We start from the raw sequence: 112,621 nt of genomic DNA, 5'->3' as shown, positions 1-112,621 counted from the left end.
CAGTGACGAGGTTGTGGCCGCCGAGTTCGGCGGCCAACCCCATCCGGTGGTAGGCCGAGATCGCGTTCGGGCTGGCGAAGGTGACCACCCCCGTCTCGTCGAGCCGGATGAACCCGTCACCGACGCGTGGGCTCGACCGCGACATCGCAAGGTCTCCGACGTTGGGAAAGGTGCCTTCGGCCAACATGTGCAGCAGATCGCGAGCACAGTCGAGATACGCGACTTCCAGCGGACTGGCTTTGCGAGCGGCCAGAGCGGTCTGATGGGTCAACACCGCGACGACCTCGTCCTTGTACCGCACAGGCACGGCCTCGACATTGAGACCGGGTGAAACCTGTTGTCCAGCACCGTCTCCCACGGCGATCTCACCTGAGGTGAACGCCGCGGCGACGACGGGCAGCGCGTCCGCCGCGGCCAGCGTGCTGACCGCGTCGGCCAGCAGCACGGTCGGGGCGGTGTTCGGTCGCACCTGCGCCACGCAGACCAGGGAGCCGTCGTCGCGGCGCACCCACATCAGGTAGTCGGCGAAGGACAGGTCGGCGAGCAGCTGCCACTCGCCCACCACCGCATGCAGATGATCGACCGCGTTGCCGGGCAGCATGGTGTGCTCGGCGAGCAGGTCACCGAGCGTGGACATCGCGGGTTTACCTCCGGCGGCGGATCACACGGACGCGGTGATCAGCTGATCACCGCGATGAGGTCACCGGCCTGGATGACGTCGCCGACGGAGACGCTGACCTTGCTCACGATGCCCGCCACCTCGGCCAGCACCGGGATCTCCATCTTCATCGACTCCAGCAGCACCAGGGTGTCGCCCTGGCCGATCTGATCGCCCTCGCTCACCACGACCTCGAGCACACTGGCCACGATCTCAGCGCGAACGTCCTCGGCCATCCTCACCCCATTCCACTCCGCTGCTGTGAATGCCTATCGGCCTACATCGAACCACACGACAGGCCCGTCAGCGGTGTCGCAGGGCCATGAGACAATGGCTCCGACGTGCCCGCCGGATGCGGGCCGAGAAATCCACCAGACCATTCGGAGGTAGACCATGGCCAAGCGTGGCCGTAAGAAGCGCGACCGCAAGCACACCAAGGCCAACCACGGTAAGCGGCCGAACGCCGGTTCGAAGTCGGTGCGCTGACCGCGCCCGGTGTTGGCCGCAGCGCGCTAGCCGCGCCGAATGATCGTCGTGCGGCTGATCTCGATGCGCAGCCGCTCTCGCAGGCTTTCTGGCGCCTTGTCGCCGCTGCACTTTTTCGCAATCAGCTTCTTGACCCGCTCCTCAACGCCGTAGTGGCGTAGACACGCGGGGCAGTCTTCGAGGTGCTGGCGCAGTTTGTCACGCGTCTCGGGCGTGCATTCTCCGTCGAGCAACGTCCATACCTCGGCGATGACCGCCGCGCATTCGGGGTGCTCGGGATCGACGGGGCCGACCGGGGGCCGCCAGCGCTCGTCGTCCGAGAACGAGCTCATGACGAGACCTCCTCGGGTGTGTCCATCTGCTGTCCCCGCATGAAACCGCGCTCCCTGGCCACATTGGCCAGCAGTTCGCGCAGCTGGCGCCTGCCCCGGTGCAACCGGGACATCACCGTGCCTATCGGCGTGTCCATGATCTCGGCGATCTCCTTGTAGGGGAAGCCCTCGACGTCGGCGTAGTAGACCGCCATCCGGAAATCCTCAGGTAGCGCCTGCAGCGCTTCCTTGATCTCGTTGTCCGGCAGCAACTCGAGCGCCTCGACCTCGGCCGAGCGCAGCCCGGTCGACGAGTGCTCGGCGTTGGCGGCGAGCTGCCAGTCGGTGATCTCCTCGGTCGGATACTCCGAGGGCTGGCGCTGCTTCTTGCGGTAGCTGTTGATGTAGGTGTTGGTCAGGATGCGGTACAGCCACGCCTTGAGGTTGGTGCCCTCGCGGAACGAGCGGAAGCCGGCGTAGGCCTTCACCATGGTTTCCTGCAGCAGGTCCTCGGCGTCGGCGGGGTTGCGCGTCATGCGCAGCGCGCCGCCGTACAACTGGTCGAGCAGCGGAATCGCATCGCGTTCGAAGCGCGCGGTCAGCTCGGCGTCGGTCTCCTGCGACGGCGGGGTTTCCGGCCCTGTCTCCGGCGCCGTATCGCGCGTCGACCCGTCGGAGTCGGTCTCAGAATCGGTCACTGTGGGGAACACCGTCCCTTCTGTCGCGGTGCCACCGAACAAGCCCGGCACATCCACCGGGCGCATCGGGAAGTCCATCGCCAGCGTTGGCACAAGTGACTCCCTTCAGCCAATCCTAGAGGTTGAGACCGACATGTTTTCCGGCCGCCGCGTCCGCGACGCCACAGTCGCCGTCAATAACAGCGGCCGGGGGCGTGGTTGTTCCCGGAATACCGGCGTCGGCGCGCGCATTAGTCTGGCGCGGTGGCGCGCGCAGCTACTCCTGCCATCGCAGCCCTGATCGCCGCGGAGGTCCCACACGAGGTTCTGCAGTACCACCACGACCGCCGCACCGAGTCGTTCGGCGAGGAGGCCGTGGACGCGCTGGCGGGGGCACAGGGTATCGAGGCCGCTCAGGTCTTCAAGACGCTGGTGCTGGCGCTGCCCGAAGGCCTCGGCGTCGCGGTGCTACCGGTACCGGCCAAGCTTTCGTTGAAGGCGGCGGCCGCTGCGTTCGGCGTGTCCAAGGTCACCATGGCCGAGCGGGCGGCGGCCGAACGGTCGACCGGCTATGTGGTCGGCGGAATCTCGCCGTTGGGTCAGCGCAAGCCGCTACCGACCGTCGTCGACGTGTCCGCTCTGGGTTGGGCCCGGGTGTTGTGCAGCGCGGGCAAGCGCGGGTGCGACGTCGCCGTCCCCCCGCAGGACCTGGTCCGGCTGACCGACGCGGTCACCGCCGACATCTGCGCATGAACGTTTCCCGGGCCGGACGTGGGTTATCGACACGTGTCGAGCGCTGAACGCGTGACAAAAGGTCACACTCGGTCTCGTCGGATGCGCCCGCCCGGCGGTTAGGGTGAGGCCATGTCGCTTTCGGGAAAGACCATGTTCATCTCCGGCGCGAGTCGCGGGATCGGCCTGGCGATCGCCAAGCGGGCGGCTGCCGACGGCGCCAACATCGCATTGATCGCCAAGACCGCCGAACCGCATCCGAAGCTGCCCGGCACCGTTTACACCGCGGCCAAGGAGCTGGAGGACGCCGGCGGGCAGGCGCTGCCCATCGTCGGCGACATCCGCGACGGCGATTCGGTCGCCGCTGCGGTGACCCAGACCGTCGAGCAGTTCGGTGGCATCGACATCTGTGTCAACAACGCCTCGGCGATCAACCTGGGCTCGATCACCGAGGTGCCGCTGAAGCGGTTCGACCTGATGAACGGCATCCAGGTGCGAGGTACGTATGCCGTTTCGCAGGCCTGCATTCCGCACATGGTGGGCCGGGAGAACCCGCACATCCTGACGCTGTCCCCGCCGGTGCGGCTCGAGCCGGAGTGGCTCAAACCGACCGCTTACATGATGGCCAAATACGGGATGTCGTTGTGCGCGTTGGCGATCGCCGAGGAGCTGCGCGACGAGGGCGTCGCCTCCAACACCCTGTGGCCACGGACACTGGTGGCCACGGCCGCGGTGCAGAACCTGCTCGGCGGCGATGAGGCGATGGGGCGTGCGCGGAAGCCCGACGTCTACGCCGACGCCGCGTACGTGATCCTCAACAAGGCCGCCCGCGAGTACACCGGGAACTCGGCGCTGTGCGAGGACGTGCTGCTCGAGTCGGGCGTGACCGACCTGTCGGTATACAACTGCGTGCCCGGCGCCGAACTCGGTGTCGACCTCTGGGTCGACACGCCCAACCCGCCGGGGTACACGGGTCCGTAACGCCGGTCAGGCGACGATGCAGGGGCGCCCGAACCGCGCGCGCACACCGTTCGTGAACAGCGCCCGCAGTCTCGGGCCTGCGGGGATGACACCGGCGGCAGCGACGAGATCGTCGTCGAACTCGGCGATCTCGGCCGCGCACAGTGGCCAGGGGTCGTGTTCGTTGGGCACCCACCAGGTCCTGCCGGCCTTGCGGGTGTGCGCACCCCACCGCGCAGTCAGCCAGACCTCCAGCGGCGTCGGGGTCACTTCGGCTCCGATCCGCACGGCGAGCGTGCTGCGCAGTCCGCGACGAGGCCATCGGCGCACGCTGCGATAGCGCACCCGCTCCCCTGACCGCTCGACGCGCATCCTGGCCCAGGTATACCGAATTCCAAGCGAGATACGAAGGGCCGCAACGACGGCCAGGCGCTCGGCTTCCAGTGACATGAACACGACGCCGTGACGACCGGCGTCATCGACGGAATACAACCGGACGTTGGTCTCGGCGAATGTACCGAAGTACGGGACGCGCAGCGCAGGGCCGAGCGTGGTGCTGCGCATCGTGAAGGCCACCAGCCCGACGTAGGTGAGCCCGTCGGCGAAGACGTCCGGGCGGGTACCAGGTGGAAGAAGATGCGCGACGCCCTCCGGCCGCACCGGCCAGTGCACGAATGTCAGGTCACACCAGAGCTGCTCGGAGATGACGGGGCGGCGCACCGGCGGGGCGACGACGGGATAGCCGGCCAGCCCCGGCTCACGATCTTCGTCGGGACGGCCCGTCATCGCCTCATCGTGGCACTGCTGCCAACCTCACGCCATGCAGAGTTCGACGCCGAGCAGGTTGGCCGGCCAGAACGCCGCGGTGAGCATGAACGCGGCGATGTCCGAGCCCGCCGGTATCCGGGTACGCAGCGCGGTGTCGATCAGCTGCACCTGTTCGGCGTCGAAGAACGCCCACGCCAAACCGATCAGCAGGTAGGGAATCGCCAGCCACATCGCGATCTCGATCATCGCCTCGACGCTGATCCGACGGCTCAGCAAGCGGCGCAGCGTCGTCATACCAGCGCCCGGTGGGTGCGGACCCGGCGGCGCACATCGGCGAGCAGCACGTAGCTGCCGCCTTGCCGGACGAACACCGGCAGGAATCTGTTGACCAAAGCGACTGTCAGAAAGAGCATTTCGAAGAGGAACTGTCTGAAGCCGCTCCACCGTAACCCCATTTGCTCCCGGAACACCGGCGCGAGGAAGCCGGTGGTGAGGAACTTCAGCAGCGGCCGGAACGGCAGCGCCAGCAGCGGGTTGATCATGCGCAGGTTCACCATGTGGAGCAGATAATCTCGCACCCGATCGTCGATCGAAACCCGCTGACATGCGCGCCGCCAATAGTCGTCGAACTCGGCACGGGTCGGCGGCCACTGCTCCTCGGTCACCTGCAACGTGGTACCCAGCGGCCACGCGGAACGGTAGAACTGATCGGCCTGCTCCGGCGTCAGCTCACCGCGCAGCAGCTGATAGGTGTCCTCCAGACCGACGAAAAGGCAAGCAGCGACCCACATCTGCAGATCACGGTCGAACGCGTTGTACCGGACCGGGCTTTCGGCGGTCGACTTGACGTGCCGGTGTGAGGAGTTGACCGCCTCCCGGAACGCGGCGCGGTCGTCGGGCGTGCCGAGCACCGCCACGGCGAGGTACTGGAACGTCGTCCTCGCCCGCTTCCACGGATGCTTGAGCAGATTTCCGGAATCGACCTTGCTCTCGGCGACGCCGTAACCCACCTCCGGCCAGGACAACTGCATGACGACGTTGGCCGCGCCCGCGGCGAAGGCCCAGAAGTCCATCGCCTCCGCGGCGGTGACCGGCTCGGTGTCCCATCGCGCGGTGCGACGGCGCACGGTGATGCGGTAGGGGTCGGTCATGCGAGGCACACCGCCGAGAAGACCATTGCCGGCCAGAACGCGATCGCCGCGATGAGCTGGCCGAGCCACGCAAGGCCCGTACCGTCCAGCTGGTCCAGGTTCAGCGCCGTCCAGCCCACGCCGACGACGAGGTAGGGTGCGGCGAGCATGAGCGCGGTGCCGATCCACTCGGCGACGGTCATCTCGAAGGTCAAGACCTTCCTCACTGCGCTGAGCACGCTCACTCCCTCCACTTTCCCGATGCGGTCACTATGTTAATGACCATTCAGGCGTGAGCAGGTCGATTCGCCGATGTGAAGGCGGCGCGGGTTCACTTCAGCATCGAACGCACGCTCTCGGCGAAGGCGGCGGTGGTGAAGCACGTCGGCTCGGCGAACTCTTCGAGCGTGAGCGCGTCGGCCCAGTCGGCGTCGGCGGCCGCGCGGAGCAGCGGCTTGGCCATCGCGACCGTGTGCGGCGGCATCGCGCAGATGCGCGAGCACCATTCGTCGGCGGCGGCCAGCAGTCGATCGTGTTCGACCACCTCCTGGACCAGACCGAGGCGCTGGGCCTGGCGGGCGTCGATGTGCGCGCCGCGCAGGTAGAACGCGAGCGCCCCCTGATAACCCAGTCGCCGGGTCAACGCCCAACTCGTGCCGACCTCCGGGATCAGCCCCAGCCGGCCGAATGCCGGCACGATTACGGCACGCTCGCTGGCGATCACGAGATCACATGTCAGCGCCCAGGCCAGCCCGACGCCGGCCGCCGCTCCGTTGAGTGCCGCCACGAAGATCGTGTCCGATCCGGCGATCAGCCTCGCGATGCCGCCGAATTCGCGGCGGATCCAGCGCCAGACGTCGGCTGTGCCCTCGGGCGCGTCGAGCTGGCCGATCGCCGCATCCATCATCTGCAGATCGCCTCCAGCGCTGAAACCAGGGTCCGCACCGGTGAGCACGACAGCGCGCACGTCGGGGTCGGCGTCCAGTTCGACGAGCGCGGACCGCAACTGCCGCACCAGTGGGGCCGACAGCACGTTGAGCCGCTGCGGTTCGTCGAGCGTGACCACCGCTCTGTCGTCACTGCGCTCGACGCGCAACCGCACCGGCGCGTCGACGTCGTCGCCGGCGGCGACCATCGTCCGGTACAGCGAATCGGCCCTGTCGGTCATGGCACATCCTCCTCGATGTTGTTGGCGCGCAACGCCGCCCATGCGGCATCCGCGAAGATCTCAACCGTTGCCGAAGGCATCCGCTTCGCCGGTCCGGCGACCCAGTGCCGGCTGTACTCCTGGGCTGGGCCGAGCCACAGGGCGGCCGTCACCCCGTCCCGCATCGGCTGTAGCGCCCCGTAGCTGTGATGCGGGCGCCACCAGTCGCGGACCGCGGCGAAGAACCCGTCGTTGCGCTCGCGAAGTTCGAGACTGTCGAGCCGGGGGCCGAGGAGGAAGGCCGCCTCGCCGCGATGAGCGGCCACCCACCGCAGGTGATGGGCGACCCCGCCGCGAATGCCGCCTTCGGCGGTGTCATGCCGGCGCAACATCGCGACGAAACCCTCCTGGTACTCGCCGAGTGTCTGGGCGAACACCGCGGTCGCCAGCGAAAGCTTGTCCGGGAAGTGGTGATACAGCGCGCCGACGCTGACACCCGCCTCGCGACGCACCTCGTCCAGCGTGGCCGACAACGCACCGTCAGCCGCGAACCGGCGCCGCGCGACGTCGAGCAGTCGGGTCCGCGCATCGGGTCCGGCCCGGTTCCTCGAGGGCACGAGGATTACTCTATCTGTACCGAGGAATCCTCTGTCAAGTGTGACTGCGCCTGAGCGCGGCGCCCGGGACCGTCAGAGCAGGGTGCCCTGCTCGGCCTGCGGTTCCACCGGCTCGATCAGCTCAGGACCGTTGTTGCGAACGTTGTTCACCAGCCGGGAGACCTCCCGGACCTCGATGCGGTCCAGGTCGCCGTGGCCGCGCAGCAGGCCTTCGTCGATCGGCGCGTCGGGGTCCAGCCAGCGGTCCCAGTCGCGTGCGCTGACGGTCAGCGGCATCCGGTCGTGGATCTCGGCGAGCGGACCGGCGGCGTCGGTGGTGATGATGGTGCAGCTCAGCAACGGCGGGGCATCCTTGGGGCCGTCCTTGGGCCGCCACGTCGACCACAACCCCGCCATGAACAGTGGCTCGCCGTCGCCGGCGTACATGAAGAAGGGAATCTTCGCCCCCTTCCCTTCGCCTTTCTTCTGCCACTCGTACCAGCCGTCCATCGGAACCAGGCAGCGCTTGCTCTTGGCCGAGCTGCGGAACACCGGCGAGGTGGTCAGCTTGTCGGAGCGGGCGTTGATCAACAGTGGCCCCTTGGTCTCCGGGCCGCCCTCTTCGGTGGACTTGGCCCACGGCGGCACCAGCCCCCAGCGCATCGACCGCAGCCGCCGGGTGGCGTCGTCGTCGGGTTCGGTGTGCCGCTTGACCACGGTGCTGATCGTGGTGGTCGGGGCGACGTTGTAGTTGGGTCGCGTCGGCTCCTTACCGGAGGTCGTTTCGTCGATCGCCTTGATTTTCTCGGCCAGCAGCGCCGGGTCGGTGGTCACCGCGAAACGTCCACACATGAATCCCATGGTGGCACGCGAAGCCGACAAGGGAAGATGGGAGCCGTGAGCGTGCGCGGAGACCGAGAGCCGGCGGCCTGGCCGGCCCCGTCGACGTCGAGTCCGGTGGATGCGACGGTCACCGTGCCGGGCTCCAAGTCGCAGACGAACCGGGCGTTGGTGCTGGCCGCGCTGGCCACCGCGAACGGTGAGTCGACGATCAGCGGCGCGCTGCGCAGCCGCGACACCGACCTGATGGTCGGCGCGCTGCAGGCGCTCGGCGTGACGGTCGGCGGCGGGGGCGACGAGCTGAGCGTCGGCGGAGAACTCGCGCCGCCCGACGGAGCGTGCATCGACTGCGGGCTGGCGGGCACGGTGCTGCGGTTCGTTCCGCCCGTCGCCGCCCTGAGCAGCGCGACGGTGACGTTTGACGGCGACGAGCAGGCCCGCGCCCGCCCGATCACGCCGCTGCTCGACGCGCTACGCGGCCTCGGGGTCGACATCGACGGCGACGGCCTGCCGTTCGCCGTGCGCGGCGCCGGCGCGGTCGCCGGAGGCACCGTCGAGATCGACGCGTCAGCGTCCTCGCAGTTCGTCTCGGGCCTGCTGCTCTCCGGTGCGGGGTTCAGCGACGGACTGACGATCGTGCACACCGGTGAGTCGGTGCCGTCGGCGCCGCATGTGGCGATGACAGTCGCGATGCTGCGCGACGCCGGCGTCCACGTCGACGACAGCGAGCCCAACAGGTGGCGGGTGGCGCCGGGGCCGGTCGCCGCCCGGCGCTGGGTCATCGAGCCCGACCTGTCCAACGCGGTGCCGTTCCTCGCCGCGGCCGTGGTCAGCGGCGGTACCGTCCGGCTGACCGGGTGGCCGCGGGTCAGCACACAACCGGCCGAGGTGATCATCGCGATCCTGAAGAAGCTGGGAACGGTTGTCCACCACGCAGACTCGTACCTCGAAGTGCACGGCGCCCAGGTCTACGACGGCATCGACGTCGACCTGCACGAGGTCGGTGAACTGACACCGGCGGTTGCGGCGCTCGCCGCGCTGGCCTCCCCCGGCTCGGTGTCGAAACTGTCGGGTGTCGCGCATCTGCGCGGACACGAAACCGACCGGTTGGCCGCGCTGTCGACCGAGATCAACGCCCTCGGCGGAGATTGCGAGGAGACGGCCGACGGGCTGATGATCACCGCCCGACCGCTGCACGGCGGCCTGTGGCACTCGTACGCCGACCATCGGATGGCCACCGCGGGAGCCATTGTGGGACTTCGGGTTCCCGGTGTCGCGGTGGAGGACATCGAGACCACCGCCAAGACACTGCCCGGCTTCCCGCAGCTCTGGGCCGACATGCTGGCCGGACAGGCGACGGAGGTCGACCCGGCTTGAGTCGGCGCGAGTACGACGAGTCCGATGTCCGGGTGCGACCCGGCCGGGGCTCTCGGCCGCGGACCAAGATTCGGCCCGACCACGCCGACGCGCAGGAGGCGATGGTGGTGACCGTCGACCGGGGACGGTGGGGCTGCGCGCTCGGCGGCGACCCGGACCGCCGGGTCATCGCGATGCGGGCGCGGGAGTTGGGCCGCACGCCGATCGTCGTCGGCGACGAGGTCGGGATCGTCGGCGATCTGTCGGGCCGGCCCGACACGCTGGCCCGCATCGTGCGGCGCGGTGCACGACGAACAGTGTTGCGCCGCACGGCCGATGACACCGATCCCAGCGAGCGGGTCGTCGTCGCCAACGCCGACCAGTTGTTGATCGTCGTCGCGCTCGCCGACCCGCCGCCGCGTGCCGGCCTGGTGGAGCGCGCGCTGATCGCCGCCTACGCCGGCGGGCTCGAGCCGATCCTGTGCCTGACCAAGACGGATCTCGCTTCGCCCGAACCGTTCGCGGCGCAGTTCGCCGACCTCGATCTGACGGTCACCACCGCGGGCCGCGACGACCCGCTCGACGTGGTCGCCCCGCTACTGGTCGACCGGGTCACCGTGCTGCTCGGCCACTCCGGGGTCGGAAAGTCGACGTTGGTGAATCGCCTTGTGCCGCAAGCCGAACGGGCTACCGGAGAGGTCACCGACGTCGGCAAGGGCAGGCATACCTCGACACAGTCGGTGGCGCTGCCGCTGAGCTTGGGGGGTTGGGTGATCGATACGCCGGGCATCCGGTCGTTCGGGTTGGCCCACATCGAACCCGACGACGTGCTGCTGGCCTTCTCCGACCTGGCCGAGGCGATCAAGGACTGTCCGCGCGGCTGCGGGCACATGGGTCCGCCCGCCGATCCCGAATGCGCCCTCGACGCGCTGAGCGGCCCGGCGGTCGGCCGTGTCGGCGCGGCCCGGCGACTGCTGTCCGCGCTCCACTCGTAGGTCGTCCCGACACAATGTCGCGCTGAGAGCGTCGTCGTGGCTATATATGCGCGGTGACGCTCTCAGACTGACGTTGTGGTACGACGCACGCGACGGCGGGCCCGCGCGGCAGCGATCGCCGACTTCAGCCCACGCCGCTGACCCGGCTCCAACTCGGCGAACATCCGCTCGCTGCGGGTCTCCGGCGCATCGTCGCGGGTGTCGGTCAGGTACTTGTCCGGCAGCGACAGCTTGGCGATGGTCCGCCAGGCCTTGCCGTACTGCAGCAGGAACGAACCCGTCGTGTACGGCAGGTCGTACTTGTCGCACAACTGGCGCACCCGGATCGAGATCTCGTAATACCGGTTGCTCGGCAGATCGGGAAACAGGTGGTGTTCGATCTGATGGCACAGGTTGCCGCTCATGAACCGCAGCACCGGGCCGTTCTCGAAGTTGGCGCTGCCCAGCATCTGACGCAGGTACCACTGGCCCTTGGTCTCACCGACCATGTCGGTCTTGGTGAATTTCTCTGCACCGTCCGGAAAGTGGCCGCAGAAGATCACGGCGTTCGCCCACACGTTGCGGATGATGTTGGCGACCGCGTTGGCCTTCATCGTCGACTTGAACGACGCACCGGGCGACAACGAGGTCAGCGCCGGGTAGACGACGTAGTCCTTGGCCACCTGGTTGCCCGCCTTGACGCCGAACTCCCGTAGCCGCACGAACGTGGCCTTGCGGTCGTCGCGACCCTTGAAGATCTTGCCGATCTCCAAGTGCTGCAGTCCGACTCCCCATTCGAACAGCGCCATCAAGACCGTGTTGAACACCAGGTTCAACAGGTTCATGGGCTTCCATTTGGTGTCCCGGGTGACGCGGATCAGGCCGTAGCCCACATCGTCGTCCATGCCCAGGATGTTCGTGTACTTGTGGTGCATGAAGTTGTGGGTGAAGCGCCAGTGCTTGGACGCTCCGCTCATGTCCCACTCCCACGTCGAGGAATGGATCTCGGGATCGTTCATCCAATCCCATTGGCCGTGCATGACGTTGTGGCCGATCTCCATGTTCTCGATGATCTTGGCCACGCCGAGCGTGACGGTGCCGGCCCACCACGCCGAGCGACGATTGCTTGCGGCCAGCATCAGTCGCGCGGCCACCTCCAGCGCACGCTGGGCCGCGATGGTGCGGCGGATGTAGCGGGCGTCGCGCTCACCGCGGGAGTCTTCGATGTCCTGGCGGATCGCATCCAATTCCACGGCCAGGCTCTCGATGTCCGCCTCGGTCAGATGCGCGAATTCGGGAACGTCAGTGATTGCCACCGTCAAGCCTCCTCTCGCATGCCTACGCTAACGTAACCTACGTACCCGTAGGTTACCAGCCAGTAAACCTCAGACATCGAGCACGCAATCGCCCGATGCTGCGGAGATACACGTCTGTATCCGCGACCCCGGCTCGCGCTCGTCGCCCGTGCGCAAGTCGCGAACATGCCCCTCGACCAGGCCCACCACACACGACTGGCAGATACCCATCCGGCAGCCGAACGGCATCCGGATGCCCACCTGCTCGCCGGCATCCATCAACGGCGTCGCGGCGTCCACGGTGACCGTCTTGCCGCTCCGCGCGAACTCGACCGTGCCGCCCTGCCCGTGCACGGCGGCCTTGGACACCGCAAAGCGCTCGAGGTGCAACCGGTCTTCGAGGCCGGCCGCCGACCACGCCCGCTGGGCGGCGTCGAGCATGCCCGCCGGACCACACGCCCACGTCTGGCGCTCCCGCCAGTCGGGCACCTGGTCATCCAGCCGCGAGACGTCCAGCCGGCCTTGTGTGCGCGTCGAGCGCAGCCGCAACTCATAGCCGTCATGCGCACGGGCCAGCTCACCCAGCTCACCGGCGAACATGACCTCCGATTCCGTTGGCGCCGAATGCAAATGGACGATGTCGGTGATCTGGTCGCGGCGAGCCAAGGTGCGAAGCATCGACATCACCGGCGTGATGCCGGAGCCGCCGGTGAGGAACAACACCTTCGCCGGTGCCGGGTCGGGCATCACGAAGTTGCCCTGGGGCGCGGCCAACCGCACGATCGTGCCCGGTGCGAGCCCCTCGACGAGATGCGTCGACAGGAACCCCTCCGGCATCGCCTTGACCGTGATCGTGATCGTGCGGGTGGTTCGCGACGGCGTCGAGGTCAGCGAGTACGACCGCCACCGCCAGCGGCCTTCGATCTGCACACCGATCCCGATGTACTGGCCGGGGCGGTAGTCGAACGTGAAGCCCCACCCGGGCTTGATGACCAACGTCGCCGAGTCCTCGGTCTCCCGGCGGACGTCGAGCACCCGCCCGCGCAGCTCGCGCGCCGACCAGAGCGGGTTGGCGAGCTTGAGGTAATCGTCGGGCAGCAGCGGCGTCGTGATACGCCCGGCAATGGTTCGCAAGGCGTTCAGTCCCGGATGCTGCTTGGCCCCGGCGACGGTCGGCCGCACCGTATCGGCGACATTGGCCGAGACCTTGACGTAGTTCTTGGCCATGAACCTACGGTACCGTAACCTACGCCTCCGTACCTACTTTACCCCCGTGAACAGCTGAAACGTTCAGAGCAGCTCGAGCAGGAACGGTAGTTCCTGCGGCGCGTACCAGGCCAGGTCGTGGTCCTGGGCGTCACCGACGACGAAGTCCGCATCCTCATCGCCAAGGTCCGCCTCGTCGACGGCCTCGATCGCGGGCAGGACCGCGGACTCGGCTTCGGCGTTGTCCACATATGCGGCGATGACGTCGTCGAATGCGAGCGGACCGGGCAGCCGCACCACGGCGTCGTCGAGATCGGGCCGGGGTATCGCCCCGTCGACCTCCGCCTCCACCACCGCGCGCCGCGGCGGCAGGCCGGACGTGCCTTCGCCGGCGAGCAAGCGCAGCGAGGCCAGCGCGGCTTCCCGTCGCGCCACCTCGGCGAGTTCGTCGTCGTCGCCCTCGGCGTAGGACTCGCGCAGCGCGGGCGTCACCGCGAACGCGGTGCCGCTGCGGGCGTACAGCGTCCGGTCGGCGACGAGCTGCTGCAGCATGGCCAGGGTCGCCGGGATGTACACGCGCACCAGGCGAGATTAGCCGGTCGGGAACTACTGGGATTTGCCGCTCGCGGGATCCTTCTCCACCGAGATGATGAAGTCGTCGCCGTGTTGTATGACACCGTGGATGACGGCGGTGTCGACGGCCTCCGCCGCGTACTCCCTGCGGACCATCAGCGGGTCACGGCGTAGATCCTTCACCAACGCCACCGCCATACCGACCATCACGAGCACGAACGGCAGCGCAACGATGATCGTGATGGTCTGCAAGCCGGTCAGGGCGTCCTCCCCGCCGACCAACAACATCACCGCCGCGACGGCGCCGTTCGCGACGCCCCAGAAGATCACCGTCGATCTGCTGGGTTTGATCGTGCCGTGCTGGGACAGCGAACCCATCACCACCGACGCGGCGTCCGCACCGGAGACGAAGAAGATCGCCACCAGCACCATCACCACCACGCTGGCGACGGTGGCGACGGGGTACTGCTCGAGCAGGCCGAACAGCTGCGCCTCGATGCTGCCCTCCCCCGCGAGGTCGACGCCGCCCTGCTGTTCTCTGATCGCCGAGCCGCCGAACACCGCGAACCACACCAGCGACACCAGGCTCGGCACCAGCAGCACACCCGTGACGAACTGACGAATGGTGCGGCCCCGCGAGATTCGTGCGATGAACATGCCGACGAACGGCGTCCACGACACCCACCAGGCCCAGTAGAAGATCGTCCAGGACTGCAGCCATTGGTTGACCTCGGCGCCCTCTGCACCCGTGCGCGCCGACATCATCGCGAGGTCGGCCAGATAGCTGCCCATCGATGTCGGCAGCAGGTTGAGGATGAAAACCGTTGGGCCCACCACGAATACGAATACGGCCAGCAGCACCGCCAGGACCATGTTGATGTTGGACAGCCACTGGATGCCGCGCGCGACCCCCGATACCGCCGACAACACGAAGGCCACCGTGAGCACCGCGATGATCATGACGAGGACGGCGTTTCCGGCTTCCCCGATGCCGCCGACGATCTGCAGACCACTGCGAATCTGCAACGCGCCCAAGCCCAGCGAGGCGGCCGAACCGAACAGCGTGGCGAAGATCGCAAGCATGTCGATGACCTTGCCCCACCGCCCGTTCGCGCGGGAGCCCAGCAGAGGCTCGAAGGCCGCGCTGATCAGCTGCCGCCGGCCTTTGCGGTAGACGCCGTAGCTGATCGCCAGGCCGACGACCGCGTAGATGGCCCACGGGTGCAGCGTCCAGTGGAACAACGTGGTGGCCATCGCGGTCTGCACGGCCTCGGGATCGCCCTGCCGGCCGGTGCCGGGCGGCGGCGACGCGAAGTGCGACAGCGGTTCGGCCACCCCGAAGAACATCAAGCCGATACCCATGCCGGCACTGAACATCATCGCGACCCACGACACCCCGTTGAATTCGGGCTCCTCGTCGTCGCGGCCCAGCGGAATCGCGCCGTAGCGGCCGACCGCCAGCCACAGGATGAAGACCACGAACCCCGAGGCCGTCAGCACGAACAACCATCCCGTGTTGTTCATCACCCATGTCAGGGCGCTGTCCGACGCGGTGGCCAGGGTTCGCGTGCTGAGGAAGCCCCACACCAGAAACGCGATCGCGACGACCGCGGTGACGCCGAAGACGATCCAGTCCACTCCGCGCGAGCGGGTGATGGCCTCCTCTTCGATCGGCTGATCGAGCACGGGATGGGGGACTACATCCTCCGTGGGCGACTTGAACGCCCGCCGCGTCGCTGCTTTGACTTTTCCGGTCGTCTCGTTCTCGGCACTGGTGGTCATGGTGAGCCAATTCGACCCCGGTGGCGGTGAGCGAGTCAATCCCGCAAAGGCGACAACTGGGTCACTGAGCGGCCTCTAGCAGTTCTTCCAGCGATTCTCGCAGCAGGCTCGGCAAAACGTCGACGTCGCTCATCGCGTCGCGATCGGCATTGATTCCGAAGTAGACCATGCCGTTGTAGGACGTCACCCCGAGCGCCAGTACCTGGTTGGCCAGCAAAGGCGGCACGGCGTAAGTCTCCAGCAGCTTGGTGCCGGCGATGTACATCTGATGCTGTGCGCCCGGCACGTTGGTGATCAGGAGGTTGAACTGGCGGGCCGAGAACGTCGTCGCGACGCGGATGCCCATCGCGTGCAGGGTCGGCGGCGCGAATCCCGACAGGGTCACGATGGTCCTGGCGTCGACCAGGCTGGCGGCGGTGGACGCCGATTCGGTGGTGTGCGCGATCTGAGAGAGCCGCACCACGGGGTTGGCCTCGCCCACGGGCAGGTCCACGAGGAACGGCGACACCTCGCTGATGGCCTGGCCGGGACCGGCCGCGTCGAGTTCGGCGTCGGGATACACCGACATCGGCGCCATCGCGCGCACCCTCGTCGTGGCGGTCACCGGCTCACCGCGGCTCATCAGCCAGTTGCGCAATGCGCCGGCCACCACGGCCAGCACAACGTCGTTGACATCGCAGTCGTAACGGGCCCGCACCGTGCGAAAGTCCTCGAGTCGTCCGCTGGCCACCGTGAGCCGGCGGTTGCGTGAGACGGTGGTGTTGAGCGGGCTGCTCGGCGCGGTGCCGCGCGCGACCGTACGGACCACCTCGACGAACCGGCGCCCCATATCGACCAACTGGCCCGCGTTGGTTGCGACGTCGACGACGGCGGAGCGCAGCGCACCGAACTGGTCGGCCGGGCGCATGATCCACTCGCCGACGGCGCCGAGCAACAACTGCCGATCGCTGGGCTCGCGCAACGGGATCCAGATGTCCTCGCCGAACTCCGGCGGCTTCTGGGTGCGGTCGGCGATGACGTGCCCGATCTCCAGCGCGGTCATCCCGTTCACCAACGCCTGATGTGACTTGGTGTAGAGCGCGATGCGGTTCTTGGCCAGGCCCTCGATCAGGTACATCTCCCACAGCGGCCGGGACTTGTCCAGCGGCCGCGACCCCAGCCGGGCGATGAGCTCGTGCAACTGGGCGTCGCTGCCCGGCGACGGCAACGCCGATCGGCGGATGTGATAGGTGATGTCGAAATCACGGTCGTCCACCCACACCGGCCGCGCCAGGCCGAGCGTGACCTCGCGGACCTTCTGGCGGTAGCGCGGAATCTGCGGCAGCCGTTGTTCGACCGTGGCGAGCAATGTTTCATAACTCAAGCCGCCGCGAGGTTTCCGCAGAATCGCCAGTGACCCCACGTACATCGGCGTCGACGTGTTCTCCAGGTGATAGAACGACGCGTCTGCTGCCGACAACCGGGTGACCATCGCGACGCCGCTCCTCCCCTGTGGTCCGCGTGAAAAGACCCCGCCACGCTATAGCCCGACCCCGGGGGTGCGCATCACGGGTGCGCCGGACCTCCTGCGAACCGTGCGATCATGATGGGGTCTGCGACTCTCCAGTGGACGCGTCCCATCTCGTCGACTTGCTGGAGAAGTTGTGGTGCCACCATCGCGTACCCCCGCCGGGGAAGCTCCATCCGCCCGACGGGCAGGGGTCCGAATCGGGGTCATCGAGCCCGTCGTCGACTGCGAACCCGCGCCCGTGGGAATCGGCGCCTGTCCGCCGCCGATGCCGAAAGCCCTGCGCCGCAGGCAGTCTGGCGGGCCCGGTGGGCGGGCGGTGCATCCGCAGCGGCCGGTACCGATTGCGCCCGTCCGGGAACCCGCCCCGTCGCGAGCCGCGGTCGCCTTCGCCGACGCGGCGTTGCGCCGGGTGCTCGAGGTGATCGACCGGCGTCGCCCGGTGGCCCAGTTGCGACCGCTGCTGGCGCCCGCGCTGATCGAAACGGTGCTCGCGATGACCCGTTGCCCGCATTCGGCGGCCGCCACGCTGCGCCGTATCCGGTTGCGCATGGTCGATGACGGAGGCCCGGCCGCCGAAGTGTTCGGCACCTACAGCCGCGGGCAGCGCATTCGGGCGATCGCGGCGCGGATCGCGCTCGAGGGCGACCGCTGGCGCATTGTCGCGCTGCAGATCGGTTGAGCGCCATGTTCTCAGCCGCCGAGTCTGAGCCTGTGCACGAGGTTTCATCGGTTTCTCGAGCACAAGCTCAGTTTCGAGACTTAACGCCTGCGCATCGCCTTCTCTTCGCGGGCCCGCTGGCGTTCGGCTTGGCGGCGCTCCTTGCGGCTGCCGCCACCGACCGGACGCCGCGGTGCGCCGCCGCCGTTGTCCGAACGCTGCACCTGTGCCGAACCGTCCTCCGACGGCCCGCTGTAGGTCAGCGGTCGTGATTCGTCGCCGATTCCCTTGGCGCGCAGGGCCGCCGGCTGAGCCGGCGATCCAGCTCCAGCAGGGACCGGCCGCTCCTTGGTCGCGACGCTTCCCTGGCCGCCGTCCTGCGCTTGAGCGGCGGCAGCCTCGGCGAACTCAGTCAGTCCGGCCGGTGTGGCGACCGGGGCGACCGTCGGCTGCGGCGCGGGTTCGACCGCGACGTTGAACAGGAAGCCGACCGACTCCTCCTTGAGGCCCTCGAGCATGCCGATGAACATGTCGTAGCCTTCGCGCTGGTATTCGACGAGCGGATCGCGCTGCGCCATCGCGCGCAGGCCGATGCCCTCCTTGAGGTAGTCCATCTCGTAGAGGTGTTCGCGCCACTTGCGGTCCAGCACGTTGAGCAGCACATTGCGCTCCAGCTGGCGCATCGCCCCCTCGCCGGCGATCGCCTCGATCTGCTTCTCCCGCTCGGCGTAGGCACGGTCGGCGTCGGCGATCAGTGCTTCGAGCAGTTCCTCGCGGGTCAGCTCGCCGGGCTCACCGATTGCATCGGAGTCGATCAGGTCGTGGTGGTCGATGCCGACCGGGTAGAGCTGTTTGAGCGCGGTCCAGAGCTGCTCGAGGTCCCAGTCCTCGGCGTAGCCCTCGGCGGTCGCTCCGTCGACGTACGCGGTGATCACGTCGACGAGCATCTTGCGGGCCTGCTCGGCCAGGTTCTCCCCCTCGAGGATGCGCCGCCGCTCGTCGTAGATGACCATGCGCTGCTGGTTCATCACCTCGTCGTACTTGAGGACGTTCTTGCGGACCTCGAAGTTCTGCTGCTCGACCTGGGTCTGCGCGCTCTTGATCGCGCGGGTGACCATCTTCGCCTCGATCGGCACGTCGTCGGGCAGGTTCAGCCGGGTCAGCAGCGCCTCCAGCGTCGCGCCGTTGAACCGTCGCATGAGCTCGTCGCCCAGCGACAGGTAGAACCGCGACTCGCCCGGATCGCCCTGGCGGCCCGAGCGGCCGCGTAGCTGGTTGTCGATGCGCCGCGATTCGTGTCGTTCGGTGCCCAGCACGTAGAGGCCGCCCGCGGCGATGACGTCTTCGGCCTCCTGCGCACATTCGCCCTTGACCTGGGACAGCATCTCGTGCCAGCCCTTTTCGTATTCCTCGGGCGTTTCGACGGGGTCCAGGCCGCGTTCGCGCAGCCGCTTGTCGGTCAGGAAGTCCGGGTTGCCGCCGAGCACGATGTCGGTGCCGCGGCCCGCCATGTTGGTGGCGACGGTGATCGCGCCCAGCCGGCCGGCCTCGGCGATGATCGACGCCTCCTGCTCGTGGTACTTCGCGTTGAGCACGTTGTGCGGGATGCGACGCTTGGTGAACTGGCGCGACAGGTACTCCGAGCGTTCCACGCTGGTGGTGCCGATCAGCACCGGTTGGCCCTTCTCGTACCGTTCGGCGACGTCGTCGACGACCGCGATGTACTTGGCCTCTTCGGTCTTGTAGATCAGGTCGGACTGATCGGCGCGGATCATCGGCTTGTTGGTCGGAATCGGTACGACGCCGAGCTTGTAGATCTCGTGCAGTTCGGCCGCCTCGGTCTGGGCGGTGCCGGTCATGCCTGCGAGCTTGTCGTAGAGCCGGAAGTAGTTCTGCAGCGTGATCGTGGCCAGCGTCTGGTTCTCGGCCTTGATCTCGACGTGCTCCTTGGCCTCGATGGCCTGGTGCATGCCCTCGTTGTAGCGGCGGCCGACCAGTACGCGGCCGGTGAACTCGTCGACGATGAGCACCTCGCCGTCGCGCACGATGTAGTCCTTGTCGCGCTGGAACAGTTCCTTGGCCTTCAGCGCATTGTTGAGGTAGCTGACCAGCGGCGAGTTGGCGGCCTCATACAGGTTGTCGATGCCGAGTTGGTCTTCGACGAACTCGACGCCCAGTTCGTGCACGCCGACGGTGCGTTTGCGGATGTCGACCTCGTAGTGGACGTCCTTCTCCATCAGCGGGGCCAGGCGCGCGAACTCGGTGTACCAGTTCGACGCGCCGTCGGCCGGGCCGGAGATGATCAGCGGGGTGCGGGCCTCGTCGATCAGGATGGAGTCGACCTCGTCGACGATCGCGAAGTTGTGGCCGCGCTGGACCAGGTCGGCAAGGGAGTGCGCCATGTTGTCGCGCAGATAGTCGAAGCCGAACTCGTTGTTCGTGCCGTACGTGATGTCGGCGCCGTAGGCGGTCCGCCGCTGGTCCGGGGTCATCTGCGCCAGGATCACGCCGACCTCCAGGCCGAGGAACCGGTGCACACGTCCCATCCACTCGGCATCGCGCCGGGCCAGGTAGTCGTTCACGGTGACGATGTGCACGCCCTTGCCCGACAGCGCGTTGAGGTAGGCGGGCAACACGCTGGTGAGGGTCTTGCCTTCACCGGTCTTCATCTCCGCGACGTTTCCGAAGTGCAGTGCCGCGCCGCCCATCAACTGCACCTTGAACGGCTTCTGATTCAGCACGCGCCAAGCCGCCTCGCGGGCGACGGCGAACGCCTCGGGTAGCAGGTCATCGAGGCTCGTGCCGTCGTCGACGCGCTTCTTGAACTCGGCGGTCTTGGCCCGCAGCTCGGCGTCGGTCAGCTTCTCGATATCGCCTTCCAGGGAGTCGACGTAGTCGGCCACTCCATTGAGGCGCTTGACCATGCGGCCCTCGCCGAGACGCAGCAACTTTTGCAGCACGCTAGTTCCCCTATGGGTTGAAAGTCTTGAGCTCAACCCATGGTAGGTGACATGCGGCCGGACCCGGCCGAGCTAGGCCAAGCCCCGGCCCAGGCGACCCGAATCAAGCCCCGGCTCAGGCGAGCCGAATCAGACCGTAGTCATAGGCGTGCCTGCGGTACACCACGCACGGCCGGTCGGACTCCTTGTCGTGGAACAGGAAGAAGTCGTGGCCGACCAGCTCCATCTGCGACAACGCATCGTCGACGGTCATGGGCGTGGCCGGGTGCTCCTTTTCTCGCACGATCCCTCCGGGGGCATGCTCGTCGAGCGCCGCGCCGTCGTTTTCGGACGTCGCCGTGGTCTGTGAGTCCGTTGGCGGGGTGACCGCGGTGGCCTTGGCGACCGACACCGGGGTCTTGTCGCCGTAATGGATCTTTCGGCGGTCACGCGCACGGCGCAGCCGTTCGGCGAGCTTGTCCACCGCCGACTCCATCGCGCCGTAGAAGCTGTCCGCGCAGGCTTCGGCACGGACCACCGGGCCGCGGCCGCGGGCGGTGATCTCTACGTGCTGACAGTTTTTACGTTGACGTCGGTTCCGCTCGTGGTCGAGCTCGACGTCGAACAGATGGATCGTGCGGTCGAATCGTTCCAGGCGTGACAGTTTCTCTGCGACGTAGTTGCGGAAGTGGTCGGGAATCTCGACGTTGCGGCCGGTGACTGCAACCTCGGCGCGCGGTCGGGGTTCGGGTGTCTCGTCCTCGATCACCATCGTGCGGGAGTCCAGGGATTGGCTTGACATGCTTGGCAACTCGTTTCTTCGCGGTCCGCACGCGTCAGCGTGCCCGGGTTGTCGTGGAATCCGCACCGACGGCGCTTTGCATGTCTTGCCGCTCGCCGGTGCAAGGTGTCGTCTACTCACCTCCTACCGCGTCGGCGATGGTGGCGCCTCGATCCTGAGCGCCGGCCGTGAGTCATTCACGGGTGTTGAAGCCGACGGTAGCCGCGTTCACCCGGTAGTGCCAGTGAATCCGCCGACCTGTTTTCAGTTCTTCACATCGGTCTGATATGGGGCGGGCAGGCGGCCGGTCAGGCGTGGGCCACAACCAACACTGCCGTCACGTGTGCCGCACCGGTATGCAGCACGCGGACCGATTCGGTGGCGGTCGCGCCGGTGGTGACGATGTCGTCGACGACGAGCACCTCGCCGGTGACCGGCCGGACCGCCTTGACCCGTCCCGCGATGTTTCGCTGGCGGTCGGCCGTGGACAAGCCCACCGAGTCGGCGACGAACGCGCGGGTCCGCAACGCGGGGACGACGGCCACGCCCGGCAGGTCATCCGTGGCCGTCCTTGCCATCCGGGTGACCGGGTCTCCGCCGCGCCGCCGGGCCGCCCACCTTCGGGTGGGTGCGGGGACCACCGTCAGCGGGGTGTCGACCAGTCCCCACGTGAGCAGGTGAACGAGACCGGCCCGGAGCGCTGCTGCGAGCGGTTGCAACAAGTCGACGCGGCCGTGCTCCTTGAGCGCGATGACGGCCGACCGCCGGGGTCCCGCGTAGCGCCCCAGCGAATACACCGGTACGCCAGGGTCCACTCGCGGCACGATGACGTGCGGGTCCTCGGGCCTGACCGTCAACGTCGCGGCGCAGGCGTCGCACCACCGCGTCGACGGGGCGCCGCATCCACCGCACTGCAGCGGTAGCACCAGATCCAGCATGTCGGCAGTGTGGCGGTTATCGGTGACATCGAGATGGGGTACTCCGTCGGTCATGCAAGACCAGCGGGAGTCGTTCATCGTTGATTGCCTGTCGACGGCGTTCGCCGATCTGATGGAGGCCGACGCGGATGCGTTCCGCACGAAGTTCCGCAAGATGGCGGCCGATCCGTTCGCGTTCTACCGCGGCAGCGCCTGCGTGTTCTACGCCGACGTGGCGCGCCGCGATGATCGGTGGGCTGACGAACGCACGAGCCGCGTGTGGATACAAGGCGATCTGCACACCGAGAACTTCGGCACCTACATGGACGGCGCAGGCAAGTTGATCTTCGACGTCAACGACTTCGACGAGGCCTACATCGGGCACTTCACCTGGGACGTGATGCGCTTCGCCGCCAGCGTGGCGCTGATGTGTTGGCAGAAGGCGCTGTCGGATCATCAGATCAGCAGTCTCATCGACACGTTCGTGCGCTCCTACGTCGACCAGGTGCGGTGGTTCCTCGGCGCCGACGACGACTCGAGCTTCTCGCTGAATCTCGACACCGCGCGCGGTGCCGTGCTGTCGGCGTTGCAGAGCGCCCGGTTGTCCACCAGGGCCGAGATGTTGGACCGTCTCACCGCGGTCGACGATTGGGACCGACGCTTCCGGGACGCCGCAGGCGTGCGACGGCTCGACGACGCCGAACGCGAAAAAGTGGAGGCCGCCTTCGCCACGTATCTCGACACCATCCCGAAAACCAAGCGCTTTCAAGGCATCACCTACGACATCAAGGACGTGATCGGCAAGACCGGCCACGGAATCGGCAGCGCCGGCCTGCCCACCTACACGCTGCTGATAGAAGGATTCAACCAGGCGTTGGACAATGACGCGGTGCTGTCGATGAAGCAGGGCAACGTCGCTGCGCCCAGTCGCGTCGTCGACGCCAGCAGCCTGGGGAAGCACTTCCACCATCACGGCCACCGCACCGCGGTGTCTCAACGCGCGCTGCAGGCACACGCCGATCCGCTGCTCGGCTACACCGACATCGACGGCGTCGGCTTCGTCGTCAGCGAGATATCGCCCTACGAAGCCGATCTGGACTGGAGCGAGCTGACCGAGCCGGACGAACTGGCCGAAGTGATCGAGCAGCTGGGCCGGGCGGTGGCCAAGGTGCACTGTGTCGGTGACGTCGACAGCGATCAGAAGGTGGTCGAGTTCCAGACCGAGGACGCCATCGATGCGGCCATCGGCGACCGAGTCGACGAATTCGCCTCGGACATGGTGAGGTTCGGGCTCGAGTACGCGGCCACCGTGCGCGACGATCACCGGCATTTCGTCGAGGCGTTCCGGGAAGGCCGCATCCCGGGGGTGTCGTCGACCTAACGCGGGGCGACGATCCCGTTGTCGTAGGCGTAGACGATGGCCGCGGCGCGGTCCCGCAGACCGAGTTTGACGAAGATGCGGCCGATGTGGCTCTTGACGGTGACGCCCGAGATGAACAGCTCCTCGGCAATTTCGGAGTTGGAGCGGCCCTTGGCGATCAGGGTCAGGACATCGGCCTCGCGTGCGGTCAGCTCCGCGAGCGCGGTGCCGCGCGGCGGCTGGGCGGCACTGCGGTAGGTCGCCAATACCCGGGCGGTCACCGCCGGGTCGAGGTAGCTGTCCCCGCGGGCGACGGCCCGGACGGCGCGAATCAGCTCCTCGGCCGACGAGTCCTTGAGCACGAAACCTGAAGCGCCGGCGCGCAGCACGCCCGAAAGCAGTTCGTCGTCGTTGAAGGTGGTCAACGCGAGCACCGGTGGACCGCCGCCGGCGCAGAGCATCCGGGTGGCCTCGATTCCGCCGACGCGCCGCATCCGCAGATCCATGACGACGACGTCGGGACTGTGGCGGGCGACGGCGGCGGGCACCTCGTCGCCGTCGGAGCATTCCGCGACGATCACGAAGCCGTCCTTGCGGCGCAGAATGCGGCGCAGGCCCGACCGCACCAGGTCCTGGTCGTCGACCAGCAGGACCGCGATCGGTGCGACGTCCCCGGTCACGATGGACACCAGGGTGGACGCCAACCACTTACTTCATCGAGCGGGATGTCGGCGTGCACTGTCCACCCGTCCTGCGACGGTCCGATTTCGATGCGCCCGCCCAGCAATTCGATGCGCTGGCGCATTCCCCGCAGCCCCCGCCCTTCGCCCGCCGGGGTGGCGACTGCGACAGGCAGTTGATTGACGACGGTCAACGCCGCCGAGGTTCGCGAGATCGCCAGAGAGACCGTAGATTTTGCGTCAGGGGCATGCTTGGCGACGTTGGCAAGCGATTCCTGGGTGATCCGGTACAGCGCCAAACCCACCGCTGCCGACGCCCGATCCAGCCTGCCATCGACGTCAAGGTCCACCTGAAGTCCCGCGCGTCGAAACTCCTCGACAAGGCTTGGGATCTCGATCGCACCCGGCTCCGGTGCGGGCTTCATCGGTGCGCCGTCGAGCAGGCCGACGGTGCGGCGGATGTCGGCCATCGCTTGGCGGCCGAGTTGTTCGGCCTGCTCGAGAGCGTCTATCGCGTCATCGACATCCCGGTCTTGCTGCAGTCCGCGACGGGCCGCGGTGGTGTGCAGCAGCGTCACCGACAGGGAATGCGCGATGACGTCGTGCACCTCGCGCGCGATGCGCCGCCGCTCGTCGGCCGCGGCGTGCTCGGCGAGCTGATCCTGTGCCTGCTGTTGCTTGATGATCAGCTGCTGCTGGGTGTGCATGAGAAAGCCCACCAGCCAACCCATTCCGACAAAGCTCAGATACAGCGCGATGACGTCGAGTCGGTCCAACGCCGACGCGGTGACGAGCACCGCGGCTGCGACTGCGGTCGCCACGAGACCACCGAGCATGTTCGTGAGCGCCCCGACCACCCCGACCGTCAGCACCAGCAGCAGCGGCGAGAAGTCGGCGGGGACCGGCGTCGAGGTGGCAAACAGGAAGATCGCGGTGGCCGCTGTCCCGGAAGCACAAAGCACCGGAGCTTTGAACGTTGTCTGGGCGCCGAGGAGAATGAAAAGGGCGAACGGTGCGACGGCGACCGCGATCGCGAGCAGCGTCGCCGGTAGATCCGTGGCCGGCCGTTGCAGCGCCGCGATCAACACGATGCCGACGATGCTGACATCGGTGAAGATCACGAAGGCCCAATTGAAACCGAGCGGGACCAGCTCACCCCTTCGGCGAATCCACTCTCGCACGTAGGCCGTCGCCGCGCGCAGCATCGTTCGATCGTAGAAGACCCCACCTACCTGGTACATCATCCCGCGGTAGGTACCCGGCTTCCGACCCTGGTAGGAGACGAGAACCGGCCCCTGGCACGACGCGCGAAGACACCGCACCTTCGTAGCGTCGAAGCCATGACATGGTCAACATTGCACGAACGCATGGCCTTCATGGCCGACATGATCGACCACGCCGGCACCGATCCAGAGGGTGCTCTTGTGTTGAACGGCAGGGCTTCCGAGGTGGATCGGCTCTTCGGCGGCGAAGAGGGCCTGTTGCTCTCGTTGCGCCACCGGTGGATCACGATGCTGACGGCGAAGCTGGATCAAGCCGCCCATGACGACATTTCGGCCGCACAAGCACGTGCCGACCTGGCCGCCGCCCATCCCGGATTGCGGGCGCTGCTCGATGCGGCGGCGCGCCGATCGGTGCGGGTGCGTGCCCTCGAACACGGTGAGCAGCGCATCGTCGATCTCTACACCGTTCCGGGCAGTGCTCAGACGGTGGCCTGAGGTGGCGGAGCGGCTGGCACATCTCACGAGCCGCTACGCCATCTGGGTCATCGTCGTCTGGGTCGTCGCCGCGGGCGCCGCAAACCTCGCGGTGCCGCAGCTGGAACGGGTGGTGCAAACTCACTCCCGTTCCTTCATGCCCGCCCAGGCGCCCAGTTCGGTCGCCGCGGTGCAAGGCGCCACGCTGCTCGGCGAGAGACCCAGCAACAACCTCAATTACGTTGTCCTAGAGGCTGAACGACCCCTCGGCGCCGACGATCGCGAGTTCTACCACCGGCTCGTCACAAGCCTGCGCGCCGACGACGAGCATGTGTATGCGGTGACCGACCTGTGGTCCGACCCCGCAACGGCCGCCGGAGCCCAGAGCGCGGACGGTCGCGCAGTCACTGTCATGACGCGGCTATCGGGGATGCTCGGGACCTCTCGAGCGGCCGACGCCGTAGACGCACTGCGCAGCATCGTGACGGGACTCGACCCGCCGGACGGCTTGCGGGTCTACGTCACCGGTCCCGGTGCCACCATCGCCGATGAGTTCCGCGCGATCGACCGGCAGATGCTGGGCATCACCGCGGCGACCGTCGCGCTGATTCTGCTTCTCTTGCTGATCGTCTACCGATCACCGGTCGGCGCCGCGATTCCGCTGATATCGGTGGGCCTCGCCCTCGCGGTGGCGCGACCGATCGTGGCCGCACTCGGCGACGCCGGACTCGCCGAGGTGTCGTTGTTCTCCGTTGCGTTGCTGGCCGCGATGATGCTGGGCGCGGGCACCGACTACGCGATCTTTCTGATCGGGCGCTATCACGAGGGCAGGCGGCGTGGTGATCCGTCGACGGCCGCACTGGTGAACGCCTACCGGGGGGTCGCGCCCGTCATCGTGGGTTCGGCGCTGACCATCGCAGCGGCGCTGACGAGTCTGAGTTTCGCGGAGATCGGGATGTTTCGCAGCACCGGACTCCCTTGTGCAGTCGGCGTTCTGGTGGCCATGCTGGCGTCGATGACGCTGACCCCGGCATTGATCGCGCTCGCCGGCCGCCGTGCCCGGCTGGAACCCCGCCCCTCAACGAGCGCACGGCGGTGGCGGCGGATCGGTGTGCACGTGGCACGTTGGCCCGCTCCGATCCTGATCGCCAGTGCCGCACTGATCGTCGTCGCCGCCATTCCCGTTGCGGGGCTGCGGATCGGGTGGAACGAGCCGGCGGCGACTCCGGCGGAGACCGAATCGAACCAAGGCTACGCCGCCGCCGACCGCCACTTCGGGGCCAACCACCTGCTGGCCACGGTTGTCAACGTCGCCGCCCCACACGACATCCGCAACCCCGCTGGGCTGATCGCCGTCGAGCGGATCACCCGGCAGATCATGGCCATACCGGGCGTGCGGATGGTGCAGTCGGCGAGTCGCCCGGCGGGCACGGTGCCCGACGAGGCCACGCTCAGCGGGCAGGCGGGCATCATCGGTGAACAATTCGCCGCCATGATCGATCGCCTCACCGAACGGCTGGGCGGCATAGCGGAGCTCGACAATGCGCTGGCATCGATGAGCACCGCGGTCGATCAGCTGTCACACGGTCTGCAGGGCAGCGCCGCGGGGCTGCGCCGGATGGGGGCGGCAGCCGCCGACATGCGGGCGGGAATGTCGGGTTTGCAGACAAACGTCACGACGGTGTCGGGATACCTCGACCCGCTCCGTGGTTTCGTGTCATCGACACCGAACTGTCCGGCCAATCCGATCTGTTCTGTTGTCGCCCGAGTGGTGCAACCCGCCGACGACGTCATCCGAAGTTCGGCCCAATTGACCACCGGGGCAACCAAACTCACCGATGGGTCCGCCGATGCCACTCAGGCGCTGACGGCTCTGCCGCCGGCAGTGGATGCGATGAGCGCCCAGTTGCGACAGGCCCGCGCCGCGACTGCCGATCTCGCGTCGCTGACGACGTCGTTGGGTCCGCAGTTGCGCGAGCTGACCGACTATCTGCAAGAGGTCGCCACCGCGTTTCGGGGTAGCGCAGCAGGCGGGTTCTATATGCCGCAGCGCGCGCTCGCCGATCCGGCGCTGCGTTCGGCGCTGGACCAACTGATGTCCGACGACGGGCGCGCCACCTACCTTCTGGTCTACGGCGACGGGCACGAATGGAGCGGCGACGGCGCCCACCGGGCCACGCAGATCGAGACGGCCGTCCGGGAGGCAACCAAGGAAGGCACGCTCAAACCCACTGCCGTGCACATCACCGGCGTAGGTCCGGCGACCGCCGATCTGCAGCGACTGGTCGACGGCGACACGACCATGCTGATGGCGGTGACGTTGGCACTCATCTTCGGAATCGTTGCGCTGCTGTTGCGCAGTCCGGTCGCCGGCATCGTCGTGGTGGGCACCGTCGCGGTGTCGTATGCGGCCGCGCTCGGCGCCAGCGTCGTCATCTGGCAACACCTGTTGCACCACGACCTGCACTGGGCGGTGGCGCCGATTTCTTTCATCGCGCTGGTTGCGGTCGGTGCTGACTACAACCTGTTGCTGGCCATGCGGATTCGCGAGGAGGCGCATGCCGGGCCGGGCACCGGGATTGTGCGGGCATTCGGCGCCACGGGCGGCGTGGTCACGACGGCGGGCCTCGTCTTCGGTATCACGATGTTCGCGTTGGCCGGCAGCAGCGTGCTGAGCATCGCGCAGATCGGCATCACCATCGGCGTGGGTCTGCTGCTCGACACGCTCGTCGTGCGTACGTTCGTGCTGCCGTCGCTGGTGGCGCTGCTCGGCCGGTGGTTCTGGTGGCCGACCGTGCGATTGGTCAACCCGCGACCTTCGCCGATTTCTGCACCAGGGTCGTGAGCGTCTCGAATGGGTCAGCCGGGCAACACGGGTTCGGCACCCGCCACCATCAGCGGACGCACTTCGGCCCACGCCGGGTCGTCCTCGGCCACCGAGCCGGACAGTTGCATGATCCCGCGCGCATCGGCCACGTACACGGTCGACGGGTTGGCCGCCACGGTGGTGACGGGCATCAGCAGGTTGCGGCTCGGCCCGTCGGAGTTGACGCCGTCGAGGTTGACGTAGGACACCGGATGCTGGGGATCGGTCCGGCTGACCACGATGTCGTCGCCGGTGCGCCACGACAGCGAAACCACCGTGTCGCGTAGGCCGAAGCCGAGCCGCCGCGGGTAGGTCAGCGCGAAGCCACCGCCCGGCGTCTGCTCGACGCCGGCCAGGATCACCCGGCCCTCGATGACCATCGCGGCGCGGGTGCCGTCGCGGGAGAGCTGCAATTCGGTGATCGGGCCGGGAAACTTGGTCGACACCAGCGTGGAGTCGACCGGGATGCGCGCCGGCTGGCCCGAGGCGTCCTGGATGACGCGCACCACGTTGTTGCCGTCGATCACCACCCACACCGCGTTGTCGAGAGCCCAGCTCGGGCGCGAGAGCTCTCTGGCGTCGAGCACCTGTGAGGCGTTCCCGCCGAGCGCACCCACCCACATCGACGACGCCATGTCGGGTGCGCCGGCGCGCAACGTGACGATCGACGCGACCTCCTGCCCCGTGCGGGACACCGCAGCCGCGGTCTGGTTCGGCATCTGCCCGAACGGCCCGGGAACTCGGGGCGCCCGCTGACCGTCGAGGGCGACGAGCGAGCCGCCCACCAGCGCGTGCAGACCCGCCGCGACGCCGGAGGCCGCTCCCGGATCGGTGGCCGCCACGTCGGACGTCTCCCACCCGTCGGCGAACCGCTCGTCGAGGGGCACGCTGTCGGCGTTGATCACGTACGGCCCGTTGATACCGGCGCGGGACAGTGTCCAGATCAGCTGCGCGGCAAGCAGTTGCCTACTGTGCGGGTCGGTGGTGGACAGATTGTCCAGATCGATCCGAGCCCCGCCGTATCCGCGGCCGACGCCCGTCTTGCCGCCGTCGGCTCGGGTCACCGGACCGCGAAGTTTCAGCGGCGGCTCGAGCAGGTTTCGAACCGTCTTGGTCATCTCCGGACGCGGCCCGGCGATCAGCTTGCTCACCAGTTCGGTGGCCAACTGGTCGGGATCGGACACCGCGACATAACGGGGGTCGGGCACCACGGTGCTGCCCGTCGGGTCGACGAAGTACAGGGTGTTGCGCTTGTAAGTGGCCTGAAACTGTTGCCAGTCAAGGAAAACGCCGTTGGGCAACTTGTCGATGCGCCAGCCGTCCGGCGTCTTCACCAGCTCGATCGGGCCAGGGTCGGGCAGCGCACCCTCCCCGGTCTCGAAAACTCCCATGTCCGACAGTGACCCCAGGATGTCGGCACGCATGGTCACCGAAACCCGCTCGGGGCCACGGGTTTCGACGAACACCACGTTGTCGATCAAAAGCGCGCTGCCCGCGTCATCCCAAGTACGAGACGCGGATTCGGTGAGGAACTGGCGTGCCGCCAGGTGCCGGTTCGAGGGGTCGGCCGTGGCTTTGAGGAATTCGCGCAGCAGCACATCGGGGTCCATGCCCGGCGTCGGTTTGGGCAGGCTGGGCGGGGCGGGGCGATCGACCGTGCCGATGGCTTGCGGCGACGACGAACTCGGGACGCCCGCGCAGCCGGCAAGCACCACCGCGAGCAGCCACACGACGGCCAGCAGCCGCCTCACACGGACTCCTGGGCGGGTTCGCGATCGCGGGTGCGTCGCGACGACGCCTCGGGGGCAACAGGTTTCATCGGCAGTGGACTGGCCGTGACCTTGTGCCCCCGGACGAGCGGCAGCGTGAGGCGGAAACACGCGCCCTTGCCCGGCTCGCCCCAGGCTTCCAGCCTGCCCTGGTGCAAGCGGGCGTCTTCGATGCTGATCGCCAAGCCGAGACCGGTGCCGCCGGAACGCCGTACCCGCGACGGATCCGACCGCCAGAACCGGCTGAACACCAGCTTCTCCTCGCCCGGTCGCAGTCCGACGCCGTAATCGCGGACGGTGACCGCGACGGTGTCCGCGTCGGCGGCCATGCGAATCCGGACCGGCTTGCGCTCGGCGTGGTCGATGGCGTTGGCGATGAGGTTTCGCAAGATGCGCTCGACGCGCCGCGGATCGACCTCGGCGATGACTTCCCGCGCGGGCATGTCGACGATGAGCTCGACGTCGGCATCCTGAGCGAGGTGCCCGACGTTGTCCAGCGCGCTCTGCACCGTCGACCGAAGGTCCACCGACTCGACGGACAGTTCGGCGACGCCGGCGTCGTGGCGCGAGATCTCGAGCAGGTCGTTGAGCAGGGTCTCGAATCGGTCGAGCTCGCTGACCATCAGCTCGATGGACCGGCGCAGCGCGGGGTCGAGGTCCTCGCTGTGGTCGTGGATCAGGTCGGCGGCCATGCGCACCGTCGTCAGCGGGGTGCGCAGCTCGTGGCTGACGTCGGAAGTGAACCGGCGCTGCAGATTGCCGAACTCCTCCAGTTGGGTGATCTGGCGGTGCAGGCTCTCGGCCATGTCGTTGAAGGACACGGCGAGGCGGGCCATGTCGTCCTCGCCGCGCACCGGCATGCGCTCGGTGAGATGGCCTTCGGCGAACCGCTCGGCGATCCGCGACGCCGAGCGCACCGGCAGCACGATCTGGCGTGCGACCAGCAAGGCGATCGCGGCGAGCAGGCCGAGCAGCACCACCGCGCCGGTGGCCATCGTGCCGCGCACCAGCGCGATCGTGGATTCCTCGTTGTTCAGCGGAAAGATCAGGTACAGCTCCAGGTTCGTCACCGGCGAGGACGTCGGGCTGCCGACGATCAGGGCAGGTCCCGAGAAGCTGTCGGTGTGCACGGTCGCGTACTGGTAGCTGACCTGGCCGGCCTTGACGAATTCGCGCAGCGCGTTGGGCACCTGCTGGACCGGCCCAGCCGCGGTCGCCGCGCGCGGGCCGTCCCCCGGCACCAACAGAACGGCGTCGAAGGTGCCCGCCAGCCCAGGGTCGGCGTCGGCGGTGCGGTCGATCAAGGTGTTGCGCGCGAGCTGCAGGCTGCTGTCCAGCGATCGGGTCTCTTCGCCGCCCACGATGCCGCTGACCGTGGAGCGGGCGCGGTCGATCTCCTCGGTGGCGGCGCGCACCTTCACCTCGAGAATGCGGTCGGTGATCTGGCTGGTCAGCACGAAGCCGAGCACCAGGATGACCGCCAGCGACAGCCCGAGCGTCAACGACACCACGCGCAGCTGCAGGGAGCGCCGCCAGGCGAGGCTCAGCGCCCGACCCAGCGCGCCCAGGCCACGTACCAGCGGTGCCGATCGACGATGGATGCGTCGCCTCGAGCTGAAGATCACGGCGACCGCCGAGCGGTCAAAATGACGGGGTCCACCCTGGCGGTGGAGATCGTCACCGCCGAGCGGTGAAGGATCACGGCCACCGCCGGGCGGTGAATCTCATGACCACGGCCGAGCCGTGCGGGATCACGGCCACGGCCGAGCCGTGTGAGATCACGGCGGTCCGGCCTTGTATCCCACTCCTCGAACAGTCAGCACCACCTGCGGGTTCTCCGGGTCCTTCTCGACCTTGGCGCGCAGGCGTTGGACATGCACGTTCACCAAACGGGTGTCGGCGGGGTGCCGGTATCCCCACACCTGTTCGAGCAGCACATCACGAGTAAACACCTGCCGCGGTTTGCGTGCCAGCGCCACCAGTAGGTCGAACTCGAGCGGCGTCAGCGAGATCTGTTCGCCCTGCCGGGTGACCTTGTGCGCCGGCACGTCGATGTCGACGTCACCGATGGACAGCATTTCGGCGGGCTCGTCCTCGTTGCGCCGCAGCCGGGCGCGGACGCGGGCGACGAGCTCTTTGGGCTTGAACGGCTTCATCACGTAGTCGTCCGCGCCCGACTCCAACCCCAGCACCACGTCCACGGTGTCGGTCTTGGCGGTGAGCATGACGATCGGCACACCGGAATCGGCACGCAGCACCCGGCACACGTCGATCCCGTTCATGCCGGGCAGCATCAAGTCGAGCAGCACCAGGTCGGGCCGCAGTTCGCGGACTGCAGTGAGCGCTTGGGTGCCGTCACCGATGACCGCGGTGTCGAAGCCTTCGCCCCGCAGCACGATGGTGAGCATCTCGGCCAGCGAAGGGTCGTCGTCGACAACCAGAATCCTTTGCCTCATGGAGTCCATGGTGTCACCGAATTGCGATAAACCCCGGCTACCACACGGCGCGTTTCGCAGTTGACCGGCGAAGAGGGTCGGTGCGGCCTATCGGCCGGCCAGTTGCGCCGCGAGCGCAGCGGCATCGACGTCGGGTCCGGCGGTCTCCCAGCGGCCGCACCAGCCACCGGCGGCCAGCGCGGTATAGACGTCGGAGGTCCGCTGCTGTAGCCCGCCGTCGCGTTCATAAGCGTCTTTGGGCCGGTCGGCCTCGGTGTTGGCGCGGTGTTCGGCCCGCCTTGCCGCCAGTTCGGTCGGGACGGCCAGCAGCACCTGGGCATCCGGTCTCGGCAGTGCGAGCCGCTCGTACTCGAGGACCCGCACCCAGTCGACGACCTCCCCGTCGGCACCCTGGTGCAGGCGCGCAGCGCTGTAGGCGGCGTTGGACGCGACGTAGCGGTCGAGGAGCACCACGTCGTAGGCGGCCTGCAGGCGCTCGATCTCGGCACGGGCGCGCGCCCGGTCGAGCGCGAACAGCACCGCCATCGCGTAGACCGAATCCGCCAGGTCACCGTGGGCTCCGTGCAGCGCCTCAGCGGCCATATCGGCCTCGACGGAGTGGCCGTAGCGCGGAAACGCCAGGCTGGTCACCGTTCGGCCGGCGGCCTCGAATGCCGTGCGCAGGCCGTTGGTCAGCGTCCGCTTGCCGGCACCGTCGACACCCTCGATCACGATGAGCACGCGGCGAGCGTAGCCGGACCCGCCGATGAGTTCCGTCAGCACCGATGGTCTGTTCAGATGAGCATCGACACATCCGGGAGGAAGAAAGATGACACGGAACCGGATTGCCGGCGACAGTCCGGCGACACACGCGGTGAGCACGCGCGAACAGTGGCGAGCCGCCTACGAGCGGCAGCTGGCGAAGGAGAAGGAGCTGACCCGACGGTCCACTGAGCTCGCCCGGGAACGTCAGGCACTGCCCTGGGTGCGGGTCGACAAGCAGTATCTGTTCGACACCACGGCCGGGCAGCGAACGCTCGCCGAGTTGTTCGACGGTCGTTCACAGCTGATCGTGCGGCACTTCATGCATGGGCCGAAGACTCCGGAGGGCTGCCCGGGGTGCACGTTCGAAACCGACAACCTGGTCGGCGCGGTGCCGCATCTGGCGCACCGGGACGTGACGTTCATCCTCTCGTCGCGGTCGCCGCTGCCTGTCCTCACCGCGTACAAGCAGCGGATGGGTTGGGACATCGAGTGGGTGTCCTCTGGCGGCACCGACTTCGACGCCGACTTCTTCGAGTACATGCATGTTCCGACGGCACGCCGCGACTACGGGTCGGGTAGCGGGAGCATGCTCGACGTCATGGAGTTGATGGCGCTGAGCTGCTTCGCGCTGGAGGATGGAGTCGTCTACCACACGTACTCGACCTACGACCGCGGCACCGAGGCCCTTAACGCGACGTGGCAACTCTTGGACCGGGCGCCGAAAGGGCGTGGCGAGGACTTCTCTGACTGGCCGCGCAAGCGCGACGAATATCCGGCGTAGCAGCGGCTCCGCGGGCGTTGCGCCCGCAGTCAAACCTCGTGTTCCGCCGGATCGGCGGCGGTCGCGTCCGAAGTCGTTGCAACCGTTGCAGATTCGTGAGCCGCCGTGCTCCGAGCGTAGAGCAAAGTTAGGTCACAGCGGGTTACGCCGGCGTGACGTAACGTGCGGCCTCTGCAGCATGGTCGGCAGCGACGTATACGTCGTAGCGTTGGGCTTCCAAGGTCTGAATACTCGAGAAGTCCCGGCTGCCCCGAGTGGACCAATGGGCGACGAAGCCGAACACAGCACCCCAGAACGCGCCGATGACCAGCGCGATCAAGACGACCCATATCCATAACGGACCAACCGCGAAGATCGCGAAGAGCAGGCCGATCAACAGGCCGAACCATGCACCGCTGCCGGCGCCCGCCAGCGCGGCCTTCCCGTTCGTCATCCGGCCGGTCACGCGTTCGACCGTTCGTACCCCGTCGCCCACGATGCTGACGTGGGCCACCGGAAAGCCGCCGTCGGACATGCGGTCCACCAAGTGTTGCGCGTCGGGGTAGTTGTCGAACGACGCGATGACCTCGCGCCTGGCCGACGCGGCGGCGGGTTGATCGGACGGGCGGTGTGGGGTGGTCATTGTCTTGTCCCTCCAGACGTGTGGATACCGCGAACGGGTACCCGCCGCCGTGAACGCGTATTCGTCATGGGGACGGGCAGATTGCCGAGCGGTCCATCGCGGTTGACGCGCCATCCCGCTTCACCCATGGGACAGAGAAACTCCGCCGACCGGCCGACAGCGATGGTGCCCTGCATGAAGTGCGCCGTATGGTCGCCGAATGACCTACTCCATCGTCGCTCGTGACGCCCGGACCGGCCTGATGGGCGTCGCCTGCCAATCTCAGGCGTTCGCGGTGGGCAGCAGCGTTCCGTGGGCGATGTCCGGCAGCGGGGCGATCGCTACCCAGTCGATGGGTGAACCCATGTACGGCGAACTAGGTCTGGACATCCTGCGCTCGGGGCTGACCGCAGGCGAGGCGCTGACCGCGTTGCGCAGCGTGGACGCGAATCCTGAACGCCGCCAGGTGGCAATGATCGACACCTGCGGCAACATCGCTGTCTACACCGGCGAAGCGTGTGTCCCCGCGGCCGGTCACCTCGAGGGCAATGGCTGCGTGGCCCTCGCGAACATGGTTGTGTCAGAAGCCGTCTGGGAGGCCATGGTCGACGCTTGGGAGCACACGGAGGCATCGGTGCCGGCGCGGCTGGCCCGGGCACTACATGCGGCAGAAGACGAAGGCGGTGACATTCGCGGCAAGCGCTCAGCGGCGATGGTCGTAGTCGATCCGACCACGACCGGTCGGCCGTGGCACGACCGCCTGGTCGATCTGCGTGTCGACGACCACGAGGATCCGCTCGGCATGCTGGATCAGCTTCTCGCGCTCAATACTCGCTACCACAATGCCGTGGAAGCATTCGATCTCGCACTTGGCGGCAACACCCAAGACGCGCTCGCCAGACTCGACGGGGCACCTGCTCCGGATCCCTTGCGGGATCCCGACATCGCGTTGTGGACCGCACTTGTGTTGGCACTGGCCGGCCGTGAGGACGACGCCGCCCGTGTGCTGGCCGGGTTGTCGTCGGCTGCACCCCAGTTTCTCGAAGCTGCTCGCCGCTTCGACGAGGTGCGGCTTCTTCCCCCGAACACGCCCGTCATCCGGTTGCTCGACGAACTACAGCGCTAGCGTCCCGCGGACACGACGCTCTAGAAGCGCCCGCAATTGGAAGCGGTCGGTTTGCCGTTGAACCGGTCGGCGATCCACTGCATCGCCGGTTCCCCGTCGACGAGCATCGGCAGCGCGTGATTGACCATCGCTTTGTTCAGAAACGGCGGTTGCTCGTTGGTACGCGCCTCGACGTCGGCGCCCTGGGCGCACCAGTCGCGACCGAGCTGCATCGCCGGCGCCCAAGGAACCAGCGGATCGAACCGGTTCGCGTTGATCAGCACCGGGGCATTGGGTTTCATGCGCCCCAGCCTCTGTTCGTCGAACAGCGACTTGAACGGCTCCTTTTCGACGAGCGCGAATATGTCCTGGTTGAAGTAGGGCTGCAGGTGTCGAAACATGAATTTCGTGAGCGTCTCGGCGACGCACTGGTCTTGCACCTTGAAGAGCATGTCAGCGCCGCGCGGGGTCAGCGTCGCCCTGATCGCTTCCTCGTGTTCGGGGTAGGCCGCCATCACCCCATTCAGCGCATAACCCACGGCTCCGATCAACATGCTGCCGTCGATGAACGGGAACAGCGCCTTGAGGTCGGCCGGCGGCGCGCCGGCGTAGGAGCCGACCACGTGGAGTTCGGGCGCGTATGACGACGCCATCTCGGCTGCAGATGCCGCCGCGCCCCCGCCCTGCGAGTAGCCCCAGAACGCAACGGGCCCATGCTGAGTCAGCGACGTGCCGGGTAAACGCTTGGCGGCGCGCGCCGCGTCGAGCATCGCGTGGCCCTGCGACACCCGATTCGCATAGGTGTGCAGCCCCGGGGTGCCCAAGCCCTCGTAATCGGTCATGACGATCGCGAAGCCGCGCGCGACCATCGTCGCGACGAACAGCTCTTCGTAGTTGAAAGCCAAATCGAGGTAAGGCGACCAATGGATGCCCTGATTGAACTGTCGAGACGGTGCGCACTGGTCGCCTTGCCCTTGCGTTCCGGGACCGTAGACGATCAGCGGGCGCGTCCCCTGCCCCGGCCAGGGGACGTGCGGCTCGAAGTAGGTGCCGGTGACGACGTTCGGGTTTCCGCGAGCGTCGTTGCTGCGGTACATGATTCGTGTCCCGTCGGCCATGATCATGCCGAGTTGACCCGATGGCTCCAACACCAGCCGGGACGGCTCCGAGCGGACGACGTCGCCAGGTTGGCCCGGCGGCAACGGATCTGGCGGAGTGTAGAACGCCTGGTACTCGTCCTCGTTGAAGTACGGATGATGGTCGTCGATGGTCGGGTCGTCGGCTGCCGCCGTCGCCATTCCCGTAGTGAGGAAGAAGCTCAACAGTGCGACGACAACCCGGAATCCCCGACCCACGGCGCGAACGTTAACAGTTCGGCAACGGCCGGGGGCGCGAAGACGAGCACCGAAACGGAGCCTGGGCGAGCACAACGGCGGGGCGACCAAGTTGGTGTCAAGAGCCATTGCCCGCGTGTGAGATACTGGTGGCGTTTAGCTGGCTGTGTCCGTGCCGGGCCTCCCCTACCTGTGGTCGATCCGGCATTTGTGCTGTTGAGGGGCGATTTTGAGCGAGTTGCAAGTTGATGAGGCGACCGTCGCTGCGGTAGCTGGCGATTTGCGCGCGGTTGCAGAGGAGACGCGGTCAGGCCTGTCTGGCCTCGACGGGCAGTTGTCGCGCCTGCTCGGTTCCGGCTGGACCGGTCAGGCCGGCTCGGCGTTCGGTGACGTGTGGCAGCGCTGGCACGAGGGCGCGGCGCAGTTGCTGGGCGGCCTGGACAAGATGGCGGCGTTGCTCGACGACGCCGCCGAGGCGTACCACCAGACCGATACCTCCGGCGGGGACGCGATCGATTCGGCGGGTATGTGATGGCGAGCTTCAGCGTGGACCTGCCGGCGTTGCTGGCGTCCGTCGACCAGATGTCGGCCTTTCATGGTCAGCTCGAGCAGTCGCTGTCGCGCGTCCGGGCGTCGGCAGAGTCGCTCGGGCTGTCGTGGCACGGGGACGCGGCCAGCGCGCAGCAGTCGGCGCAAGCCCAGTGGAACAGCGGGGCCGAGGAGTTGCGTGCAGCGTTGGCGCAGCTGCGCGACATCGCCGAACAAGCGCACGGCAACTATTCAGAGGCCGCGAGGATGAATACCCAGATGTGGTCGTAGGTTCGCGTGGCACCGATAACTGTTGATCCGGAGGTACTTTCGGGTGCCGGCGAGTCGATCAGCTCGGTGGGCGACGAAATCGCCACAGCGGTGAGCACATTGACAGCGAGCCTGTCCGGTGGCGCGCGGTCTGGAACCGATCCGGCTGGAGCGGTGTTCGGGCATTCCTATCAGCAACTGGCCCAGGGGCTGCTGGATGCGGGCGCGGAGGCGGTCAACGCGGGTCGCAGCGTGGGTTTCGGTGTGCAGATGTCGGCAACGAACTATTCGCGTGCCGATGCAGCGTCGACAATCGGCGGTGCTGCAACCGCATTGGCTCCGCCCGATACGCCTGCAGAATTCAGTGCGCCCGCCGCACCGTCCGCACAAGGCGGTGGGGTTCCGCCACCGTTGTTGTGGTCGGTGATCCAGTCGTTCATCCCCGATGTGTGGCCGGACGGGGATCCGGCCTCGCTGCGCAGCACCGGCAATGCGTGGCAGACCTTCGCGACCGCTATTGGCGGCATCGCTGGACACCTCACTGGACCGTCGGGAGTTGTTGGCAGCCAACAGATTCCCGAGGGCGGCGCGATGACGACGGCCATCACCAAGCTGACGGAAAGCCTCAACAACATCGCCACCGAGGCGGGGAATTTGGCGACGCAGACGCTGGAATTCGCCGATGACGTCGAGAACACGCAGAACGCCATCCGGGACCTGCTGGACCGGGTCTCACCGTCGGGATTCCTCGACGGTCTGAAAGCGGTGTTCTCCGGCGACGCCCTCGAAGAGCTCAAGGAAGTCGCCGACGACGTCAAGACGGTGCTCGGCGGGTACGGACGCCAGGCAGAGGCGCGGCGCGACGTGCTGCAGATCGCGATGGGCGCCGTTGATGACGCGATCGTTTCAGTGGAGCAGTGGGCGCGGCGCGAGTTCCCCAAGTACCTCGGCGACGACGTGGGCAATGCCTTGGCGACGTCGCTGGACTTCCAATTGACTTTGCGCCAAGGCATTTTGGCGGGAGCGGTCGACACGATCGACAGCTTCGGACAGCTCGATCCGTTGCGGTTCGCGTACGACCCCGAGGGGGCCAAAGACGCCTGGGCGGGGATGGCTGAGAGCCTGGGCGAAAGCCTCCTGTATGCGACCCCGACGGGAATCATGTCGAATCCCGTTGGAGCGTTCAACCATTACAAAGACCAAGCCGCGGATGTGGTGCACGCCGAGGACTGGTCGTCGGAGCGGTCGGGCTTCGGCCTCGGGAAGATTCTTTTCGATGTCGGTGCCGCCGCGATCCCGGGTGGTGCTGCGGCGCGCGGCACCAAGGCTGCCGTGGACGCGGGCATCGACGCGCCGTCGCCCGGGAGGACGGTTGACGGCCCGGGTGGGGCCAGCAATTTCACGTCGGCCACCCAGCGCGTCGACGACATCACGCAGTCGCTCGACGAACTGGGCAATGACGTTCGAACAGCGCCCATGTCCACTCCGGGCAGCGGGCCGCGCATTCCAGACGAGCTTGCCAACCCGACGAGTACTCCTGAGGCACCACGCATTCCGGACTCACGGTCTGCGCCCGGCGCGGCGGCGCCACTGACACCGGACTCGGCGCCCGGCGATCGGTCACCAGCGCCGCAGTCGTCAGCGCCGGTTGACCGATCGCAGGAACCTCAAATTTCGACGCCCGTAGGAACTTCGCCGCAGTCGTCGGGTGGCGCGCCTGGCGATCAACCGTTAGCGCCGCATTCCTCGGCGGCGTCTAACCCTCCGGCACATTTGCCGGCAGGTGAGCTTCCCGGCGCCGGCGCGCTGGGAGAGGTCGATGCGCCATCCGCTCCATCTCAGACAGCATCGTCCGCTAGCCCAAGCTCGGTTGGGGCTGGGGCTCAGGCCCCGAGCAACTCCCTGGAGGGAGGTTCGGCAGGCATCGGGCCGTCGCCTGCGACAACAGAAGGTTCGCCCGCACCGGATTCAGCTTCTTCCGATTACTCAGCTTCGGGCAACCGAAGTGGCGCTGGTATGGCTGATCCACCGTCTAGCGCGGCACCGGAATCCGACGCTACAGGCTCATCTCCGTACGACGATGGGCCAGCCGGAGTACGCTCCACGGAAAATAATGGTGGACCCCCGTTGGGTACCGACCATTCGGGTGAAGCCTTTGCAGATAACGACGTATCTCAGCGACATGACCATGGATTGAGCGACGCGCAACGCAACGAAATATTGGCGGCAGAAAAGGGCAGCCGACCTGACCCATCGGAATATCTGACGCCCGAGTACATTGAGGAACATCTTCGGTTCTTCGAAGACGGCGCAAGCCGGTTCATGACCGCTGACAACCTTCGGGATTATGGCATTGGGCAACGAGACGGCACCACCTTCGTGTTTCCGACCAGTGAGCTCGACGCCCTTATGAATGAGACGGCGGGAGATCGGCGCGCCCTTGAAAGGGCGTTGGGATTGCCTGAAGGTTATTTTGAGTCATATGAAGTGGTACGTATCGACATTCCCGACCCCGAAAATCACGGACTTCGTATTCCGTCTGGGAACGAAGCTGGGGCTAACGATCAATGGATTCCCGGCGGATTGCTTCCGCAAGGCATGCCAGAAGCGGTCGTCGACGGGCGCGATATTCCGGACGACGACTACTTGGTGACCGACATACCCGAATAGGAGGACAAGGTGAGATTTGAGAATGCGTTTGTATCGAGGGAGCACCGGTATTCTCTGGGCGTTGAAACAGAGACGGGCGATCACTTTGCCGCTATCCCTGTCGCCAATCAGATGGTTGATTATATCGAGTCATACAGAATAAGTGATGATGAGTACGAGTCCTTTCTCAGAGACCCCGATCTTGCGCTCGAATTCATCGAGTCCTGCCGTCGACGGGAGCAGGACGATCGTCTTTTCATGCGGCCGGGGTCCGACCGCGGCACGCCCGTATGAGCGTAAAGAATCGTCGGTTGAAGATATCAAGCGGTCTTATGAAAGCCCTTCTGGCGAACCGTTGTTCCACGTATAACCACAAACTCGTCCACGTCTGAATACATACCGGGGGCACTTCATGACTGTTAACGCGCTCGACGCCTACGATCTCGGCTACGCCATGGGCTCGCTGATGATTCCGCTCATCGGTCTGATCCTTCTGATAATCGGTCTTGTTCAGCTGACCCGGTCGCAGAAACAGCCGCCCCCGCCGCCTCAGCCATATGGCGGACATCCGCAACCTCCGACTCAGTTCGGGCCGCCGCAATTTCCGCCCCCGCCCGGTTTCGGACCGCAGGGTTATCCGTCGTACGCACAGCCACCGGGCGCGCCGGCCTATCCGCCGCCCGCTGGTTATTGGCCTCCGCCCCGCCCCAAGCGGCGCGGTATGGGGCTGATCATCACGGGCGCGGTGATCCTTGTTTTGTCTTTGTTGGTCGGCGGCCTCAGAGCCGCGGGGTCGGGCACCGCGGCTGACGAGTCGACCGGCATCGGCCACCTCGATTCCGGGGAGAGACTCGCGGTCGGCCAATGTGTCGCCCAGGACGAATTCGGTGACGGCGCACCGGCATCGACCGATTGCAGTGATCCCACAGCGACCATGGAGCTGGCCTCTCTCGGCGGACCGGATGCCGAGTGCCCAGACGGAAAGCGGCGCGACGCCACCGACTACACCACTCTGTTCTGGGACAACGCGACGATGTGCTTTCTCGCCAATCTCGTTGAGGGCGAATGTTATGCGATCAATATGGAGAATAGGTTTGAGGCACCCTTCATCCGCGAAGACTGCGCCGGGTCAAGCGCGACCATCAGGATTGTCCAGCGGTTCGATGACACTACCGATGCGACGCAATGCCCCACCGCTACGAAACCGATCTCGTACCCTCGTCCCGCGCGGTTGTACTGCCTAGAGTCGCTCCAATAGCGCACAGCCGAAACTGCGGCCAGATCGCGATTTTCGTGCTGAACGCGATCTGACCGCAGTCTCGGCGCAACAAATCAGTAGCGGTAGTGCTCCGGCTTGTACGGGCCCTCGACGTCGACGCCGATGTACTCCGCCTGCTCCTTGGTGAGCTTGGTCAGCGTGCCGCCGAGCGCCTCGACGTGGATGCGCGCGACCTTCTCATCGAGGTGCTTGGCCAACCGGTAGACCGCGTTGTCGTACTCGTCGTTCTTCGTCCACAGCTCGATCTGCGCGATCACCTGATTCGAGAAGCTGTTGCTCATCACGAACGACGGGTGACCCGTCGCATTGCCCAGGTTGAGCAGCCGGCCCTCGGACAGCACGATGATCGACTTGCCGTCATCGAAGATCCACTGGTCGACCTGCGGCTTGATGTTGAGTTTCTTGGCGCCCGACCGCTCCAACGCAGCCATGTCGATCTCGTTGTCGAAGTGACCGATGTTGCCCAGGATCGCCTGGTCCTTCATCGCACGCATGTGCTCGAGCGTGATGATGTCCTTGTTGCCGGTCGAGGTGATCACGATGTCGGCCTGGGCGATGCCCTGCTCGACGGTCACCACATCGAAGCCGTCCATCAGCGCCTGCAGCGCATTGATCGGGTCGATCTCGGTGACCGCGACGCGTGCGCCCTGACCGGCCAGCGATTCCGCGCAGCCCTTGCCCACGTCCCCGTAACCACAGATCAGCACCTTCTTGCCGCCGATCAGCACGTCGGTGCCGCGGTTGATGCCGTCGATCAGCGAGTGCCGGGTGCCGTACTTGTTGTCGAACTTCGACTTCGTCACCGAGTCGTTGACGTTGATCGCCGGGAACGGCAGTTCGCCCGAGGCCTCGAACTGGTACAGCCGCAGCACGCCCGTCGTCGTCTCCTCGGTGACGCCCTTGACCGATTCGGCGATCTTGGTCCACTTGTCCTTGTCGGTCTCGAAGCGCTCCCGCAGCACGCCGAGGAACACCTTCCACTCCGCCGGGTCGTCGTCCTCGGCGGGCGGAACGACGCCCTGCTTCTCGTACTGCGCGCCGCGCAGCACCATCATGGTGGCGTCGCCGCCGTCGTCGAGAATCATGTTCGCCGGCTCGCCCTCCCAGGTGAGCATCTGCTCGGCGGCCCACCAGTACTCCTCGAGCGTCTCGCCCTTCCACGCGAAGACCGGGGTGCCCTTGGGGTCCTCGGGGGTGCCGTTGGGGCCGACGACGACGGCCGCGGCCGCGTGGTCCTGGGTGGAGAAGATATTGCAGGAAGCCCATCGAACCTCAGCGCCCAGCGCGGTCAGGGTCTCGATCAGCACAGCCGTCTGCACGGTCATGTGCAGCGATCCCGAGATTCGTGCGCCCTTGAGCGGTTGCACGTCGTGGTACTCGCGGCGCAGCGCCATCAAGCCGGGCATCTCGTGCTCGGCGAGCCGGATCTCCTTGCGGCCGAAGTCAGCCAGGGACAGGTCGGCCACCTTGTAGTCGATCCCGTTGCGGGAGTCGGCCTTCAGCTCAGTCATGTAGAGCCCCTTTTCGTTCGTCATTGCTCATGGGCGCACGGACGGGCACATCGGCGACGGCCGTGCGAAACCCCTAGCCTGCGGGCTCGCGGGACAGGCGCTGGGCGCTCTGACAGCTAAGGGGTATCGATAACACCGTAGCGTTCGGCGAACGGCGTCATCAATCTGGCCAGGTCGCGCGCCACCACGTCGGTGGTCAAGTGGTCGGCCTCGGGTGGCATGGACACGTAGCTCATGGCGAGCCGGACGATGGCCCTGGCCAGCACTCCGGCGTCTTCCTCGCTGGCCTGCACCCAGCTGTCCATGAAGGTGGACGTCAGCCGCTGGCTGCAGCGCGTGATGATCGGCCCGCTGTCTGTGGTGATGAGCTGCAGCAAATCGGGTTTGGCCTCACCGGTCAGCAACGAGATCACCAGCGGGTCGGCCGCGGACTCGGTGAAGAAGTCGCGAAACCCCTGCGAGAACGCCGCGTAGACGTCGCCGATGTTGCCTTCGATGGCGTCGTCGATCTGGTCGACGAGCCGGTCGGCGAGCCGCAAGGCATACGCCTGCGCCAGGCCTTGGCGGGAGCCGAACTCGTTGTAGATGGTCTGGCGGCTGATGCCCGCGGCCTTGGCCACGTGCGACAGCGTGATCGCCGACCAGTCGCGGGTGAGCAGCAATTCACGCATGCCGTCGAGAATCGAATCGCGCAGCAGCACCCGCGACGCCTCGGCGTACGGGACCCGCTGTGCGGTTCGGCGCGGGCTACTCACACGCGCGACGTTAGTCGGTCCAGCCCCGGCATTCGCCCAGACCACCGTCACGGCCGGGCGACCTCCACCATCTCGAAATCCGACTTCGCCGCGCCGCAGTCCGGGCAGCTCCAGTCGTCGGGAATGTCGTCCCAGCGGGTGCCCGGGGCGATGCCGTCTTCCGGCCAACCCTTGGCTTCGTCGTACTCGAATCCACACTGCACGCAGACGAACAGCTTGTAATCCATGTCCCTTCCTTTCCTCGTGGATTTGGCTCTGTGGTTCAAACGGGTTCGAAGTCGACCTTCTCGCGCACCGCGCAGTCCGGGCATGCCCAGTCGTCGGGAATCTCGCTCCACGACGTGCCGGCCGGAAAGCCCTCCCGCGGAGCGCCTTTCGCCTCGTCGTAGACGAAGCCACAGCCCGGGCAGCGGTAAGTGCTCATTGGGAGACTCCAGTGGCCGCGTACTTCGCGAACACCTTGTCGCGGACCCGCGGGTGCACGTTGACCCGCGTGATGTCGCCGTCGTAGTGCTCGAGCACCCGGTGGTCCATCACGCGACGCCACAGCGGCGGGAAGTACGTCAGCGCGATCATCGACGCGTAACCGCTCGGCAGATTGGGCGCACCCGCCATGCTGCGCAGCGTCTGATAACGCCGAGTCGGGTTGGCGTGATGGTCGCTGTGCCGCTGCAGGTGATACAGGAACAGGTTGGTCACGATGTGGTCGGAGTTCCAACTGTGCACCGGCGCGCAGCGTTCGTAGCGGCCGCTTTCGCGCTTCTGCCGCAGCAGGCCGTAATGCTCGAGGTAGTTCACCGTCTCCAGCAGCGTGAAGCCGAACACCGCCGAGATCGCGACGTACGGGATCAGTCCCCAACCGAACACGGCGATCAGCGCGCCGTAGAACACCACCGACATCGCCCACGCGTTGAGCACGTCGTTGGACCAGTGCCAGGGACTCTTACCGGCACGACGCAACCGCTGCGCCTCCAGCTCCCACGCCGAGCGCAGGCTGCCGAACACGCTGCGCGGCAGGAACTCCCAGAACGTTTCACCGAAGCGGGCCGACGCGGGATCCTCGGGCGTGGCAACCCGGACGTGGTGGCCGCGGTTGTGTTCGATGTAGAAGTGGCCGTAGCAGGTCTGCGCCAACGTGATCTTCGACAGCCACCGCTCCAGCGAGTCCTTCTTGTGTCCCATCTCGTGCGCGGTGTTGATGCCCACCCCTCCGAGCACCCCCACCGACAGCGCCAGCCCGATCTTGGCCGGCCAGCCCAGACCGCCGTCGAACCCGAGCCAGCTCAGGTCCGACGCCGTGAACAGGTAGGCGCCCATGATCACGCTGGCGTACTGGAACGGGATGTAGATGTAGGTGCAGTAGCGGTAGTACTTGTCGTTCTCGAGCCGCTCCATCACCTCGTCGGGCGGATTCTGCCCGTCCGGCCCGAACCGCAAGTCGAGGGCGGGCAACAGGATGTAGAGCAGGATCGGTCCGATCCAAAACGGCACCTGAGCCGCCACGTGCCAGTTCCACTGGTTGAACGCCCAGACCAGCGGAAGCATCACGAACAGCGCCGTCGGTGCGATCAGTCCCATCAGCCACAGATAGCGCTTCCTGTCGCGCCACTGAGCGACTTCCTGCTCGGGCAATTGCGTGGTCACTACGTGCCTCCTGAAGTGAGTACCATCACGTTCTCCACTTGACTATAGAGCCACATTTGTCGGCTGTCTAGACGCAGAGGCATATTTTGTAAAGCGGCGTAGAGCGTGCGCGACCGCGAGCGCGCAGCCACGTACGGTTTCAGCCCCCGAATCCGTACCAGGATGAGCGCTCGGCGCGGATTGCGTAGCAGGATGAGCGCTCGGCACCCACCGCGGATTGCAGGATGAGCGCTCGGCACGCGACCGCCGAGCCCTGTCAGCGCACCGGGATCGCTTCCGACTCCCGCCTGCCCAGCACCGAGTGACGGCGGCCGTAGACGAAGTAGAGGACCACACCGATCGCCATCCAGACGAGGAAGCGAATCCAGGTGAGCGCCGTGAGGTTCAGCATCAGCCAAACGCAGGCCACGATCGAGGCGATCGGCAGCCACGGTACCCCCGGCGCCCGGAAGCCGCGCTCGAGGTCCGGCCGGGTGCGGCGCAGCACGATCACGCCGGCGGACACCAGAACGAACGCGAACAGCGTTCCGATGTTGACCATCTCCTCGAGCTTGTCCATGGGGAACACCGATGCGGTGACCGCCACGAGAGCGCCGACGATCAGCGTGATGCGCACCGGCGTGCCGTGCCGCCCGGTCTTCGCCAGAGCGCGCGGAAACAGCCCATCGCGCGACATCGCGAACAACACGCGGGTCTGCCCGAGCACCAACACGATCACCACGGTGGTCAACCCCGCGAGCGCACCGATCGAGATGACCCTGGCCGCCCAGTCGATTCCGTTGGCGCTGAAGGCCGTCGCGAGATTGGCCTTCTCCCCCGCCTCGCGCAAGACGCTGTAGTGCACCATGCCGGTCAACACGGCCGCCACCGCGACGTAGAGCACGGTCACGATCGCGAGTGAGGCCAGAATGCCCCGGGACACGTCGCGCTGCGGGTTCTTGGTCTCCTCCGCGGTGGTGGCGACGATGTCGAATCCGATGAAGGCGAAGAAGACGATCGAGGCGCCCGCCAGTAGGCCGTACCAGCCGTAGCTGCTGCCCTCGGCACCTGTGAGCAGGGACAGCAGCGACTGATCGGTGCCGCTACCGCCTTCGCCGCGCTCGGCCGGCGGCAGGAACGGGGAATAGTTCGCCGCCTTGATGTAGAAGGCGCCGACGGCGACCACCAGCAGCACGACCGCCACCTTGATCACGGTGATCGCCAGGCTGACCCCCGCGGAGAGCTTGGTGCCCAAGGCAAGAATCACCGTGACGAACGCGATGATCAGCAGCGCACCCCAATCCAATCGCAGTGCACCGAGATCCGCTGTGCCACCGCCGAACTCGAACACCGCGCCCAGGTAACTCGACCACCCCTTGGCCACCACCGCCGCCGCGACGGCGAACTCGAGGATCAGGTCCCACCCGATGATCCAGGCGACGAACTCGCCGAACGTCGCGTAAGAGAACGTGTAGGCGCTGCCCGCGACCGGCACCGTCGAGGCGAACTCGGCGTAGCACAGCGCCGCCAGACCGCAGGCGATCGCGGCGAGCACGAACGAGACCGAGATCGCCGGGCCGGTGAGGTTACCCGCGGTCGACGCAGTGATGGTGAAGATGCCGGCGCCGATCACCACGGAGACGCCGAACACGGTGAGGTCCCACCAGTTCAGGTCTTTGCGCAACCGGGTGTCCGGTTCATCGGTGTCGGCGATCGACTGCTCCACCGACTTGGTCCGACGAGCCATGACGCTTCCTCCTGTTTGGGCTGTGGCCCGCAATGTAGCTAGTACTGTGCACCCGATGGGGCGGAGTTATAAACACGTCACCGTCATCGGGGGAAGTCTGGCGGGAATGTGTGCGGCGCGGGTGCTCTCCGACGTCAGCGAGCGGGTCACGGTTTACGAGCGCGACGACCTGCCCGACGGCCCGGCGAATCGCGCCGCGGTACCGCAGGGCCGCCATGTCCACCTGTTGATGGCGCGCGGCGCCGACGAGTTCGAAAAGCTCTTCCCGGGGCTGCTCGCCGACATGGTGGCCGACGGTGTGCCGATCCTGGAGAACCGGCCGGACTGCATCCACTTCGGCGCCGCCGGCCATGTCCTGGGCACCGCGCACCGGCTGCAGAAGGAGTTCACCGCCTACGTGCCGAGCCGCCCACAACTGGAATGGCAGATCCGCAAGCGGGTGAAGAACGTCGACAACGTCGCTATCGTGCACGCCGCCGTCACCGAGCCGACCTACGATGCCGCGCGCGAACGGGTGACCGGCGTGCTGCTCGATTCCGGTCAGACCGTCGCCGCCGATCTCGTCGTCGATGCCACCGGCCGCGGTACCCGGCTGCCCGGGTGGCTCGAAAAATGGGGTTATGAACGTCCGGCCGAGGAAACCGTCGACGTCGGCATCGGCTACGCCAGCCACCAGTTCCACGTCCCCGAGGGTCTGCTCGCCGAAAAGGTGGTGGTCGCAGGGGCTTCGCGGGCGCAACCGCTGGGCATCGGCATGTTGTTCTACGAGGACGGCAACTGGAACGTCACGACCTTCGGCGTCGGCAAGGTGGCACCGCCGCAGAACGTTGCGCAGATCCTCCACCTGGCCGACGAGATCCTGCCCGCGCACGTGTCGGCCGCGCTGCGTCAAGGGACGCCGCTGGGCGAGATGGCGTTTCACCGGTACCCGACGAGTCGCTGGCGTCGCTACGACGATCTCGAACGCTTCCCGGCCGGCATCTTCCCGTTCGGCGACGCCGTCGTCAGCTTCAACCCGACCTTCGGCCAAGGCATGACCATGACGGCTATCCAGGCCGGCAATCTGCGCGCGGTGCTGGAATCGGGGGACGCCGATGTCGCGGGCCGACTGGCCAAAGCCACGGCGAAGACGACTTGGCCGGTCTGGATGATGACCGCCATCGGCGACCTCACCCTGCACAACGCGACCGGCAAGTCGAAATGGTGGTACAAGCCGGTGGGCGGGCTGTTCGATCAGTTCCTCGGTGCGGCAGAGACCGACCCCGTTCTGGCCGAGTGGTTTCTGCGCCGGTTCAGCCTGCTCGACAGCCTCTACATGGTTCCGTCGCCGCGCCTTGTCGGTCGCACCATCCGCCACAACATGCGGTTGTGGTGGGCCGAGAAACGGGCGGCCGAGAAACCGGTTCGGGTCCCGCAATCGGCATGAGGACCCGGTTCGCGGTACCTGCCCCGGTAATTTGGTAGCCATGACGAGGACGCGATGAGCGCGGGTCTGTTCGGGCTTCTCGACGATGTTGCGGTGCTGGCGCGGATGGCGGCCGCATCGGTCGACGACATCGGCGCGGCAGCGGGCCGGGCGACAGCCAAGGCCGCCGGGGTGGTCGTCGACGACACCGCGGTGACGCCGCAGTACGTGCACGGCCTCACCGCCGACCGCGAGCTGCCGATCATCAAACGGATCGCCATCGGATCGCTGCGCAACAAGCTGCTGTTCATCCTGCCGGCCGCCATGCTGCTCAGCCAGTTCGCGCCGTGGCTCCTGACACCGCTGTTGATGCTCGGCGCAACCTACCTGTGCTACGAGGGCGCCGAAAAGGTGTGGGGCCGCTTGAGTAAACACGGCGGGCACGACCAGCACGCCGTCCCCACCGCCGCCATCGGCGTGGACGCCGAGAAACAGATGGCCGCGGGCGCGATCCGCACCGACTTCATCCTGTCCGCCGAGATCATGGTGATCGCGTTGAACGAGGTGGCCAGCGAACGGTTCTGGCCGAGGTTGATCATCCTGATCGTGGTCGCGATCGTCATCACCCTTGCGGTCTACGGCGTCGTCGGGCTGATCGTGAAGATGGACGACATCGGGCTGCGCCTCACCCAGCGCTCGTCATCGTTCGCACAGAAGGTGGGCCGGGGACTGGTCGTGGGGATGCCAAAACTGCTCGCCGCGCTGTCGACCATCGGGACGGTCGCGATGCTGTGGGTGGGCGGTCACATCCTGCTCGTCGGAACCGACGACGTGGGTTGGCACGCTCCGTACGGGCTGGTGCACCACGCGGAGGACTTCATCCATCACGCCGTGCAGGGCGTCGGCGGCGTGTTGGCGTGGCTGACCAACACCGCGGCGTCGGCCGTCATCGGATTGGCCGTCGGCGCCGTGATCGTGGCGATCATGCATGTGTTGCCCTTCGGCAGGCGCACCAAGGAAGACACGCCGCACTGAGCGGCGCGCGCTAGATTCCGACGGTCGCGCGGAACAGCTTCGTCGGCTGCGTCGCGGCGAGCCGGATCGGTCCCTCGTCGGCCGACACCCACGCCGCCGATCCCTTGTTCAGCGTGACCGTGCCGCCCTTGGCGTGCACGATGGTCGAGCCCTCGGTGCACAACAGGATCTGCGGACCGTCGTGTCGCGTGGGCGCGTCGATCTCGTGGCCGGTCCGGTCCCCGTCGATGTGCAGCACCGACACCGCGAACTCCGGCGCCGGGGTGCGGTAGACCGACTCGATGCCGTCCTCGACCTCCTCGGGCCGGACCACCACGTCAGCGGCGGGCGTGAAGTCGAGAACACGCAACAACTCCGGCACGTCGACGTGCTTTGGGGTGAGCCCACCGCGTAACACGTTGTCGGAGTTGGCCATCACCTCCACGCCGACGCCGTTGAGGTAAGTGTGCAGATTGCCCGCGGGTAGGTAGATTCCTTCGCCCGGCTTCAACGTGATGCGGTTGAGCAGCAACGAGGCCAGCACACCCGCGTCGCCGGGATAACGTTCGCCGAGCTCCAGCACCGTCTTGGCTTCAGCCGCGAATTCTCTTCTGCCGGACCGGACATAGTGAATGGCGCCGTCGATCACGGCGGGCACCAGCACGTCGAGGTCGGGTTGCGGCGCGGTGATCCAGGTGGTGAACAACGCGCGCAGTCCGCCGGCGTCGGGTTGGCCGGAAAGCAGGTTGACGTACGGATCGAGATCGGTGACCGCGAGCGCCCGCATCAACTCGATGCTCCCCGCGGCGGGCCGGAAACCCGCCAGCGCCTCGAACTGGCTCAGGGCGACGATCAATTCCGGCTTGTGGCTGGGATCGCGGTAATTGCGGTTCGGCGCCGACACGGGAATGCCCAGTCTGTTCTCCCGCTCGAAACCCTCCAGCGCCTGTTCGGCGCTGGGGTGCGCCTGCAGCGACAGCGGCTCGTCTGCGGCCAGCACCTTCACCAGGAAGGGCAGCGTGTCGCCGAACCGCGCACACACCGCCGCACCCAACTGACCCTCGGGATCGTCGCGCAGTGCGGCGAGCAGCGAGCGCTGCCCGTCCTCGGTCACCAGCATGGCCGGATCGCCGGGGTGCGCACCGAACCACAACTCCGCTTCAGGATGCGCTGTGGGACAAGCCCTTCCGGTGAACTCGGCAATATCGGTGCGCGAACCCCAGGCATAGGTCCGCACCGCTCCGCGTAGCAGGTGCACTTGGCTAACCTCGAACTAGTTTCAGGTACACGGCGGTCATCTCCAGCCGGACGGCGAGCATCGCCAGCTGTTGTTCCAGACGTCCGGCCGCCGACGACGCATCCGGAACGGCCGCTCCCTCCGGCAGTTCGGGCACGTCCTGGGCGCTGATCACGTCGACGTCGTCCAGGCCCACGGCTCGGGCGACGACGGTTGGCCGCTCCGCGTCGGTGGTCAGCACGAATGTGCGCACCCGCGGTGGAAGCGGACCGTCGATCTGCTCGTCGTGGAAGATCGACCGTTCCCGGTCGGCCGCCGAGGTGTCCCCCATGCCGCCGCGCATCGCCACCAGTGCGTCGGCCAAGCCGACCGCGGCGACCACTCGATGGGCGATGCGCAGCAGAATCGCGGCACAGTGCCGGGCCATCGCGAGCGTCGCCGCGCTGTCACCGGACAGCACGACATCGCGGTCCGACATCTGCTCGGCCAGCGTCTTGGCCGGGTTGGTGAACAGTTCGCGCGCCGCGCTGTTGCGAAGCGCCTCGGCATCGAGTTCGTCGGCCAGCGCCGCGAGGTCGACGTGCATGGCCGGATCGACGACGCTCAGCGTCGCCAGCCCGACGGCGAGGTAGCGCACCAGACCGAATTCGTCGGGCACCCAGACCCGCGGCGCCAGCACCACGGCCCTGCCCGCCGCGACGTCGCGCAACGGGCCTTCGTACGGCGCGGCGACGACCACCCGGGCGCCGCGTCGCACCCCGGTCGCGGCGGCGTTCACCAGCGCGGGATCCCCCGCATCGTCGCCCGCGACGACCAGCACGTCCAACGGACCGATCCACGGCGGCACCTCCGCGGCGACGACGATCGGCGCCGCCACCGACGCGCCGAACGCCGCGGCCAGCACCGATCCCGCGGTCTCGGAGTTCCCGCGACCGGCAACCCAGATCAGGGTGCGGGGCGGGCCGTCCGCCCGTAACGATTCGAGTTCTCCCTCGTCCAGCGCGGCGGCGGTGGCCCGCACTTGGGCACCGGCTGTTGAAGCGGCGCGCAGCAGGCCGTCGCGGTCGGCGCGCAGCAGGCCGTCGACGTCGTCGAGGTTCACCACCGCGGCCGAGGACGGCGGACCCGCAGTCACGTCGCGGCCTCGGATTCGGAGGGAACCTGCGCGCGAACGGTCCTGGAGATCTCGCCGACGATCGCATCGACCTCCTCGGTGCTGCGGGCTTCGACGTTGAGCCGCAGCAGCGGTTCTGTATTCGACATGCGCAGGTTGAACCAAATCCCCTCACCCAGGTCGACCGTGACCCCGTCGAGGTGGTCGATCGAGTGGATCCGGGAGCCGAACGCCTTGAGCACGTCGTCCACACATCGCTCGGCATCGGTGACCGTGAAGTTGATTTCCCCGGATGCCTCGTAGCGCTGGTAGTCGGCCATGAAATCCGATAACGGGCGGTCCTGCTCGCCCAGCGCGGCCAACACGTGCAGCGCGGCCAGCATGCCGGAGTCGGCGCCCCAGAAGTCGCGGAAGTAGTAGTGCGCCGAATGCTCGCCGCCGAAGATCGCACCGGTGTCGGCCATCAGCGCCTTGATATAGGAGTGCCCGACACGGCTGCGCACGGGCGTACCGCCCCGCTCGGTCACCAGCTCGGGCACTGCCCGCGAGGTGATCAGATTGTGAATCACCGTGGCGCCGATCTCCCTACCGAGTTCCCGTGCGGCCACCAGCGCGGTCACCGCCGACGGCGACACCGGATGCCCCTTCTCGTCGACGACGAAACACCGGTCGGCGTCGCCGTCGAAGGCCAGCCCGATGTCGGCGCCGGATTGGACGACGTACTCCTGCAGATCGGCCAGGTTGGCGGGGTCCAGTGGGTTGGCCTCGTGGTTCGGGAAGGTGCCGTCGAGCTCGAAGTACAGCGGCGACAACGTGATCCCGGGGATCGGGCCCAGCACCGCGGGGGCGGTGTGGCCGGCCATCCCGTTGCCCGCGTCGACGGCGACCTTCAGCGGTCGCAACTCCGCCAGGCTCACCAGCGAGCGCAGAAACTCGCCGTATTCGCCCAATACGTCGCGGTCGCTGATGCTGCCGTGCGCACCGTCGTAGCCGGGGACACCGGCGATGACCTCTTCGGCGATGCTCGACAAGCCGGTGTCCTTGCCCACCGGTTTCGCGCCGGCACGGCAGAGCTTGATGCCGTTGTAGGCGGCCGGGTTGTGGCTGGCGGTGAACATCGCGCCGGGGCAGTCCAGCAGACCCGAGGCGAAGTACAGCTGGTCGGTCGAGGCGAGTCCGATCCGCACCACGTCGAGGCCCTGCCCAGTCACGCCGTCGGCGAAGGCCGCTGCCAGCGCCGGCGAACTCGCCCGCATATCGTAACCGATCACCACCTGCGACGCGCCGTCGCGCATGAGGCGGGCGAAGGCACCGCCGACGTCGGCGACGAACCGCTCATCGAGTTCGGATCCGACCAGGCCACGCACGTCATAGGCCTTGATGACGCGATGAACAGCCGCGGCGGGCCGTGACATAGAACTCCTTGTGACGTGGTACTGCTGGCGCCAGCCTAACCGTCCGTGAAGGCGTACACGTGAACTAGTCAGTGGGGTCGGGCAACACCCGCAGATGGCCCCGGCGACGGCCGTTGGACTCCGGACGCCTGGCCGGCGGTGCCATCAGGGAGCCGCCGTGCGCGCCGGTGACCGGATCGGAGAAGCCGGTCGCCACCCCGTTGACCGGCGGAGCGAGGTCGCGGCCCTCGCGGACCGCGTCCGCGAGCGCGACGAGGTCGTCCTCGTCGGGATGAGACGGCAGTGGACCCGCGTGCCGAACCAGTTCCCAGCCGCGCGGCGCGGTGACCCGACCGGCATGCACCACGCACAGGTCCCACGAGTGCGGTTCGGCCACCGTGGCCAGCGGCCCGACCACCGCGGTGGAGTCCGCGTAGACGAATGTCAGCGTCGCGACCGCATAATGCGGGCACCCGGGCCGGCAGCAGCGACGGGGAACGTTCACAGCGGAAGGCTATCGTGGCCGCACGCCGCACGTCGCCGGACACGCGCAGCCCGCCGACGGCCGATCTCGAACCGTTACGATCTTGTTCACCCGCACGAGAGGAGCACCGAGGCGGTGGTCAAGCGGCAATATCTGCGCTCGCGCCGGGGCCGCGACATGCGCGGACCGTTGCTTCCTCCCACGGTGCCGGGTTGGCGCAGTCGCGCCGAGCGGTTCGACATGGCGGTGCTCGAGGCTTACGAGCCGATCGAACGGCGTTGGCAGGACCGGCTGACGGCGCTGGATGTGGCGGTCGACGAGATTCCGCGGATCGCGCCGAAAGATCCCGACAGTGTGCAGTGGCCGCCGGAGGTGATCGCCGACGGGCCGATTGCGCTGGCCCGGCTGATCCCGGCTGGTGTCGATGTTCGGGGTAACGCCACAAGGGCGCGGATTGTGTTGTTCCGCAAGCCGATCGAGCGGCGCGCCAAGGATGTTGTCGAACTCGAAGAGCTGCTGCATGAGATTCTGGTGGCTCAGGTCGCCACGTATCTGGGCGTCGAGCCTTCGGTCATCGACCCGACGATCGACGACGATTGACCGCTGCGGTCAGATGATTCCGCGCTTGAGCCGACGACGCTCGCGTTCGGACAGGCCGCCCCAGATGCCGAAGCGCTCGTCGTGCGCCAGCGCGTACTCCAGGCACGCGTCGCGCACCTCGCAGCCCTGGCAGATTCGCTTGGCTTCGCGCGTCGAGCCACCCTTCTCGGGGAAGAATGCCTCGGGGTCGGTCTGAGCGCACAGCGCGCGCTCCTGCCACAGATCGTCTTCGGGTGTAAGCGCCGGCGCAACGTCGATCGGATCGGGCACCAGACTTAGCTGGGGACGCCGGGGCGTCTCAACAGGTGCCGATCCGGAATTGGCGTGCGGGGCGCTGTCTACTGAGCCGAGGAATCGGTTGTCAAACCGAATCAGACGATCGAAATCGCCGTACTCAAAAGACATCTTCGGCCTCCTCACCTGGTTTCGCTGATCCCCTATAAGCGCCCCACCGGAACGTGGGACCCATTCAATTCGAACAAGTGATCGAATCTCGGTCTGCGGCACCGGAACCGGATGGCCTACCGGGAAATGACACTGGTGTGATTACACACGCGTGAGCTGCCCCGGTCAAGCGTTAGAACAGGAATTCATACCATTCCGTGATCGAAATGCGGCGAGTCGTTACCACGGCGTGTCTGTCACATTCCGCGAATCCCACGGGCCCCCCGAGGATTGAGGCACTCCTGGGCGAACCGAATTCGCTTGGACGGCCTACGCTCGGTCGATGTGAAGGTCACGGTACTCGTCGGCGGCGTCGGTGGCGCACGCTTCCTACTCGGCGTGCAGCACATGCTGGGGCTCGGGCAATTCGCTGTCACGAAAGATGCTGCTGTGACTGATGATTCTACAGTGCATGAACTGACGGCTGTGGTCAACGTCGGTGACGACGCATGGATGTTCGGGGTGCGCATCTGCCCCGACCTCGACACGTGCATGTACACGCTCGGCGGCGGCATAGACCCGGACCGCGGATGGGGACATCGCAACGAAACCTGGCATGCCAAAGAGGAACTCGCGGCTTACGGCGTACAACCGGACTGGTTCGGGCTCGGCGACCGGGATCTCGCGACTCACCTCGTGCGCAGCCAGATGCTGCGCGCCGGCTACCCGCTGTCGCAGGTGACCGAGGCGCTGTGCAAGAGATGGTCGCCGGGCGCGACGCTGCTGCCCGCCAGCGACGACCGCAGTGAAACCCACGTCGTCATCACCGATCCGGGACCCGGTGAGCACGCCGGCGAGAAACGCGCCATCCACTTCCAGGAGTGGTGGGTGCGCTACCGCGCGCAGGTGCCCACGCACAGCTTCGCTTTCGTCGGCGCCGATAAAGCCACGGCGGGGCCCGGCGTCACCGAGGCGATCGAATCCGCCGATGTCGTCATGATCGCGCCGTCCAACCCGGTGGTGAGCATCGGCGCGATCCTCGCCGTGCCGGGTGTCCGCGGCGCGCTGCGGTCGACACCGGCACCGGTCATCGGCTACTCCCCCATCATCGGCGGAAAGCCGTTGCGCGGCATGGCGGACGAATGTCTGTCGGTGATCGGCGTGCCGAGCACCTCGGAGGCCGTCGGCCGGCACTACGGCGCGCGCTCCGGCGTCGGGATCCTCGACGGCTGGCTGGTGCACGAGGACGACCACGCCGAGATAGACGGTGTCGAGGTCCGCTCCGTGCCGCTGTTGATGTCCGACCCCGCGGCGACCGGCGAAATGGTGCGCGCCGGACTGGATTTAGCGGGCGTGAAACCGTGACCGAGCACGGAACGGCCGCTGCCGTCGAACTTCTCCCGGTGCCCGGGTTGCCGGAGTTCCGGCCCGGTGACGACCTCGCCGCGGCGATCGCCGATGCTGCACCGTGGCTGCGCGACGACGACGTCGTGGTGGTGACCAGCAAGGTGCTGTCGAAGTGCGAGGGACGCATCGTCGACGCCCCCGCCGATCCGGAAGAGCGCGATGCCCTGCGCCGCAAGCTCATCGACTCCGAGGCGGTTCGCGTGCTGGCCCGCAAAGGCCGCACACTGATCACCGAGAACAAGATCGGATTGGTTCAGGCCGCCGCAGGAGTCGACGGATCCAACGTCGACTCCGCCGAACTTGCGCTGTTGCCAACCGATCCCGACGCCAGCGCGGCCGCGCTGCGAACCGCTCTGGGTGAGCGCCTCGGTGTGACCGTCGGCGTGGTCGTCACCGACACCATGGGCCGGGCATGGCGCAACGGGCAGATCGACGTGGCCATCGGGGCCGCCGGCCTGACCGTGCTGCACGGGTATGAGGGATCGCTCGACCGGCACGGCAACGAGCTGATCGTCACCGAGATCGCGGTCGCCGACGAGATCGCTGCGGCAGCGGATCTGGTGAAGGGCAAGCTGACCGACATCCCTGTGGCGGTGCTGCGCGGGCTGCCACTGGCAGACGACGGTTCGACGGCGCGCAAGCTGGTCCGGGCGGGCGAGGAGGACTTGTTCTGGCTGGGCACCGAGGAAGCCATCGCGCTGGGCAGGAGTCAGGCCCAGCTGCTGCGCCGGTCGGTGCGCCGGTTCTCCGCTGAGCCCGTAGCCCATGAGCTCGTGGAAGCCGCTGTCGCGGAGGCCCTCACCGCGCCGGCACCGCACCACACGCGGCCGGTGCGGTTCGTGTGGTTGCAGGACCGGGACAGACGGCTGGCGCTACTCGATCGGATGAAAGACAAGTGGCGCGCCGATCTGTCGGCCGATGGCCGCTCCGCCGAGGCCGTCGAACGCCGCGTCGACCGTGGCCGAATACTTTACGACGCACCGGAAGTCGTCATCCCTTTCCTGGTTCCCGACGGTGCGCACAGCTATCCCGACGCCGACCGTACCGCCGCCGAGCACACGATGTTCACCGTCGCGGTCGGCGCGGCGGTGCAGGCGCTGCTGGTGGCGTTGGCCGTGCGCGGTGTCGGCAGCTGCTGGATCGGCTCGACGATATTCGCCCCGCATGTGGTCCGCGACGAGCTCGGGCTGCCCGATGACTGGGAACCGTTGGGCGCAATCGCGATCGGCTATGCGGACGACGGCGCGCCGTCGGGCCCGCGGGCGCCGGTGCGGACCGACGGTCTGCTGGTGCGCAAGTGAGCCTGCACGCGTCGGCGGTCGAGGCGCTTTGCCGTTGGCGGGCACCCGATCCCGCTCAGGACACGCTGCGGCATGCGGTGCTGGCGTTTCTGGCGGCCAGGCCCGATGGATGTCTGCGTGAGTGCGTGCCCGGACACGTCACCGGGTCGGCGCTGGTAGTCGACCACACCGGCACGCATGCTCTTCTCACGCTGCACCCGCGGTTCGGGCGGTGGCTGCAGCTGGGCGGGCACTGCGAGGCCACCGACCCCGACATCGTCGCGGCTGCGTTGAGGGAGGCCACCGAGGAGTCCGGCATCGACGGGCTCACGATCGACCCGACCCTGGCGGCGTTGCATGTTCATCCGGTCGTCTGTTCGCTGGGCGTGCCCACCCGCCACCTCGACATGCAATTCATCGTGCACGCTCCCGCGGGCGCCGAGATCGTCGCGAGCGACGAGTCGTTGGATTTGCGTTGGTGGCCGTTGGACGCGTTACCCCAGGACTGCGACTTCGGCCTCACCCAACTGGCGGCGGCGGCTACACGCTCCCGGTGACTCAGACGTCGGTCGAGAAGCGGACGCCGCCGTCGGGAATCGTGACCCCCGGCCAGACGCGTGCACCGCGCAGCAGTTCGCAGCGCGCGCCGATGTCGGCGCCGTCGCCGATCACCCCGTCGCGGATCAGTGCGCGCGGACCGATGCGCGCGCCGAAGCCGACGATCGAGCGTTCGATCACCGCACCCGCTCCCACGCGCGCGCCGTCGAAGATGACCGCGCCGTCCAGCCTTGCGCCGCCGGCGATTTCGGCGCCGCGGCCGACCACGGTGCCGCCGATCAACAGCGCACCCGGTGCGACGCTGGCGCCGTCGTGCACCAGTTTTTCGCCGCGGTGTCCGCCTAGCGCCGGCGACGGCGCGATGCCGCGGACCAGATCGGCCGATCCCCGCACGAAGTCCTCCGGGGTGCCCATGTCGCGCCAGTACGTGGCGTCGACGTAGCCGCACACCCGAAGCCCGTCGGACAGTAGCCCCGGGAACACCTCGCGTTCCACCGACAGCGCCCGGCCCGTGGGGATGCGCTCGATGACTTCGCGCTTGAACACGTAGCAGCCCGCGTTGATCTGGTCGGTCGGCGGGTCCTGCGTCTTCTCCAGGAACGCGGTGACCATGCCGTCGGAATCGGTCGGCACACAACCGAACGCCCGTGGATCGCCGACGCGCACCAGGTGCAGCGTCAGGTCGGCGCCGTTGCTGTCGTGGTAATCGAGCAGAGCGCGCAGGTCGGCTCCCGACAACACGTCGCCGTTGAAGACCAGCGCGGTGTCGTGGCGCAGCATCGGAGCCACATTCGCGATGCCGCCACCGGTGCCCAGCGGTTCGGTCTCGACGACGTAGTCGATCTGCAGACCGAATTTGGACCCGTCGCCGAACTCCGCCTCGAACACCCCGGCCTTGTACGACGTGCCCAGCACCACGTGTTCGATGCCCGTGTCGGCGATGCGCGACAACAGATGCGTCAAGAACGGCAATCCGGCCGTCGGCAGCATCGGCTTGGGCGCCGACAGGGTCAACGGCCGCAGGCGGGTGCCCAGGCCGCCGACCAGAATGACGGCGTCCACTTGTGCGGGGTTCACGCTAGCGCCGTCCTTTCGCCCGTCTGCGACGTGAATTGCGGACCACCAGACCCGCGCGTGCGGCGAGCGAGCTCCGGATCGTCCACCGCAGCGGACCCTGCCACCACCTGGGATACCGATCCGCCAGAAAAGTGTAGGTGCTCGTGTGATGGGCGGCCAAGTTGCGCGCGGGGTCCCTGCCGGTCGCATGACCCTTGTCGTGCAACACCTCGGCGGAAGGCACGTACACGTTCTGCCAGCCAGCGCGCAGCAGCCGATCACCCAGGTCGACGTCCTCCATGTACATGAAGTAGCGCTCGTCGAACCCGGAGATCTCCTCGAAGGCCGACCGCCGTAGCAACAGGCACGAGCCCGACAGCCAGCCGACCGGACGTTCGCTGGGCTCGTGTCGCTCCTGGCGGTACTCGGCGGTCCACGGATTGGACTTCCAGATCGGCCCGACCACCGCGTGCATGCCCCCGCGCACCAGGCTCGGCTGGTGTCGGGCGGACGGATACACCGAACCGTCGGGGTCGCGGATCAACGGCCCCAGCGACGCGGCGCGCGGCCACCGGGCAGCGGCCTCCAGCAAGATGTCGATGCTGCGTGGGCCCCACTGCACGTCTGGGTTCGCCACCACGAAATAGTCGGAGTAATCCGAATCCTTCAGGTATTCGTCGACGGCGCGGTTGACGGCACTGCCGTAACCGAGATTGCCTCCGGTTCGCAGCAATCGGGCATTGGGATAGCGCTCGAGCGCTTCCTCCGGCGCCCCGTCGGTCGACCCGTTGTCGGCCATGATCACGGTCACCGGCCGGTCGGTCGCATGCGACAGCGAGGCGAGGAACCGGTCGAGATGCGGCCCCGGTGAGTACGTCACCGTGACGACTACCAATTCGTCACTCACGTGACGGCCACCAAATCATCACTCACGTGACGGCCACCAATTCGTCACTCACGTGACACCACCACTTCCGCGCTCACGGCGTAGAGGTTAACGGGCCGTCGGGTCGATCCGCCGCGAGCGCACCTCATCACGCGGTATGCGTGCCTGAGCTGCCAGAACCCACCCGACATGCCGACCGTGCGGGGCATAACGATTGGGGCGGACTTGCAGAAAGACACAGTCACGAGTCTGGCACGCCGACCCGCGCTACCCGGTCTGCGGCTGGGTCGCAAGTAGCCTGGGCTGATGCCCGGTCGAATGCTCCGTGTGATCGCCGTGTCCGCGGCCTTGGCCGTCGTGGTCGGAACGGGCGTCGCCTGGGGCAAGATCCGCTCGTTCGAATCCGGCATCAATCAGATCTCGCCGATCGCGCTCGGCGAAGGCGGCGAAGACGGCGCCATCGACATCCTTCTCGTCGGCATGGACAGTCGGACCGATGCCCACGGCAACCCCCTGTCCGAGGAGGAGCTGGCGACCCTGCGGGCAGGCGACGACGAGGCCACCAACACCGACACGATCATCCTGGTCCGCGTCCCCAACAACGGAAAGTCCGCCACCGCGATCTCGATTCCCCGTGACTCCTACGTCGAGGCACCGGGGATCGGCAAGATGAAGATCAACGGCGTGTACGGCTCCGAGCACTTGGAGAAGATGACCGAGCTCGTCGAGCAGGACGGCATGGACCCGGCGGAGGCCCAGCCGAAGGCGACCGAAGCCGGTCGCGAAGCCCTGATCAAGACGGTGGCCAACCTCACCGGTGTCACCGTCGACCACTACGCCGAGATCGGCCTGCTCGGATTCGCGTTGATCACCGATGCCCTGGGCGGTGTCACCGTGTGTCTGAAAGAAGCCGTGTACGAACCCCTTTCGGGCGCGGACTTTCCGGCGGGCTGGCAGAAGCTCAACGGCCCGCAGGCGTTGAGCTTCGTTCGGCAGCGGCACGACCTGCCGCGCGGCGACCTCGACCGGGTGACACGCCAACAGGCCGTGATGGCGTCGCTGGCGCACGACGTGATCTCCAGCAAGACGCTGTCCAGCCCGTCCACGCTGAACCGGCTGCAGCAGGCCGTCCAACGCTCGGTGGTGCTCTCCGACGGTTGGGATGTCATGGAATTCGCCGACCAGCTGCAGAAGCTCGCCGCGGGCAATGTCGCGTTCGCGACCATCCCGGTCCTGCAGGAGAACGGCTGGAGCGACGACGGAATGCAAAGCGTGGTGCGGGTCGATCCCGACCAGGTGAAGAGTTGGGTCGACGGATTGCTGCACGACCAGGACGAAGGCAAGACCGAGGAACTCGCGTACTCGCCCGACAAGACCACCGTCGACGTGGTCAACGCCACCGACGTCAACGGTCTGGCCGCCGCGGTGTCACAGGTGTTGACCAACAAGGGGTTCACGCCCGGCGCCACCGGCAACCACGAACCGGTGGCCGGCAGCCAGGTGCGCGCGGCCAAGACAGACGACCTTGGCGCGCAAGCGGTCTCGAAAGACCTCGGCGGCCTACCGGTCATCGAGGATCCCTCGGTGGCTCCCGGCTCCGTGCGGGTGGTGCTGGCCGACGACTACACGGGTCCCGGGTCCGGTTTGGACGGCACCGATCCGCTGTTGACGACCGCCGATTCCGTCGCCGTCGGTTCCACCGGTTCGGAGACCGCCCCGCCCCCTTCGCCTATCCTGACCGCCGGGTCGAGCGATCCGAAGTGCGTCAATTAGCGTGACGACGGTCAGCGGGGCGATCCTCGATCCGCTCATGGCGTCAGATCCCGCCGGGCCGCGTATCACCTACTACGACGACGCCACCGGTGAACGCATCGAGCTGTCGACCGCGACGCTCGCGAACTGGGCCGCCAAGACCGCCAACCTGTTACGCGACGAGCTGGGTGCAGGACCGTCGACCCGTGTGGCAGTGCTGCTGCCCGCGCACTGGCAAACCGCCGCGGTGCTGTTCGGCATCTGGTGGATCGGCGCGGAGGTCGTGCTCGGCGGCGATCCCGACATGCACGCCGACATCGCGTTGTGCACCGCGGACCGGTTGGGCGAGGCCGACGCCGCGGTCGGAATGGGCGAGGTTGCGGTGCTGTCGCTGGATCCGTTCGGCAAGCCGGCGGCCGACCTGCCCGTCGGCGTGACCGACTACGCCACCGCCGTGCGGGTGCACGGCGACCAGATCTCACCGGAACCCGTTCCCGGCCCCGCGCTGGACGGCCGCACGGTTGCCGAATTACTCACCGCCGCTCGGGAATCCGCTGCGGCGCAGGGCTTTACCGGAAACGACCGCGTGCTGTCGAGCGGCGGCTGGGATACGGGCGACAAGCTCATCGAGCATCTTCTCGCCGTCTTCGCCGCGGGCGCCTCGCTGGTGCAGGTGGCCAACCCCGACCCCTCCGTGCTGGACCGCCGCAGGGAGATGGAGAAGGTGACCAGGGGCTGATCGGTTACTTCAGCAAGGCGCGCGACATCACCACGCGCTGAATCTGATTGGTGCCCTCGTAGATCTGGGTGATCTTCGCGTCGCGCATGAACCGCTCGACTGGGAAGTCTGTGGTGTAGCCGTAGCCGCCGAACAGTTGCACCGCGTTGGTGGTGACCTCCATGGCGACGTCGGAGGCGAAGCACTTCGAGGCCGACGAGATGAATCCGAGTGCCGGCTCGCCGCGTTCGGCGCGGGCGGCCGCGGTGTAGACCATCAGACGGGCGGCTTCGATCTTCATCGCCATGTCCGCGATCATGAACTGCACCGCCTGGAAGTCGCCGATCGGCTTGCCGAACTGCTTGCGCTCCTTGACATATGCGATCGACGCGTCGAGTGCGCCCTGCGCGATGCCCACGGCCTGCGCGCCGATGGTCGGCCGGGTGTGGTCCAACGTCGCCAGCGCCGTCTTGAAGCCCGTGCCTTCGTCGCCGATGATGCGGTCGGCGGGGATGCGGCAGTCTTCGAAGTACAACTCGGTGGTGGGCGAGCCCTTGATGCCCATCTTCTTCTCCTTGGCGCCGATGGAGAAGCCGGGGTCGTCCTTGTGCACGACGAACGCCGAGATGCCGTTGGCGCCCTTGTCGGGGTCGGTCACCGCCATCACCGTGTACCACGTCGAGTGTCCGCCGTTGGAGATCCAGCACTTGGCGCCGTTGAGCACCCACTCGTCGCCCTCGCGGCGCGCCCGCGTGCGCATCGACGCCGCGTCGCTGCCGGCCTCGCGCTCCGAGAGCGCATACGACGCGACCGCCTCGCCCGCCGCGATCGAGGGCAGCACCTGCTTCTTGAGTTCCTCACTGCCGCGCAGCAGCAGCCCCATGGTGCCCAGCTTGTTGCAGATCGGGATCAACGACGACGACGCGCACACCCGCGCGACCTCTTCGATCACGATGCACGCCGCGACCGAATCACCGCCCTGACCGCCGTACTCCTCGGGGATGTGAATCGCGGCCATCCCGGACGCGGTCAGCGCCGCCAGCGCCTCGTCGGTGTAGCGCGCCTTCTCATCGACGTCGGCGGCGTACGGCGCGATCTCCTTTTCGCAGAGGTCGCGGAGCACCGCGCGCAATTCGTTGTGCTCGTCGGAAAGCCGGAAGGCGTCGAACGACGGGTTCGAGATGGCCATGGGAACTCCTTGCTACTCGCCGGTAACTTTACCCTCGCGGTTCCGACGGCACCGGCAGCCTACTGCCCGAGCAAGCGGTCCCGCAGCGCCGCATCCTTCTGCATGACAGTGTCCTGCAGGTCGGACTGGAACTGCACGACCCGCTCCCGCAGCACGGCGTCGGACGCCCCCAGGATCCGCACCGCCAGCAACCCTGCGTTGCGGGCCCCGCCGATCGACACCGTGGCCACCGGCACGCCGGCGGGCATCTGCACGATCGACAGCAGCGAGTCCAGTCCGTCCAGCTTGGCCAGAGGCACCGGCACACCGATGACCGGAAGCGGCGTTGCCGACGCCACCATGCCGGGCAGATGGGCAGCGCCGCCGGCACCGGCGATGATCACCTCGATACCGCGGTCCGCCGCGCTCTGCGCGTACTCGAGCATGCGGACCGGGGTGCGGTGCGCGGAGACGACGCCGACCTCGAACGGCACGCCGAACTCGGCCAGGGCGTGCGCCGCGTCTTCCATCACCGACCAGTCGCTGTCGCTGCCCATGATCAGGCCGACCCGCGGCGCCGGGGCACTAGTCATGGGCACTCCATCCGTCCGTCCATTCCGCATGCGACAACCAGTGTGCCGCCCTGACCGCGCGTTCCCGCACCTCGGCGACGTACGCGTCGTCATCGGCAGAGCCGCTGGCGGCGCCGACGACGTTCACATGTCCGATCTTGCGGCCCGGCCGTTCTTGTTTCCCGTACAGATGCACCTTGGCATCCGGCAGCCTCGCGAACAGATGATGCAGCCGTTCGTCCATCGTCATCGCCGGAGAGTCTTGTGCGCCAAGGATATTGGCCATCACCGTGACCGGCGCGATCGGCGCGGTGTCACCGAGCGGATAGTCCAGCACTGCGCGCAGGTGTTGTTCGAACTGACTCGTACGGGCGCCGTCCATGGTCCAGTGCCCGGAATTGTGCGGACGCATCGCCAGCTCGTTGACGAGCAGCGCACCGTCCACGGTCTCGAACAATTCGACGGCGAGCACGCCGACCACGCCGAGCTCCGCTGCCAGCTGCAGCCCCAGTCGGCCTGCGGCAGAACGCAACTCATCGTTGAGCCGCGGCGCCGGCGCGATGACCTCCACGCAGATGCCGTCGCGCTGCACGGTCTCGACCACCGGCCACGCCGCGCCCTGACCGAACGGTGAGCGGGCCACCAGCACGGCCAGCTCGCGCCGCATCGCCACCCTCTCCTCGATCAGCACTTCGGCGCCGCCCGACAGGTACCGACGCGCCGCGTCGCGCGCGTCGGCAGCATCGCGGGCCAGCGTCACACCGCGGCCGTCGTATCCGCCGCGCGCGGTCTTGACCACGACGGGGCCGTCGACGCGGGCGGCGAACGCGTCGACGTCGGCAAGCTGACCGACCGCCGCGAACCGCGGCACCGGCGCACCGAGCGCCTCGAGCCGTCGACGCATCACCAATTTGTCCTGGGCGTGGATCAAGGCCGACGGTGGCGGTGCCACGTTGACGCCGTCGGCGACGAGTTTCTCCAGCAGCTCGGGAGGGACGTGCTCATGATCGAAGGTCAGCGCGGCGGCGCCCGCGGCCGCACGGCGCAACGCATCGAGATCGGTATGCGTGCCCAGCACCACATCGGGGCTGACCTGCGCGGCCGGGTCGGCCGCGTCGACGGCGAGAACACGCAGCGTCTGACCGAGCGCGATGGCCGCCTGATGGGTCATTCTGGCCAGCTGTCCACCGCCGACCATGGCCACCACCGGGGGTCCGTTCGGGTTCTGCGACACGCCCTAATGGTGTCATGACCGCCCAGGCGGGCCGGTCACCGTGTACCCGCTGCGACCTGCACGGGTACGCGCAACGTGCACTATTTCCGTACACTGCGCTGTTGTGTCCTTTACCGATGCGACGATCGCACGGCTGCCAAGTCCGATCCGGCCGTACTTCGAGCGGCATCACGAACTGATCAAGTTCGCGATCGTCGGCGCGACGACGTTCATCATCGACACATCGGTCTTCTACACGCTCAAGCTCACGGTGCTCGAGCCCAAGCCGGTGACGGCGAAGATCATCGCGGGCATCGTCGCGGTGATCGCGTCCTACATCCTCAATCGCGAGTGGAGCTTCCGCGACCGCGGCGGTCGGGAGCGCCACCACGAGGCGCTGCTGTTCTTCGGGTTCAGCGGGGTCGGCGTGTTGTTGAGCATGGCGCCGCTGTGGTTCTCCAGCTACGTGCTGATGCTGCGGGTGCCCGAGGTCAGCCTGACCGTGGAGAACATCGCCGACTTCATCTCGGCCTACATCATCGGCAACCTGCTGCAGATGGCGTTCCGGTTCTGGGCGTTCCGCCGCTGGGTGTTCCCCGACGAGTTCGGCCGCAACCCGGACAAGGCGGTCGAGTCGCTCACCGCGGGCGGTCTCGCCGAGGCCATGGAGGACGTCCACGAGCACGAAGAGATCGCGGCCGCCGAGCACGAAGAGATCGCGGCCGCCGAGCACGCGGTCGGCAACGTCACCCCCTTGAAGCCGCGGCGGCGCGCCAGGCGGCTGGCTCAGCTCGGCGACTCGTCCGAGCCCAGGGTGTCGAAGACCTCGTGATACAGCAGCGAGTGGACTCGTTCCACTCGCGGAATGTCGTCGAACGCGAGCGGATCCTGCGCCGCTGACTCGATGATCAGCGTGCCCGTGCGCAGAATGCGGTCGATCAATCCGTGCCGGAACTCGACGCTGTTGATCCGCGCCAGCGGGATGTCGATCCCCGACCGGGTCAACACCCCGTGGCGGAACATCACGCGACGGTCGGTGATCACGAAGTGGGTCGTCAGCCAGTTGAGGAACGGCCACAGCGTCAACCATCCGATGATGACCAGCCAGATCACGGCGATCACGATCAGCACGACGTTGCGCGCGGTCTGATCCCAGTCGAGGGTGTTGAGGTAGCCGGCGAGTACCGCGGCCGCCGCGGTCGCCAACAGCAGCACCGCCACCGGGCCGATCAGCCGTTTCCAATGCGGGTGCCGGTGCAGCACCACCTGCTCATCGGCGGCGAGCACATTGTCGGGATAACCCATGACGATGACCTTAGAGCGATTCGGCCGGCCGCAAGTGGACGATGTCGCCCGCGGACACCGTCGTCGGCCCGCCGTCGGTGTCGAGCACGAGCCTGCCCTGGCCGTCGATGTCACGCGCAACGCCGACGAGTTCACGGTCACCGGGGAGCAGCGCGCGAACATTCATGCCGAGTGTCAGGCTCCGTGCCCGGTAGGCGGCGATCAGGTCGGCGTCGGCACCACCGCGCCGCCACGAATCGATCCGGTTGCCGAGCTCGTGCAGTACCCGGCCGATCAGCCGTTGCCGGTCGGGGTGCGCAACACCGAGGTCGACCAGCGACGTCACCCCGTCGACGCCCACCTCGTCGGCCCGCAGCGAGACGTTGAGCCCGACACCGATCACCACGGCCCGGTCCGCCGCGGCGACCTCGGCGAGGATGCCGGCCAGCTTGCCGTCGCCGGCGAGGACGTCGTTGGGCCACTTCAAGCCCGCTGCCACGCCGGCGTCGGCGACCGCGTCGACGACGGCCACGCCGGTCGCCAGCGGCAGTAACCCCCATGCGTCGCTGGGCACCGCGGCCACGTTGACGCCCACCGACATCGTGATCTGCGCGAACGGGACCGCCGACCAGCTTCGACCGCGTCGACCGCGGCCCGCGGTCTGGTTCTCGGCGATCAGCACCGCCCCGGCGATGTCCTCGCCGCGTCCTGCGCGCGCGATCAGGTCGGCGTTCGTCGATCCGGTCTCGGCCACCACGTCGACACGCCGCCATTCCGGCGAGCTGCTCAATACGTCGTCGCGCAACGCCGCAGCGTCGAGCGGAACCCGATCGACGGTCATCGGAATCGGACTCCCATCTGAAGACTCGTTCGGCCCTCACTACTACCACCGGCGGCTGTCCACACGGTGCGCAAGGCAGCTTAAGGGGACCTTAAGGACGCGCCGTCAGTCCCGCGCGCCTCATTCGTTAGCATCGACGACCATGACCTCCGTTCAACAGCCGTCGGCCGAGCCGTCAGGCGAACACGAGATCGACATCCACACCACCGCGGGCAAGCTCGCCGATCTGCGCAGGCGAGCCGAGGAGACGCTGCACCCGGTCGGCGAGGAGGCGGTCGAGAAGACGCATGCCAAGGGCAAGCTCACCGCTCGCGAGCGCATTCTCGCTCTGCTGGACGAGGGTTCGTTCGTGGAGCTCGACGCGCTGGCCCGGCACCGCAGCACGAACTTCGGCCTCGAGGCCAACCGGCCGCTCGGCGACGGCGTCGTGACCGGATACGGAACCATCGACGGTCGCGAAGTGTGCATCTTCAGCCAGGACGCGACCGTCTTCGGCGGCAGCCTCGGCGAGGTGTACGGCGAGAAGATCGTCAAGGTGCAGGAACTCGCGATCAAGACTGGGCGGCCGCTGATCGGCATCAACGACGGTGCCGGCGCGCGCATCCAGGAGGGCGTCGTCTCGCTCGGCCTGTACAGCAACATCTTCCACAACAACATTCGGGCCTCGGGCGTGATCCCGCAGATCTCGCTCATCATGGGCGCCGCGGCCGGTGGACACGTTTACTCCCCCGCGCTCACCGATTTCGTCGTCATGGTCGACCAGACCAGCCAGATGTTCATCACCGGGCCGGACGTCATCAAGACCGTCACCGGCGAAGAGGTGACGATGGAGGAACTCGGCGGCGCGCACACGCACATGGCCAAGTCGGGGCTGGCGCACTACGTGGCCTCCGGGGAGCAGGACGCGTTCGACTACGTCCGCGAGCTGCTGTCGTACCTGCCGTCCAACAACCGGGCGGACCCGCCGCGCTATCCCGCGGCGGCGCCCGAGGGCGCCATCGAGGAGAACCTCACCGACGAGGACCTCGAGCTGGACACGCTGATTCCGGATTCGCCGAACCAGCCCTACGACATGCACGAGGTCATCGTTCGCATGCTCGACGACGACGAGTTCCTCGAGGTGCAGGCCGGTTACGCGCAGAACATCATCGTCGGGTTCGGCCGCATCGAGGGACGCCCGGTGGGCATCGTGGCCAACCAGCCGACGCAATTCGCCGGCTGCCTCGACATCAACGCCTCCGAGAAGGCGGCCCGGTTCGTGCGGACCTGCGACTGCTTCAACGTCCCGATCGTGATGCTGGTCGACGTGCCCGGCTTCCTGCCCGGCACCGATCAGGAGTACAACGGCATCATCCGGCGCGGCGCCAAGCTGCTCTACGCCTACGGCGAAGCCACGGTCGCCAAGATCACGGTGATCACCCGCAAGGCCTACGGCGGCGCCTACTGCGTGATGGGCTCCAAGGAGATGGGCGCCGACGTCAACGTGGCCTGGCCGACCGCGCAGATCGCGGTGATGGGCGCGTCGGGCGCCGTCGGCTTCGTCTACCGCTCGAAGCTCAAGGAGGCGGCCAAGGGCGGCGAGGACGTCGACGCGCTGCGGCTGCAACTCCAGCAGGAGTACGAGGACACTCTGGTCAACCCCTACATCGCGGCCGAACGCGGCTACGTCGACGCGGTCATTCCGCCGTCGCACACCCGCGGCTACGTCGCGACCGCGCTGCGCCTTCTGGAACGCAAGATCGCGCAGGTGCCGCCGAAGAAGCACGGGAACATCCCCCTGTGAGCGGGGCGAACAATGAGGCTTCCGTGAGCGGGGCGAACAATGAGGCTCCCGTGAGCGGGGCGAACGATCAGGCTCCCGTGAGCGGGGCGAATGAGGCACTCGCCGATCACGAGGCGCACCTCCAGGTCGTCCGGGGTGAGCCGACGACCGAGGAGATGGCCGCGCTGATGGCCGTGCTGGCGGCCGCCTCGAGCGTTCCCGCCGAGCCGCGCGAGCAGGAGGAGAACCTCTGGGGTCATCCGGTCGACCGGCTGCGCTACACGCCGTTCAGCTGGCAGCGGGTGACGCTCGTGGAGCGGACACACATGCGCCGACGGTGACGCGGGTAGTCCTCGCGTCGGCGTCCCCCGGCCGCCGAAAGGTGTTGCGGCAGGCCGGGATCGACCCTCTTGTCATCGTGTCCGGCGTCGACGAGGATGCCGTCGTCGCCGGCCTGAACCCCTCTGCCACCCCCGCCGAGGTGACGGTCGCGCTGGCGGCGGCGAAAGCCGACGCGGTGCTCGACGGCCTCGAGTCCGCGGTCGCCGCGGATTGCGTCGTGATCGGGTGTGACTCGATGCTCTACTTCGACGGGGAACTGCTGGGCAAGCCGCCGACGCCGGAGGCGGCGCTGGCCGGCTGGAAGCGGATGGCGGGCAACTCCGGGCAGCTGTACACCGGTCATTGCGTGATTCGGTTGCGCGACAACGTCATCGAGCACCGGGTTGCCGAGTCCGAGGCCACCACGGTCCGTTTCGGCGTTCCGTCGCCCAGCGATCTCGAGTACTACCTCGCCAGCGGCGAGCCGACCGCGGTGGCGGGCGGATTCACGCTCGACGGGCTGGGCGGCTGGTTCGTCGATGGCGTTGAAGGCGATCCGTCCTCCGTGATCGGCATCGGGCTACCGCTCGTCCGCAGGCTGATCGGGCGCGCCGGCCTGTCCCTTGCCGAGCTTTGGCGGGCGAATCGGCCTGAGTAGGCTTGTTGTGTGCCATTGCCTGCCGATCCAGATCCCGCCCTGCAGTCATACGCCCACCCCGAACGGCTGGTGACCGCCGACTGGTTGTCGGCAAACCTCGGCCGTCCCGGCCTGGCGATCGTCGAGTCGGACGAGGACGTGCTGCTCTACGACACCGGGCACATTCCCGGCGCCGTCAAGATCGACTGGCACACCGACCTCAATGACCCCAACGTGCGCGATTACATCACCGGCGAGCAGTTCGCCGAGCTGATGAACCGCAAGGGCATTTCCCGCGACGACACCGTGGTGATCTACGGCGACAAGAGCAACTGGTGGGCGGCATACGCCCTGTGGGTGTTCACGCTGTTCGGCCACCCCGATGTCCGCCTGCTCAACGGCGGGCGCGACCTGTGGATCTCCGACGGCCGTGAGACCACCCTCGATGTGCCGAACAAGCAGTCCACGGGCTACCCCGTCGTCGAGCGCGACGACGCGCCGATCCGCGCGTTCAAGGACGACGTGCTCGACGTGCTCGGCACCGCGCCGTTGATCGACGTCCGTTCCCCGCAGGAGTACACCGGCGAGCGCACCCACATGCCCGACTACCCCGAGGAGGGGGCGCTACGGGGCGGCCACGTGCCCACCGCGCGGTCCATCCCGTGGGCCAAGGCCGCCGACGACAGCGGCCGGTTCCGCAGCCGCCCCGAACTCGAGGAGCTGTACGGCTTTCTGACCGCCGACGACAAGACGATCGTGTACTGCCGCATCGGCGAACGCTCGAGCCACACCTGGTTCGTGCTGACCCACCTGCTCGGCCTGCCCGGCGTGCGCAACTACGACGGCTCGTGGACCGAATGGGGTAATGCGGTACGGGTTCCGGTGGCCGTCGGACCCGAACCCGGGGAGGCGCCGGGCTCCTGATGACCGCGATGCCGGCCGCGCTGGCCGAGGTGGTCTCGGACTTCAAAGAGGTCCAGGGCCAGGACAAGCTGCAACTGCTGCTGGAGTTCGCCAACGAGCTGCCGCCGCTGCCCGCCGACCTCGAAGAGGCCGCGATGGAGCCGGTGCCCGAGTGCCAATCCCCGCTGTTCTTGCACGTCGACGCGGATGACCGCGAACACGTCCGGCTGTTTTTCAGCGCGCCCGCCGAGGCCCCCACCACCCGCGGTTTCGCGGCGATTCTGGCGACCGGGTTGGACGATCTCCCGGCCGACGAGATCCTCGGCGTGCCCGACGACTTCTACTCCGAGCTGGGCCTCGCGGCGCTGATCAGCCCGCTGCGCCTGCGTGGTATGTCCGCGATGCTCGCGCGCATCAAGAACCGGCTCCGCTGACGGATTTCTCCAGTTACCGACCGGTAAGGGACCGGCTCGCCGAACCCTCGGCTACGCCCCTTAAACTTTCCCGGGTTACATTCCTAAAGACGTTTCTTAGAGAACATGCCGTCAGGAGGCGCAGTGGCAAGTCACGCCAGCTCGAAGATCTCCAAGGTGCTGGTCGCCAACCGCGGGGAGATCGCGGTCCGGGTGATCAGGGCCGCCAAGGATGCGGGGCTGCAGAGCGTGGCCGTGTACGCCGAACCCGACGCCGACGCCCCTCACGTCCGGCTCGCCGACGAGGCTTTCGCCCTCGGCGGCCAGACGTCGGCGGAGTCCTATCTGGTCTTCGAGAAGCTGCTCGACGCCGCCGAGAAGTCCGGTGCCAACGCGGTGCACCCGGGCTACGGGTTCCTCTCCGAGAACGCCGATTTCGCGCAGGCGGTCATCGACGCGGGCCTGATCTGGATCGGGCCCAGCCCGCAGTCCATCCGCGACCTCGGCGACAAGGTCACCGCGCGCCACATCGCCGCACGTGCCAAGGCTCCGTTGGTGCCGGGCACACCGGATCCGGTCAAGAACGCCGACGAGGTCGTCGCGTTCGCCAAGGAGTACGGCGTGCCAATCGCGATCAAGGCCGCCTTCGGCGGCGGCGGCCGCGGCATGAAGGTGGCCCGCACCATCGAGGAGATCCCCGAACTGTACGAATCGGCGGTGCGTGAAGCCGTCGCGGCGTTCGGCCGCGGCGAGTGCTTCGTCGAGCGCTACCTCGACAAGCCGCGCCACGTCGAGGCGCAGGTGATCGCCGACCAGCACGGCAACGTCGTCGTCGCCGGCACCCGGGACTGCTCGCTGCAGCGCCGCTTCCAGAAGCTGGTCGAAGAGGCACCCGCGCCATTTCTCACGGACGCGCAGCGCAAAGAGATCCACGAGTCGGCCAAGCGCATCTGCAAGGAGTCCGGCTACTACGGCGCCGGCACCGTCGAGTACCTGGTCGGCCAGGACGGTCTGATCTCGTTCCTCGAGGTCAACACCCGCCTGCAGGTCGAGCACCCGGTGACCGAGGAGACCTCGGGCATCGACCTGGTGCGCCAGCAGTTCCGCATCGCCAACGGCGAACCGCTCGACATCACCGAGGATCCGACGCCGCGTGGGCACTCCATCGAGTTCCGCATCAACGGCGAGGACGCCGGACGCGGCTTCCTGCCCGCTCCCGGTCCGGTGACCAGGTTCGAGACCCCGCAGGGCCCCGGCATCCGGATGGACGCCGGCGTGGAGTCCGGTTCGGTGATCGGCGGCCAGTTCGACTCGATGCTGGCCAAGCTGATCGTCACCGGCGCCAATCGTCAAGAGGCCCTGGAGCGGTCGCGCCGCGCGCTGGACGAATTCCACGTCGAGGGCCTGGCCACCGTGATCCCGTTCCACCGCGCCGTGGTGTCCGACCCCGCGTTCATCGGTGACGACAACGGCTTCACCGTGCACACCCGCTGGATCGAGACCGAGTGGGACAACACCATCGAACCGTTCACCGGTGGCGACCCGATCGAGGAAGAGGACACCGTCCCGCGGCAGACCGTTGTCGTGGAGGTCGGCGGCCGGCGCCTCGAGGTGTCGCTGCCCGGTGACCTGGCTCTCGGTGGCGGCGGCGCCCCGGCAGCCGGTGCCAACGTCGTCCGTAAGAAGCCCAAGGCGCGCAAGCGCGGCGGGGGCGGCGGAGCAGCCGCGTCCGGCGACGCGGTGACCGCGCCGATGCAGGGCACGGTGGTCAAGGTCGCCGTCGAGGAGGGTCAGCAGGTCTCCGCCGGTGACCTGGTCGTGGTGCTCGAGGCGATGAAGATGGAAAACCCCGTCACCGCGCACAAGGACGGCACCGTCACCGGCCTGGCCGTCGAGCCCGGCGCCGCCATCACCCAGGGCACGGTGCTGGCCGAGATCAAGTAAGGACAATCCTGGCGAGCAGACGGCAATTGTCCTGAAATGCGGCAATTTTGGGTCACTTTGCGTCTGCTCGCGCTAGATGGGTGACATGGAGCCGGTGGAGATTAACGCGGGCGCGTGGTATCTGCGCGCGCTGCGCTGCGACGACCGCATCGACGACCGACCCGCGCTGGCGGAGTTGGGCAACACCGACGCCGGTTACGTGCAGATGCGGGCGGCGCAGTGGGAGTCGGACACCATGTATTCGTGGGCGGTGTGCGAGCCGACGACGGGTGAACTGCTCGCCGAGGTGACGCTGTCACCGGCCACCGGGAACATCGCCCTGCAGGCCCGGCGCGGCCATGCCGAGGCCGCGCAGGCTGCAGGCGACGCCGTCCGGCGGTTCGCGGACTCGTTGGAGTAGCTACTTCACGTCGATGTCGCGGCCGGTCGCGAGGTCGGCGCAATCGACGGAGACGACGTCGTCGCGGTCGGCCAGGAACGCCCGGGCGCCTTCGTCGCCGTGGATTTGCTGCAGCAGGGTGGCCCAATGCCTGCGCGCGATGACCACCGGATGGCCGGGCACGTGCCGGTAGCGGCCGCGCGCGAGCCCGGATGCCGACCGGACCGCCGCGGCCACCACGCGGTGCACCACGTCGGCGCCGATGTCGGGGGTGTCGACGGTGTGCAGCACCGCGTAGTCGGCATCCACCGCCGACAGGCCCGCCCGCAGGGACGCCGACAACCCGTCCGCCCACGCCTCGGCGACGACCGCCCGCGCCGGCGGCGGTACCTCGACGATCGCCGCACCCAACACGACCACCACGTCAGCACACCCGCCGTCGTGCAGCGCGTCGACACCGGCCTTGAGCCACTTTCCTTGTTCAGCAAGGACTTTCGGCATTCCATACCGGGTGCCCGCACCCGCGGCGAGCAGCACACCGGCTACCGTCGTCGTCACGGACACAAGTGTGCGATCCTGCCCGAGCGTGCGCAAAGTGCTGCGGCGTTGCGGCGTGTCGTGCGACGGGCACGCACGATCGGAGGAAAGCGGGGTAGCCGGCGGCGTTGCCGTTGACCTGTGGCTATGCCGGTGATGTTGATACCGATTGTGGTTGATCGAGATGCGGCGTAGGGTTCAGCACAGGTTGAGTTCACAGCCAAGCTGGAAACGTCATCCACGGGCAGGGCAGCACTTTTGCCGCTGCTACGAAGGCTTTGAAGACGCAGGGCCCCAATTTTTGACGTGAACCACAGTACGAATTGCACATTCACTGATGGAGTCACAAATGCCTGTTTCTCGCACCCCACCGATCGATTCGGCGCCACTGGTCGAATCCCACGATTGCCACACCGCGCATTTCGCCACCCGCCGGCTGCAAGCAGATACCGCGATCATCACCGTGCAGGGCCAGATCGACGCGGCGAACGCTCAGGACCTGATCGACTACGCGCTGCGCCATGCCACCGAGCTCGATTGTCTGCTGATCGACCTTTCCGGAGTCGACTTCTTCGGCACCGCAGGGTTTTCCGCGCTGCACACCCTCAACGTCCGTACCGCCGGCGAGGAGATCGGCTGGGCGATGCTGCCGAGCCCCGCGGTGAGCCGATTGCTGCGCATCTGCGATCCGGATGCCGCGTTGCCCGTCAGTGACAGCGTCGAGGCGGCGCTCTCGGCGCTACAGGGCGATCGGCCGCTACTGCAACTGGTCCCTGAGCCGCGCTAGGGATTTCGCCAGCAGCCGCGACACGTGCATCTGCGAGATGCCGACCCGTTCGGCGATCTGCGTCTGGGTGAGCGACTCGAAGAACCGCAGCAGCAACACCGTGCGTTCGCGTTCGGGTAGTGCAGCGAGCAAGGGCCGCAACGCTTCCCGGTTCTCGATCTGATCCAGGCCGAGGTCGACGTCGCCCAGTGTGTCGGCGATTGCGGGGGCGTCCTCGGTTCCGCTGCCGCCACTGTCGATCGACAGCGTGTTGTAGGAGCTCCCGGCGACCAGGCCCTCGACGACCTCGTCGCGATCCATGCCCAGCTCCGCGGCCAGCTCCGAGGCTGTCGGCGCGCGGCCGAGGCGCTGCGACAACTCCGCGGTCGCGGCACCGAGCCGCAGGTGAAGTTCCTTGAGCCGCCGGGGCACCTTGACCGACCAGCTGTTGTCACGGAAGTGCCGTCGGACTTCGCCCATGATGGTCGGCACCGCGAACGAGACGAAGTCCGAGCCCGCCTCGACGTCGAAACGGATCACCGCGTTCACCAGGCCGACGCGGGCCACCTGGACGAGGTCTTCGCGCGGTTCGCCGCGTCCGTCGAAGCGGCGGGCGATGTGGTCGGCCAGCGGCAGGCAGCGCTCGACGATGCGGTCTCGCTGCCGCTGGAACTTCGGCGAGTCCGCCGGCACATCCTTCAGTTCGCGGAACATGTCGGCGACATCCGCGTACTCAGAGTTCGAACGCGACGACGAACCCTGTGACGTCGGCGGCGTCACTGCAGTGTCGCTCGTCTCGTCGTCATGGAGATCCCGAACACCTGCGCGTTCTCGGGTCCCTGCCCGTTCTGGAAGGTCTTGACTTCGTCGGTCAGCGAGCTGAGCACGTGCCAGCTGAAGCTGCCCGGCGCCAAGATGTCGGAGTTCTTGCATGTGGTCGACGCGTCGATGATGACGGCGTCCTCCCGCGGGTCGATGACGAGAAGCAGTACCGAGTCGGGTACCGCGGACCGGATCAGCCTGGTACACGCCTCGTCGACCGCGAGCCGCAGGTCGGCCACGGCGTCGAAGTCGAGGTCCTCGAACGTCGCCACCGCGGCGACGAGGGTGCGCAGCACCGCTAGGTTCTCGAGTTCGGCAGCGACCCGGAGTTCCACCGACCGCCCGCCGTGTCCGTGCCCGTTTTTCTTGTTGGCGACGTCGGCCATCTGACCTCCCGGCAATGTCGAAGCGAGATTACCCCAGGTCGAGTCCCAGCTAACCACGAGTACTCCGGCTACCCGCCGCTGATGACGTGTGCCACACGTCAAGGCGGGTAATAACCCGGTCATGGAGCAGACTCGACGGCGAACGCACTTCGATCACACGGCCGACGACCGGGCGCCGATCGCGCCGATGATGCGGTGAATGCGCCTGTGACGACCAACGTTGCGATGGCGTGGCGAAGCCGGAGTTGTCCATGGTGGGAGTCCAATACCCCGCTGCGCTCGGATGCCAAACATGCGACTTCGCCGTAGCGTCGTGCGGGGCCCCGGCCTGCGGCGGGTGCGCCGGGGCCGCGGGTTCTCCTACTACCAGCCTGACGGCACACCGCTCACCGATGAGGCGACGCTGCAACGCATCAAGGATCTGGTGATCCCGCCGGCCTGGAAGAAGGTGTGGATCTGCCCGTACCCCAACGGCCACATCCAGGCGGTCGGAACAGACGCCGCGGGCAGGCGACAGTACCTGTACCACCAGCGGTGGCAGGAGGAGCGCAACGAGGAGAAGTTCGACCGGGTCCTGGAGATGTCGGCCGCGCTGCCCGAGATGCGCCGACGCATCGCCGCGGATCTGCGCAGCCGGGGCCTGGGCCGCGACCGCGTGCTCGCGCTCGCGCTGCACCTGCTCGATCTCGGCTATTTCCGCGCCGGCTCGGAGCAGTACGCGGAGGAGAACAACTCCTACGGAATCGCCACTTTGCTCTGCGAGCATGTGACGCTGCGCGGCAACGCCATCGAGTTCGACTTCCCCGCCAAGAGCGGGGTGCGACGGACGCTGACGATCGACGATCCCGAAGCGGTCCGCTCGGTGCGGTCGCTGTTGCGCCGCCCGCAGCGTACGGAGCGGCTGCTGGTGTGCCGCAACGGTTCCAGTTGGACCGACGTCCATGCCGATGACCTCAACACCCGGTTCAAGGAACTTGTCGGCGAGGAGTACACGGTCAAGGATCTGCGGACCTGGCACGGCACCGTGCTGGCGGCGGCGGCATTCGTCGACGCCGACCCACCGGTCAACAAGGCGGTGACCAAGCGGGTCGAATCCGCGGTGATGAAAGAGGTCGCCGAAGAGCTGGGCAACACCCCCGCGGTGGCTCGCGGCTCGTACGTCGACCCCAGGGTCGTCGAGGGCTACGAGTCCGGTCTCACGATCGCCGCGGGCGTGCGCCGCGCCGCGCGGACGAAGACCCTCGCCGAACGTCAAGAGGTGCTCGACCGCAGCACCGCGAGCCTGATCCGCAAGGTCGCCAAAAGTCAGTAGCCCGACGGTGTTCCGTTACCCAGGTAGGTCAATCCGAGCTCGGCGAGTGCCGACGGGTCGAGCAGGTTGCGGGTGTCGACGACGACGGCTCCCGGGGCCTGTTCGGCGATCAGGGCCCAGTCGAGTTCGCGGAACTCCGGCCATTCGGTGAGCACGACGATCGCATCGGCATCCTTGGTGGCGAGGTAGGGATCGTCGACCGCAACGATCGACGAGGCCCGCAGCCGCGTATGGTCCATCGCCGGCAGCCGCGGGTCATAACCGGTGACCTGCGCGCCGGCCCGGCCGAGATCCGCGCAGATGGTCAGCGCCGGCGAGTCACGCACATCAGCGGTGCCGGCCTTGAATGTCAAGCCCAAAGCGGTGATCCGGGCCCTGCCGAGCGGGGTTCCGATGGCTCGGGACACCGTCGAAGCGACGCGCGCGGATTGTCCGGCGTTGGTGAAGCGGGCGGACTCGATCTCCAGCAGGCGCACGTCAGCCTGATCGGCGGTGTGCAGGATGGCCGCGGTGTCCTTGGGCAGACATGATCCGCCCCACCCGGGCCCGGGCTGCAGGAAATGCGGGCCGATGCGCACATCGGCGCCCATGCACCGGATGACGTCGGCGATGTCGGCGCCCAGCCGTGCGCACAGCTGCGCCAGCGAGTTGGCGTAGGAGATCTTCACGGCGAGAAAGGCATTGCTGGCGTACTTCGCCAGCTCCGCGCTCTCCGGGCTCATCGTGAAGGTCTGCGCGTGGTTTCCGTACACGCGCGACACCAGATCGGCGGCGTCGGCGTCCTCGGCTCCGATCACGATGCGGTCCGGGTTGCGGAAGTCGTAGACGGCGTGGCTCTCGCGCAGGAATTCCGGATTGGAGACCGCCCGGATCCCGGCCTGCTGCAGCCGCTCGGCGATCCGCCGGGTGGTGCCGACCGGCACGGTCGACTTGAGCACCACCACCGAACCCGCCCGCAGCACGGTGACGAGGTGATCGACCGCGTTGTCGACCGCGGACAGGTCCGCCGATCCATCCGGCCCGCTCGGCGTCGGCACGCAGACGAACACCGCGTCGCAGTCGGCCAGATCCCGGTATTCGACGGTGAATTCGAGCTTTCCGGCGGTCAAACCCTGGCGCAGCAGTTCGGCGATCCCGGGTTCGTCCAGCAGCGGCACGCCGTTGCGCAGCTGGTCGACGCGCGACGCGTCGACATCGACGCACACGGTGTCGTGGCCGCGCTCGGCAAGGCACACCGCGGTCGTCAGGCCAACGTAGCCCGCGCCGATCACGCCCGTCCGAAACGTGTTCATGCACAGTCCTTCAGCAGCGTCTCGGTGGCGTCGAGCACCCGCGGAACGGTGATCAGCAGCAGCCCGGGGTGCGGGCGGTCGGCGTGCGGGTCCCCCTTGTCGCCGGCCCAGACGGCGATGTGCGGACCGGATCCTTTCGGCCCCCACCGGTTCGGCGGCGTCGGGCCGAAGAGCAACACCGACGGGGTGCCCGTCGCGGTGGCGATGTGGCCGACACCGGTGTCACCGCAGATCAACAGCCGGCAGTCGCTGATCAACGCGACCAGTTCGAGCAGGTCGAGAGTTCCTGCCAGCACCGTCGATGGCTTCAGCCCCGCGGCGTCGGCCACCGACCGCGCGAGGCCGACCTCGCTGACGTCTCCGGTGACGACCACGTCGTAGCCCCGGCCGTGCAGTGCGGCGGCAACCTCGGCGAAGCGCTCCGGCGGCCACCGCCGCGCGGCGAACGCGGCACCCGGATGGACGACGACCGCCGAGGAGCGGTCCGGGAAGCCGGCCGGCCGTGGGATCGTCAGATCCTCTGGATCGCAGGGCATTCCGGCCCACTCGAGCAGAGCGCACCAGCGGTCGACCTCGTGCAGTTCCGCGCGCCACGGCGGGCCGTCGACCTCCGGGTACGCGCTGTGCCGGTGGCTGATCAGGCGGTGGGGGCGCAGCGTGAGGAGGTCGGCGATGCTCTCCGGGCCGCTGCCGTGCAAATTCACCGCGAGCGAGGGCGGCTCACTGCGGGGGCGCAACTGACCGAGTCCCGGCGTCGGGTCGACCTCGTCGATGGCCCCGGAAAGCATCGCCAGTTCCGCGTACCGCTCGCCAGTGGCGAGCACGATGTGCGCGTCAGGGTGAGCGCGCCGCAGTCCGCGCAGCGCCGGAACGCCGGTGAGCAGATCGCCGAGACCCAGCGCGCGCAGAACCACGATGGTGTCGGGACTCACGGCCACGAAGACTCTGTCGACGCACACACCACGAGCTCGCGCACCTCGCAGCCCGCGGGTTGGGACAGCGCGAAGACCACGGTGTCGGCCACATGCTCGGGCTGGTTGAGCTTGGCGTCGGGCGGTGGCTTGTACTGCTCCTCGCGGCTGTCGAAGAATGCGGTGTGCATACCGCCGGGGATCAGCGTGGTGACGCCCACCTCGCCCGCCAGTTCGGCCGCCAGCGCCCGGGAGAAGCCGATCACCCCGAACTTGGATGCGCAGTACGCGGTCGCGTCGCTGACGGCCTTGATGCCCAGTGTCGAAGCGCACGTGACGATCCGGCCACCGGTGTCCTTCAGGTAGGGCAACGCGGAGCGGATCACCGCCGCCGTGCCGAGCAGGTTGACGTGGATGACGCGTTCCCAGTCCTTGACCGCGACATCGTCGAGCTTGCCGCAGACGTCGGTGCCGCCCGCGGTGAACACGCCGTGGATCTGACCGCCCACCTGTTCGGCAAGCCTGCGCACCGCCGCGTCGACGGCCTCGGTGTCGGCGAGGTCGGCGCGGGCGAACGCCACTGGCAGGTCGGTGGCCTGCGGATCGTTGCGGTCAATGACCAGTGGTGTGCCACCGTGGCGCGCAACCGCTTTCACGGTGGCCGCGCCGAGACCGGAAGCACCTCCGGTGATGATGATGTTGCCCAAAGCCATCTGCGTCTCCTTTCAATTCATGACCGCGCAGCGGCGATCAGGTTTGAGGACGAGTAACCGGCGACGGTCGGCAGCAGCACGACTTCACCGCCGTGGCGGCGAACCACGTCGGCCTCGGGCAAGTCCGCTTCGGTGTAGTCGCCGCCTTTGACCCAGAGGTCGGGCCGCAGCTGCGCGAGCGCCGCCTCAGGTGACAGTTCGTCGAAGATCACCACCGCGTCCACGCAGGCCAGGGCGGCCAGCACGCGCGCTCGGTCCTGATCCGCGACCACCGGCCGTCGTGGCCCTTTCAACGCGCGCACCGACGCGTCGGAGTTCAGCAGCACCACCAGCGCGTCGCCGAGCCCGCGGGCCTGCCGGAGCAGCCGGACGTGGCCGGTGTGCAGCAGGTCGAAACAACCACCGGTCGCCACCAGGGTGCCGCCACGGCTGCGCAGACGGTCCCGCACGTCCGCGACGTCCCCGGTGATCGCGGTCGATTCGGTTGTCGCCGAACGGCTCTGACCGACCGGCGCGGCGCTCGACACGCCCACCGCGCCGCCCGCGGCGACGAACCGGCTCGCCGCGTCCACGGCGTCGGCGACGGCCTCGTGGACGTCCTTTCCGGCGGCCAGCGCCATGGTGGCCGCGATCGCGAACCGGTCGCCCGCGCCGCAGGTGTCACCGCGGCCGGCCGGGGCGGCCGAATCGGGCACCGGGTGATGGGCGTTGCCGTTCTCGGTGGCCACCAGCGCCCCCTTCGGGCCGAGCGTGACGCACACCGCCCTGGCGGCCCACTGTTCGCGCAGCGACTCAGCCGAACGTCCGTCGGCCTCGGCGGAATTCGGGGTGACGAGCCAGCAGCCCGGGACGGGCCGGCTGCCCCGCGGATGTGGATCCCAGACCGTCGGCAGCCGCCGCGCGAGGCGGGTCAGCAGTTCTCGGATCTCGCCGTGCGCGGTGACACCGCGGCCATAGTCGGCCACGCACACTGCGCCGGCCTGCTCGAGCACCTCGGCGACCTGCGTGGGCACCGGGGCGCCGGACGCCGTCCCGTCGCCGTGGTCGAGCCGCAGCATCGAATGGTCGCCCACCCGGACCCTGGTCTTGCACACCGTGTTTCCGGCCAACGGCAGCGCGACGAGCCTCACTCCGGCGTCGGCCAGCAGCTCGGTCAGCGCCTGGCCGTCGGCGTCGTCCCCGACGGCCGTCACCAGCACCACCTCGCAACCGGTGCGGGCGGCCAGCACGGCGGCCAGTCCGGCGCCGCCGGGGCGCTGCCACTTTCGTTCGGTGTCGACCACGGGCACCGGCGCCTCGGGGCTGAGCCGGGTGGCGGTGCCCTCGATGTCGACGTCGAGCATCGAGTCGCCCACGATCACCAACGGCCTAGTCATCGGACGCTCCCAGCAGAACGTCATCGAGCGCGATGCACAGCGCGTGCACCAGCAGTAGGTGAATCTCCTGCACCGTCGCGGTGGTCGTCGCCTCGACGCAGACCGCGTCGTCGCACATCGCGGCGAGCGGATTGGGGTGCGGCCCGGTGAACGCCCATGTGGTCAGGCCGGTTTCATGCGCGGCCTTGACGGCCGCGAGCACGTTCGGGCTGGTGCCGCTGGTGGACAGCGAAATCAGGACGTCGCCGGGTCGGCCGTGTGCCCGCACTCCCCTGGCGAACATCTCGTCGATGCCGTAGTCGTTGGCGATCGCGGTCAGCGCTGAGGTCTCGGCGTGCAGTGAGATCGCCGACATCGGTATTCGCTCGTCGCGGAAGCGGCCGACCAATTCGGCGGTGAGGTGCTGAGCTTCGGCTGCGCTTCCGCCGTTGCCGCAGGCCAGCAGTCGGCCGCCGGTGGTGAGCACGTCGGCGAGCCGGCTGCCCCACGCGGCCAGCCTCGGCGCCTCCGCGCCGATGTGGTCGACCGCCTGCGACAGTGCGGAGAAGTGGGTTTCGATCATCGGAATCATTGCTGTCCTCCAATCCGGTTGACCGCGTTGAGCAGTTCGTCGTCGGTGATGCCGTCCAGGCAGGGGTGGCCCGCCACCGGGCAGCTGCGCGCGCGGGTCAGCCGACAGGCGGCATCCTGATCCCCGAGCCGAATGACGGTGCTGCCGTAGGGACTCCACTGCGAGGCGGGTACGACGGGTGCGAACAGCGAGACCACTGGTGTGCCGACGGCCGCCGCCAGGTGCGCCGGTCCGGTGTTGGGCGCGATGACGACCCTCGCAGCGGCGAAGATCGCCGCCAGCGTGGCGAGCGATGTGCGCCCGCCGAGGTCGACGACCGTCTCGCCGGCCACCGCGGCGGTCAGCTCGCGTTCGGCGGGGTCGCCGGTGACCACGACGCGATGGCCCGCGGCAACCAGGGCGTGCACCATGTCTGCGCTGCGTTTGGTCGTGGGCCTGCGGGCGGGCACCGCTGCGCCCGGGTGGAACACCACGAACGGTGTAGCGCAGAGGAGTTCGCGCAGCTCCTCCGGCAGCGGCGGTGCATTGACCCGCAACCTGCCGTCGTCGCCGTCGCGCAGTTCGCAGCCCGCCGCACGGGCCAGCGACAGCGCCCGCTCGGGTTCGGGCACGCCGCCTTCGACGTGGTGGCGCACGTCGAGCAGAGTGCCGGGATAGTCCTCGCTGATCGCGCCGACCCACGGCACCGAGGCCATCCGGGCGATCAACGCCAGCGGCAACGGCGACTGGTGAAACGACGTGAAGATGTATAGGCGCTCGGGAGCCAGGTCGCGTATCTGCTTGACGAGTGCGTCGACGTGTCCGGGGGTGAGCTCGGGCGAGTCGAAGTCGACCCACGGGGCCTGCCACTCGATGATGTCGTCGACGGCGGGCAACAACGCGGCAGCCGCTCGCCCCCGCGGCCCAGCCAAAAAGGTCACCGCATCGTGGCTTTCGGCGATCGCACGGACCGCGGGGCCGGTGATCAGGACGTCACCGGCGCTGTCCAGTCGCGCGACGAGGGCCCGGTTCATCGGCACTCCTTCAGGACGAGCGCGACGGCGTCGTCGAACGTGGCCGCCACCCGGGCGCGCATCCGGGCGTCGCTGATCTCGTGCCGCAGCGTTCGCCGGGTCGGCACCAGCACGGCGTCGGCGCCGGCCGACAGCGCCGCCTGCACGTCGCCGCCGGTGTCGCCGATGAGCACGCAGCGGGAGGGATGGACGCCGAGCGCTGCCGCGGCCGCCTGCACCATTCCCGGAGCGGGTTTGCGGCATCCGCAGCCGTCGTCGGCGTCGTGCACGCACAGCTGCCAGGAGTCGAACGGCCCGAGTTGCGCGTCGACCTCTGCGTTGACGGCGTCGAGTTGCTCCGGGGTGATCAGGCCCTTCGCGACACCCGACTGGTTGCTGACCACGGCGAGCAGCAATCCTTTGCGCCGCAGGCGGTCCAGCCCGTCGCGCGCACCGGCCAGCGGGCGCACGCCGGCCGGATCGTTGAGATACGGGCCGTCTTCGATGATCGTGTCGTCGCGGTCGAGCAGTACCGCCAACGGGGGGTCGCGTCGCGCGCCACGGAACCTCCACTCGCCGGCGAGGCGATGCGCGACCGCCGCGGGCGGGATCAGCGCGCTGGTGATCAGCATGCGGCCGGCCTCCCCCACGGTGTGTGGGCCGGACCAGAACCGGCGCACCGCGAATTCGCCTGTGAGCGCGCCCCACAGCGCCGCGGCATACCGCGCGGAACGCCATCGGCCGGCCAAAGCGCTTGCCGCGGCGACGATGGCGGCCGCAGTGGTCATCGAGTGTGCGGGCAGCCGGCCGCGGCCCTCCCCGATCGCGGAGCGCCACCGCCTTCCGTGCTTGCGGCGCAGCAACGCGTTGTCGCGGTTGCCGACCTGCGTACGCACGCTGCTCATGAGTGTGGCGTCGGCCACCGGGTGGGTACACCGGCGGGCGCCGCGCACGATCGTGTTGCCGGCCTGCACGATGCGCAACGCGATGTCCGAATCCTCGCGGTACGCGCGGGGAAACCGCTCGTCGAAGCCCCCGACCGTCACCAGCACGTCACGGCGAAACGCCATGTCGGCGGTGATCCACCGGGCCTCGGCGAGTCGCTGGGTGCGGCGCTCGTCGTCGGTGGCCTTGCGCCCGCCCGCCCGCGGCACCTCGATCACCGCTTGTGATCCGGCCGCGGCCTCCACGTCGGCCTTCGCCAGGTCCTCGGACACCGCCGCGAGCCAATCCGGTTGCGGGACAACATCGTCGTCGAGGAAGCAGATCCAGTCGGCGTCGACGGCACGCCACCCGGTGTTACGGGCGGCAGCCGGGCCCCGCCCGCCGCTTCGCAGCACCCTGACCGGCAACCGCGAGTCGATCGACAGCGGCGGTTGCGGCCCGGGGCGGTCGTCGACGACGATCACCGCCGCCGGCGCCGGGCCCGCCGATCCGTCGAGTTCTGCGAGCAGCCGGTGCAGCGACGGCCGCCCGACCGTCGGCACCACGACCGCGAACCGCGGGGTCATCCGGGCCGCCTCACGATGAACGGCCCGATCGCCAGCACGTCGATCGGTGCGCTGCCGAAACATTCGAGCGCGTCACGCGGGCTGTCGACCATCGGCCGTCCCGCGGTGTTGAAGCTGGTGTTCACGATCACCGGCACGCCGGTGCGGGCGGCGAACCGGCTGATCGTGTCGTGCAGCAGCGGCTGGCTGCGGTCGACGGTCTGGATGCGCGCGGTGCCGTCGACGTGGGTGACCGCCGGGATCCGGTCCCGCCACGCGGCGGCGACGTCGTGCACGAAGAGCATGTACGGGCTGGGAATCGGTCCGCCGGAGAAGATTTCGTCGGCGTGTTCGGCGAGCACCATCGGGGCGACGGGCCGGAACTGCTCGCGGCCCTTGACGGTGTTGAGCCGCTCCAGGTTGTCGATGCGTCGCGGGTCGGCGAGCAGCGATCGCTGCCCGAGCGCGCGCGGCCCGAACTCCGCACGGCCCTGGAACCAGCCGACGAGCAAGTTGTCGGCCAGCGCGTCGCCGATGGCCGCGGCCAGATCGGCGGGCCGCTCGTGAGGCACGGCCGCTTCGGTGAGAGCCGCGGCGATCTCGTCGTCGGAGAATCCGCGGCCCAGCGCTGCCGAAGGCATCGGCGTGATCGGCTCACCGGCCTCGCCGGCCAGCGCCAGGGCTGCGCCCAGTGCGGTTCCCGAGTCGCCGGCCGCGGGCTGGATCCAGACGTTCGAGAAGCCGCCGTGACGGTGGATTTTCGAGTTGGCCACGCAGTTGAGCGCCACCCCGCCTGCCAGACAGAGGTTTTCGTGATCGGTGCGCGCACGCAGCCAGCCGACTAGGTCGAGCAGCACCTCTTCGACGACTGTTTGGACACTGCACGCCAGATCGGCGTGCTCGGGCTCTGGCCGGTCCAGCGCATGTCCCTTTCCGGCTCCTGACGCACGGGCCGGGGTGATCGAATCCCAACTCACCGGCTCGGTGCGGAACCCGCCGTCGGCGCACGCGTAGACCAGTTCGCGGAATGTGTCGGCGAACCGCGGAGTTCCGTAGGACGCCATCGCCATCACCTTGTACTCGTCGCTGGAGCGCTTGAAGCCGAGGTGTTCGGTCAGGCTTTCGTAGAGCAGGCCGAGCGAGTGCGGAAGCGACTGCGTCGCAAGTACGTCGAGTTTGCTGTCGCGATAGCTTCCGGCCAGCATCGAGGACCGCTCACCGCGTCCGTCGACCACCAGCACCGCGCAGTCGGGGTGCGGCGAGGCCAGCGCGCTCGACGCGGCGTGCGCGACGTGGTGGCGGACGTGACGCACGATCGCCGGGTTCAGGCCGGGCAGGGCGGACTGCAAAAACCGCGGTGCGCGTTCGGCGTAGAGCGTGCGGAGGTACTCCCAGTCGCGGTCCAAGCCGTCGAGCCCCTGGGCGGACTCGTCCATCAGCCGCGGGTCGTAGGAGTAGCCGACCGCGTCGAGGTCGGCCGGCGTCAGGCCGGCCTGTTGCAGGCACCAGCGCGCAGACTCCACGGGCAGTTCCCACGTCGAGAACGGCACCGCCTGCTTGCCGTGCTTGCGCCGGGTGAACCGCTCCTCCTCGGCGGCCGCCATGATCTGTCCGTCGACCACCAGCGCGGCGGCGGGATCGTGGAACACCGCGTTGATTCCGAGAATTCGCATTGCTTCCTCCTAGCGGCCCTGCAGCGCGACGGTGGCGGACAGGTTGCGGAACCAGTCGACGGTTGCGGACAGTCCGTCGGTGTAGCTCACGCGCGGACTCCAGCCGAGCTGCTCGCGGGCCAGCGTGATGTCGGGGCAACGGCGTTGCGGATCGTCCTGGGGTGCCGGGCGATACTCGATCGGCGAGGCGCTGCCGACCAGATCGCGGATGAGCTCCGCGATCCGCAGCACCGTGAGTTCGTCCGGATTGCCTACGTTGACCGGTCCGGCGCAGTCGGATTCGGCCAGGGCGATCAACGCTTCGACGGTGTCGTCGACGTAGCACAGGGACCGGGTCTGCCGGCCCGTGCCGTTGACGGTGAGCGGTTCACCGGCCAATGCCTGACGGCAGAAGGTCGGCACGATCCGGCCGTCGTCGGGCCGCATCCGTGGGCCGTATGTGTTGAAGATGCGCGCCACGGCGATGTCGGCCGACCGCTCGCGCCGGTAGGCGAACGCCAGCGCCTCGGCGAACCGCTTCGCTTCGTCGTAGACGCTGCGCGGTCCGACCGGATTGACGTTGCCCCAATATGTCTCGGTTTGCGGATGTTCCAGCGGGTCGCCGTACACCTCGCTGGTGGACGCCAGCACCAGCCGCGCACCGGAGCGTTCCGCGAACTCCAGCATGTGCGCGGTGCCGAGCGCGCCGGTGCGCAAGGTCTGGATCGGCAACCGCAGATAGTCCAGCGGCGAGGCCGGCGACGCCAGATGGAAGACGGTGTCCACGCCGGAGGGCGGATCGGGCAGCGGCTCGCTGATGTCGTGCGGTACGAACCGGTATCCGGGCCGGTCGAGGAACGTATCGGCGGCGGTGGGGGCGCTGGTGGAAAGGTCATCGACGCAGAGCACCTCGACACCGCTGTCGAGCAGCCGCTCAGACAGGTGGCCCCCGAGGAAGCCGCCTCCTCCGGTCACCAGGGCACGTTTGATGTCATGCATCGTTTGCCTTTCGGATCGGCGGGTAGCCCGCAGGGTCATGCGGACCCCAGCCCCGGCCGATGTCTCGTTCGTGATCGCCAGCCGGAATCGCGCCGCGGAACTCGCCACGGTCGTCGCCCGGCTGCTCGACACCACGGTGTGCCCGATTGTGGTGGTGGACAACGCCTCCACCGATGACACCGCGGAGGTCGTGGGGCGGATGGCGGCGCGATCGGCGGGCCGCCTGCGGCTCGTCGAGTTGGCCGACAACCTCGGGGCTGTCGGCCGCAACGTCGGTGTCGCGGCGTGCCGCACGCCGTACGTCGCGTTCTGCGACGACGATTCGTGGTGGGCGCCCGACGCGCCCGCGATCGGCGTCGAGGCGTTCGAACGGCATCCGTCGGTGGGGCTGCTGGCGGCCCGCACGATCGTGCTGCCGCAGCACCGGGAGGACCCGTTCTCCACCCTGCTGGCCGACAGCGCGCTGGGCCGCCGGCCGGATCTGCCCGGACCGTCGATTCTCGGTTTCATGAGTTGCGCGGCCATGGTGCGCAAGCGGGCGTTCGAGCAGGCCGGCGGCTTCAGTGACATCCTGCACTTCCGCGGCGAGGAACAGTTGCTCGCGCTCGACCTCGCGGCGGCGGGCTGGGACCTGTGCTACTACCCCCGGCTGGTCGCGGTTCACCAACCGTCGCCGGTTCGCGCCACCACCGCGGCCCAGGCCGCGCGGGTGCTGCGCAACGATGTGCTGACCACGTGGCTGCGCCGCCCGATCCGGCAGTGCCTCAACGCGACCGGCCGACTCGGGGTGGCCGCGCTGCGCGACCGTGAGCATGCCCGCGGCGCTGTCGAAGCCGTCGCCCGGCTGCCTGCGGTCATCGCCCGGCGGCGTCGGCTTCCTCGCGCGGTCGAGCAGGCGGTGGCCTTGCTGGAGTCGGGTTGAGCCGGTCATCCGGACGACAGACTTGTCGCCGGTTCGGTGTGCGGGACCCGCATCGGCACCAGACGGTCGTAGATCCGCTGGCTGTCGGCGGCGATCCGGTCCCATGAGTAGCGCGCGCGAGCGCGGTCACGTCCGGCGGCGCCCATGCTCTGCCGCAGGAAGTCGTCGCGCAGCAGATGGTTGACGGCCTTGGCGACCTCGTCGGGCCGCTTGGGTTTGACCAGCCGCCCGGTCACGTCGTGCACGACGGTGTCGAGCATTCCGCCGACCGCCGATGCCACCACTGGCACACCGCACGCCATTGCCTCCAGTGGCACGATGCCGAACGGCTCGTACCACGGAGTGCAGGCGACCACGTCGGCCGAGCGCAGAATCGCCGGCATGTCGTCGCGCGCCACCGAGCCGTACAGCCGCACCCGCTCCGCGACGCCCAATTCCGTTGCCAGGCTCATCAACCGGCGCGCTTCGGGATCGGAGTCGAGCCCCGACTCGTCCGGCCCGCCGACGATCACCAGTTCGGTGCCGGGCATGTGCGGAAGCGCGCGCACGACCACGTCGAAACCCTTGCGAGGGACGAACCGGCCGACGCTGACGATGCGGTGCATGCCGCTGCGCGGCGCCACCGGACCGTCGGGGCTGAAACGGTCGAGGTTCACGCCGCAGGGCACCACCGAAATCCGGTCGCGTGACCGCCCCAGCCGCATCAACTCGAACACCTCGTCGGTGCAAGTGGCCGCGACCCAGGTGGCGGTGCGGGCGACCATTGCCTCCAGGCGCAGCCGATCCGGCGGGCTGGTGTCCTGCACTCCCTGGTGGCGACGTTTCACCACTCCCAGTGCATGAAACGTCTGCACCGCAGGCAGATCGAGGTGCCGCGCCGCGAGTTGCGTTGCGATGCCGGACATCCAGAAATGGGCGTGCGCCACGTCGGGCCGGTCGGCGGCCCATTCGGCATCGAGGAACTGGGCGAACGGCCCCATGTGCGGCAGCAACTCGTCCTTGGGTAACGGCGCAGCCGGCCCTGCCGGGACGTGCACCACCGTGTAGCCCTGCGGCGTTTCGACGCGGTCGGACAGATCTGGATCGTCCCTGCGGGTGTAGACGGTCACCTGGTGGCCGCGTCTGGTCAGAGCCGCCGACAGTTCGGCGACGTGTACGTTCTGCCCGCCGGCATCGACCCCGCCGAGCGCAGCCAGGGGGCTGGCGTGCTCGGACACCATCGCGATTTTCATCGGCGTCCTCCTTCCATCCGTTGTCATCGGCAGCACTCGTCGATGAGGTCGTCCCATTCCGCGAGAAACCGTTCGAGACCGAAGCGGGCCATCGCGAAATCGCGCGCCGCCTTACCGGCCGCCGAGGCGGCCGCACCGTCTGCGATGAAACCCTCCAACGCGCGGGTGAGCGTGTCGATGTCGGCGCTCACCACCCCGGCCTCGGGTGGCAGCACAAGCGGGGCCATCGTCGACGCCACGGCGACCACCGGCATCCCCATGAACATCGCCTCGATCAACGACAGGCCCAGGGACGTCCATCGGGCGGTGTGCAGGAAGACCCGTCGCCGGGCCACTTCGGGCAGCAACTGCGCGGCCGGCATGTCGCCTCTACCCCGCACCCGGGCGCTGGTGACGCATTCGCTGAGCACGTCGGTGTCGATGCCCCACACGTCGATCGGGACGTGCTCGCCGAACACTTCCAGCAAATCGGCGCCGACCGTGCGCCAGCGGCGGCACGGCTCGTTGATCATCGTGGCCGCGGCCGAAATCTCGCCGCTGTAGAGCAAACCCGGGTCGGCGATTCCGTGGGTGATGACGCGGGTCGGCGCGACGCCGTTGTTCCACATCAGTCGGTTGAAGTCGGTCACGTGCACGATCGGGATGTCGGCGCGGTCGGCAAGCGGGTGGACGCTGTCCACCGCGAACGGTCGCGGCGCGTTGTGCTCGACGTAGACGGCGGGTACTTCGACACCCGGGCGGCGGCCGAGCCAGCGGGTCGCCAGGTCGATTTCCTCCGGCCGCTGCAACACCACCAGGTCGATCGGCTCGTCACACAAGTCGTCCGACGAAACCTCCTGTGCGCGTGGCCAATTCCTACCGCACAGCCCGCGGCCGTTCGCATCCCTGTGGGGGTTCACCGGAAGCACATAGCGGTGGCCGCCCGAGACCAGGGACTCCGTCCACGACCCGTGCACATGCCAGAGCAGCACCGAACGGGGAGCCGGCAGGATCGACATGCGGTTCGCCTACCCGAGCACTTCGCAGGCAAAACGGTTCCCCGCGCGACTCTTCGCATAGCGGATAGCCCCCGATTCGCATACTGGATTCCACACTTCGCAAGACGGATCAGAGGCCGTCGCGGCGCCGTTTCACCAGCGGGTCTGCGGGTACCCCGACCGGCATGCCAGACACCGAAGGCCTCCCCGACGACGTTCCCGCCGCCGACGCGTTGGAGCAGCAGCGCGCCGCCAGCGAACCGAATCCAGATGAGGAGGCGTCCGCCGAACCGGGGCAGGATCCGCCTCTGGAGGCGCCGCCCGCCGACTGGCAGGAGCAGCTGGAAACGGTTGACCTCGATCCGGAGGACGATGTGGTCGAGGACTGACGAAGGATCTACCAGCGGAGGTAGGCGGCGAGATGGCCGATGACACGCGGGAGCGATATCCGCCGTCACTTGTCATGCACGGACGGAACGTTTAGCCCCCCAGACCGTCGGGCATTCACTGGGCGCGCGGGGAAGATCCCCGTGGTTAGACCAATCCACTGCACTGCGGGAAGGTGAGCATGGCCGAGAAGAACAGTGGCCCTGAAGAAGGCATCAAGGGCGTCGTCGAAGACGTCAAGGGCAAAGCCAAGGAAACGGTCGGCACCGTAACCGGTCGTGACGACATGGTCCGTGAAGGCAAGGCACAGCAGGACAAGGCCGATGCCCAGCAGGACGCCGCGAAGAAGGAAGCCGAGGCGGAATCCGCGCGGGCCGGCGCCAAGTCCGCCGAGAAGCGTCAGGAATCCGAACAGTAACGTTGCACGGAGAAAAGCCCAGCCGCATCGGCTGGGCTTTTCTCATGCGGCTGGCTACCTCGCACAGCGGTAACGAGGTCAGCAATGCATCATGTGCGCAGGTTGCCCGGACAGCGTCCGACATCGATGCCGTCGAGGGCACTGAGGGCTGTATTCAGCTAAGTGACAATCAGTTTGGGCTATCTGCCAAGCAAATGTCGAGTCGCGCTCCAGACGTCGGCACCGCATGAGTTGAGGCCCCGGCCAAACGGAGGCTGCCGGGTCAGCTGCTGGGACGTTGTCGTTCGGCGTCGGGATGCTCGCTGTACCAACGCTCCTCGATCTTGCGCACGCGCAGATGCTCGATGAGCAGCCAGCCGCCGCCGATGATGAACAGCGCGGCCGACCCGCTGCCCAGGCCGATGCCTACGCTGTGGTGGCCGGCGCCGTGCGCGGCCAGCGCCGAGACGAACAGCACCAGCGCCACTCCGATGAGCACGAGCCCGGGCATGTTCTTGGTGTCCTTCATCGACTCCCCGGCGTGTGGACGCGTGGTCCTCGCGTGGTCGACGGGGTCCTTCGGGCTTTTCATCGGTACTCCTCTCTCGGCATACCTCCGCCCGGTGGTGGGCTACTGACAACGGTAGAACTACCCGACTGCACTGTGGCAGAAACCGGCGGAGTACGGAACATCACTGGTAGGGCGGATAATGACCGGCCTGTAGGGCTCTCGCGAGGTGGGCGGCGTTGCGGGCCAGCGCGGCGGTCGTCGACGCGACCGGTTCGGGCACCTCGTCGAGTTCCTTGTAATCCGTGCTCTGCATCGCCTCACCCGTCCAGTAGGTGCCGCCCTGAGCCGGGATGCTGTAGCCGATGTCGTTGAGCCCTTGGAAGCAGTCGGCGATCACCTTGTGTGCGCCGTCCTCGTTGCCGACGACACCGACGACGGCGACCTTGCCCACCATGACGGGCCGGCCGGCATCGTCGGTGTTCGACAGTTCGGCGTCGAGGCGCTCGAGCACCCGCTGGGCGACGCTGCTGGGATGGCCCAGCCAGATCGGCGTCGACAACACCAGGATGTCGGCGCGTAGCAGTTTGTCGCGGATCTGCGGCCACTCGTCGCCGTCGCCCATGTCGGCCTCGACGCCCGGCGCGATCGCGTGGTCGACACACCGCACCGACTCGGTCTCCACACCGGCGCGGCGCAGGTTGTCGCAGATGTGCTCGGCCATCAGCGCGCTGCTCGACTCGGCCGGGCTGGGCTTGAGGCTGCACACCAGCGCGACGGCGGTGAGCGGTCGGTCGGCCTTCGTCGGCGCGCTCATCCGCCGAACACCGCGGTTCCCGCGAACGCGGGGGTGCTCGTCGCCAAGACCAGCAGCATCGACGTCAGCAGAAGCCAACCGGCGGCGTGCCAGGCCCACGACATCTCGCCGCGGCGCCCGGCTTGATGGCTGCGGAAGAACGCGCGCAACCCGCCCGCCAGCAGGATGGCAGGAGCCGCAAGCGCCAGCAACGTCCGCTGCGGCGCCCCGCAGGCCACACTGTCGGCCGTCGCACCCTGGCACGTGCTGATCCAGACCGCGACGGCGAAAAGCAACACCGCGCCGGCGACCAGAACGCCGATCGCGAACCGCACCGCGTCGCGCGTCCCGGTTTCGACACGCCTCAACTCAGTAGGACCGTGATACACGACTGAACTCTCCCCGGATTTGCTGCTGGGCCAGCGTCAATACGATGTGGCGCAGCATTCCCGGCTGGATCGGTCGATAAACCTCAGGATCGAACGCGGTTGTGTGCGGTCAGCAGCAACCTGTCGTAAGTGGAGCGCGGCGGCAACTCCTCCTCGTAGGTCAGCCCAAGGAAGTCCTCGGCGATTTGCTCGGCCAGCAGCCGCAGCTTGGTGTTGGTCTCCTGCGACCGCCATCTGAGCAGTTCGAAGGCCGAGTCGGCGGAGATCCGGTAGATCAACATCAGCATGCCCTTGGTCTGCTCGATCGGCCCGCGGGCCTCGGCGATCTCGGTGACCGCCGCGCTGAGGATCTTGTGCTGACGTTCGAGCGTCGATGGGGTGACGTCGACATAGAACCCGTGTGTGCCGACCACCCGGTCACTCTCGTCGAAAAGCTGATCGCCGACCACCACGACGTGGTGCACCTCGCCCTGGGTATCGATGATCCGGTGCCGAGTGGAGAAGGCGCCCGACGTGCGGCGGATCTCGTCCAGGGTCGCGGCCACCTGGCGATAGTCGTCGGGATGCTTGTGGGACAGCACGAGCTCGGTCGTCGGTTGCACCGTGCCGGGCTCGTAGCCGTGCATCCGCTCGACCTGCGGTGACCACTCCCAGCGTTCGTCGGCGAAGTAGAACCGGAACCAACCGACGCGGTGCGGATCGCCGCCGGCAAGAGCTTGCTCGACAGGTGTCTGGCCGCCGGAATCAACCAGCTCGTCGGTCATGATCGAAGGTTAACCCGGCTTTACAGGCGGGGGTGTCGCAGCAGGTCGAACTTTCGTTTTCCGGACAGCCCTTGCTTCGACGCACGTCGCGCCGTCCGCGCGATGTCGGGGCACCGCCCTACCATCCACCGCGTGACACTGAAGGTCTACCTCGCGGCGGCGACGACGGCGGGCCTCGGGGCGTGGCTGCTCGGCGCCACCCCACAGTGGAGCACGGCTCTGGGTCTCGTCGCGCCGCTCGTGCTCGTCGCCGCGCCGCGCTTTCTCGCCGGCACGCTCTCCGGTGCCATGACACCCGGGCGACGCGAAGACGTCACCGCGGCGATGTCGGGCGCCGAGTTCGAGGACTACGTCGCACGGGTGGCCCGGTCCTGCGGTGCGCCGGTGATCATGACGTCAATCACCGGCGACTGGGGCGTCGACATCATCGTCGGCAAGCGGCCGAATCGCATTGCGATTCAGTGCAAGCGCCAATCCCGCCCGGTCGGGGCGAGCGCGGTGCAGGAGGTGGTGGCGGGCGCGCCGATGCAGGACTGCACCATGACGATGGTCGTCACAAACCATGAATTCACCACGGCCGCAGGCAAACTCGCGGAGCTGCACGGGTGTGAGCTGGTCGGCGGCGCCGAGCTCACGCGGTTGCGATCGACAATCCGGCGGCTGCTCGAGTCCTCGGTGCCGCCGAAGGTCGGCTGAGCGCGTCGCGGCGCGACCGGCTCAGAGAATGGGCCTGCCGCCGGTCACCGCGATCCGCGCACCGGTCACGTAACTCGCTTCGTCGGAGGCCAGCATCACGTAGACCGGAGCCAACTCGACCGGTTGACCGGCGCGGCCGAGCGGGGTGTTCTCGCCGAAGTTCTTGACTTTCTCAGGCGGCATGGTCGACGGGATCAACGGTGTCCAGATGGGGCCCGGCGCAACGCTGTTGGCGCGGATACCCTTCTCCCCCAACATCTCCGCGAGGCTGGCCGAGAAGTTCGCGATCGCCGCCTTGGTGGCCGCGTACGGCGCCAGCTTCGGGTTGGGCATGTCGGAGTTCACCGACGAACTGGCGATCACCGACGCTCCGGTCCCCATGTGCGGCAGCGCCGCCTTCACGAGGTAGAAGTACGCGCCGACGTTGAGCCGGAACGTGTAATCCCACTCCTCGTCGCTGATCTCGTCGAGCGTGTCGTGGGTCATCTGGTAGGCGGCATTGTTGACGAGCACATCGATACCGCCGAACTCCTCGACGGCCCGATCCACAACGGCGCGGCAGTGTGCCGGCTCGGAGAGGTCACCCGGCACGAGCACACACTTGCGCCCGGCGTCCTGCACGTACGTCTGCACCTCCTTGGCGTCTTCGTCCTCGTTGAGGTAGGCGATCAGCACGTCGGCACCCTCGCGGGCGTATGCGATCGCGACCGCGCGGCCGATTCCGCTGTCGCCGCCGGTGATGACCGCTCGCTTGCCGGTCAGCCGTCCGGACCCGCGGTAGCTCGTCTCGCCGCAGTCGGGCGCCGGCGTCATCTGGCCCTGCACGCCGGGCGGGGACTGCTGCTGTTCTGGGAAGCTCATCGGGACCTCTCATGGTCGTGGACGTCGGAAGCTGCCTGCGGATTACCCGGAGGCGATCCGATTACTCGGGTCGATGGCGACCGCTTGAGGGGCACCGGTTGTTTGACATGTGTTCACTACGATGGGGTTCATGGCCGAGCCCCGCCGGCGACTCTCGCCCGCCGACCGCCGCAACGAGCTGCTGATGCTCGGCGCCGAGGTGTTCGGGCAGCGACCCTATGACGAGGTCCGCATCGACGAGATCGCCGAACGCGCGGGGGTGTCGCGCGCACTGATGTACCACTACTTTCCCGACAAGCGCGCGTTCTTCGCCGCGGTGGTGCGGGCCGAGGGTGAGCGACTGTTCGAAGCCACCAACACGCCGCCGCGGCCGGGTCAGAGCCTGTTCGACCAGTTGCGCGAGGGCGTGCTGGCCTATCTGCGCTACGACGAGGAGTATCCGCACGGCGCGTGGGCGGCGTACGTGGGCATGGGCCGCTCAGACCCGGTCCTGCGCGGCATCGAGGACATCGACACCGACCGTCAGGCCGACCGGATCCTCACGCGGATCCACGCCGCGGTCGGCCACGAGCTCGACTCCAAAGTGGATCGTGACCTGCGAATCACCGTCTACGGCTGGCTGGCGTTCACCTTCGAGATGTGCAGGCAGCGGCTGATCGACCCGTCGATCGATGCCGGCCAGGTCGCCGACGCGTGTGCACACGGCCTGCTCGACGCGATCGGCCGCGTCCCGGGCATCCCTTCTGCCCTGCGCGAGGCGGTGTCGCCGGACCGCCGCTGAGCGGCGCAGTGCGCCGAGTGCACGGTCCTGGTACGCCAACTCACGATTTGTGTACCTGGAGCGTGCACTCGGCGATGAAAAATGTCGGTGGGTGCGGGCACGATGGCCAGATGAGCTCCACACCTCTCGCCCGGTTCAGCGACCTGACCCGGGAGTGGTTCACCGGCACGTTCGCCGAGCCGACGCCCGCGCAGGCGCAAGCCTGGTCGGCGATCGCCGACGGTGACAACACGCTGGTCATCGCACCGACGGGGTCGGGCAAGACGCTGGCGGCGTTCCTGTGGGCGATCGACCAGTTGGCCGCCGAAGCGCGACCCGCCGGAGCAGGCACCAAGGTGCTCTACGTGTCGCCGCTCAAAGCGCTGGCCGTCGATGTCGAGCGCAACCTGCGCACACCGCTGACCGGCATCGGACGCGTAGCCGAACGGCGCGGCGTCCCGGCGCCGCAGATCAGCGTCGGCGTTCGCTCGGGCGACACCTCACCCGCTCAGCGCCGCGACCTGATCGCCCGGCCGCCCGACATCCTGATCACCACGCCGGAGTCGTTGTTCCTGATGTTGACGTCGGCGGCCCGCGACACCCTGACCGAGGTCCAGACCGTCATCGTCGACGAGGTGCACGCCGTCGCGGCCACCAAACGCGGCGCGCATCTGGCGCTGTCGCTGGAACGGCTCGACCAGCTGCTCGACCAGCCCGCGCAGCGGATCGGGTTGTCGGCGACAGTGCGCCCACCCGAGGAGGTGGCGCGGTTCCTGTCGGGCCAGGCCCGCACGACGATCGTCGCGCCACCGGCGGCCAAGACGTTCGACCTCTCGGTCCAGGTGCCGGTGCCCGACATGGCGAACCTCGAGAACAACACCATCTGGCCCGACGTCGAGGAACGCATCGTCGATCTGATCGAGTCGCACAACTCGTCGATCGTGTTCGCCAACTCGCGGCGGCTCGCGGAACGACTGACGTCGCGCCTCAACGAGATTCACGCCGAGCGCACCGGGGTCGACCTGGAGGCCGGGCCCAACCCCCAAGTCGGGGGCGGGGCGCCCGCCCAGCTGATGGCCAGCGGCGCGTCCTTCGGGGCGCCGACGCTGTTGGCGCGCGCACACCACGGTTCTGTCAGCAAGGAGCAGCGGGCGATCGTCGAGGACGACCTCAAGAGCGGCAGGCTCAAGGCCGTCGTCGCAACTTCGAGCCTGGAACTGGGCATCGACATGGGCGCCGTCGACCTCGTCATCCAGGTCGAGGCGCCGCCATCGGTGGCCAGCGGCCTGCAACGCATCGGCCGCGCCGGTCACCAGGTCGGCGAGATCTCGCAGGGCGTGCTGTTCCCCAAGCACCGCACCGACCTGATCGGCTGTGCGGTGACCGTCAAACGCATGCTGTCCGGCGAAATCGAGACCATGCGGGTTCCGGCCAATCCGCTCGACGTGCTGGCGCAGCACACCGTCGCGGCGTGCGCGCTGGAACCTCTCGACGCCGACCGCTGGTTCGACGCGGTGCGGCGCAGCGCGCCCTTTGCCACCCTGCCGCGCAGCGCGTTCGAGGCGACGCTGGATCTGCTCTCGGGCAAGTACCCGTCGACGGAGTTCGCCGAGCTGCGGCCCCGCCTGGTGTACGACCGGGACACGGGCACGCTGACGGCCCGGCCCGGCGCCCAGCGCCTCGCGGTCACCAGCGGCGGCGCGATCCCCGACCGCGGCCTGTTCACCGTGTACCTGGCCACCGATTCCGAAAAGCCTTCCCGCGTAGGCGAACTCGACGAGGAGATGGTCTACGAGTCGCGGCCCGGCGACGTGATCTCGCTGGGCGCGACGAGCTGGCGGATCACCGAGATCACCCACGACCGCGTGCTGGTCATCCCGGCGCCGGGACAGCCGGCCCGGCTGCCGTTCTGGCGCGGCGACGGAGTCGGCCGACCGGCCGAACTCGGCGCGGCGGTCGGTGCCTACACCGGTGAACTGGCCCGCCTCGGCAAAACTGAGTTCGACGAGCGCTGCCGCGCAATGGGTTTCGACGCCTACGCCTCGGACAACCTGTGGCAGCTGATCGACGACCAACGTCAGGCCACCGGCGTCGTTCCCTCGGACACCACGTTCGTCGTCGAACGATTCCGGGACGAACTCGGCGACTGGCGCGTCATCCTGCATTCGCCGTACGGGCTGCGGGTGCACGGCCCGCTCGCATTGGCGGTGTCGCGACGGCTGCGGGAGCGCTACGGCATCGAGGAGAAGCCCACCGCGTCCGACGACGGCATCATCGTGCGGCTGCCCGACACCGAAGACGCCGCACCCGGTGCGGACCTGTTCGTGTTCGACGCCGACGAAGTCGAGCCGATCGTCACCGCGGAGGTGGGCGGCTCGGCCCTGTTCGCGTCGCGGTTTCGCGAATGCGCGGCCCGCGCATTGCTGCTCCCGCGCCGCCATCCCGGCAAGCGCTCACCGTTGTGGCACCAGCGTCAGCGCGCCGCACAGTTGTTGGACGTCGCGCGCAAGTACCCCGACTTCCCGATCGTGCTGGAGGCCGTGCGGGAGTGCCTGCAGGACGTCTACGACGTGCCCGCCCTGACCGAGCTGATGCACCGGGTCGCGCAGCGCAGGCTGCGCATCGTCGAGGTCGAGACCGCCACGCCGTCCCCGTTCGCCGCGTCGCTGCTGTTCGGTTACGTCGGCGCCTTCATGTACGAAGGCGACAGCCCGCTCGCCGAACGACGGGCCGCCGCGCTGTCGCTGGACAGCGTGCTGCTCGCCGAACTGCTGGGCCGGGTCGAGCTGCGGGAGCTGCTCGACCCGCAGGTCATCACGAGCACGACCCGGCAGCTTCAGCACCTCAGCGACGACCGGCGGGCCCGTGACGCCGAAGGCGTCGCCGATCTGCTGCGGCTGTTGGGCCCGCTGACCGAAGCCGAGATCGTCGAGCGCTGCACGACTTCCGAGGTGGGCGGCTGGCTCGAAGGGCTGCGGGCGGCCAAGCGCGCGCTGCCGGTCTCCTTCGCCGAGCAGACGTGGTGGGTGGCGATCGAGGACATGGGCCTGCTGCGCGACGGGGTGGGGGTCGCCGTGCCCGTGGGGGTGCCGACGGCGTTCACCGAATCGGTCGACGATCCACTCGGCGAGCTGCTCGGGCGCTACGCGCGCACCCGCGGGCCCTTCTCCACCCACGACGCGGCCGCCCGGTTCGGCCTCGGCCTGCGCGTCACCGCCGACGTGCTGGGCCGAATGGCGATCGACGGCAAGCTGATTCGAGGCGAGTTCGCCGGCGCGGACACCGACAGTGAGCAATGGTGTGACGCCGACGTGCTGAAGATACTGAGGCGCCGTTCGCTTGCCGCGCTGCGCGCACAGATCGAACCGGTCAGCACCACCGCCTACGGCCGGTTCCTGCCGGCGTGGCAGCTGGTCGGGTCGGCGCACAACGCGGGCGTGGACGGCCTCGCCGCGGCGATCGAACAGCTTGCGGGCGTGCCGATTCCCGCGTCAGCAGCGGAATCGCTGGTGTTCGGCCAACGGGTCCGCGACTACCAGCCGGCGATGCTCGACGAGCTGCTCGCCTCCGGCGAGGTGACCTGGTCGGGGGCCGGCCAAATCGGCGGCGGCGACGGCTGGATCGCATTCCACCCGGCCGAGACGGCGCCGTTGACGTTGGCCGCCCCGACCGAGATCGAGTTCACCGACACCCATCGGGCGATCCTCGACACGCTCGGTGGCGGCGGCGCGTATTTCTACCGCCAACTCACTGACCACCCGACCGAAGAGCACAAACGGGCGCTGTGGGACCTGGTCTGGGCGGGCTGGATCACCGGCGACACGTTCGCCCCCGTGCGCGCGATGCTGATGGGCAGCCGCGGAGCCACGAGCCGGCGCAGCGCACCCGCGCACCGGCAACGGCAACGGGCGCCGCGGTTGAGCCGATACAGCGTCGCGCACGCCCAGACCCGCAACTCCGACCCGACGGTGGCCGGCCGGTGGTCGGCGCTGCCCGCGGCCGAACCGGAGTCGACCGTGCGCGCGCACTTTCAGGCCGAGCTGCTGCTCGGCCGGCACGGAGTGCTGACGAAGGGCGCGGTCGGCGCGGAGGGGGTGCCCGGCGGCTTCGCGATGCTCTACAAGGTGTTGACGGCGTTCGAGGATGCCGGCCGTTGTCAGCGCGGCTATTTCGTCGAGTCACTGGGCGGAGCGCAGTTCGCGGTGGCCTCCACCGTCGACCGGTTGCGCACCTACCTCGACGAAGTGGACCGCGACCATCGGGATTATCACGCGGTGGTGCTCGCGGCGGCCGATCCGGCCAATCCCTACGGGGCCGCGCTGCCGTGGCCGTCGAAGCGCTCCGATGACGACGTCACGCACCGTCCCGGCCGGAAGGCGGGCGCGCTGGTCGCCCTCGTGGACGGCGAACTCGCGTGGTTTCTGGAGCGCGGCGGACGCTCGCTGCTGAGTTTCACCGGTGACACCGACGCGCATATCGCCGCCGCGGCAGCCCTTGCTGATCTCGTCGGCAGCGGCCGCGTGGGGTCGCTACTCGTCGAGAAGGTCAACGGCGTGCCGGTGCTGGAAACCGGCGCCGGCGGTGAGCGCGCCGGCGTGCAGGATGCTCTGCTCGGCGCGGGCTTCGCCCGCACACCGCGAGGCCTGCGGTTACGGTGATGAGAGCTTGCGCGAAGAACAGAAGGCGCTGACGCATGCCCGAAGGCGACACGGTTTACCGCACGGCCGCCAAGCTGCGCGAGGCGCTGGAGGGCAAGGAACTGACCCGCTGCGACGTTCGCGTGCCGAAGTTCGCGACGGTCGACCTGACGGGCTGCGTCGTCGACGAGGTGTTGAGCCGCGGTAAGCATCTGTTCGTCCGTGTCGGTGACGCGAGCATCCATTCGCACCTCAAGATGGAAGGCGCCTGGCTGGTCGGCGGCCAGATTCGTCGCGTCCCCGAGCACAAGATCCGGATCCTCCTGCACACCAGCGACTCTCGCGCCGCAGGCATCGACCTCGCTGTGTTGGAGATCCTGCGCCGCGACCACGATATGGAGGCCGTCGCTCATCTCGGGCCCGATCTGCTCGGCGACGACTGGGAACCCCGCATCGCGCGGGCGAACCTGATCGAGAATCCCGACCGGCCACTTGCCGAGGCGTTGCTGGACCAACGGGTGATGGCAGGCGTCGGCAACGTCTACGCCAACGAACTGTGCTTCGTCACCGGCTACCTGCCCACCACGGCGGTGGGCCAGGTCAAGGACCCAGTACGGATGGTGCAACGCGCGCGGGACATGCTGTGGTTGAACAGGTCCCGCGTCAACCGCACCACCACCGGCGACACCCGCAGCGGCCGCGACCTGTGGGTCTACGGCCGCCGCGGGCGTCCGTGCCGGCGGTGCGGCACGCCGATCGAGTCGGACAGCAGCGGGGACCGCGTCTCGTACTGGTGCCCGGTCTGCCAGACCTAACCCACGTCGCCGAGTGTGGTCTCGTCACACACTCCAGCGACGTTTCGCGTGCCGGTAACCCGCGTTCGGCGCAACGGCGCTGCGGAGCGTCATGGCAGCGCCAGCCGGACGATCTTGCGCACCACCGTCGCGAACTGCCGCGGCAGCGACCCCTTGTTGTAGGGGATGCCGTAGCGCTCGCAGATGTCCTTGACCTCCGCCGAGATCTCGGCGAGCCGGTGCGCCGGGATGTCGGGGAACAGGTGGTGCTCGATCTGGAACGACAGGTTGCCGCTGAGGATGTGAAAGAGCCTGCCGCCGGTGAGGTTTGCCGACCCGAGAACCTGTCGGAAGTACCACTGCCCGCGCGTCTCGGCCTTGGTCTCCTCGATCGTGAACTCCTGGACGTCATCCGGGAAGTGGCCGCAGAAGATGATCATGTACGACCAGACGTTGCGGATCAGGTTCGCGGTGAGGTTGCCCGCGAACACCCACGGTGCGAACGGCCCCGCAAGCAGCGGGAAGGCAACATAATCCTTGAGCGTCTGGCGTTTGGTCTTGCGCCAGATGCCTTCGAGGATCTCGCGCTTGTCGGCGATCGTGATCTCCCCGGCGCGGATGCGTTCGGTCTCCAGTTCGTGCAGTGCGACGCCGTACTGGAAGAGCACCATCAGCAGGAAGGCGTAGACGGGGTTACCGAGGAAGTACGGCGTCCACTTCTGGTCGCTGCTCATCCGCAGGATGCCGTAGCCGACGTCGCGGTCCATGCCGACGATGTTGGTGTAGGTGTGGTGCATGTAGTTGTGCGAGTGCCGCCACTGGTCGCCGGGGCAGGCGGTGTCCCACTCGAATCCCCTGCTGGAGATCGCCGGGTCGCCCATCCAGTCGTACTGGCCGTGCATGACGTTGTGGCCGATCTCCATGTTGTCGAGGATCTTCGACAGGCCCAGCATCGCGGTGCCTGCCAGCCAGAACGGCGGGAACACGCCGCCGAACAGCAGGGCGCGGCCGCCGAGCTCGAAGCCACGCTGCGCCTTGATGATTCGACGAATGTAGGTGGAGTCGCGCTCGCCGAGGTCGGCGATGACCCGTTCCTTGAGCGCGTCGAGTTCGCGGCCGAATGCCTCGGCCTGTTCTGGCGTCAGGCTGACCGTCTTGCCTGCGACGGTCTTTTCGATGGTGCCCGGTTGTGTGGTGGTGGTGACTGTCATGTCGTGACTCCTCTCTCAGAGCGCGATGTCGACGTCGCCGACGGGCGCGGACACGCACAACTGCACGTCCTCCTCGTCGACGCTCGACACCGCTCCGGTGATCAGGTTCTTGACTGCGCCGCGGGTCTTGCGGCGAGTACAGCTGTGGCAGATGCCCATTCGGCATCCGCTCTCGGGGTTGAGTCCGGCCGCTTCGGCCTGCTCCAGCAGCGGGCGCCCGTCGTCGGCCACTGCGACGCTGCTGTCGGTGAAGGCGACCAGGCCGCCGGACGCCTCGGCCGGCGCCAACGTCGGCGGTACGAAACTCTCCGAGGCGACGTTCGGGCAGTGCGCACGCACCGCCTCGACGAGGTCTGGCGGTCCGCAGACGAACACGGCGTCGGGGTCGGGCATCGCGGCTGCCAGGTGGGCCGGGCCGAACCGGCCGTCGAGATCGGACCCGGCCCTCTCGCGGGTGTAGCCGTGCAGGACCCGCACGTCGCGCATCGCGTCGAGCTCGGCGCGATAGCACGCCTCCTGGGCCGACCGTGCGTAGTGGACGAAGGCGAGTTCGCCGTCGAAGCGCTGGGCGCGCAGGGTCCGCAGCATCGACATGACCGGGGTGATGCCGCTGCCGCCCGACACGAACAGGATGCGGCGCGGCCGGGTGGCGGGCGGGCCGCCCGGCAGAGTGAAGTCGCCCCCGACCGAGTCGAGCCCGACGACCATGCCGGGTCGGGCGTGCTGGTTGAGGTAGGTCGAGACCAGGCCGCCGTCGTGACGACCGATGGTCAGCTCGAGGTGAGCGGCGCCCTCGGCGTTGGCCGGCGAGTACGGGCGAGTGCGACGACGGCCGTCGATCTCGACCGTGAGGTTGATGTGCTGACCGGCGCGGTGGCCGGTGAACGCCTGATTCGGCTTGAGGGTCAAGGTGACGCTGCGCGGCGTCTCGCGTCGCACCGCGACCACCTCGGCACGGGCCTGCGCCCGGGTCCAGGTCGGGGCCACGAGCTCGGTGTATCGGTCCACGCCATGCGGCCCGGTGAGCAGGTCGACCAGCGGCGACCGAAGCGCCCTGTCCCACAGCCCTTGGGTCAAGATTTGAGTAAACATGTGTACACCATGTGCGTTCTCCGGCGTATCAGTCAAGGGTTTCCCCGCTGGTTGTGGTACCTTTCACATAGTGAACGGCCGTACGCCTAGCTCACGAACGAGCCGGTCGGGTCGATCGGGCAAGCCCCGCTCGCGGGATTCCGCGACGTTGACGCGGGAGGAGCGCAAGGAGGCCACCCGCCGCGCAATCGTCGCTGCGGCGCTCAAGTTGCTCGAGGACCGAAGCTTCTCCGCGCTGAGCCTGCGCGAAGTAACCCGTGAGGCGGGCATCGTGCCCGCGGCGTTCTATCGGCACTTCGAGTCGATGGAAGCCCTTGGGCTCGTCCTCATCGACGAGTCGTTCCGCAGCCTCAGAGAGATGCTGCGCGGGGCACGCGCAGGGAAACTCGACCCCAAGCGTGTCATCGAGTCCAGCGTGGACATCCTCATCGACGGCGTGAACCAGCGGCGCGAGCACTGGCGGTTCATCGGCCGGGAACGCAACAGCGGAGTCACCGTCCTGCGGTACGCGATCCGCACCGAGATCCGGCTGATCACCTCGGAGTTGGCGATCGACCTGGCGCGCTTTCCCGGCCTGAACACCTGGAGCAGTGAGGACCTCAACATCCTGGCCAGCTTGTTCGTCAACGCGATGATCGTGATCGCCGAGGCCATCGAGGACGCCCACGACCAGGCCGCGCTCGACGAGATTAAACGGGTGGCCGTCAAACAACTGCGAATGATCGCGGTCGGCGTCGCCGGCTGGCGCAGCAGCGTCTGATACCGGCCACGCTTTAGCGTGTGTGCATGCCGAATCTGGAACTGACCTACCCCCGGCCCGACATCGCCGTGCTGACGCTGAACCGGCCCGAGAAGCTCAACGCGCTGTCCTACGACCTCGTCGAGGATCTGCACGCCACCCTCGAGCGGATTGGCGCGGACAACGAGTGCCGGGTCGTCGTCCTCACCGGGGCCGGGCGCGGTTTCTGCTCCGGCCTGGACCTGACCGACCCGAACCCCGACAAGGCCGGCGAAGGAACGGAGTTTCCCCGCTCGGGTATGCGGTGGCAGGAGCGCATCGCCGACCTGACCGCGCGGATCCACCGGCTGCGCCAACCCGTGATCGCCGCGGTCAACGGCGTGGCGTACGGGGGCGGAATGGGGATCGCGCTGGCCTGCGACATCCGCATCGCCGCCGAATCCGCCCGGTTCTGCACGCAGTTCATCAAGCTCGGCCTGGGTGGCTGCGACATCGGGGTCAGCTACACGCTTCCGCGGATCATCGGTGCCGGCCCGGCGTTCGACCTCATCCTGACCGCGCGGGCGGTCGACGCGCCCGAAGCGTTGCGGCTCGGCCTGGTGTCGCGGGTGTCTTCCGAGGGATCGGTCGTCGACGACGCCCTCGCCATCGCCGAAACACTGTGCGGGTACGGCAAGTTCGGAGTGGAGTCGACCAAGCAGGTGCTGTGGGCGAACCTCGAGGCGTCGAGCCTGGAAGCGGCACTGCACCTGGAGAACCGCAGCCAGATCCTGTCCTCGACCAGCGGCGAGATGCGCGAAGCTAGCGAGGCGTTCCGCCGCCGTCCACGATGACGACCGTGCCGGTGATGTAGCTGCCCGCGTCGGAGGCCAGCAGCAGTGCGGTGCCGACCATCTCGTCCGGCGAGGCCAGCCGCTTCAGCAGGGTGCTGCGGGCCATCCCGTCGATCACCTCTTGCGGGTTGTTGCGCATCATGTCGGTGTCGACGGGGCCGGGCGCGATCGCGTTCACCCGGATACCCGAGGACGCGTACTCCGCGGCCATCGACCGGGTGAACGACATCAGCGCTGCCTTGTTGGAGGAGTAGATCGAGGTCATTGCCGAGAAGTTGAACGCCCCGACCGAAACCATGTTGATCACAGAGGCTTTGGTGCTGGCCTTGAGATAGGGCAACGCCGCCTGCACGAGGAACACCGGACCGCGCAGGTTGACGTCATAGGACTTCGCCAACGCCTCGGCGGTCATCTCGCCGAGTGGTTGCGCCAGCGCGTTGGCGGCGTTGTTGACCACGACGTCGACGCCGCCGAACTCGTCGACGGTCCGCGCCACGAGCGACTCCAGGGCGTCGACGTCGCCGAGGTGGGTCGGCACACCGATGGCCTGGCCGCCGAGACCGCGTAGCTGCTGCGCGGCCTGCTCGCAGGCGTCGGGCTTACGGCTGGCGACCACGACGCGGGCGCCGGCAAGCGCGAAACCCTCGGCGAGTGCGAGCCCGATTCCCCTGGTGCCGCCCGTGACGATCACGGCGCGGTCGGTCATGTCGAAGAGACGGTCGAATGAAGTGCGGTCCACGGCCGTCAGTCAATCAGAGCGTCGATGCGAACCCGCTGTCAGATGCAGCCGCTGATGCTGACCCGTCGCCCCACGTTCGCGCACACGTTGACGTTGGGCGCCGGCGGGACATACACCGGCGGTGGCGGCGGGGGCGGCAGCTCGTTGAGATACGACAGCGGGTCAGCGCAGCCGGTGACGTCGACGAACCTGCCGCCGACGGAACCGCAGAGTGTCGCCTCGGCGTTCGGTGGGCTCACGTTCACCAGGCCGCCTGCGAAGAGCGCCGCTGCCGCGCACAGCCATACCTTGCGCACATTTCCTCCTTCGGGCGGGTGCCGAGAGGCCATCGCCGAGCCGATTGTGTCAGGCGCCGAGTCGGCCCGGGGCCGAACGAGGGGGATCGACGAAGCGGCCGTAACGAACCGCTTCGGCGCATCGATGTCTTGAGCGATGCCTGAACCATCCCGCCCTGTACGGTGGCCGCATCCGCTGCCGAACGGGTGCTCCGACAAACTGCTGAGCCCGTCTACTCGACGTTTGCTCTCAACCGATATACCGACCCGGCACTGGGCCGCATTCTCGGTTCCCGGCGAGGCGGCGCATCGGTGAGCCGGCCCTCTTCGCGGGTGGCGTCCGACATAGCAAGATGCTAGGCTCGGCGCGCATCCCGACTTCGCAGCTCCGCTGTGTCGCAACAGCAATCGTGCATCCTCGCGATCTCGACCCATGCCTCTGTCAGCTCGCCGGCGCCTGAACACAGACGTTCGTCCAGCGCGCTGATGCGAAGTATAGGGAAACACCGGATTCTTCCATGGCTCACCGCCGACTAGGTTTGCCAGGCGGTGACGGTGTACTGCACCACAACCGCATTTCGTCAACGGGTTTCCAGCAGGGGGGACTAGTCGTGGCCGCGAACACCGAGCCGTCCAACAAGCGGCACCGCGTGCACGAGGCACTGCGCCGAATGGCCGCGGTACCGATCGCCCTGGTGGCGGGCATCGCGATCCTGGGCGCGCCGCCGGCCAACGCGGCAGAGGCATGGCAGCGGCAGAGCCCGGCCCTGTCGACTCCCTGGTCGCATCTGGTCGGCCCGAACAACGCGCTGCCCGAGTACCCCCGGCCGCAGATGGCGCGGGCGCGCTGGCTGAACCTCAACGGCGTGTGGGCCTACACCGGGCGGTCCGGCGACGCCGCGATGACGACACCACCGTCGGCCGACGACTACGACGAGAAGATCCTGGTGCCCTACCCGACGGAGTCGGCGCTGTCCGGGATCAAGCGGCACGACGACCAGATGTGGTACCGCAAGGTCTTCGAGCTGCCGGGCACCTGGCGGGGGCAGCGGGTGCTGCTGCACTTCGGCGCGGTCGATCAGACCGCCACCGTCTGGGTGAACAACCGGCGCGTGGCCCACCACGAGGGTGGTTTCACCGCGTTCAGCGCGGACATCACCGATGCGCTGAAGTGGACGGGGACGCAGGAGATCGTCGTGCGCGCCGAGGACCGCAACGAAGACGGCCCGTTCGCGGTCGGCAAGCAGCGCAACGATCCCGAAGGTCTGTTCTACACCGGCGCGTCGGGCATCTGGCAGACCGTGTGGATGGAACCGGTCCGCGCCGCACACATCGAAAAGCTCGACATCACACCGGATTTGACGGGATTCACCGTCACACCGCGGGTATCCGGAACCACCGATGAGCGGGCCGAGGTGATCGTCTCCGTCCAGGACGGTGCGACGCTGGCCCGTTCGTCGGCCGAACCCGGCAAGCCGGTGCGTGTGCAGGTGCCGAAGCCGCGCTTGTGGACGCCCGACGACCCCTATCTGTACGACCTCGAGGTCCGGCTCGTCAGCCCGTCGGGAAAGGTCGTCGACGAGGTCAGCAGCTACGGCGGCCTGCGCACGATCAGCACGGTGCGGGATCCGCAGGGCCGGCCGCGAATCGCGTTGAACAACAAGATCACTTTCCTGCACGGGCCGCTGGACCAAGGCTATTGGCCCGACGGCATCTACACCGCGCCCACCGACGACGCGCTGAGGTTCGACCTCGAGCGCACCAAGGCGCTCGGCATGAACTTCGTCCGTAAGCACGCGAAGGTGGAACCGGCGCGCTGGTACTACTGGGCGGACAAGCTCGGGCTGCTGGTGTGGCAGGACATGCCGTCGCTGAACGTGTCCCTCGACGTTCCGGTCGGTCCGGCGCCGGATCCGCCGCCGGAGGGGAAAGCGAACTTCGAACGTGAACTCGTCGAGATGATCGACCAGTTGCGCAGCGTCACTTCGATCGTCGGCTGGGTCACGTTCAACGAGGGCTGGGGTGAGTTCGACACCGCCAGAATCGCCCGCGTGGCCAAGACCGCGGACCCGACGCGGATGGTCAACGCCAGCAGTGGGGTGAACTGTTGCAAATCGCGGCCCGACAGCAGGGCCGGCGACGTCTACGACGACCACACCTATGTCGGCCCGGGCCGTCCGGTGCTGCACGACAATCCGGCGACCCCACGCGACGAGAGGACGATGCTCGGCGATCGTCCGGTGCCGCTCGAACACCGGGTGGTGGTCGACGGTGAGTACGGCGGCCTCGGGTTGGTGCCCGACGGGAACCGCTGGCCGGGCAAACCGCAGGCCTACGAAATGGCCGACAACCGAGCGCGTTTGACGCAGCGCTACGTCGAGGTGAGCCGCGACCTGGAAGAAGCGGTCCGCAGGGGCGGTCTGTCCGGCGCGATCTACACCCAGACCACCGACGTCGAGAACGAGGTCAACGGCTTCATGACCTACGACCGGTGGTTGGTCAAGATGACGCTGCGAACGGTCGCCGAACGCAACCGCGCAGTGATCGCGGCGGGCGCACAGGTGGCCCCTCCGGACCCGCGGCGCTGAGTCACAGCGCGCGACGGCTCGTGAACTCGTGTGACCGCCCGGTCTCCGGGTGCACGAACTCGATGCTGTGCGCCAGCAGTTGCAGTGGCCGTGAGAAGTCGTCTGGCGCAACGTCGAGCACGTCGGGGTACAACGGGTCGTTGACGATCAGCAGCCCCAGCGACGCCATATGGACCCGCAGCTGATGCGTCCGCCCGGTCCGCGGGGTCAGTCGATAAAGCCCATTGCCAACGTGCTCCACGCAAGTTTCCGCATTCGGGTCACCGGGCTCTTCTATCGCCTGTAACTGCCCGCGCCGCTTGACGATGCGACTGCGCACCACCATCGGGAACTCGAGTGACGGGTCGACACCGGCCCGCGCCAGGTACGTCTTTCGCACCTCACCGCGGGCGAACATCGTCTGATAGGTGCCCCGCGCCTCGCGCCGCGTCGTGAACAACAGCACGCCCGCGGTCAACCGGTCCAACCGATGCGCCGGCGACAACTCCGGCAGGTCGAGTTCTCGCCGTAACCGCACCGTCGCCGTCTGCGCCACGTGGCGGCCCCGCGGCATCGTCGCCAGGAAGTGCGGCTTGTCGACCACCACGATGTCGTCGTCGCGATACAGCACGGGAATGTCGAACGGCACCGGCACCTCGTCGCGCAGATCCCGGTACAGGTACACGAACGCACCCGGCGGCAGCACCGTACCCGCCGTCACGACGTCACCGCCAGCCGTAACCACCTCGCCCGCAAACACTTTGGTGGCGGCTGCCTCGCCGAACCGAGAGGCCAACTCGACCAGCACCGCCCCGCCACGCAGCCGCACCCGCGCCGGACCCAGCCCGTCACGCACCGGCAACGGCGGCATACGTCTCAAGTGAGCGGCACCGGTTCGAGGATCTCGGCGCGCGCCTCCGGCGCTGCCGCCCGTAACGCGTCGGCCGACTCGTCGTCGGGTTCCTGCTGCGAGCGCACCTCCGCCTCGACCCGCGCCAGGTACGTCGCCACTTCACGGTCGACGTCCTCGGCGCTCCAACCCAGCACCGGCGCAACAACTTCGGCGACCTCACGCGCGCAGTCCACTCCGCGGTGCGGATACTCGATCGAGATCCTCATCCGCCGCGCCAGGATGTCCTCCAGATGCAACGCGCCCTCGGCAGCCGCGGCGTACCACGCCTCGACCTTGAGGTACACCGGCGCTTCGGTGATCGGATCCAGTAGGTCGGGTCGCACCCCGGCCTGTTCTCTGGCCATCTGCAGTACCTCGCCGATCAGCGAGCCGTACCGGTCCAGCAGGTGGCGCACCCGGTACGGGTGCAGGTCGTAATGCGCGCCGACGCTTTCGGTCTGGTTGATCAGCGCGAAGTATCCGTCGGCGCCCATCAGCGGCACCTTTTCGGTGATCGACCGCGCCACCCGCGCCGGAATGTACTCCGCGGCAGCGTCGATGGCGTCCTCCCCCATCACCCGGTACGTCGTGTACTTTCCTCCGGCGATCGCCACCAGGCCCGGCGCCGGCACCGCCACTGCATGCTCGCGCGAAAGCTTCGACGTCTCCTCGCTCTCCCCTGCCAGCAGGGGGCGCAACCCGGCGTACACACCGTCGATGTCGTCGTGGGTCAGCGGCGTCGCGAGCACCTTGTTGACGTTCTCGAGGATGTAGTCGATGTCGACCTTCGTCGCCGCGGGGTGCGCCAGGTCCAGGTTCCAGTCCGTGTCGGTGGTGCCGATGATCCAATGCGTGCCCCACGGGATCACGAACAGCACCGACTTCTCGGTGCGCAGGATGATCGCGACCTCGCTGACGATCCGGTCGCGGGGCACCACGATGTGTACGCCTTTGGAGGCCCGCACGCGAAATCGTCCGCGCTGCTTCGACAATGCCTGGATCTCATCGGTCCAGACACCGGTGGCGTTGACCACGACGTGTCCGAGCACCTCGGTCACCGCACCGGTCTCGGAATCGCGGACCTCCACGCCCGTGACCCGGTCGCCTTCGCGAAGCAACGCCACCACCTGCGTCGAGGTCCGCACCACCGCCCCGTAGTGCGCGGCCGTGCGGGCCACGGTCATGGTGTGGCGCGCGTCGTCGACCACGGTGTCGTAGTAGCGGATCCCGCCGATCAGCGACGACCGCTTGAGGCCCGGCGCCAGCCGAAGGGCTCCGGACTTCGTCAGATGCTTCTGCGCCGGAACGGATTTCGCGCCACCGAGCTGGTCGTAGAGGAAGATGCCCGCGGCCACGTACGGGCGCTCCCACCACCTGTTGGTCAGTGGGAACAGGAAAGGCAGCGGTTTGACCAGGTGCGGCGCCAACGTCGTCAGCGACAGTTCCCGCTCGTGCAGCGCCTCGCGCACCAGCCCGAACTCCAGCTGCTCCAGGTAACGCAGGCCGCCGTGAAACATCTTCGACGACCGGCTCGACGTCCCCGATGCGAAGTCACGG

General features: G+C 67.9%; 113 protein-coding genes (2 of these 113 cut by a window edge). 43 read left to right on the top strand and 70 right to left on the bottom strand.

Annotated elements, in window-relative coordinates; translation table 11 throughout:
• On the bottom strand, positions 1-637 hold the 5' portion of the coding sequence (locus tag AU187_RS23635; RefSeq protein WP_059098986.1) for a sensor histidine kinase. The gene continues 851 nt to the left of window position 1, outside the view; 637 of the gene's 1,488 nt are visible here — the first part of the coding sequence; its start codon is at positions 635-637; its stop codon lies off the left edge, out of view.
• Positions 638-678: 41 nt separating this feature from the next.
• Entirely contained in the window at positions 679-894 is a 216-nt protein-coding gene (locus AU187_RS23630) for a biotin/lipoyl-binding carrier protein (RefSeq protein ID WP_059167435.1), read from the bottom strand.
• 157 nt (positions 895-1,051) lie between these two features.
• Here AU187_RS23630 and AU187_RS26240 point away from each other — a divergent pair, with 157 nt between their 5' ends.
• Positions 1,052-1,144, top strand: coding sequence for a 50S ribosomal protein bL37 (locus AU187_RS26240; RefSeq protein ID WP_090355725.1), 93 nt, complete (start codon positions 1,052-1,054; stop codon positions 1,142-1,144).
• 26 nt (positions 1,145-1,170) lie between these two features.
• Here AU187_RS26240 and rsrA read toward each other — a convergent pair whose 3' ends face one another.
• Together rsrA and AU187_RS23620 are read right to left on the bottom strand one after the other, a co-directional pair.
• Positions 1,171-1,476 (bottom strand): mycothiol system anti-sigma-R factor, encoded by a 306-nt coding sequence (rsrA, locus tag AU187_RS23625; RefSeq protein ID WP_059098988.1) that lies wholly within the window; start codon positions 1,474-1,476, stop codon positions 1,171-1,173.
• The gene (locus AU187_RS23620) at positions 1,473-2,231 is read right to left on the bottom strand and encodes a sigma-70 family RNA polymerase sigma factor (RefSeq protein ID WP_172800348.1); all 759 of its coding nucleotides are present in this window, start codon (positions 2,229-2,231) and stop codon (positions 1,473-1,475) included. The genes rsrA and AU187_RS23620 overlap by 4 nt, the downstream gene beginning before the upstream one ends.
• Before the next feature lie 165 nt (positions 2,232-2,396).
• On the opposite strand from AU187_RS23620, the gene AU187_RS23615 reads away from it, so the two are divergent.
• Both AU187_RS23615 and AU187_RS23610 read left to right on the top strand, forming a co-directional pair.
• Positions 2,397-2,885, top strand: a complete 489-nt coding sequence (locus AU187_RS23615; RefSeq protein WP_059098990.1) for a YbaK/EbsC family protein — start codon at positions 2,397-2,399, stop codon at positions 2,883-2,885.
• Between the two features lie 111 nt (positions 2,886-2,996).
• Entirely contained in the window at positions 2,997-3,845 is an 849-nt protein-coding gene (locus AU187_RS23610) for an SDR family oxidoreductase (RefSeq protein ID WP_059098991.1), read from the top strand.
• A gap of 6 nt (positions 3,846-3,851) precedes the next feature.
• On the opposite strand, the gene AU187_RS23605 is transcribed toward AU187_RS23610, so the two are convergent.
• From AU187_RS23605 to AU187_RS23575, 7 genes are all read right to left on the bottom strand, one after another.
• Positions 3,852-4,610 carry a YqjF family protein gene (locus AU187_RS23605; RefSeq protein WP_059098992.1) on the bottom strand — a complete coding sequence of 253 codons (759 nt, stop codon included), beginning with the start codon at positions 4,608-4,610 and terminating at the stop codon, positions 3,852-3,854.
• Positions 4,611-4,637: 27 nt separating this feature from the next.
• Entirely contained in the window at positions 4,638-4,886 is a 249-nt protein-coding gene (locus AU187_RS23600) for a hypothetical protein (protein WP_059098993.1), read from the bottom strand.
• A complete protein-coding gene (locus AU187_RS23595) occupies positions 4,883-5,743 on the bottom strand; it encodes an oxygenase MpaB family protein (protein ID WP_059098994.1) in 861 nt (286 codons plus the stop codon). The genes AU187_RS23600 and AU187_RS23595 overlap by 4 nt, the downstream gene beginning before the upstream one ends.
• Positions 5,740-5,961 carry a hypothetical protein gene (locus tag AU187_RS23590; protein ID WP_231740284.1) on the bottom strand — a complete coding sequence of 74 codons (222 nt, stop codon included), beginning with the start codon at positions 5,959-5,961 and terminating at the stop codon, positions 5,740-5,742. Before AU187_RS23590 ends, AU187_RS23595 begins: the two co-directional genes overlap by 4 nt.
• Before the next feature lie 92 nt (positions 5,962-6,053).
• The gene (locus AU187_RS23585; protein ID WP_059098995.1) at positions 6,054-6,890 is read right to left on the bottom strand and encodes an enoyl-CoA hydratase/isomerase family protein; all 837 of its coding nucleotides are present in this window, start codon (positions 6,888-6,890) and stop codon (positions 6,054-6,056) included.
• A complete protein-coding gene (locus AU187_RS23580; RefSeq protein ID WP_059098996.1) occupies positions 6,887-7,486 on the bottom strand; it encodes a TetR/AcrR family transcriptional regulator in 600 nt (199 codons plus the stop codon). The genes AU187_RS23585 and AU187_RS23580 overlap by 4 nt, the downstream gene beginning before the upstream one ends.
• Before the next feature lie 72 nt (positions 7,487-7,558).
• Complete coding sequence (locus AU187_RS23575; RefSeq protein WP_059099085.1) at positions 7,559-8,317, bottom strand: SOS response-associated peptidase; 759 nt, start codon at positions 8,315-8,317, stop codon at positions 7,559-7,561.
• Positions 8,318-8,368: 51 nt separating this feature from the next.
• Between AU187_RS23575 and aroA the strand changes: the two genes are divergently transcribed.
• Together aroA and rsgA are read left to right on the top strand one after the other, a co-directional pair.
• On the top strand, positions 8,369-9,682 hold the full coding sequence (aroA, locus tag AU187_RS23570) for a 3-phosphoshikimate 1-carboxyvinyltransferase (RefSeq protein WP_231740290.1): 1,314 nt from the start codon (positions 8,369-8,371) through the stop codon (positions 9,680-9,682).
• On the top strand, positions 9,679-10,656 hold the full coding sequence (gene rsgA, locus AU187_RS23565) for a ribosome small subunit-dependent GTPase A (protein ID WP_059098998.1): 978 nt from the start codon (positions 9,679-9,681) through the stop codon (positions 10,654-10,656). The genes aroA and rsgA overlap by 4 nt, the downstream gene beginning before the upstream one ends.
• A gap of 62 nt (positions 10,657-10,718) precedes the next feature.
• On the opposite strand, the gene AU187_RS23560 is transcribed toward rsgA, so the two are convergent.
• From AU187_RS23560 to AU187_RS23540, 5 genes are all read right to left on the bottom strand, one after another.
• Positions 10,719-11,951, bottom strand: a complete 1,233-nt coding sequence (locus AU187_RS23560) for a fatty acid desaturase family protein (RefSeq protein ID WP_059098999.1) — start codon at positions 11,949-11,951, stop codon at positions 10,719-10,721.
• Between the two features lie 69 nt (positions 11,952-12,020).
• The gene (locus tag AU187_RS23555) at positions 12,021-13,157 is read right to left on the bottom strand and encodes a ferredoxin reductase (RefSeq protein ID WP_059099000.1); all 1,137 of its coding nucleotides are present in this window, start codon (positions 13,155-13,157) and stop codon (positions 12,021-12,023) included.
• Between the two features lie 63 nt (positions 13,158-13,220).
• Positions 13,221-13,721 (bottom strand): DUF6912 family protein, encoded by a 501-nt coding sequence (locus tag AU187_RS23550; RefSeq protein ID WP_502687791.1) that lies wholly within the window; start codon positions 13,719-13,721, stop codon positions 13,221-13,223.
• 21 nt (positions 13,722-13,742) lie between these two features.
• Positions 13,743-15,491, bottom strand: coding sequence for a BCCT family transporter (locus AU187_RS23545; RefSeq protein WP_059167420.1), 1,749 nt, complete (start codon positions 15,489-15,491; stop codon positions 13,743-13,745).
• A 61-nt stretch (positions 15,492-15,552) separates the two neighbouring features.
• On the bottom strand, positions 15,553-16,962 hold the full coding sequence (locus AU187_RS23540; RefSeq protein ID WP_059099003.1) for a WS/DGAT/MGAT family O-acyltransferase: 1,410 nt from the start codon (positions 16,960-16,962) through the stop codon (positions 15,553-15,555).
• 235 nt (positions 16,963-17,197) lie between these two features.
• On the opposite strand from AU187_RS23540, the gene AU187_RS23535 reads away from it, so the two are divergent.
• The gene (locus AU187_RS23535) at positions 17,198-17,680 is read left to right on the top strand and encodes an Rv3235 family protein (protein ID WP_059099086.1); all 483 of its coding nucleotides are present in this window, start codon (positions 17,198-17,200) and stop codon (positions 17,678-17,680) included.
• An 80-nt stretch (positions 17,681-17,760) separates the two neighbouring features.
• On the opposite strand, the gene secA is transcribed toward AU187_RS23535, so the two are convergent.
• The 3 genes from secA to AU187_RS23520 form a co-directional block, all read right to left on the bottom strand.
• Entirely contained in the window at positions 17,761-20,619 is a 2,859-nt protein-coding gene (gene secA / locus AU187_RS23530; protein WP_059099004.1) for a preprotein translocase subunit SecA, read from the bottom strand.
• Positions 20,620-20,734: 115 nt separating this feature from the next.
• Positions 20,735-21,370, bottom strand: coding sequence for a ribosome hibernation-promoting factor, HPF/YfiA family (gene hpf / locus AU187_RS23525; protein ID WP_502687790.1), 636 nt, complete (start codon positions 21,368-21,370; stop codon positions 20,735-20,737).
• A 317-nt stretch (positions 21,371-21,687) separates the two neighbouring features.
• Positions 21,688-22,317, bottom strand: a complete 630-nt coding sequence (locus tag AU187_RS23520) for a ComF family protein (protein ID WP_059099087.1) — start codon at positions 22,315-22,317, stop codon at positions 21,688-21,690.
• A 52-nt stretch (positions 22,318-22,369) separates the two neighbouring features.
• Between AU187_RS23520 and AU187_RS23515 the strand changes: the two genes are divergently transcribed.
• Positions 22,370-23,677, top strand: coding sequence for a DUF2252 domain-containing protein (locus tag AU187_RS23515; protein ID WP_059099006.1), 1,308 nt, complete (start codon positions 22,370-22,372; stop codon positions 23,675-23,677).
• On the opposite strand, the gene AU187_RS23510 is transcribed toward AU187_RS23515, so the two are convergent.
• Both AU187_RS23510 and AU187_RS23505 read right to left on the bottom strand, forming a co-directional pair.
• Complete coding sequence (locus tag AU187_RS23510; protein ID WP_059099088.1) at positions 23,674-24,336, bottom strand: response regulator; 663 nt, start codon at positions 24,334-24,336, stop codon at positions 23,674-23,676. The two genes, AU187_RS23515 and AU187_RS23510, sit on opposite strands and share 4 nt — an antisense overlap.
• Complete coding sequence (locus AU187_RS23505) at positions 24,333-25,541, bottom strand: sensor histidine kinase (RefSeq protein ID WP_059099089.1); 1,209 nt, start codon at positions 25,539-25,541, stop codon at positions 24,333-24,335. Before AU187_RS23505 ends, AU187_RS23510 begins: the two co-directional genes overlap by 4 nt.
• Before the next feature lie 135 nt (positions 25,542-25,676).
• Between AU187_RS23505 and AU187_RS23500 the strand changes: the two genes are divergently transcribed.
• On the top strand, positions 25,677-26,054 hold the full coding sequence (locus AU187_RS23500) for a hypothetical protein (protein WP_059099007.1): 378 nt from the start codon (positions 25,677-25,679) through the stop codon (positions 26,052-26,054).
• 1 nt (position 26,055) lies between these two features.
• Complete coding sequence (locus AU187_RS23495; RefSeq protein WP_082683748.1) at positions 26,056-28,878, top strand: MMPL/RND family transporter; 2,823 nt, start codon at positions 26,056-26,058, stop codon at positions 28,876-28,878.
• Positions 28,879-28,892: 14 nt separating this feature from the next.
• Here AU187_RS23495 and lpqB read toward each other — a convergent pair whose 3' ends face one another.
• The 4 genes from lpqB to AU187_RS23475 all read right to left on the bottom strand — a co-directional run bounded on the left by lpqB (position 28,893) and on the right by AU187_RS23475 (position 33,844).
• Complete coding sequence (gene lpqB / locus AU187_RS23490; protein ID WP_059099008.1) at positions 28,893-30,650, bottom strand: MtrAB system accessory lipoprotein LpqB; 1,758 nt, start codon at positions 30,648-30,650, stop codon at positions 28,893-28,895.
• Positions 30,647-32,293 carry an MtrAB system histidine kinase MtrB gene (gene mtrB, locus AU187_RS23485; RefSeq protein ID WP_059099009.1) on the bottom strand — a complete coding sequence of 549 codons (1,647 nt, stop codon included), beginning with the start codon at positions 32,291-32,293 and terminating at the stop codon, positions 30,647-30,649. Before mtrB ends, lpqB begins: the two co-directional genes overlap by 4 nt.
• A 153-nt stretch (positions 32,294-32,446) precedes the next feature.
• Positions 32,447-33,133: a two-component system response regulator MtrA gene (gene mtrA / locus AU187_RS23480; protein ID WP_059099010.1), complete on the bottom strand. Its 687-nt coding sequence runs from the start codon at positions 33,131-33,133 to the stop codon at positions 32,447-32,449.
• Between the two features lie 78 nt (positions 33,134-33,211).
• Positions 33,212-33,844, bottom strand: a complete 633-nt coding sequence (locus AU187_RS23475; RefSeq protein WP_059099091.1) for a dTMP kinase — start codon at positions 33,842-33,844, stop codon at positions 33,212-33,214.
• Positions 33,845-33,932: 88 nt separating this feature from the next.
• Between AU187_RS23475 and AU187_RS23470 the strand changes: the two genes are divergently transcribed.
• Positions 33,933-34,649 carry a DUF899 domain-containing protein gene (locus AU187_RS23470; protein ID WP_059099011.1) on the top strand — a complete coding sequence of 239 codons (717 nt, stop codon included), beginning with the start codon at positions 33,933-33,935 and terminating at the stop codon, positions 34,647-34,649.
• A gap of 142 nt (positions 34,650-34,791) precedes the next feature.
• Here AU187_RS23470 and AU187_RS23465 read toward each other — a convergent pair whose 3' ends face one another.
• Entirely contained in the window at positions 34,792-35,271 is a 480-nt protein-coding gene (locus AU187_RS23465; RefSeq protein WP_059099012.1) for a YflT domain-containing protein, read from the bottom strand.
• A 199-nt stretch (positions 35,272-35,470) separates the two neighbouring features.
• Here AU187_RS23465 and AU187_RS23460 point away from each other — a divergent pair, with 199 nt between their 5' ends.
• Positions 35,471-36,376 (top strand): DUF1028 domain-containing protein, encoded by a 906-nt coding sequence (locus AU187_RS23460; RefSeq protein WP_059099013.1) that lies wholly within the window; start codon positions 35,471-35,473, stop codon positions 36,374-36,376.
• 20 nt (positions 36,377-36,396) lie between these two features.
• On the opposite strand, the gene AU187_RS23455 is transcribed toward AU187_RS23460, so the two are convergent.
• Positions 36,397-37,653: a lipase family protein gene (locus tag AU187_RS23455; protein ID WP_059099014.1), complete on the bottom strand. Its 1,257-nt coding sequence runs from the start codon at positions 37,651-37,653 to the stop codon at positions 36,397-36,399.
• A gap of 265 nt (positions 37,654-37,918) precedes the next feature.
• On the opposite strand from AU187_RS23455, the gene AU187_RS23450 reads away from it, so the two are divergent.
• The 4 genes from AU187_RS23450 (at position 37,919) to AU187_RS25590 (ending at position 42,394) form a co-directional block, all read left to right on the top strand.
• A complete protein-coding gene (locus AU187_RS23450; protein WP_059099015.1) occupies positions 37,919-38,221 on the top strand; it encodes a WXG100 family type VII secretion target in 303 nt (100 codons plus the stop codon).
• A complete protein-coding gene (locus tag AU187_RS23445; protein ID WP_059099016.1) occupies positions 38,221-38,508 on the top strand; it encodes a WXG100 family type VII secretion target in 288 nt (95 codons plus the stop codon). The genes AU187_RS23450 and AU187_RS23445 overlap by 1 nt, the downstream gene beginning before the upstream one ends.
• 66 nt (positions 38,509-38,574) lie before the next feature.
• Positions 38,575-41,157 carry a WXG100-like domain-containing protein gene (locus AU187_RS23440; RefSeq protein ID WP_059156947.1) on the top strand — a complete coding sequence of 861 codons (2,583 nt, stop codon included), beginning with the start codon at positions 38,575-38,577 and terminating at the stop codon, positions 41,155-41,157.
• A 391-nt stretch (positions 41,158-41,548) separates the two neighbouring features.
• Entirely contained in the window at positions 41,549-42,394 is an 846-nt protein-coding gene (locus AU187_RS25590) for a hypothetical protein (RefSeq protein WP_156442406.1), read from the top strand.
• 74 nt (positions 42,395-42,468) lie between these two features.
• Here the strand turns inward: AU187_RS25590 and ahcY are convergent, their stop codons facing one another.
• The 6 genes from ahcY to AU187_RS23400 all read right to left on the bottom strand — a co-directional run bounded on the left by ahcY (position 42,469) and on the right by AU187_RS23400 (position 48,051).
• The gene (gene ahcY / locus AU187_RS23425; RefSeq protein ID WP_059167434.1) at positions 42,469-43,926 is read right to left on the bottom strand and encodes an adenosylhomocysteinase; all 1,458 of its coding nucleotides are present in this window, start codon (positions 43,924-43,926) and stop codon (positions 42,469-42,471) included.
• Positions 43,927-44,042: 116 nt separating this feature from the next.
• Complete coding sequence (gene alkX, locus AU187_RS23420; RefSeq protein WP_059167433.1) at positions 44,043-44,726, bottom strand: TetR family transcriptional regulator AlkX; 684 nt, start codon at positions 44,724-44,726, stop codon at positions 44,043-44,045.
• 2 nt (positions 44,727-44,728) lie between these two features.
• Entirely contained in the window at positions 44,729-44,908 is a 180-nt protein-coding gene (locus AU187_RS23415) for a rubredoxin (protein ID WP_059099021.1), read from the bottom strand.
• Between the two features lie 35 nt (positions 44,909-44,943).
• A complete protein-coding gene (locus tag AU187_RS23410) occupies positions 44,944-45,105 on the bottom strand; it encodes a rubredoxin (protein WP_059099022.1) in 162 nt (53 codons plus the stop codon).
• On the bottom strand, positions 45,102-46,259 hold the full coding sequence (locus AU187_RS23405) for an alkane 1-monooxygenase (RefSeq protein ID WP_231740291.1): 1,158 nt from the start codon (positions 46,257-46,259) through the stop codon (positions 45,102-45,104). The genes AU187_RS23410 and AU187_RS23405 overlap by 4 nt, the downstream gene beginning before the upstream one ends.
• A gap of 322 nt (positions 46,260-46,581) precedes the next feature.
• Positions 46,582-48,051 carry an amino acid permease gene (locus tag AU187_RS23400; protein WP_059167418.1) on the bottom strand — a complete coding sequence of 490 codons (1,470 nt, stop codon included), beginning with the start codon at positions 48,049-48,051 and terminating at the stop codon, positions 46,582-46,584.
• Positions 48,052-48,106: 55 nt separating this feature from the next.
• On the opposite strand from AU187_RS23400, the gene AU187_RS23395 reads away from it, so the two are divergent.
• Together AU187_RS23395 and AU187_RS23390 are read left to right on the top strand one after the other, a co-directional pair.
• Positions 48,107-49,477, top strand: a complete 1,371-nt coding sequence (locus tag AU187_RS23395; RefSeq protein ID WP_059167417.1) for an FAD-dependent oxidoreductase — start codon at positions 48,107-48,109, stop codon at positions 49,475-49,477.
• 54 nt (positions 49,478-49,531) lie between these two features.
• Positions 49,532-50,491, top strand: coding sequence for a DUF808 domain-containing protein (locus tag AU187_RS23390; RefSeq protein WP_059099026.1), 960 nt, complete (start codon positions 49,532-49,534; stop codon positions 50,489-50,491).
• A 10-nt stretch (positions 50,492-50,501) separates the two neighbouring features.
• Here AU187_RS23390 and manA read toward each other — a convergent pair whose 3' ends face one another.
• The 4 genes from manA to AU187_RS23370 form a co-directional block, all read right to left on the bottom strand.
• Positions 50,502-51,728: a mannose-6-phosphate isomerase, class I gene (manA, locus tag AU187_RS23385; RefSeq protein ID WP_059167416.1), complete on the bottom strand. Its 1,227-nt coding sequence runs from the start codon at positions 51,726-51,728 to the stop codon at positions 50,502-50,504.
• 4 nt (positions 51,729-51,732) lie between these two features.
• Positions 51,733-52,842, bottom strand: a complete 1,110-nt coding sequence (locus AU187_RS23380) for a hypothetical protein (RefSeq protein WP_059099028.1) — start codon at positions 52,840-52,842, stop codon at positions 51,733-51,735.
• Complete coding sequence (locus AU187_RS23375) at positions 52,839-54,236, bottom strand: phosphomannomutase/phosphoglucomutase (protein ID WP_059099029.1); 1,398 nt, start codon at positions 54,234-54,236, stop codon at positions 52,839-52,841. Before AU187_RS23375 ends, AU187_RS23380 begins: the two co-directional genes overlap by 4 nt.
• Positions 54,237-54,300: 64 nt before the next feature.
• On the bottom strand, positions 54,301-54,720 hold the full coding sequence (locus AU187_RS23370) for a DUF3499 domain-containing protein (RefSeq protein WP_059099030.1): 420 nt from the start codon (positions 54,718-54,720) through the stop codon (positions 54,301-54,303).
• A 156-nt stretch (positions 54,721-54,876) separates the two neighbouring features.
• Between AU187_RS23370 and AU187_RS23365 the strand changes: the two genes are divergently transcribed.
• Positions 54,877-55,299 (top strand): metallopeptidase family protein, encoded by a 423-nt coding sequence (locus AU187_RS23365; protein WP_059099093.1) that lies wholly within the window; start codon positions 54,877-54,879, stop codon positions 55,297-55,299.
• 9 nt (positions 55,300-55,308) lie between these two features.
• Here AU187_RS23365 and AU187_RS23360 read toward each other — a convergent pair whose 3' ends face one another.
• Complete coding sequence (locus AU187_RS23360) at positions 55,309-55,569, bottom strand: WhiB family transcriptional regulator (protein ID WP_231740286.1); 261 nt, start codon at positions 55,567-55,569, stop codon at positions 55,309-55,311.
• Between the two features lie 459 nt (positions 55,570-56,028).
• Here AU187_RS23360 and cofD point away from each other — a divergent pair, with 459 nt between their 5' ends.
• From cofD to AU187_RS23345, 3 genes are read left to right on the top strand one after another with little or no spacing between them, the layout of a single operon-like run.
• Positions 56,029-57,048: a 2-phospho-L-lactate transferase gene (cofD, locus tag AU187_RS23355; RefSeq protein ID WP_059099032.1), complete on the top strand. Its 1,020-nt coding sequence runs from the start codon at positions 56,029-56,031 to the stop codon at positions 57,046-57,048.
• A complete protein-coding gene (locus AU187_RS23350; RefSeq protein WP_059099033.1) occupies positions 57,045-58,391 on the top strand; it encodes a coenzyme F420-0:L-glutamate ligase in 1,347 nt (448 codons plus the stop codon). Before cofD ends, AU187_RS23350 begins: the two co-directional genes overlap by 4 nt.
• Positions 58,388-58,927, top strand: a complete 540-nt coding sequence (locus tag AU187_RS23345) for an NUDIX hydrolase (protein ID WP_059099034.1) — start codon at positions 58,388-58,390, stop codon at positions 58,925-58,927. The genes AU187_RS23350 and AU187_RS23345 overlap by 4 nt, the downstream gene beginning before the upstream one ends.
• A gap of 1 nt (position 58,928) precedes the next feature.
• Here the strand turns inward: AU187_RS23345 and manB are convergent, their stop codons facing one another.
• Entirely contained in the window at positions 58,929-60,005 is a 1,077-nt protein-coding gene (gene manB, locus AU187_RS23340) for a mannose-1-phosphate guanylyltransferase (RefSeq protein ID WP_172800345.1), read from the bottom strand.
• A gap of 1 nt (position 60,006) precedes the next feature.
• Complete coding sequence (locus tag AU187_RS23335) at positions 60,007-60,891, bottom strand: glycosyltransferase family 2 protein (protein ID WP_059099035.1); 885 nt, start codon at positions 60,889-60,891, stop codon at positions 60,007-60,009.
• A 285-nt stretch (positions 60,892-61,176) separates the two neighbouring features.
• Here AU187_RS23335 and AU187_RS23330 point away from each other — a divergent pair, with 285 nt between their 5' ends.
• Both AU187_RS23330 and AU187_RS23325 read left to right on the top strand, forming a co-directional pair.
• Complete coding sequence (locus AU187_RS23330) at positions 61,177-62,643, top strand: LCP family protein (protein ID WP_059099036.1); 1,467 nt, start codon at positions 61,177-61,179, stop codon at positions 62,641-62,643.
• Between the two features lies 1 nt (position 62,644).
• The gene (locus AU187_RS23325) at positions 62,645-63,361 is read left to right on the top strand and encodes a TIGR03089 family protein (protein WP_156442405.1); all 717 of its coding nucleotides are present in this window, start codon (positions 62,645-62,647) and stop codon (positions 63,359-63,361) included.
• A 4-nt stretch (positions 63,362-63,365) separates the two neighbouring features.
• Here AU187_RS23325 and AU187_RS23320 read toward each other — a convergent pair whose 3' ends face one another.
• The 3 genes from AU187_RS23320 to AU187_RS23310 are packed head-to-tail and all read right to left on the bottom strand — an operon-like array spanning position 63,366 to position 66,314.
• Complete coding sequence (locus AU187_RS23320; protein WP_059167415.1) at positions 63,366-64,529, bottom strand: acyl-CoA dehydrogenase; 1,164 nt, start codon at positions 64,527-64,529, stop codon at positions 63,366-63,368.
• A 59-nt stretch (positions 64,530-64,588) separates the two neighbouring features.
• On the bottom strand, positions 64,589-65,101 hold the full coding sequence (gene purE, locus AU187_RS23315; protein WP_059099038.1) for a 5-(carboxyamino)imidazole ribonucleotide mutase: 513 nt from the start codon (positions 65,099-65,101) through the stop codon (positions 64,589-64,591).
• Positions 65,094-66,314: a 5-(carboxyamino)imidazole ribonucleotide synthase gene (locus AU187_RS23310; protein WP_286132139.1), complete on the bottom strand. Its 1,221-nt coding sequence runs from the start codon at positions 66,312-66,314 to the stop codon at positions 65,094-65,096. Before AU187_RS23310 ends, purE begins: the two co-directional genes overlap by 8 nt.
• Positions 66,315-66,417: 103 nt before the next feature.
• Between AU187_RS23310 and AU187_RS23305 the strand changes: the two genes are divergently transcribed.
• Positions 66,418-67,125, top strand: a complete 708-nt coding sequence (locus tag AU187_RS23305; RefSeq protein WP_059167414.1) for a GtrA family protein — start codon at positions 66,418-66,420, stop codon at positions 67,123-67,125.
• Here the strand turns inward: AU187_RS23305 and AU187_RS23300 are convergent.
• Both AU187_RS23300 and AU187_RS23295 read right to left on the bottom strand, forming a co-directional pair.
• Positions 67,080-67,598: a PH domain-containing protein gene (locus AU187_RS23300; protein WP_059099040.1), complete on the bottom strand. Its 519-nt coding sequence runs from the start codon at positions 67,596-67,598 to the stop codon at positions 67,080-67,082. The two genes, AU187_RS23305 and AU187_RS23300, sit on opposite strands and share 46 nt — an antisense overlap.
• A 10-nt stretch (positions 67,599-67,608) precedes the next feature.
• Positions 67,609-68,418 carry a biotin--[acetyl-CoA-carboxylase] ligase gene (locus AU187_RS23295; protein ID WP_059167413.1) on the bottom strand — a complete coding sequence of 270 codons (810 nt, stop codon included), beginning with the start codon at positions 68,416-68,418 and terminating at the stop codon, positions 67,609-67,611.
• A 142-nt stretch (positions 68,419-68,560) separates the two neighbouring features.
• Between AU187_RS23295 and AU187_RS23290 the strand changes: the two genes are divergently transcribed.
• From AU187_RS23290 to AU187_RS23260, 7 genes are all read left to right on the top strand, one after another.
• On the top strand, positions 68,561-70,201 hold the full coding sequence (locus tag AU187_RS23290) for an acyl-CoA carboxylase subunit beta (RefSeq protein WP_059167412.1): 1,641 nt from the start codon (positions 68,561-68,563) through the stop codon (positions 70,199-70,201).
• A gap of 50 nt (positions 70,202-70,251) precedes the next feature.
• The gene (locus tag AU187_RS23285; protein WP_059099097.1) at positions 70,252-70,521 is read left to right on the top strand and encodes an acyl-CoA carboxylase epsilon subunit; all 270 of its coding nucleotides are present in this window, start codon (positions 70,252-70,254) and stop codon (positions 70,519-70,521) included.
• Entirely contained in the window at positions 70,518-71,159 is a 642-nt protein-coding gene (locus AU187_RS23280) for a Maf family protein (RefSeq protein ID WP_059167411.1), read from the top strand. Before AU187_RS23285 ends, AU187_RS23280 begins: the two co-directional genes overlap by 4 nt.
• 9 nt (positions 71,160-71,168) lie before the next feature.
• Positions 71,169-72,062, top strand: a complete 894-nt coding sequence (locus tag AU187_RS23275; RefSeq protein WP_059167410.1) for a sulfurtransferase — start codon at positions 71,169-71,171, stop codon at positions 72,060-72,062.
• Positions 72,062-72,475 carry a SufE family protein gene (locus tag AU187_RS23270; RefSeq protein WP_059167409.1) on the top strand — a complete coding sequence of 138 codons (414 nt, stop codon included), beginning with the start codon at positions 72,062-72,064 and terminating at the stop codon, positions 72,473-72,475. The genes AU187_RS23275 and AU187_RS23270 overlap by 1 nt, the downstream gene beginning before the upstream one ends.
• A gap of 123 nt (positions 72,476-72,598) precedes the next feature.
• The gene (locus AU187_RS23265) at positions 72,599-74,398 is read left to right on the top strand and encodes an acetyl-CoA carboxylase biotin carboxylase subunit (protein ID WP_059167408.1); all 1,800 of its coding nucleotides are present in this window, start codon (positions 72,599-72,601) and stop codon (positions 74,396-74,398) included.
• 85 nt (positions 74,399-74,483) lie between these two features.
• Positions 74,484-74,798, top strand: coding sequence for a hypothetical protein (locus AU187_RS23260; RefSeq protein WP_059167430.1), 315 nt, complete (start codon positions 74,484-74,486; stop codon positions 74,796-74,798).
• Here AU187_RS23260 and AU187_RS23255 read toward each other — a convergent pair whose 3' ends face one another.
• The gene (locus AU187_RS23255) at positions 74,799-75,341 is read right to left on the bottom strand and encodes a nucleotidyltransferase family protein (RefSeq protein WP_059167407.1); all 543 of its coding nucleotides are present in this window, start codon (positions 75,339-75,341) and stop codon (positions 74,799-74,801) included.
• A 322-nt stretch (positions 75,342-75,663) separates the two neighbouring features.
• Here AU187_RS23255 and AU187_RS23250 point away from each other — a divergent pair, with 322 nt between their 5' ends.
• On the top strand, positions 75,664-76,101 hold the full coding sequence (locus tag AU187_RS23250; RefSeq protein WP_059167429.1) for an STAS domain-containing protein: 438 nt from the start codon (positions 75,664-75,666) through the stop codon (positions 76,099-76,101).
• Here the strand turns inward: AU187_RS23250 and AU187_RS23245 are convergent.
• Together AU187_RS23245 and AU187_RS23240 are read right to left on the bottom strand one after the other, a co-directional pair.
• Entirely contained in the window at positions 76,072-76,794 is a 723-nt protein-coding gene (locus AU187_RS23245; RefSeq protein WP_502687789.1) for an RNA polymerase sigma factor SigF, read from the bottom strand. The two genes, AU187_RS23250 and AU187_RS23245, sit on opposite strands and share 30 nt — an antisense overlap.
• Positions 76,795-76,856: 62 nt before the next feature.
• Entirely contained in the window at positions 76,857-77,288 is a 432-nt protein-coding gene (locus AU187_RS23240) for an ATP-binding protein (RefSeq protein ID WP_059099048.1), read from the bottom strand.
• A gap of 292 nt (positions 77,289-77,580) precedes the next feature.
• Between AU187_RS23240 and AU187_RS23235 the strand changes: the two genes are divergently transcribed.
• On the top strand, positions 77,581-78,600 hold the full coding sequence (locus tag AU187_RS23235; RefSeq protein WP_059167428.1) for a DNA topoisomerase IB: 1,020 nt from the start codon (positions 77,581-77,583) through the stop codon (positions 78,598-78,600).
• Here the strand turns inward: AU187_RS23235 and AU187_RS23230 are convergent.
• The 9 genes from AU187_RS23230 to AU187_RS23190 are packed head-to-tail and all read right to left on the bottom strand — an operon-like array spanning position 78,594 to position 88,596.
• A complete protein-coding gene (locus AU187_RS23230; protein ID WP_059167406.1) occupies positions 78,594-79,892 on the bottom strand; it encodes a UDP-glucose dehydrogenase family protein in 1,299 nt (432 codons plus the stop codon). The genes AU187_RS23235 and AU187_RS23230 overlap by 7 nt on opposite strands.
• Positions 79,889-80,830 carry a glycosyltransferase family 9 protein gene (locus tag AU187_RS23225; RefSeq protein ID WP_059167405.1) on the bottom strand — a complete coding sequence of 314 codons (942 nt, stop codon included), beginning with the start codon at positions 80,828-80,830 and terminating at the stop codon, positions 79,889-79,891. Before AU187_RS23225 ends, AU187_RS23230 begins: the two co-directional genes overlap by 4 nt.
• The gene (locus AU187_RS23220) at positions 80,821-81,516 is read right to left on the bottom strand and encodes an SDR family oxidoreductase (protein WP_059167404.1); all 696 of its coding nucleotides are present in this window, start codon (positions 81,514-81,516) and stop codon (positions 80,821-80,823) included. The genes AU187_RS23225 and AU187_RS23220 overlap by 10 nt, the downstream gene beginning before the upstream one ends.
• A gap of 17 nt (positions 81,517-81,533) precedes the next feature.
• Positions 81,534-82,892: a PfkB family carbohydrate kinase gene (locus AU187_RS23215; protein WP_059167403.1), complete on the bottom strand. Its 1,359-nt coding sequence runs from the start codon at positions 82,890-82,892 to the stop codon at positions 81,534-81,536.
• The gene (locus AU187_RS23210; protein WP_059099102.1) at positions 82,885-83,454 is read right to left on the bottom strand and encodes a D-sedoheptulose-7-phosphate isomerase; all 570 of its coding nucleotides are present in this window, start codon (positions 83,452-83,454) and stop codon (positions 82,885-82,887) included. The genes AU187_RS23215 and AU187_RS23210 overlap by 8 nt, the downstream gene beginning before the upstream one ends.
• Positions 83,455-83,459: 5 nt before the next feature.
• Positions 83,460-84,476: a glycosyltransferase family 9 protein gene (locus tag AU187_RS23205; RefSeq protein WP_059167427.1), complete on the bottom strand. Its 1,017-nt coding sequence runs from the start codon at positions 84,474-84,476 to the stop codon at positions 83,460-83,462.
• Entirely contained in the window at positions 84,473-85,966 is a 1,494-nt protein-coding gene (locus AU187_RS23200) for an HAD-IIIA family hydrolase (protein ID WP_059167426.1), read from the bottom strand. The genes AU187_RS23205 and AU187_RS23200 overlap by 4 nt, the downstream gene beginning before the upstream one ends.
• Positions 85,963-87,618 (bottom strand): carbamoyltransferase family protein, encoded by a 1,656-nt coding sequence (locus AU187_RS23195; RefSeq protein ID WP_059167402.1) that lies wholly within the window; start codon positions 87,616-87,618, stop codon positions 85,963-85,965. The genes AU187_RS23200 and AU187_RS23195 overlap by 4 nt, the downstream gene beginning before the upstream one ends.
• A 9-nt stretch (positions 87,619-87,627) precedes the next feature.
• Positions 87,628-88,596, bottom strand: a complete 969-nt coding sequence (locus AU187_RS23190; RefSeq protein ID WP_082691877.1) for an NAD-dependent epimerase/dehydratase family protein — start codon at positions 88,594-88,596, stop codon at positions 87,628-87,630.
• 37 nt (positions 88,597-88,633) lie between these two features.
• Here AU187_RS23190 and AU187_RS23185 point away from each other — a divergent pair, with 37 nt between their 5' ends.
• Complete coding sequence (locus AU187_RS23185) at positions 88,634-89,518, top strand: glycosyltransferase family 2 protein (RefSeq protein WP_059167400.1); 885 nt, start codon at positions 88,634-88,636, stop codon at positions 89,516-89,518.
• A gap of 5 nt (positions 89,519-89,523) precedes the next feature.
• Here AU187_RS23185 and AU187_RS23180 read toward each other — a convergent pair whose 3' ends face one another.
• Complete coding sequence (locus AU187_RS23180) at positions 89,524-90,750, bottom strand: glycosyltransferase (RefSeq protein WP_059167399.1); 1,227 nt, start codon at positions 90,748-90,750, stop codon at positions 89,524-89,526.
• 23 nt (positions 90,751-90,773) lie between these two features.
• Positions 90,774-91,748, bottom strand: coding sequence for a glycosyltransferase (locus AU187_RS23175; protein ID WP_059167398.1), 975 nt, complete (start codon positions 91,746-91,748; stop codon positions 90,774-90,776).
• 164 nt (positions 91,749-91,912) lie between these two features.
• Here AU187_RS23175 and AU187_RS23170 point away from each other — a divergent pair, with 164 nt between their 5' ends.
• Positions 91,913-92,116 carry a hypothetical protein gene (locus tag AU187_RS23170; protein ID WP_059167397.1) on the top strand — a complete coding sequence of 68 codons (204 nt, stop codon included), beginning with the start codon at positions 91,913-91,915 and terminating at the stop codon, positions 92,114-92,116.
• A 179-nt stretch (positions 92,117-92,295) separates the two neighbouring features.
• Positions 92,296-92,532, top strand: coding sequence for a microaggregate-binding protein 1 (gene mbp1, locus AU187_RS23165; protein ID WP_059099060.1), 237 nt, complete (start codon positions 92,296-92,298; stop codon positions 92,530-92,532).
• A gap of 262 nt (positions 92,533-92,794) precedes the next feature.
• Here the strand turns inward: mbp1 and usfY are convergent, their stop codons facing one another.
• The 4 genes from usfY to AU187_RS23145 all read right to left on the bottom strand — a co-directional run bounded on the left by usfY (position 92,795) and on the right by AU187_RS23145 (position 94,968).
• Positions 92,795-93,103, bottom strand: coding sequence for a protein UsfY (usfY, locus tag AU187_RS23160; protein ID WP_059167396.1), 309 nt, complete (start codon positions 93,101-93,103; stop codon positions 92,795-92,797).
• A 100-nt stretch (positions 93,104-93,203) separates the two neighbouring features.
• Positions 93,204-93,836 (bottom strand): flavodoxin family protein, encoded by a 633-nt coding sequence (locus AU187_RS23155; protein ID WP_059167395.1) that lies wholly within the window; start codon positions 93,834-93,836, stop codon positions 93,204-93,206.
• Positions 93,833-94,183: a hypothetical protein gene (locus tag AU187_RS23150; protein WP_286132131.1), complete on the bottom strand. Its 351-nt coding sequence runs from the start codon at positions 94,181-94,183 to the stop codon at positions 93,833-93,835. The genes AU187_RS23155 and AU187_RS23150 overlap by 4 nt, the downstream gene beginning before the upstream one ends.
• 104 nt (positions 94,184-94,287) lie before the next feature.
• Positions 94,288-94,968: a PAS and ANTAR domain-containing protein gene (locus AU187_RS23145; protein ID WP_059167393.1), complete on the bottom strand. Its 681-nt coding sequence runs from the start codon at positions 94,966-94,968 to the stop codon at positions 94,288-94,290.
• Between the two features lie 102 nt (positions 94,969-95,070).
• On the opposite strand from AU187_RS23145, the gene AU187_RS23140 reads away from it, so the two are divergent.
• Positions 95,071-95,664, top strand: coding sequence for a restriction endonuclease (locus AU187_RS23140; RefSeq protein WP_059167392.1), 594 nt, complete (start codon positions 95,071-95,073; stop codon positions 95,662-95,664).
• 21 nt (positions 95,665-95,685) lie between these two features.
• Here AU187_RS23140 and AU187_RS23135 read toward each other — a convergent pair whose 3' ends face one another.
• Positions 95,686-96,525 carry an SDR family oxidoreductase gene (locus AU187_RS23135; RefSeq protein ID WP_059167391.1) on the bottom strand — a complete coding sequence of 280 codons (840 nt, stop codon included), beginning with the start codon at positions 96,523-96,525 and terminating at the stop codon, positions 95,686-95,688.
• 130 nt (positions 96,526-96,655) lie between these two features.
• On the opposite strand from AU187_RS23135, the gene AU187_RS23130 reads away from it, so the two are divergent.
• The 3 genes from AU187_RS23130 to nei2 all read left to right on the top strand — a co-directional run bounded on the left by AU187_RS23130 (position 96,656) and on the right by nei2 (position 102,737).
• The gene (locus AU187_RS23130) at positions 96,656-97,306 is read left to right on the top strand and encodes a TetR/AcrR family transcriptional regulator (RefSeq protein ID WP_059167425.1); all 651 of its coding nucleotides are present in this window, start codon (positions 96,656-96,658) and stop codon (positions 97,304-97,306) included.
• Positions 97,307-97,416: 110 nt separating this feature from the next.
• A complete protein-coding gene (locus tag AU187_RS23125) occupies positions 97,417-101,943 on the top strand; it encodes an ATP-dependent helicase (protein WP_059167390.1) in 4,527 nt (1,508 codons plus the stop codon).
• A 35-nt stretch (positions 101,944-101,978) separates the two neighbouring features.
• Entirely contained in the window at positions 101,979-102,737 is a 759-nt protein-coding gene (nei2, locus tag AU187_RS23120; protein WP_059167389.1) for an endonuclease VIII Nei2, read from the top strand.
• 89 nt (positions 102,738-102,826) lie between these two features.
• Here the strand turns inward: nei2 and AU187_RS23115 are convergent, their stop codons facing one another.
• Together AU187_RS23115 and AU187_RS23110 are read right to left on the bottom strand one after the other, a co-directional pair.
• Positions 102,827-103,927 carry a fatty acid desaturase family protein gene (locus AU187_RS23115; RefSeq protein ID WP_059099070.1) on the bottom strand — a complete coding sequence of 367 codons (1,101 nt, stop codon included), beginning with the start codon at positions 103,925-103,927 and terminating at the stop codon, positions 102,827-102,829.
• A gap of 15 nt (positions 103,928-103,942) precedes the next feature.
• The gene (locus AU187_RS23110; protein WP_059167388.1) at positions 103,943-105,019 is read right to left on the bottom strand and encodes a ferredoxin reductase; all 1,077 of its coding nucleotides are present in this window, start codon (positions 105,017-105,019) and stop codon (positions 103,943-103,945) included.
• A gap of 70 nt (positions 105,020-105,089) precedes the next feature.
• Between AU187_RS23110 and AU187_RS23105 the strand changes: the two genes are divergently transcribed.
• Both AU187_RS23105 and AU187_RS23100 read left to right on the top strand, forming a co-directional pair.
• Positions 105,090-105,779, top strand: coding sequence for a TetR family transcriptional regulator (locus AU187_RS23105; RefSeq protein WP_059167387.1), 690 nt, complete (start codon positions 105,090-105,092; stop codon positions 105,777-105,779).
• A gap of 26 nt (positions 105,780-105,805) precedes the next feature.
• Complete coding sequence (locus AU187_RS23100) at positions 105,806-106,591, top strand: enoyl-CoA hydratase/isomerase family protein (RefSeq protein WP_059167386.1); 786 nt, start codon at positions 105,806-105,808, stop codon at positions 106,589-106,591.
• On the opposite strand, the gene AU187_RS23095 is transcribed toward AU187_RS23100, so the two are convergent.
• Together AU187_RS23095 and AU187_RS23090 are read right to left on the bottom strand one after the other, a co-directional pair.
• Positions 106,560-107,330: an SDR family NAD(P)-dependent oxidoreductase gene (locus tag AU187_RS23095; RefSeq protein ID WP_059167385.1), complete on the bottom strand. Its 771-nt coding sequence runs from the start codon at positions 107,328-107,330 to the stop codon at positions 106,560-106,562. The genes AU187_RS23100 and AU187_RS23095 overlap by 32 nt on opposite strands.
• A 38-nt stretch (positions 107,331-107,368) precedes the next feature.
• Positions 107,369-107,626: a hypothetical protein gene (locus AU187_RS23090; RefSeq protein ID WP_059167384.1), complete on the bottom strand. Its 258-nt coding sequence runs from the start codon at positions 107,624-107,626 to the stop codon at positions 107,369-107,371.
• 650 nt (positions 107,627-108,276) lie between these two features.
• Between AU187_RS23090 and AU187_RS23085 the strand changes: the two genes are divergently transcribed.
• Complete coding sequence (locus AU187_RS23085; protein ID WP_059167424.1) at positions 108,277-110,193, top strand: glycoside hydrolase family 2 protein; 1,917 nt, start codon at positions 108,277-108,279, stop codon at positions 110,191-110,193.
• 1 nt (position 110,194) lies between these two features.
• Here AU187_RS23085 and AU187_RS23080 read toward each other — a convergent pair whose 3' ends face one another.
• Together AU187_RS23080 and AU187_RS23075 are read right to left on the bottom strand one after the other, a co-directional pair.
• Positions 110,195-111,043, bottom strand: a complete 849-nt coding sequence (locus AU187_RS23080) for a pseudouridine synthase (RefSeq protein ID WP_059167383.1) — start codon at positions 111,041-111,043, stop codon at positions 110,195-110,197.
• 5 nt (positions 111,044-111,048) lie between these two features.
• Positions 111,049-112,621, bottom strand: the 3' portion of a protein-coding gene (locus AU187_RS23075) for a glycerol-3-phosphate dehydrogenase/oxidase (protein ID WP_059167382.1). 179 nt of this gene lie beyond the right edge of the window; 1,573 of the gene's 1,752 nt are visible here — the last part of the coding sequence; its start codon lies beyond the right edge, outside the window; its stop codon occupies positions 111,049-111,051.

Origin of the sequence: Mycobacterium sp. IS-1556 (genome assembly GCF_001499985.1) — a bacterium.
Classification (GTDB): domain Bacteria; phylum Actinomycetota; class Actinomycetes; order Mycobacteriales; family Mycobacteriaceae; genus Mycobacterium.
Note: the sequence above shows the minus strand (reverse complement) of the source record. Positions and strands in the feature narration are given on the sequence as shown.

What these genes read in the sequence shown, in the direction of transcription:
- AU187_RS23330 (WP_059099036.1), top strand. Translation starts at nt 61,177, where the DNA reads ATGCCCGGTCGAATGCTCCGTGTGATCGCCGTGTCCGCGGCCTTGGCC.
- AU187_RS23100 (WP_059167386.1), top strand. Translation starts at nt 105,806, where the DNA reads ATGCCGAATCTGGAACTGACCTACCCCCGGCCCGACATCGCCGTGCTG.
- AU187_RS23220 (WP_059167404.1), bottom strand. Translation starts at nt 81,516, where the DNA reads ATGGCTTTGGGCAACATCATCATCACCGGAGGTGCTTCCGGTCTCGGC.
- AU187_RS23520 (WP_059099087.1), bottom strand. Translation starts at nt 22,317, where the DNA reads ATGCTGGATCTGGTGCTACCGCTGCAGTGCGGTGGATGCGGCGCCCCG.
- rsrA (WP_059098988.1), bottom strand. Translation starts at nt 1,476, where the DNA reads ATGAGCTCGTTCTCGGACGACGAGCGCTGGCGGCCCCCGGTCGGCCCC.
- AU187_RS23610 (WP_059098991.1), top strand. Translation starts at nt 2,997, where the DNA reads ATGTCGCTTTCGGGAAAGACCATGTTCATCTCCGGCGCGAGTCGCGGG.
- purE (WP_059099038.1), bottom strand. Translation starts at nt 65,101, where the DNA reads ATGACTAGTGCCCCGGCGCCGCGGGTCGGCCTGATCATGGGCAGCGAC.
- AU187_RS23230 (WP_059167406.1), bottom strand. Translation starts at nt 79,892, where the DNA reads ATGAACACGTTTCGGACGGGCGTGATCGGCGCGGGCTACGTTGGCCTG.
- ahcY (WP_059167434.1), bottom strand. Translation starts at nt 43,926, where the DNA reads ATGACTGAGCTGAAGGCCGACTCCCGCAACGGGATCGACTACAAGGTG.
- AU187_RS23465 (WP_059099012.1), bottom strand. Translation starts at nt 35,271, where the DNA reads ATGACCACCCCACACCGCCCGTCCGATCAACCCGCCGCCGCGTCGGCC.
- AU187_RS23085 (WP_059167424.1), top strand. Translation starts at nt 108,277, where the DNA reads ATGGCCGCGGTACCGATCGCCCTGGTGGCGGGCATCGCGATCCTGGGC.
- AU187_RS23180 (WP_059167399.1), bottom strand. Translation starts at nt 90,750, where the DNA reads ATGAAAATCGCGATGGTGTCCGAGCACGCCAGCCCCCTGGCTGCGCTC.
- AU187_RS23555 (WP_059099000.1), bottom strand. Translation starts at nt 13,157, where the DNA reads ATGGCCAAGAACTACGTCAAGGTCTCGGCCAATGTCGCCGATACGGTG.
- AU187_RS23170 (WP_059167397.1), top strand. Translation starts at nt 91,913, where the DNA reads ATGCCAGACACCGAAGGCCTCCCCGACGACGTTCCCGCCGCCGACGCG.
- mbp1 (WP_059099060.1), top strand. Translation starts at nt 92,296, where the DNA reads ATGGCCGAGAAGAACAGTGGCCCTGAAGAAGGCATCAAGGGCGTCGTC.
- AU187_RS23210 (WP_059099102.1), bottom strand. Translation starts at nt 83,454, where the DNA reads ATGATCGAAACCCACTTCTCCGCACTGTCGCAGGCGGTCGACCACATC.
- AU187_RS23455 (WP_059099014.1), bottom strand. Translation starts at nt 37,653, where the DNA reads ATGGCGACGGCGGCAGCCGACGACCCGACCATCGACGACCATCATCCG.
- AU187_RS23395 (WP_059167417.1), top strand. Translation starts at nt 48,107, where the DNA reads ATGGGGCGGAGTTATAAACACGTCACCGTCATCGGGGGAAGTCTGGCG.
- AU187_RS23540 (WP_059099003.1), bottom strand. Translation starts at nt 16,962, where the DNA reads ATGGTCACCCGGTTGTCGGCAGCAGACGCGTCGTTCTATCACCTGGAG.
- AU187_RS23260 (WP_059167430.1), top strand. Translation starts at nt 74,484, where the DNA reads ATGGAGCCGGTGGAGATTAACGCGGGCGCGTGGTATCTGCGCGCGCTG.
- usfY (WP_059167396.1), bottom strand. Translation starts at nt 93,103, where the DNA reads ATGAAAAGCCCGAAGGACCCCGTCGACCACGCGAGGACCACGCGTCCA.
- AU187_RS23185 (WP_059167400.1), top strand. Translation starts at nt 88,634, where the DNA reads ATGCGGACCCCAGCCCCGGCCGATGTCTCGTTCGTGATCGCCAGCCGG.
- AU187_RS23620 (WP_172800348.1), bottom strand. Translation starts at nt 2,231, where the DNA reads ATGGACTTCCCGATGCGCCCGGTGGATGTGCCGGGCTTGTTCGGTGGC.
- AU187_RS23320 (WP_059167415.1), bottom strand. Translation starts at nt 64,529, where the DNA reads ATGGCCATCTCGAACCCGTCGTTCGACGCCTTCCGGCTTTCCGACGAG.
- hpf (WP_502687790.1), bottom strand. Translation starts at nt 21,370, where the DNA reads ATGGTGATCGAGGACGAGACACCCGAACCCCGACCGCGCGCCGAGGTT.
- AU187_RS23585 (WP_059098995.1), bottom strand. Translation starts at nt 6,890, where the DNA reads ATGACCGACAGGGCCGATTCGCTGTACCGGACGATGGTCGCCGCCGGC.
- AU187_RS23390 (WP_059099026.1), top strand. Translation starts at nt 49,532, where the DNA reads ATGAGCGCGGGTCTGTTCGGGCTTCTCGACGATGTTGCGGTGCTGGCG.
- AU187_RS23130 (WP_059167425.1), top strand. Translation starts at nt 96,656, where the DNA reads ATGGCCGAGCCCCGCCGGCGACTCTCGCCCGCCGACCGCCGCAACGAG.
- AU187_RS23295 (WP_059167413.1), bottom strand. Translation starts at nt 68,418, where the DNA reads ATGACCGTCGATCGGGTTCCGCTCGACGCTGCGGCGTTGCGCGACGAC.
- AU187_RS23155 (WP_059167395.1), bottom strand. Translation starts at nt 93,836, where the DNA reads ATGAGCGCGCCGACGAAGGCCGACCGACCGCTCACCGCCGTCGCGCTG.
- AU187_RS23600 (WP_059098993.1), bottom strand. Translation starts at nt 4,886, where the DNA reads ATGACGACGCTGCGCCGCTTGCTGAGCCGTCGGATCAGCGTCGAGGCG.
- AU187_RS23235 (WP_059167428.1), top strand. Translation starts at nt 77,581, where the DNA reads ATGCGACTTCGCCGTAGCGTCGTGCGGGGCCCCGGCCTGCGGCGGGTG.
- AU187_RS23140 (WP_059167392.1), top strand. Translation starts at nt 95,071, where the DNA reads ATGTCGGGGCACCGCCCTACCATCCACCGCGTGACACTGAAGGTCTAC.
- AU187_RS23205 (WP_059167427.1), bottom strand. Translation starts at nt 84,476, where the DNA reads ATGAACCGGGCCCTCGTCGCGCGACTGGACAGCGCCGGTGACGTCCTG.
- AU187_RS23245 (WP_502687789.1), bottom strand. Translation starts at nt 76,794, where the DNA reads ATGTTCCGCGAACTGAAGGATGTGCCGGCGGACTCGCCGAAGTTCCAG.
- AU187_RS23175 (WP_059167398.1), bottom strand. Translation starts at nt 91,748, where the DNA reads ATGTCGATCCTGCCGGCTCCCCGTTCGGTGCTGCTCTGGCATGTGCAC.
- AU187_RS23195 (WP_059167402.1), bottom strand. Translation starts at nt 87,618, where the DNA reads ATGCGAATTCTCGGAATCAACGCGGTGTTCCACGATCCCGCCGCCGCG.
- AU187_RS23400 (WP_059167418.1), bottom strand. Translation starts at nt 48,051, where the DNA reads ATGGCTCGTCGGACCAAGTCGGTGGAGCAGTCGATCGCCGACACCGAT.
- AU187_RS23460 (WP_059099013.1), top strand. Translation starts at nt 35,471, where the DNA reads ATGACCTACTCCATCGTCGCTCGTGACGCCCGGACCGGCCTGATGGGC.
- AU187_RS23080 (WP_059167383.1), bottom strand. Translation starts at nt 111,043, where the DNA reads ATGCCGCCGTTGCCGGTGCGTGACGGGCTGGGTCCGGCGCGGGTGCGG.
- AU187_RS23405 (WP_231740291.1), bottom strand. Translation starts at nt 46,259, where the DNA reads ATGGGACTGATCGCACCGACGGCGCTGTTCGTGATGCTTCCGCTGGTC.
- nei2 (WP_059167389.1), top strand. Translation starts at nt 101,979, where the DNA reads ATGCCCGAAGGCGACACGGTTTACCGCACGGCCGCCAAGCTGCGCGAG.
- AU187_RS23415 (WP_059099021.1), bottom strand. Translation starts at nt 44,908, where the DNA reads ATGGATTACAAGCTGTTCGTCTGCGTGCAGTGTGGATTCGAGTACGAC.
- AU187_RS23135 (WP_059167391.1), bottom strand. Translation starts at nt 96,525, where the DNA reads ATGAGCTTCCCAGAACAGCAGCAGTCCCCGCCCGGCGTGCAGGGCCAG.
- AU187_RS23115 (WP_059099070.1), bottom strand. Translation starts at nt 103,927, where the DNA reads ATGACAGTCACCACCACCACACAACCGGGCACCATCGAAAAGACCGTC.
- AU187_RS25590 (WP_156442406.1), top strand. Translation starts at nt 41,549, where the DNA reads ATGACTGTTAACGCGCTCGACGCCTACGATCTCGGCTACGCCATGGGC.
- AU187_RS23595 (WP_059098994.1), bottom strand. Translation starts at nt 5,743, where the DNA reads ATGACCGACCCCTACCGCATCACCGTGCGCCGTCGCACCGCGCGATGG.
- AU187_RS23270 (WP_059167409.1), top strand. Translation starts at nt 72,062, where the DNA reads ATGACCGCGATGCCGGCCGCGCTGGCCGAGGTGGTCTCGGACTTCAAA.
- AU187_RS23605 (WP_059098992.1), bottom strand. Translation starts at nt 4,610, where the DNA reads ATGACGGGCCGTCCCGACGAAGATCGTGAGCCGGGGCTGGCCGGCTAT.
- AU187_RS23190 (WP_082691877.1), bottom strand. Translation starts at nt 88,596, where the DNA reads ATGCATGACATCAAACGTGCCCTGGTGACCGGAGGAGGCGGCTTCCTC.
- AU187_RS23300 (WP_059099040.1), bottom strand. Translation starts at nt 67,598, where the DNA reads ATGGGTTATCCCGACAATGTGCTCGCCGCCGATGAGCAGGTGGTGCTG.
- AU187_RS23290 (WP_059167412.1), top strand. Translation starts at nt 68,561, where the DNA reads ATGACCTCCGTTCAACAGCCGTCGGCCGAGCCGTCAGGCGAACACGAG.
- AU187_RS23445 (WP_059099016.1), top strand. Translation starts at nt 38,221, where the DNA reads ATGGCGAGCTTCAGCGTGGACCTGCCGGCGTTGCTGGCGTCCGTCGAC.
- AU187_RS23125 (WP_059167390.1), top strand. Translation starts at nt 97,417, where the DNA reads ATGAGCTCCACACCTCTCGCCCGGTTCAGCGACCTGACCCGGGAGTGG.
- AU187_RS23505 (WP_059099089.1), bottom strand. Translation starts at nt 25,541, where the DNA reads ATGCTGCGCGCGGCGACGGCCTACGTGCGAGAGTGGATTCGCCGAAGG.
- AU187_RS23240 (WP_059099048.1), bottom strand. Translation starts at nt 77,288, where the DNA reads ATGGCCGACGTCGCCAACAAGAAAAACGGGCACGGACACGGCGGGCGG.
- AU187_RS26240 (WP_090355725.1), top strand. Translation starts at nt 1,052, where the DNA reads ATGGCCAAGCGTGGCCGTAAGAAGCGCGACCGCAAGCACACCAAGGCC.
- AU187_RS23630 (WP_059167435.1), bottom strand. Translation starts at nt 894, where the DNA reads ATGGCCGAGGACGTTCGCGCTGAGATCGTGGCCAGTGTGCTCGAGGTC.
- AU187_RS23200 (WP_059167426.1), bottom strand. Translation starts at nt 85,966, where the DNA reads ATGACCCCGCGGTTCGCGGTCGTGGTGCCGACGGTCGGGCGGCCGTCG.
- AU187_RS23470 (WP_059099011.1), top strand. Translation starts at nt 33,933, where the DNA reads ATGACACGGAACCGGATTGCCGGCGACAGTCCGGCGACACACGCGGTG.
- AU187_RS23215 (WP_059167403.1), bottom strand. Translation starts at nt 82,892, where the DNA reads ATGACTAGGCCGTTGGTGATCGTGGGCGACTCGATGCTCGACGTCGAC.
- AU187_RS23545 (WP_059167420.1), bottom strand. Translation starts at nt 15,491, where the DNA reads ATGACCACCAGTGCCGAGAACGAGACGACCGGAAAAGTCAAAGCAGCG.
- AU187_RS23515 (WP_059099006.1), top strand. Translation starts at nt 22,370, where the DNA reads ATGCAAGACCAGCGGGAGTCGTTCATCGTTGATTGCCTGTCGACGGCG.
- AU187_RS23145 (WP_059167393.1), bottom strand. Translation starts at nt 94,968, where the DNA reads ATGACCGACGAGCTGGTTGATTCCGGCGGCCAGACACCTGTCGAGCAA.
- mtrA (WP_059099010.1), bottom strand. Translation starts at nt 33,133, where the DNA reads ATGGACTCCATGAGGCAAAGGATTCTGGTTGTCGACGACGACCCTTCG.
- AU187_RS23500 (WP_059099007.1), top strand. Translation starts at nt 25,677, where the DNA reads ATGACATGGTCAACATTGCACGAACGCATGGCCTTCATGGCCGACATG.
- AU187_RS23410 (WP_059099022.1), bottom strand. Translation starts at nt 45,105, where the DNA reads ATGAGCACTTACCGCTGCCCGGGCTGTGGCTTCGTCTACGACGAGGCG.
- AU187_RS23375 (WP_059099029.1), bottom strand. Translation starts at nt 54,236, where the DNA reads ATGTCACGGCCCGCCGCGGCTGTTCATCGCGTCATCAAGGCCTATGAC.
- AU187_RS23575 (WP_059099085.1), bottom strand. Translation starts at nt 8,317, where the DNA reads ATGTGTGGACGTTTCGCGGTGACCACCGACCCGGCGCTGCTGGCCGAG.
- AU187_RS23365 (WP_059099093.1), top strand. Translation starts at nt 54,877, where the DNA reads ATGCGCGGACCGTTGCTTCCTCCCACGGTGCCGGGTTGGCGCAGTCGC.
- AU187_RS23110 (WP_059167388.1), bottom strand. Translation starts at nt 105,019, where the DNA reads ATGTTTACTCAAATCTTGACCCAAGGGCTGTGGGACAGGGCGCTTCGG.
- AU187_RS23250 (WP_059167429.1), top strand. Translation starts at nt 75,664, where the DNA reads ATGCCTGTTTCTCGCACCCCACCGATCGATTCGGCGCCACTGGTCGAA.